The organism is Caballeronia temeraria (genome assembly GCF_001544795.2).
Taxonomy (GTDB): domain Bacteria; phylum Pseudomonadota; class Gammaproteobacteria; order Burkholderiales; family Burkholderiaceae; genus Caballeronia; species Caballeronia temeraria.
On record NZ_FCOI02000002.1, the window covers coordinates 284166 to 394961 of the forward strand.

A 110796-nucleotide genomic window follows, 5' to 3' on the forward strand; every position below is an offset into this window, starting at 1 on the left:
CGCGCGAAGCAGTTCGGCCCACAGCGCGATCGCGCCCGACTGCAGTTTGTTGATGCGGTTGAAACTGCCGAACGTGAGATAGCCGTTATGCAGGGCGGGCAATCCATTGACGGGCGGCGCGAGCCGTGCCGGTCGAAACGGCGCGTTGGCCGGCAGATGCGCGATCTTCTCGACGAACTGTCCTTCCGCGTGATGCGTGGGAACGTGGAAAGAATCGGCGAAGTAATAGTCCATCGCCGTGAGACCGGTCGTGCCGGGGTATCCCATCCAGCTCGCCTGAATCGGCGCGGGTTTGCGCGCGAACGTGAGCAGCCGGTTGCGCGATGTGTGCCCCGAGAGATCGATCAACACGTCGATTCCATCGGCGCGAATCTTGTGGGCAAGCTGTGCGTCGGTCAGTCCATTGACCGTGTTCCAGCGCGCCGTGTTTTGGCGCAGGCGGGCGGTGACTTCGTCGTTGATCGAGTGGTTGTAATAGACGTGAATTTCGATGCCGGCGTCGCGTGCGAGATGCTCGAGGATCGGCTCGATAAACGTCGAAATCGCGTGATGAAACAGATCGCCGGACACGAAGCCGAGCTTCAGTTGCCGCTCCGGGTTACGCCCATTGCCATGGGGTTTCCACTGCGCGCGCATCGGCGCCTCGCATTGTTCGCCGAACTGGACGTGTTGCGCGAAGAGGGCGGCTTCATCGACGTTCTCGTCATGGCTCATGCAAAAGACGATGTTCTCGTGCGCGACGCCGTAGTCCGGCTGAATCTCGAGCGCGCGGCGCAGTTCCACCTGCGCTTCCCCGAGGCGGCCCTGATCGAGCAGCGTCACGCCGAGCGTGCTGTAGGCGACCACCGAGCCGGTCAGTTCCACTGTCTTGCGGCAGCACACTTCGGCTTCTTCGTGACGGCCCAGCGACTGCAACGTCATGCCGAGAATGCGAAAGGCTTCCGCATGTTGCGGCACCTGCGCGATCACTTCGCGGCACGCGGCTTCGGCATCGGCGAAACGGTTATGCAGGCGCAGGCAATCGGCGAGCACCTTGCGCGATTCCGCGTCCGTGGGCTCCAGTTCGACGGCTCGCTCGAACGGTTCGATCGCCTCGAACGTGCGTCCGAGGCAATGCAGGGAACTTCCCATCGCGCGCCATCCGAGTGCGAAGTTCGGGAAGCGCTCGGTCATCGTGCGCGCGACTTCGAGGGCTTCGGCGGGGCGGCCCTGGTGATAAAGCGTCGTCACGCGATTGACGAGTTGCTTCGTCGGCGCGGCCATGCGCACGACCGACGCTTCATCTTTGCCGGGCGCGCCGACGGCTTTCGTCGCCGACTCAGGCGCGACCAGCGGAGCGGGCGCGCGCGTATTGCCGGACAACGCGAGTTGCTGGATCAACTGTTCGACCACCGGGCCCTTCATCCCCCTCTGTTGCGCCATTTCGAGCGCGACCCACGCTGCCGATGTCTCCCCGCCAACCGTCAGCGCATTAATATAGCTGGCCCAGTAGTGACCCTGATTTGGATTCGCGCCGACAGCCGCTTGGAAATGCGTGATCGCGCGCCCGAAATCACGCTGTTGCAGCGCGAGTGCGCCGAGATTGTGGTTGGCATCGGGATGAGCGGGGTTGGCGTCGAGCACAATGCGATAGAGCGCCTGCGCCTCTTCCACTTCGTTCTTCTGGTGATGCTCGATCGCCGCGCTCAGCACTTGCGACAGCGCCTGCTCGAATTCTGGATCGATGGTGGAAGCGGATGCGTCCGGAAGTTCGGTCGAAGCGGTCATGGTGTGCGGATTGCGCCTGATTAGTGTCCGAGAGGAAATATCAGACGGCGCATCACGATCGAAATCGAGGAACTACGCGGGAAAACCGCCTCTGTTCAGATGATCCGCCGGAGCACCGCCGGCCAATCGCGCGTATGCTTTTCGGTCCCTCACGACGCATTCGGAGCGCACATGCAGACACGCGATATCGGCACATCGGAATTGAAGGTTGCGCCGCTCGTCTTCGGCGGCAACGTGTTCGGCTGGACTGCCAACGAGCGCACGTCGTTCTCGATCCTCGACGCCTTCGTCGATCACGGCCTGAATTTCATCGATACAGCCGACGTCTATTCCGCCTGGGTCGACGGGCATCTGGGCGGTGAATCGGAGACGATCATCGGCAAGTGGTTCAGGGAGAGCGGCAAGCGCCACAAGGTCGTGCTCGCGACGAAAGTCGGCAAGCTGAGTACGCGCGCCGGGCTCTCGGCGGCGAACATCGCGGCGGCCGTCGACGATTCGCTGCGGCGTCTCAAGACCGATTACATCGACGTCTATTTCTCCCATTACGATGACGAAACCACGCCGCTCGACGAAACCCTCGACGCGTATCAGACGCTCATCAAGGCGGGGAAGGTGCGGGTGATCGGCGCGTCGAACTACACGGGCGAGCGGCTCGAAGAGGCGTTGAAAGTCGCGAAGGATTCGGGCTTGCCGGCGTATCAGATTCTGCAACCCGAATACAACCTCTACGACCGCGAGGGCTACGAGACCGGTCTCGAACCGGTGGCAGAACAGCACAAGATCGCCGTCGTGCCGTATTACGCGCTCGCGAGCGGCTTTCTGTCGGGCAAATATCGGTCGAAGGCGGACACGCAGCACAAGTCGCGCGGCTCGCGCGTCGAAAAGTATCTGACGCCGCGCGGCCTCGAGATTCTCGACGCGCTCGACGAAGTCGCGAAACGCAACGACACGACGCCCGCGACGGTCGCGCTCGCGTGGATGATCGCGCGCCCGAGCGTGACGGCGCCGATCGCGAGCGCCACGTCCGTCGCGCAATTGGAGAGCCTCGCCGCCGCGACGCGCCTGCAACTCGCCGCCGACGATATCCATCTGCTCGACGAAGCCAGCGCGTGGCAGAAATAGTTCTGTTGCATCAATGAGTTGGCCGGCGCGCGGGAGTTGGCAACGGCGCGGTGTTCTGGTAACATCGCGCCCGAATCGAGAAATGTGCCCGATTTCCTGCCTTCGCCGCTGAAAATGACAACGTCAACCAACAGCGGCGAACGGCTCTGAAACGCGCCTTCGTGTGGTTCTTTCGAAAGCGCCTGCCGCTTCCGCGGCTGAATCTCAACGCTCTCTTTTCCGGCCTCCGTGGCCGCTTTGCTCGTGTCCGTCGCGCCGTTTTCACGTCCGGCGGACGATCGGAGTGCCGGGGCGCGGCAACTCGCAGTCGTCGCGCGCTTGAAAATACGTTTAGCAAATCCAGGATTTACATGACCACTATCGTCCTTAAAGAAAACGAGCCGTTCGATGTCGCGATTCGGCGTTTCCGCCGCACCATCGAGCGCAATGGCCTGATCGCCGAACTGCGCGAGCGCCAGTCGTACGAAAAGCCGACCACCGAGCGCAAGCGCAAGAAGGCCGCCGCTGTCGCGCGCCTGCGCAAGCGCCTGCGCAGCCAGATGCTGCCGAAGAAGATGCACTAAGCGTCTTGTTCGGGCGAGGGTTTTCGGATCCTCGCGCCGAACGGCAAAACGGCGGTGCGACCCGTAAGGGCGCACCGCCGTTTTCGTTTCTATTGCCTTTTTTAGCGAGGGCGTTCAGACGAACGCGTGACGCCTGCCGAGCGCCGCGAGCAACGCCGGCCACTCTTCGATTTCGGCGTAATCGTGAATTTCCTCCAGCTCGATCAGCAGGTCGATGATGTTCGGATCGTACGCATTCACATTCGATGCATAGAGCGCCTGGAGCAGACCGCCGTCGCGCGCATGCCGAAAGTACGAAATCCCGACGCCCTCGAGTTCCGGCTCGTACAGATCGTCGCGCACGAGGGAGCCGATCGCGCACTTGCGGCCTTCCGGACTGCGCAGCCGGCACGAACCGTTATCGTCTTCCGAGACCGCGCGCTGCGTCAGCAAATGCTCGCTGACGCGCTCGTAGATGTCTTTCGGGCTCAACATCGTCGTAGGGCTCAACATCACGGCACCTGCAGTATCAAGCGGCCGTTTTCAAAAGCTCGGCAGACAGCCCGAACTGACGCGCGATCGACGCCAGACGCTCGCGCCATTCCCATTTGCCGAAGACGTCGTGGACGTTCTGCAAACACGAGAGCAACTCGACGGTATTGGGATCGAACACGTTGATGCGCGAACGAAGCAGCGCGCGCTTCAGCGCGACGACGCCGACATCCATGTACGCCGGCACCTGCTCGGGCGCCTTCGCGATGAAGCGGATAGGGACGCCTTCCATCGCGGTGACATAGTCGCGCGGCTTGATGAAACTGCCGACGGGACAGCCGCCGCAATATCCGCGATAGGCGCCGCCGCCGTGCGGCAGCAACGCCGCCTGCCCTTGTCCGAAAAGATGCTGGACTGCGCTGTTGAAAATCTCCTGATGGGTCAGGAAGTTCAAGCTTTTCATGATCTTCTCCCCTGCGCCCCTGCGCAGCGGCCATACGTTTAGTATTCGAGAACCTGCACCTGCCTGACTGGAGCGGCAACGTCGTTGCGAAAATGGCGCAACACGATTCGACGCTTCGCCGCCCGGACCCTGCTTCGAGCACTGCGGTTTTCCCGGCCTGGACGTGTGGTCTCACAGCGCCCTGTGTGCTCGCGTCGGATATCGACACCCAGTGAACGATCCGTACACCGTCAGTTATAACGGTTCGGTCCGGTAAAAAGGTGCGCCAGCGCACGCGAGGACGCCATTCTTACACGGTCCGCACGTTCGTGCAGTGCGGAAAACCCGGGCGAAAGCCTTATATTTCGGGCGATTGCGCGTGCTTCACTGCAAAAAAATCATCATCTATCGGGACTTACCCTAGGGCGTGCGTTTTGCACTCAAGTATGTTGCCGAAAAGCAAAAATTTTCCCCATAGGAATGCCCTCAATGTGCGGATTTGGCGACAGTCTTCCGTTTTGTCTTAGCTTTTACTCGCGACATGCAACCGGCGGCGTGGTCGTTGACCATGCCGGTCGCCTGCATGAACGCGTAACAGATGGTCGTGCCGACGAACTTGCAGCCGTACTTTTTTAGCGCCTTGCTCAGTGCGTCGGATTCGGGTGTGGAAGCGGGCGTAGGGTTCTTTGTATCGCGCGGTGTGTCGATCGTCTTGCCGTCGACGAAGGACCAGACGAAATCCGCGAACGAGCCGTGTTCCTGCTGGATCTGCTGGACGGCGCGAGCATTGAGCACCGCCGATGCGATCTTCGCCCGGTTGCGAACGATGCGCGGGTCCAGCACGATCCGCTCGACGTCCTTCTCGGTGAAACGCGCCACCTTGTCGATGTCGAAGCCCGCGAAGAGCGCGCGATAGCCTTCGCGCTTGTTCAGAATGGTCGACCACGAAAGACCCGCCTGCGCGCCCTCCAGCACCAGCATTTCGAACAGATGCTGATCGTCGCGGGACGGCACGCCCCATTCTTCGTCGTGATACTGGATCATCGCCTCGGTCGTGGCCCAGGCGCAGCGGATGTGTTCGGTGTCTGCCATTGCGAGTCCTCATCATTTTTTCTGGATCGCGTCAGCATAGCGGAACGTCCGTGCCGCGCCATCTATGACGTTCGGCCGATTGGCGCGCGCCGCGGCCACCGGTAAGCTTGCGTCATGAACACATCTCCGATTTCTGCATTTGATGGCTTCCTGCTCGGCATCGACGGCGGCGGAAGCGGCACGCGCGTCATCCTCGCCGACGCGCACGGCAACGAACTGGCGCGCGCGAGCGGCGGGCCATCGGGTCTCGGGCTCGGCGTCGAGCGCGCGTGGCAATCGATCGGCGACGCGTGCCGGCGCGCCTTCGACGCATCCGCGCTGCCCTTCGACTGGCGCAACTGCGCGCTCGGCTGCGGGCTGGCGGGCGTGAACAACGCGGACTGGCTGACGGCGTTTCTCGCCGCAGCGCCGGACGTGCGCGGGTTGAGCGTCGAAAGCGATGCCTATACGACGGTGCTCGGTGCGCACGGCGGCGAGTCCGGCGTGATCGTCGCGCTCGGCACGGGCAGCATCGCGGCGTCGCTGGATGCGGCGGGCGTGTTCCGCATCGCGGGCGGCTACGGTTTTCCGAGCGGCGACGAAGCCAGCGGCGCATGGCTCGGCCTGCGCGCGGTCGTGCATCTTCAGCGTGTGCTCGACGGCCGCGCGCCGGAAGACGGCTGGTCGCGCACGCTGCTCGCCCAAACCGGCGCGACGGATCGCGACAGTCTCGTCGTCTGGCTCTGCGCCGCGAATCAGACCGCTTACGCGACGCTCGCGCCCACGGTGTTCGAGTTCCGCGATCATCCGGACGCGGCGCGTCTCCTGAACGACGCGGGGCAGGAAATCGCGAAGCTCGTCGCGGCGCTCGATCCTGCCGGCACATTGCCGGTCGCGCTGTGCGGCGGGCTTGCCGCGCCTTACGAGCCGTTCGTGCCGGCCGCCTTGCGCGAGCGCGTGCGCGCGCCGCGCGCGGATTCGGCGGCGGGCGCGCTCGAACTGGCGCGGCGGACGGCGTCCACGTTCGCGGCTGGGCGCACCCCGGCACGATAAAATACTGACCTTCGCGGAATCACAAAGGCAGTCATGTACTCGGTCATCGCCACTGATCTCGACGGGACGCTTCTGAACAGCGACCACCAGCTCGATCCCTTCACCGCCGAAACCGTGCGCACGCTTGCGGCGCGCGGCGTGCCCATCGTCATTGCGACGGGCCGGCATTATCGCGACGTCGCCGGCATTCGCGACCTGCTCGGCGTCGACGCCTATCTGATCACGTCCAACGGCGCGCGCGTGCATGCGCCCGGCGACGAGCGCATCTATTCGCGCGACCTCGATCCCGACGCCGTGCGCCGTCTGGTGCAGCCGGACATCGCGGGCAGCGAGCGCGTCATCGTGAACCTGTTCGCCGACGACGCCTGGCTCATCGACCGCCACGCGCCCGAATTGCTGGTCTTCCACCAGGATTCGGGCTTCAAGTACGACGTGATGGATTTGCGCGAGCATGACGGCGTGAACATCGCGAAAGTGCTGTATATCGGCGATCCGGCCGATCTGAAGGAAACCGCCGCGAATCTCGAACGCGAATTCGGCGATTCGCTTTACGTCACGTACTCGCTGCCGGATTGTCTGGAAGTGATGACGTCGGACGTGTCGAAGGGGCGCGCGCTGCGTTTCGTGCTGGAACGGCTCGATGTCGAAACGGCACAGTGCGTCGCGTTCGGCGACAACATGAACGACATCGACCTGCTGGAAACCGCCGGGCATCCGTTCATGATGAACAACGCCAACCCCGATCTCATGAAGCGTCTGCCGAACGTGCCGCGCGTCGGGAACAACTTCGAGGCGGGCGTCGCGCATCAACTGCGCAAGCTGTTCGGCATACGCGACGAACTGGCGTCGCCGGGACTGACGCCCGACTGAGCGTCCGTCATAGCGGGCCGCCGGCGCGTACGCCGGCGGCCCGTTTCACTTATCCGCGGTGGCCCCAGTTGTTGCCGTAGCCGTTGCCGTAGCCGCCGTGGTTCCAGCCCGCGCGGTTGTATCGGCCGTAATCGCGGTCGCCATGCCAGCGCGGCGCTTCATGGCGATAGTACGGCGCGCGATATACCGGGACCGCCGGACGCACATACACCGGAGCCGGCGCCACGTAGGCCGGCGCGCCGAGGTTGACGCCGATGTGCAGATCGCTGTGAGCCTGAGCCGCTCCGACTGCACCAATAGCCAGGCCGGTTGCGACGAGCATGTGGGTGACGATGCGCTTCATTGTGTTTCTCCTTTAAGGCGACGTGTGTCGCATGAGTCCAATTTAAGCGTCCGCCGTCTTACATGCTTCGAGGACTTGTTACGGGGTGCAAGGGCGGTGTAAGGGGTTCAGCAGCCTGGCCGGCGCATGCCGGATCGCCGAAAGCCTTATCCGGCGCGGCTTTCAGGCGGCGCCGCATTTCCGCAGACCAAACGGCACGGAAATTCATAAGCATGCTGCGTAATTCCGCATTACATTTGTCGCGCCTGTTTAATCTTTCGAACGCGCGTGCCGTGGCGTAAATACAAAAACGGGCGCATGTCGCGCCCGTTTTACTCACAGCCTGGAGACTTACTTCTGACGCGTCAGCGTCGGATAAAGCACGCCGGCGAGAATCGCACCGATGATCGGCGCAATCCAGAACAGCCACAGCTGATCGAGCGCCCAGCCGCCGACGAAGAACGCCTGGCTCGACGAGCGCGCCGGATTCACCGATGTGTTCGTGACCGGAATCGAGATCAGATGGATCAGCGTCAGGCACAGGCCGATCGCGAGCGGGGCGAAGCCCTTCGGCGCGCGGTCGTCGGTGGCGCCGAGGATCACGAAGAGGAAGAAGAAGGTCATCGCGATTTCGCAGATCAGGCCCGCGATCATCGAGAAATGACCCGGCGAGTGCTCACCGAAGCCGTTGGCGGCGAATCCGCTCGACGCGAAGTCGAAGCTCGGGTTGCCCGTCGCGATCAGGTAGATGATCCATGCGCCGAGCGTCGCGCCGATCACCTGTGCGGCGATGTACGGCACGAGGTCGCGCACCGGGAAGCGGCCCGCCGTCGCGAGACCGATGCTCACGGCCGGATTCAGGTGGCAGCCGGACACGTGGCCGATGGCGTAGGCCATGGTCAGCACGGTGAGACCGAACGCGAGCGCAACGCCCGCGAAGCCGATGCCGAGTTGGGGAAAGGCCGCGGCGAGCACGGCGCTTCCGCAGCCGCCCAGCACGAGCCAGAAAGTACCGAAAATTTCAGCGCCGAGACGCTTCGACAAATGCATGATTCTGCCTTCGTGAAAAGATGAAAAGCCGTTGATTTCAAACAAGAACGCATGGCGCGCTTTTGCGCAGCGCAGTTTAAGCGCGGTGTCTTTGGCGAACTGTCAAAAATGGTTGATCGGCTCTTAATCCACGGGCATTGGGTCGAAACTTCGGAATATTCCTTGCCTGCGTGTCACAAAATTGCGCGGGCGTCCGCGTTTATACGCGGGCGATGCGCAAAAAAATGCCGCCCGGCAAGCGGGCGGCATTTCAGGCAAATCGGATCAACTGGCGGCGATCAGCCCACCGCAACTTGACGCAGCACCGGGCGCTTTGCGGCCTGGAGCATCGCCGTGTAGCTGTCGACGTAGTTCTGCGCCATCGTCTGCGCGCTAAAGCGACGCTCGAACTGCGCGCGGATTTCCGTGCGCGACAGCTCGTCGAGACGTTGCAGCGCGCCGACCGCGCCTTGCACGTCTTCACAGATAAAGCCCGTCACGCCGTGATCGATCACTTCCGGCACCGAACCGCGATTGAACGCGATCACCGGCGTGCCGCAGGCCATCGCTTCGATCATCACCAGGCCGAACGGCTCGTTCCAGTCGATCGGGAACAGCAGGGCCTTTGCGCCCGACAGGAATTCCGGCTTCTGCGCCTCGTTGATCTCGCCGATGAACTCCACATGCGCCTGCGAAAGCAGCGGTTCGATCGTCGACTTGAAGTATTCCTGGTCGGCCTTGTCCACCTTGGCGGCGATCTTCAGCGGCAGACCGCTTTGCGCCGCGATCCTGATGGCCAGATCGGCGCGCTTTTCCGGGCAGATGCGGCCGAGGAACGCCAGATATTCCGGCTTCTTGTGCGGCTGCGGCGTGAGCAACTGACTCGGCAGACCGTGATAAACGGTGTTCAGCCAGTTCGCCTGCGGCAGCGGCCCGCGCTGGTTGTCCGAGATCGAAATCACATTCGCCTTCGTGAACGTGTTGAAGATCGGCTGGAGTTCCGGCAGATCGAGTCGGCCGTGCAGCGTCGTCACGAAAGGCGTGTCCATCTGCGTGAACAGCGGGAACGGCATGTAGTCGAGGTGGAAGTGCAACACGTCGAACTCGTGCGCGCGCTGGCGGACGGTTTCGAGCAACAGCATGTGCGGCGCAAGCGCGTCGCGCACGGTCGGGTCGAGGCGCAGCGCGCGCGGCCAGACCGATTCGAGCGTCGCCTTGGTTTGCGAATCGCCGCTCGCGAACAAGGTTACATCGTGGCCGAGCTCGACCAGCGCGTCCGTCAGATAGGACACGACGCGCTCGGTGCCGCCGTAAAACTTCGGAGGAACAGCTTCGTGCAACGGTGCAATTTGTGCGATTCGCATAACGTGACTCTCCATGTAGGTAAGGCATTGCAGTCACGCTCCGGTCGAGCGCTCAACGCATGCCATTCGGGCGGGCCGCGTGTGGTTGGACGCCGCCCGAGACAGGCCCGGAGATGAAAAAACATCGCGACCGGGTTATCCCTTACTTCTCATTATCGGGATCGAGAGCGGCATTTCACTTCATTTTTCAATCGCTTATCGTTGTTACAGCGCGAAACATGTGCTGTTACGAAGTCAGAAATTGCAGCGAAGAAGTCGATGTGTACGCATCCGAAGCATGCAACGCGCCGCGGGCTAGTTAAGCAATCCGCGAGCCCGCTCCGCTTAAGCGATCGCTGAAAAATTGCAGGCCGGCTATTAAGTCAGACGAATCCATGCCGATAACTCGATTCTGCCGATCGGCAATCAAAAGCGTCGTCGTGTAAGAAAAATTCCGACACGAATCTTCATGAAAATCCGTCGTCGCGTCGGAAGCTTTCTCCGACAGGCGCGGCCGCGGGCATCGGCGACAATCGAATCGACACCAGACAACGCGCGCGGGGCCGCATTCGCCTTTCTTTGCGAATTCGAGCAAACGTTCACCCGCCGGGCCTGACCAGCCACGTATCGATTCGGGGAAAAAGATGACGACCAGCCATACGAGTGCGCTCGCGGAAATCCGCGAGGTGAATCTGTCGTACTTGCTCCTCGCACAGCGGCTCCTTCAGGAAGACCGCGTTTCGGCGATGTATCGCCTCGGCCTGTCCGAGCCGGTCGCGCAGGTGCTGCTCTCGCTGACGCTCGCGCAGGCGGTGAAAGTGGCGTCGTCGAGCCATCTGCTGTGCCGTTTCCGTTTCGACGACCACGCGATCCTTTCCTCGCTCGCCGACAAGGACAAGAGCGCCGCGCTCGCGCACGCCCACGCGGCGATTCTGCTGGCCGACGGTCCCATCGAACAGATCGGCTGAAGGCGCGCGACAGTCAGATGGCGACGAAAAGCGTGGTCGCGGAAGTCCGCGAAATCACTTTGGCGATCGAGCTGATCGAACTGGGCGCGCGACTGCAATTGCTCGAAGCGGAAACGAGCCTGTCGCGCGACCGTCTCATCAAGCTCTACAAGGAACTGAAGGGTGCGTCGCCGCCCAAGGGCATGCTGCCGTTCTCGACCGACTGGTTCATGACGTGGCAGCCGAATATCCATTCGTCGCTATTTCACGGAATCTATCGTTTCATCGACGCGCACGGCGGCGCCGGCGGCACGCAGAGCACGATCCAGGCGATCGTGAAAAGTTACCGCCTCTATCTCGAGCACGCCGCGCTCTACGGCGACGAGCCCGTGCTGTCGCTCACGCGCGCTTGGACGCTCGTGCGCTACTTCGAATCCGGCATGTTGCAGACCAACGCCTGCACGCGCTGCGGCGGACGTTTCGTCGCGCATGCGTACGAGCTGCGCGCGGGCTATGTCTGCGGTCTGTGCCAGCCGCCTTCGCGCGCGGGCAAGACGCGCAAGGCCGGAGCGAGCGTGGGCGTGAGCGGCGAGGCGGGACAGTTCGCCGCCTGAACGCGGCTAGAAGTTGTCGTGGTACGACAGCCCGACGGTCATGCCGTGCGGCGTGCGCTGATACATGATCGCCCAGTGCGTGACGGATGCGCCGATCCACGCGCCGAGCGCATCGGCGGCGAGGTCTTTGTAGGAGAAGCCATCGGTGCGGCAGGTGCCGTCGACGATTTCCTTCGCCAGCCCCGGTACCGTGCCGAGCAGCGTGCCGTAGATGACCGGATGCTCCGAATCGCGCGTCACGTAAGCGCCCAGCGCACCGAACGGCGCCGACACGGCCATATGCGCGAGCTTGTCCGATCCCGTCCAGCTATCCGATGTCTGCATGCGCCAGCCGCCGCGCGAACCGCTGCAATCGAATGCCGCGTGCGCGAGCGAACTCGCGGTGAGTGTCAGCGCCAGCGCGCCGGCCTGTTTCATTGCCCTCGTCATTCTTCTCTCCGATTCCTCGCCGCCGCGTCTCTAAGACAAATCTGAACGCGTGTTCGCATTATCGGCAGAAAATGTGGATTTATGTCGGATTAATAAAAAATCCTTCTCGTCATGAGGGGATTGAGCGAATAAATATTGCTTCAAGGCAGCGATTTTCTCGAAAGCCGCCGTGGACCGGCAAAAGAAGCGCTTCTGAAGGCCCGCTCGACCGCCACCCCAAAGTTTTTCAGCACCGTGCCGTAAACCCACCTAACGGCGGTCTTACCGCATCAAAACGTGAGGACTCGACTGTGCTGATTTTCGTAGGATCGCTCGTGACATTGCTGTCCGTGTTCGGCGGTTACGCGCTCGAAGGCGGGCACCTTGGCGCGCTCATGCAGCCGGTCGAGATTCTGATGATCGCGGGCGCGGGTGTCGGCGCGTTCATCCTCGGCAACAACGTCAAGACCATCAAGGCGACCATCCAGGTTCTGCCGACGCTTTTCAAGGGCGCGAAGTACGACAAGAGCATGTACATGGAGCTGATGGGCCTGCTCTACGTGCTGCTCGCGAAGGCGCGCAAGGAAGGCACGCTCGCGCTCGAAGCGGATATCGAAGATCCGTCGAAGAGCCCGGTCTTCAGCCAGTACCCCAAGATTCTCGCGGACCATCACATCGTCGAATTTCTGACGGATTATCTGCGCCTCATGGTGAGTGGCAACATGAATGCGTTCGAGATCGAAAGCCTCATGGACGAGGAAATCGAGACGCATCACGTCGAAGGCGAAGCGCCCGCCCATGCACTCACCAAGGTCGGCGACGCGATGCCCGCGTTCGGCATCGTCGCGGCGGTGATGGGCGTCGTGCACACGATGGCCTCCGCCGATCAGCCGCCCGCGATTCTCGGCGAGATGATCGCGCAGGCGCTCGTCGGCACCTTCCTCGGCATTCTGCTTTCCTACGGCTTCATCGGGCCGCTCGCGAACGTCGCGGAACAGCGCGTGGCGGAGCAGACCAAGATGTTCCAGTGCATCAAGGTGACCATCCTCGCGAGCCTGAACGGCTACGCGCCCGCGATCGCGGTGGAGTTCGGCCGCAAGGTGCTGTTCTCGACGGAGCGCCCGTCGTTCTCCGAACTGGAAGAACACGTGCGCCGGGTCAAGTCGAAGTGACGTCCGCCTTAGCCGAGACACAGCGATGAGCAACGAAAACGATCGCCCGATCTTCATCAAGCGCATCGTCGCGGGCAAGAAAGGGCATCACGGCGGCGCGTGGAAGCTCGCCTACGCGGACTTCATGACCGCGATGATGGCGTTCTTCCTGCTGATGTGGCTGCTTTCGTCGACCTCGCCGGTGCAGCGGCGCGGCATCGCCGAGTATTTCAACATGCCGCTCAAGGCGGCGATGGTCGGCGGCAAGAGCGTCGGCATGGACAACAGCATCATCATGGGCGGCGGGCGGGACATCTCCAGCAGCGAGCCGGGCGCCGCGCGCAAGACCGACGGCAGCACGCAGCTCGCGCAGCGCGCATCGTCCAACAACGACGAGGAACTGCTCAAGGCCGCGCAAGGCGAGCTGGAACGCCGCGAGCAAGTGCGCCTGCACGATCTCCAGGTGAAGCTCATGGCCGCGATCGAAGCCAATCCGACGATGCGCCAGTTCAAGCAGCAGATCCGCATCGAGTCGACGCAGCAGGGCTTGCGCATCGAAATCGTCGATACCCAGAAGCGCCCGATGTTCGCGCTCTCCAGCGACGCCGTGCAGCCCTACATGCGCGACATCCTGCGCGAAATCGGCAGGACGCTGAACGGCGTGCCGAACCGCATCGTCGTGCAGGGTCACACCGACGCCGTGAAGTACGCCGGCGGCGACAAGGGCTACAGCAACTGGGAACTGTCGGCGGATCGCGCGAACGCGTCGCGGCGCGAACTGGTCGCGGGCGGCATGGACGAAGCGAAGGTGATGCGCGTGCTCGGGCTCGCATCGACGCAAAACCTGAACAAGAAAGATCCGCTCGATCCGGAGAACCGGCGCATCAGCGTGATCGTGCTCAACCGCAAGACGGAACTGTCGATGCTACGCGACGACGGTTCTCCGGGCGCGACGCTCGACAACGGCGCGGACCCGAACGGGACTCCGTCGACGGCGCTCGGCCAGCTTATTCCCGGCGTCGCGGCAAGACCCGCGGCGAACTGAGCAAATACCTCAAAAAGACGCTCAAGACTCGGCAGGTTTCGACCGTCATCAGGGCAAGAGACAAATATGATCAAGCACATTCTGGCAATCGACGATTCAGCCGCCATGCGGCAAATCCTCTCGGCGACGCTGGCGACGGCGGGTTACGAAGTGACCGTCGCGTCCGACGGCGACGAAGGCCTGGAGTGGGCGCTCGCGGAGCGCTTCGATCTCGTACTGACCGACCAGCATATGCCGGGCAGAAGCGGGCTCGACCTGATCGTGGCGCTGCGCGGCAACCCCGCCTACAAGGCGACGCCGATTCTCGTGCTGACGACCGAAGACGGCGAGCCGTTCAAGGACGCGGCACGCTCGGCGGGCGCGACGGGCTGGATCGAGAAGCCGCTCGATCCGGACCTGCTGACGGAACTGGTCGCCGCGCTCTCGGAAACGCACGAACAGCAAGAACGGCACTGAGCCGAACATCAACGGCATCGAACAGCATCCCTGCGGTGACTCAAGCATGACACTCGACATTACCCAGTTCTATCAAACCTTCTTCGACGAAGCAGACGAACTGCTCGCGCAGATGGAGCAACTGCTGCTCGTTCTGGACCTCGCGAATCCGGACCCGGAAGACCTTGCGGCGATCTTCCGCGCGGCGCATTCGATCAAGGGCGGCGCGGCGACCTTCGGCTTCACCGCGCTCACCGAAACGACGCACATCCTCGAATCGCTGCTGGACCGCGCGCGCAACAACGAGCTCGTCCTGCGCCGCGACATGATCGACACGTTCCTCGCGACGAAAGACGTGCTCTCGGATCAGCTCGCCGCTTATCGCGCGAGCGCCGAGCCGGATGCGGCCGCCGCCGCCGCGATCTGCGCGAAGCTCGAACGCCTGAAGAACGAGCAGGCCGAAGGCGGCCAGCCGAACAACATCGAGCCGCCCGCGCTGCCGGGCGGCGCCGTCGAAGCGCCGGCCGCGATCGTCGCGCCCGCCTACGAAGGCCCGAACGCACCGCCCGCGCACGTGATCGCGCAGGCGATGGACGCCATCGAAGACGACGGCAACTGGGACGGCGCGTTCGAACTCGCCGATGGATCGAACGCAGGAACAGCGCATGCGGGAACCGCTGCCGCCGCGACGCCGGGACACACCGGCGCGCCGGTCGCGGAAGTTGGACCCCACCTGAAAATTACGCTACGGGGGGTGGGCGAGAAGGACCTGGCGACTCTGATCGAGGAGCTGGGGAACCTGGGAAGCATCGTCGGGGAAAAAAAGACGGACGCCGAGTACGTGGTATGGCTCGACTCGGACGTCCCGGCCGACGATATCGTTGCCGTGTGCTGCTTCGTGATCGATGAAACGCAGATCACGATCGGCCGTGGCGACGCTGCGGCGCAATCCGCCGATGCACAGCCGGAGCACCTGGAAGCACCGGCGGCGCGGACTGCGCAACCCATGCAACACGAAGAGCCGAAGCAATCGCAGGCGCACGCGGCGCCCGCATCCGTGGCAGGCAAGGACGCAGTAAAAGACGCAGCAAAAGAAGAAGCGGCGACGGCGGCGGGTTCGAAAGACCCGTCCGCCGCTCAGCCGGCAAAGTCCGCATCGGGCGACGCCGACAAGAAAGCGCGCCCGCAAGCGGCGGCATCGGCGGAAGGCAGCTCGATTCGCGTCGGCGTGGAGAAGGTCGATCAGCTCATCAATCTGGTGGGCGAACTCGTCATCACGCAGGCGATGCTCGCGGAAACCACGAGCACGTTCGACCCCGCATTGCACGACCGCCTTTTCAACGGCATGGGGCAGCTGGAGCGCAACGCGCGCGACCTGCAAGAGGCCGTCATGTCCATCCGCATGATGCCGATGGATTACGTTTTCAGCCGCTTCCCGCGCCTCGTGCGCGACATTGCCGGCAAGCTCGGCAAGGAAGTGGAACTCGTCACGTTCGGTCAGGCGACCGAGCTCGACAAGAGCCTGATCGAGCGCATCATCGATCCGCTCACGCACCTCGTGCGCAATTCGCTCGATCACGGCATCGAAACCGTGGAAGCGCGCCGCGCGGCGGGCAAGGCGGCGACCGGCCAGCTCGTGCTGTCGGCGGCGCATCACGGCGGCAACATCGTGATCGAAGTGAGCGACGACGGCGCGGGCCTGCGCCGCGACAAGATTCTCGCGAAGGCGCAGAAGCAGGGCATGCAGGTGTCCGAATCGATGACCGACGAAGAAGTCTGGCAACTCATCTTCATGCCGGGCTTCTCGACCGCCGAACAGGTCACCGATATTTCCGGCCGCGGCGTCGGCATGGACGTGGTGAAGCGCAACATCCAGTCGATGGGCGGCCACGTCGAAATCATGTCGCGCCAGGGCGCGGGCACCACGACGAAGATCGTGCTGCCGCTCACGCTCGCGATCCTCGACGGCATGTCGGTGAAGGTCGGCAACGAGATCTTCATTCTGCCGCTCAACTTCGTGATGGAGTCGCTGCAACCCGTGGCCGACGACATCTACACGGTCGCGAACGGCGAGCGCGTCGTGCGTGTGCGCGGTGAATATCTGCCGCTCGTCGCGCTGCATCGCGTGTTCGATGTCGAAGGCGCGCGCACCGAGCCGACGCAAGGCATCGTCACGATCATGCAGACGGAAGGCCGCCGCTTCGCGATGTTGATCGACGAGCTCGTCGGCCAGCAGCAAGTGGTCGTGAAGAACCTCGAAACGAATTACCGCAAGGTGCACGGCATTTCCGCCGCGACGATTCTCGGCGACGGCAGCGTCGCGCTGATCGTCGACGTGGCCGCGCTCAATCGCGAATCGCGCGCACAGCACGGCGCGCACGCTCACTAATACCGAAGGAGTTTTTCATGGCAGACGTTCAATCGATTCACACCGCCGCGCCTTCGCGACGTGACACGCAAAACGCCGAGGCGGCCGGACAGGAATTTCTCGTGTTCACGCTCGGCGCCGAGGAATACGGCATCGACATCCTGAAGGTGCAGGAGATTCGCGGCTACGACAACGTGACGCGCATCGCGAATGCGCCCGGCTTCATCAAGGGCGTGATCAATCTGCGCGGCATCATCGTGCCGATCGTCGATATGCGCATCAAGTTCAATCTGGGCCGCGTCGAGTACGACAACCAGACGGTCGTGATCATCCTGAACGTCGCGCATCGCGTGGTCGGCATGGTGGTCGACGGCGTGTCGGACGTGCTCACGCTCACGCAGGAGCAAGTGATGCCCGCGCCGGAATTCGGCGGCACGCTCGCAACCGAATATCTGACGGGCCTCGGCACCGTGGATGGCCGCATGCTGATTCTGATGGACATCGAGAAGCTCATGACGAGCCGCGAGATGGAACTGATCGATTCCGTCGGCGCATAAAACGTAATCAGAAACGCAGGAAGAAGCCATGCTGAAGAAGTTGTCGATCCGCACGACGCTCACGCTCGTCGGTCTGTTGTTCGTTGGATGCGCGGCGCTGATCGGCGGGCTCGCGCTCGTCGGGCTCAACTCGGCCGGTGCGTCGCTCACGTCGCTCGCGCAGGAAGACATGGTCGCGATGCGCGCGCTCTCCGAAACGTCGTCGTATCTGCTGCGCTCGCGCGTGACGCTCGACCGCGTGCGCTCGCTCACCGAAGCGGGCAGCACGGACGAAGCGAAGAAGGCGATCGATCGCGGCCAGTATCTGCTCGACAAGAGCAACGAGAACTGGAAGCTCTATCTCGACACGCCGAAGCCGATGATGCCGAAGGACACGCTCGACGCGCTCGTCGCTCAGCGTGACGCGCTCGTGAAAACCGGCGTGGAGCCGGAGTTCGCCGCGATCCGCGCGAACGACCTGGCCGGGTATCACGCGATCGCCGACACGAAGATCAGCCCGATGTTCGTCTCGTTCGATCAGGCCGTGACCGCTGCCGTCTCGGCGCATCAGGCGCACGCGGAGAGTTCGCGCGCCGGCACGTCGTCGCATATCGCGGCGCTCAACATGACGATCGGCGCGGTGCTCGTGCTGGCGGTGCTGATGCTCATCGGCACGCGCATGGCGCTCTCGAGCCTGATCGTGAAGCCGATCAACGATGCCGTCGATCACTTCGACCGCATCTCGCGCGGCGATCTCACGCAGAGCGCGCACAGCGACAGCGGCAATGAAATCGGGCGCCTGTTCGCGGGCATCGAACGCATGCGCGGCAATCTGACGGCGATGGTCGGCGCGGTGCATCGCGGCGCCGAATCGATCGATGTCGGCGCGCATGAAATCGCGAGCGGCAACACGGATCTGTCGCAGCGCACGGAAGAGCAGGCGGCGTCGTTGCAGGAAACGGCGTCGAGCATGGAAGAGCTGACGAGCACCGTGAAGCAGAACGCCGACAACGCGCGCCAGGCGAGCCAGCTCGCGGTGAACGCGTCGGATATCGCGTCGCGCGGCGGCGAAGTGGTCGAGCAGGTCGTCGAGACGATGCACGCGATTGCATCCAGCTCGAACAAGGTCGTCGACATCATCGGCGTGATCGAAGGCATCGCGTTCCAGACCAACATTCTCGCGCTGAACGCGGCTGTCGAAGCGGCGCGCGCGGGCGAGGAAGGCCGCGGCTTCGCGGTGGTCGCGGGCGAAGTGCGCTCGCTTGCGCAACGCAGCGCGGCGGCGGCGAAGGAAATCAAGACGCTGATCGGCGATTCGGCCGCGAAGGTCGACAGCGGCACGGATCTCGTCGCGCGCGCCGGTCAGACGATGGGCGAGATCGTGCAGGCGGTGCGTCGCGTGACCGACATCATGGGCGAGATCAGCGCGGCCTCGGAAGAGCAGTCGGACGGCATCGAGCAGGTCAATCGCGCCGTCACGCAGATGGACAGCGTGACGCAGCAGAACGCCGCGCTCGTCGAAGAGGCGGCGGCGGCTGCAGCCTCGCTCGAAGAGCAGACGCGCCAGCTGAAGGGCGTGGTCGCGCAATGGCGCGTGCAAGGCGCTGTCGCGGCGCCGGTGCGCACGAGCGCATCGACGGCTGCGTCGCGTCTTTCGCCGGCGGCGCGTGTCGAGCCTTCGACGTCCGCGCCTGCATCGAAAGCGAAGTCCGCCGGGACGCCAAAAGTTGCGCCGGAAGCGGCCGTTAATAAGGACACAGCGAAGGACACAGCGAAGGAAGCAGCGAAGGAAGCAGCGAAGCCCGCAGTCAAGCCGGCGAGCGTCGTGAAACCCGCTGCCGCGCCGCGCGTCAAGGCGACGACCGCCGACGACGGCGACTGGGAAACCTTTTAACGCAAACGCAACGGAAACGGCCATGCAGGCATCGCGCATCACGATCGACACGCAGGAAAAGCGCGCGTCCGCATGGTCCACACCTGCATCGCAAGCCGCGAGCGCGACGATGTCGCCAAGGAAGCACGAAACATCATGATGGCAACGCGCAACGCACGCGTCGACTCGCCCGCCTCTGTGCGCGGCACGGAAGTCGAGCGCGATTTCGAATTCACCCCGGCGGACTTCGCCCGCATTCGCGAGCTGATTCATCGCCGCGCGGGCATCTCGCTGTCGGACCATAAACGCGACATGGCGTACAGCCGCCTCGCGCGACGTCTGCGCGCCTGCGGCATCGATACGTTCAAGCAGTATCTCGACCGTCTCGAAACCCACGACGACAACGCCGAATGGGAAGCGTTCGTCAACGCGCTGACCACGAACCTCACGGCGTTTTTCCGCGAGTCGCATCACTTCCCGATTCTCGCGGAGTTCGTGAAGCGCCGGCAGCAGCCGTTCTCGGTGTGGTGCTCGGCGGCATCGACGGGCGAGGAGCCGTATTCCATCGCGATGACGCTCATCGAAGCGCTCGGCGAGCACACGGCGCGGCAGTGCACGGTGTTCGCGAGCGACATCGACAGTCAGGTGCTCGCGAAAGCCGAAGCGGGCGTGTATTCGCTCGATCAGGTGAAGGCGCTGCCCGTCGAGCGTCTCAAGCGCTTCTTTTTGAAGGGCACGGGCTCGCACGCGGGCCTCGTGAAGGTGCGCCCCGAATTGCGCGCGATGGTGAACTTCGGCCGCGTGAATCTGACCGACGCGCGCTACGACATCAAAGGTCCGTTCGACGCGATCTTCTGCCGCAACGTGATGATCTACTTCGACAAGCCGACGCAAGGGCAAGTGCTCTCGCGCTTCGAGCCGCTGATGAAGCCGGGCGCGCTGCTGTTCGCGGGGCATTCGGAAAACTTCACGTATGTGTCGCAGGCGTTCAGGCTGCGCGGCCAGACCGTGTACGAACTCGCGCGCGACACGAAGGTCGCGAGCGGTTCGAAGCGCGCGCTCGCGGGAGAGCCGGCATGAGCGGACTGCCGATGGCGTCAAACCTCTATTTCGACAATCACTTCAAGAAGCAGGGCGTGAAGCTCCTGCCGAACGAGTTCTACATGACGAGCGAAGACATGGTGCTCGTCACCGTGCTTGGCTCGTGCGTGGCGGCGTGCATCAACGATCGCACGGCGGGCATCGGCGGAATGAATCATTTCATGCTGCCCGATGACGGTTCCGATGCCTCGCACGCATCGTCCGATTCGATGCGCTACGGCGCCTACGCGATGGAAGTGCTCATCAACGAGCTCATCAAGCGCGGCGGACGGCGCGAGCGCTTCGAAGCGAAGGTGTTCGGCGGCGGCGCGGTGCTCGCGGGCATGACGACGATCAACATCGGCGATCGCAATTCGGAGTTCGTGCGGCGTTATCTCGCGCTGGAGAAGATTCGCATCGTCGCGGAGGATTTGCAGGGCGCGCATCCGCGCAAGGTCGCGTTCATGCCGCGTTCGGGCCAGGTGATGGTCAAGAAGCTGAAGACGCAGCACGATCCGGTCGTCGTCGAACGCGAGCAGGCGCTCGTGCAGCGCACGCCGGAAGAGCGCGCGGAACGGCTCGCGAAGGCGCGTGCGCGCGTCGAACTGTTTCAGTCGAATGCGGCGGGCGCGAAACCGCGCGTGGAGTTGTTCACGACGAACACGCCAGCGGCGAGCGTGAAGCGCCCGCGCGTGGAACTGTTCACGTCGCGTCCGAAGACCGTGGAGGAAGCATGAACACAGCGCAAAAGATCAAAGTGCTGTGCGTCGACGATTCGGCGCTCGTGCGCAGTCTGATGACCGAGATCATCAACTCGCAGCCCGACATGCACGTGTGCGCGACCGCGCCCGATCCGCTCGTCGCGCGCGAACTCATCAAGCTGCATAACCCGGACGTGCTCACGCTCGACGTCGAAATGCCGCGCATGGACGGCCTCGACTTTCTCGAGAAGCTGATGCGTCTGCGGCCGATGCCGGTCGTGATGGTGTCGTCGCTGACCGAGCGCGGCAATGAAATCACGCTGCGCGCGCTGGAACTCGGCGCGGTCGATTTCGTCACGAAGCCAAAGGTCGGCATTCGCGACGGCATGCTCGACTACGCGGAAAAGCTCGCCGACAAGGTGCGCGCGGCATCGCGGGCGCGCGTCAAGCAGACGACGCACGTGGCGAGCGCACCGGCGAACGCGGCGGCGCACAAGCCCGCGCCGCATTTCAACAATCCGCTCGTGTCGACGGAAAAGCTCGTGATCGTCGGCGCATCGACGGGCGGCACCGAAGCGATCCGCGAAGTGCTCGTGCCGCTGCCGCCCGATGCGCCCGCGGTGCTCATCGCGCAGCACATGCCGCCGGGCTTCACGAAGTCGTTCGCGCAGCGCCTGAACGGGCTGTGCCGCATCACCGTGAAGGAAGCGGAGCACGGCGAGCGCGTGCTGCCGGGCCACGCGTATATCGCGCCGGGCCACGCGCATCTGGTGCTCGCGAGAAGCGGCGCGAACTATGTCGCGCATCTGTCGGATGCGCCGCCGGTGAACCGGCATCGGCCGTCCGTCGACGTGCTGTTCCGCTCGGCGGCGCAGCATGCGGGCAAGAACGCGATCGGCGTGATCCTGACCGGCATGGGCCGCGACGGCGCCGCCGGTCTTCTGGACATGCAGCAGGCGGGCGCTTACACGCTCGCACAGGACGAAGCGAGTTGCGTGGTGTTCGGCATGCCGCGCGAAGCGATTGCAATGGGCGGCGCGAGCGAAATCGCGCCGCTCTCTGAAATGAGCCGGCGCGTGATGGCGCGGCTTGCCTCGATGGGCGAACGCGTACAGCGCGTCTGAACTTTCTGGATTACGCGGCGCTGCCGCATTGAGAACTCAAGGGAGTAGTGATGGACAAGAACATGAAGATCCTCGTCGTCGACGATTTTCCGACGATGCGCCGTATCGTGCGCAACCTGCTCAAGGAGCTGGGCTACGGCAACGTCGACGAAGCCGAAGACGGCGCGGCGGGCCTCGCGCGTCTGCGCGGCGGCGGTTTCGACTTCGTGATCACCGACTGGAACATGCCGAACCTCGACGGCCTGTCGATGCTGCAGCAGATCCGCGCGGACGCGACGCTCGCGCATCTGCCGGTGCTGATGGTGACGGCGGAATCGAAGAAGGAGAACATCATCGCGGCGGCGCAAGCGGGCGCGAACGGTTACGTGGTGAAGCCTTTCACGGCCGCCACGCTCGACGAGAAGCTCACCAAGATTCTCGAGAAGATGGCCAAAACGGGGAGCTGATCGTGAACGATCTGACCACAGAATTCGCAGCCGCGGTCGCCGCCGTTGCCGATGCCGAGGGCGATCCGTCGAGCGACCGCATTCTCGCGCGCATCGGGCAACTGACGCGCACGCTGCGCGACTCGATGCGCGAGCTCGGCCTCGACAAGCAGGTCGAAGCCGCCGCGCAAGCCGTGCCCGATGCCCGCGACCGCCTGAAGTACGTCGCGACGATGACCGAGCAGGCCGCCGAGCGCGCGCTCAACGCGATCGAACTCGCCAAGCCGGTGCAGGAATCGATGCAAACCGAGGCGCAGGCACTCGATGCGCGCTGGGCGAAATGGTACGACGCGCCGCTCGCGCAGGCCGAGGCGGGCGAATTGCTCGCGCAGACGCGCACGTTCCTGCAAAGCGTGCCCGAGCGGACGCAGGCGACCAATGCGCAATTGCTGGAAATCATGCTCGCGCAGGATTTTCAGGATCTGACCGGCCAGGTGATCAAGAAGATCACGGACGTCGTGTATCTGATCGAGCAGCAATTGCTCGGCGTGCTGCTCGAAAACATCGCGCCGGAGCGGCGTGAGCAGTTCGCGGCATCGGCTGCGGCGCTGATGTCGTCGTCGCTGTCGTCGTCGACGGGCAGTCCGGAAGGCCTGCTCAACGGTCCGCAGATCAATCCGGAAGGACGCAGCGACGTCGTGCAGGATCAGTCGCAAGTGGACGATCTGCTCGCCAGTCTCGGCTTCTGAGCCTTCTTCCGAGCCTTTGTAAGCATCCGTCATTTCGACGTACTCAGCGTTGCACCGACACGCGAAGCGCATACCATTGTGCTTCGCGTTTTTCTTTGTGTGCGCTTCCGAACGTTAGGACTATTCCCCGCGGCTGGCATACTGATGATATTCGCGCTCAAAAAAATTAGGGCGAAATGCGGTGGCGCATCTGTCACTCAATCGTCAAGAACCGGCCGCGAGCGAAGGCACGCAGCCGGCGGATTACCGAAAGGAGGCCCAGTGAAGGCACCGAAGCAACCCCGTCATGGGCATCTTGTAAGCGCGTTGGCGATCGTCGCCGGCGCGTTGGGCTGCGCGGCCGCGCCCGCGTACGCCGTGCTCGGCGGCCAGCCGATGACCGCGCCGGAAGGCGCCAGCTCGACGACGTCCACGAACTCGGTCGCGCATGCGGCTGTGGCAAGCGGCGCATCGTCGGCGTCGGCATCGAACTACACCGTTCGCTCGACCGTGCTCGCGAGCGGAACCGTCGTGAATGAATATCTGTCCACGGAAGGCGTCGTCTTCGGCATCGCGTGGCACGGACCGCGCGTGCCGGATCTCTCGAGCCTGCTCGGCAGCTACTTCCCGCAATATCAGCAGGGCCTGAAGGCGCAGCGCGCCGCGCGCGGCGGCCGCGGGCCGGTGAGCGTGCAGGGCTCCGGACTCGTCGTGGATTCGGGCGGTCACATGGGCGCGTTTGCAGGCAGCGCATATCTGCCGCAATCCTTGCCCGCCGGCGTATCCGCCAGCGACATCCAGTAAGCGACGGGAGACTCAGTATGCATAGAACGACACTCGGCCATCCCGCCATTTCTTCCCGACGCAGCGGCTTCGTCCGCTGGCTCGGCGTGCTTTGCCTTTCCGTCATGCTCGCGGCGTGCGGCGGTGGCGGCGGCGACGATTCCAGTTCCAGCAGCGGCGGTTCGTCGGGCGGCTCGGGCGGATCGGGCGGCGGCTCCGGCGGCGGCAGTTCGGGCACCAGCAGCGCCAACGCCCAGCCGATCGCGCCGAACGGCACGAACGCCGTGGCGATCAACGTCAACTCCGGCGTCGCGGGCTTCGTCAACATTCCGAACGTGTCGGTGACGGTGTGCGCGCCGGGCTCGTCGGTGTGCCAGACCATCGACAACATTCAGGTCGATACCGCGTCGTTCGGTCTGCGCATTCTTGGGTCGGCCGCGCAGTCCGTGCTCGGCAGCCTGCCGACCGCCCGCGCGTCGAACGGCGGCCAGCTCGCCGAATGCGCCGGGTTCGCGGACGGCTACACGTGGGGCACCGTGCGCACGGCCGACGTGAAGATCGGCACCGAAGTGGCGTCGGGCGTGCCGTTGCAGATCATCGGCGATCTGAACGCATCGGCGGCGCCGACCGGCGATAACGGCTGCCCGTCCGGTGGCGACGAGAATTCGACCGCCGATATCGGCGCGAACGGCATTCTCGGCATCGGCCCGCAAACCTACGATTGCGGCGACGGATGTGTGAGCACGCCGCTCAACGCGATGTACTTCTCGTGCAGCAACGGCGCGAACTGCACGGGTGTCGCGGTCCCGCTCGCGCAGCAGGTGACGAATCCGGTCACGAAGTTCGCGGTCAACAACAATGGCGTGATCGTGCAACTGCCGCCCGTCGCCGATAACGGCACAGCCACCGCGAGCGGCGTCCTGATATTCGGCATAGGCACGCAGAGCAACAACGCGATCAGCAACGTGACGAAGTACGGCACGGATCAATACGGCGATCTGACCGGCACGTACAAGGGCAAGACGTACAAGACGTTCTTCGACACGGGATCGAACGGCAACTTCTTCCAGGATAGTTTCCCGCTCTGCAACGGTTCGACGGCGTTCTATTGCCCGAGCTCGACGCAGTCGCTGTCGACGACGATCAAAGGCACCGAAGGCAACAGCGCGGTCGTGCCGTTCCTGCTCGCCAATGCCAGCTCGCTGACTTCGGGCAAGAACAAGTTCGCGTTCAACAGTCTCGGCGGTCAGTTGGGCATGTCGAATTTCTTCGACTTCGGCTTGCCGTTCTTCTTCGGCCGGCATGTCTATGTCGGATACCAGTTGCCGAACAGTTCGGCCTACGTGGCGTTCTGACGCGGCGATAGCGGTCCGCACATGAAAAACCGGCTGCGTTTTGCGCAGCCGGTTTTTTTTGTCACTCGTCCGCGCGCGGCTTCCGAGGCGCGCGCTCGGCGAGCGCGTCGTAGACCCGGCGCGGCAGCACGTGCATCAACATGCCGACGATGCGCATCTGCCACGGAAACGTCGCGTAGCGCACTTGGCGTTGAATCGCGTCGGCGGCTTTCTTGGCGAAGCGGTCGGTGTCCATCAGAAAGGGCATGCGATACGGATTGTGCGCGGTCATTTCCGAGCGCACGTAGCCCGGCGCGATCGTGACGACGCCGACGCCGAGCGGACGCATCTCGACGCGCAGCGCTTCCAGATACTTCGCCACCGCCGACTTCGACGCGCTGTATGCGCCGCCGCCCGGCAGCCCGCGCACGCCCGCGACGCTCGCAATGCCGACGAGCGTGCCGCGCCGCGCGGCCGTCATCGATTCGACGAAGGGCTCGAACGTCGCGACCATGCCGAAGTAGTTCACGTCCATCACGGTGCGGAACGTGTCGAGATCGCCGTGGCCTGTGAGCGCGCCGCGGCTCATGCCCGCGTTCGCGATGACGATATCCGCCGCGCCGTGCTCCGCGATGAAGCGGCGCGCGGCATCGGCGAGCGCGTTGGAGTCGCGCACGTCGGCGGGATAGATGGAAATGGCGCTTTGCGGATGACGGGCCGCGAACGCGGCGAGAGAATCGGCGCGGCGGGCGACGAGGCCGAGGATGGCCCCGCGTTTTACGTATTCCTCGGCGAGTGCGAGGCCGATGCCGCTCGATGCGCCGGTAATGAAGACCTTCAGGCGAACTGCATTCATACCGGCGCGGGTGGGGATCAGAGCTTCTTGTCGCGGACTTGCTGGACGAGGAAGTCCATGACCTGCGTGGTGCCCGGCAGGCTGTTGGTCATTGCCGGGCCGGTTTCGTACTTACCCTGGACGACGACCGTCGGCACGCCGTCGATCTTGTAGTCCTGCAGGAGCTTGGCGTCGCGCTGCACGGCGCTTTGCGTCGAGAACGAGTTATACGCTTCCATGTACTTCTTCGGATCGACGCCCTGCGTCTTGAGGAAGTCCGCCTGCGCCTGCGGCGTCAGCAGATAGTTCTTCTTCACGTGGATTTCGTTGAACACGGCCGGCGTGACCTTTTCCGCGACGCCGAGCGCGTCGAGCGCGTGATACATCTTCGAGTGCGGAATGAAGTCGTCGCGGAAGGCAACCGGCACGCGCTTGAACACGACGTCCGGGCCTTGCTTCTTCGCCCATGCCTCGATGTACGGCTCGAACTCGTTGCAGTGCGGGCAGCCGTACCAGAAGAACTCGATGACCTCGACCTTGCCCGCGGGCGCGGCGATCGGCTGCGGCGCCTGCAGGACGGAGTAGTCCTTGCCGGCGGTGGGCGCGGCCTGCGCCGAAGTCGCGAGGCTCAGGGAAGCCGCTGCGATGCCGAGGGAAAGAGCCAACGCGCTAAAGATTTTTTTCATGATTGAAGAGGGTACGCAATGAATACGCGACGGAACAAAAGCAGGCCCAATAGTGGGACATACGACGCTTAAGCCACGCTTAAGCCCATTCAAGCGTCGCGGCGTCTGAGGCCTGCGCCGCCGTCTTGCGGCGCGCAGGCACCTCGACTTCGTTTGCTGCGTTATTGCTTCGAGAAACGGATCACGGCGGTATCGACGCCCGCATCGGACAGACGCTGACGCGCCGTGTTCATGTCCTCGAACTTCGCGAACGGCCCAATGCGCACGCGATAGTACGTCACGCCGCCTGCATCGCGCTGCGTGACCTTCGATTCGAAACCCTGGAACCCGAGACGCGCACGCTGCTGTTCGGCATCCGCTTGCGTCTTGTACGCGCCGACCTGCAGGAAGTAGCCGGTGTTCGGCTCGCCGGGCGCGGGCGGCGTGGTTTTCGCCGTCGTGGGCGCCGAGCCGCCCTTCGGCGGCGTGGCGTTCGCGCTGCTCGTCGCGGCGGGCGCGTTCGGCGTGGCTTCGGGCTTCTTCGCGGGCGTAGTGCTCGCGGTCTTCGGCGCGGATGCGTTTGCGCCCGAAGGCGGCACCTCGACGATCTGCGGCTCGTCGAGCATGCCCGACGACTGCGTCTGGTTGTTAGTCTGACCCGGCGCGGTGTTGGGCGGCGTGGGCTGCGCGGCTTGCGGCACGGCCTGACCCGGCGACTTGCCCTGCAACGGACGATTCGGATCGTACGGCTGCGCGGCGGCGGGCGCGGAGTTGGCTTCGGACGGCGGCGGCGCGACCTTCGCCACGAACGGCGTTGGCGCGCGCGTGATGTACAGCGCGACGATCACGGCGATTGCGAGGCCGACGATCAGGCCCAGCACGATGCCGATAAACGTTCCCCCCGTTTGCTTCGACTGCTTCGATGTGCGGCGTGGTTTTGCCATCGTATGAATCACCTGCGAGAAAGTCTTCTGGTTGGGCGACGATTATAGCGGCGGCTCAAGACAAGCCCGCGCCAGGCATCTGCTCGCGCGGTCCGAAAATTCTGATTTCGGTGCCCGCGCGGCAGAAGTTTCACATCTTTTGAGGAGCGGAAACGCCGATGGTCGCGAGGCCGTTTTCGAGAACCTGGCGCGTCGCGGCGAGAAGCGCGATGCGCGCCGTGCGTTCCTTTTCATCGTCCACGAGCACGCGCTCCGCATTGTAGAACGAGTGAAATTCGCCAGCGAGGTCGCGCAGATAGAACGCGACTGCGTGCGGCGCGAGTTCCTCGGCGGCGTGCGCAAGCATGTCCGGGAATTCGGCGAGCTTGTTGAGCAACGCCATCGCGCGGTCGCTCGACAGCGGCGAAAGGTCCGCCTTGGCCGCTTGCGCGAGATCGCCCGCGTAGCGTTCCTTCCAGTCGTTGAGGATCGTGCAGATGCGCGCGTGCGCGTATTGCACGTAGTAGACCGGATTCTCGTCGTTCTGCTTGAGCGCGAGGTCGATGTCGAACACGAATTCGGTATCCGCCTTGCGCGAGATCAGGAAGAAGCGCACGGCGTCGCGGCCGCGGCGGATGGTGTCCTCGTCGATCTGATCGGGCGCGGTCTCGTGGCCCGGCGTGAGGCCGCCCGACCATTCGATCAGATCGCGCACCGTCACGTAGCTGCCCGCGCGCTTGGAGATTTTCACTTCCTGGCCGTCGCGCATGACGGTCACCATCTTGTGCAGCACGTAGTCGGGATAGCCCTTCGGAATGCCGATGCCAAGTCCTTGCAGGCCCGCGCGCACCCGCGCGATCGTGCCGTGGTGGTCCGAGCCTTGAATGTTGATGACCTTCGTGTAGCCGCGCTCCCACTTGGTCACGTGATATGCGACGTCCGGCACGAAGTACGTGTACGTGCCGTCGGATTTTTTCATCACGCGGTCTTTGTCGTCGCCTTCGTCGGTGGTGCGCAGCCACAGCGCGCCGTCCTGCTCGTAGGTCTTGCCGGCATCGACGAGCTCGGCCACCGTCTTTTCGACGCGGCCTTCCTTGTACAGCGACGACTCCAGATAGAACTGGTCGAACTTCACGCCGAACGCGGTCAGATCCATGTCCTGCTCGTGACGCAGATACGCGACGGCGAAATGGCGGATGGCTTCGAGATCCTCGACGTCGCCTTTGCCCTTCACCGGCTCGCCGTCCTTCGCCGCGACGGTTTCGCCCGCCATGTAGTCGCGCGCGATATCGGCGATGTACTCGCCGTTGTACGCCGCTTCCGGCCATTGCGCGTCGCCCGGCTTGAGACCGCGCGCGCGCAGTTGCGTGGAGATGGCGAGGTTGTTGATCTGCACGCCCGCGTCGTTGTAGTAGAACTCGCGGTGCACGTCGTAGCCCTGCGTTTCGAGCAGGTTCGAGAGCGCGTCGCCGAGCGCCGCCTGACGGCCGTGGCCGACATGCAGCGGACCCGTGGGATTCGCCGACACGAACTCGAGGAGCACGTGTCTGCCCGCGTCGCGCGTCGAGCGGCCGAACGCGGCGCCGTGGCCGAGCACGGCCGGGATCACGTCTTGCTTGGCCGACGAGGAAAGACGCAGATTAATGAAGCCGGGACCCGCCACTTCGGCGCTCTCGACGAGACCCTTCGCGGCCGGGAGGCCTAGCAAGGCATCGACGATCTGCTGCGCGAGCTGGCGCGGATTCGCGCGCAGCGGTTTGGCGAGCTGCATCGCGACATTCGATGCCACGTCGCCGTGCGCCGCGACCTTCGGACGTTCGAGGACGATCGCGGGCGCGATGAAGGCCGCTTCGCTGGCGCCTTGCGTGGCTTGTGCGACCTGCTTGACCGCGTCGGAGATGAGCGTTTCGAGTGTGTGTTTATGTGCGGGCAGCATGCTGAATGTGATCCAGTGGAGCGAGGGCTGACGGGGCGCGTTCTGGCGTGTGCACCGACTCAGAAGAGCGACTTCGCGACACGTTGGCCCCGGAATGTGGTGTGTGCAGCCGAACGGAACCGAGCACCACATGAAGTAGGGATTTTAGCAGGTGCTAATATGTCGAATCAGGGTGTTGTCACGTCGTCATGTCAGGGAGACCGGCTCGTCTGCGCGTTTCGTTTGCAAACCGCCTATGACCCAACATAAACAAAAGGACCATGCCATGCTGATCACGTTCAAATGTCCGGCCGCACCGGACGTCATCATGCTGGAGAACCTCGCGGAGTATCTGCTCGGCATCATCGGCAAGCAGCTCACGGCGCGGGGCGTCATCACGCACGAAGACCTGCCGGCTGCCATCCAGAAACTCGAAGCGGCCGTCGCGACCGATAAAAAAGAGCGCGCCGAGCACGAGGGCCATTTTCACGAAGGCGAGGAAGGCCATGTGCCGCACGAGCATCCGGTCGGACTCGCGCAGCGCGCGTTTCCGTTCATCGACATGCTGCGGCTCGCGCAAAAACACAACGCCGATATTCTCTGGGGCGTCTGATCGCCCGGCGTCGTTCGCAGCGTCGACAAAGAAAAACCCGCATCGTCGCCGATGCGGGTTTTTTTCTTCCGATGAAACGTCTGACGGCTTGAGTCGCGTACTGCGTATTACTGCGACTGGCCGCTTTCCGGGCCTGCGGGTTTCGCGGGCGGATGCTGCTTCTTCGGCTTCTTGGGTTTCTTCTTGTGCTCGGTCTGCGGCGGCGAGTACGAGGAAGCCTCGGTGCTGCTCGCCTGCGCGAACGCGGCCGAACTCGACACGGCGAGCAGCGCCGCGGCGATCGCTACGGTTACGGCGGACGTCATCTTCTTCATGCGACTTATCTCCGTTGACGAAAGGATTGCGTTGGCCGTCATGACGACGGCTCGTCGCGCTGACAAGTCTACGGAAACCAAAAACTTCCCGCCGGTTCCGTGCATATTCCGGCTATCAGTTGCGCGATATGTCGTTTCGATGCATCAACGCTGCGGCGCGAGCGCGCGTTCCGCATCGGACGTCGAGATGGCCATGCGTTCGGCGTAGCTCGCGAGCTGATCGTCGCCGATCTTGCCCACCGAGAAGTACGTGCTGTCCGGATGCGCGAGATAGAAGCCCGACACGCTCGCCGCCGGCAGCATCGCGAGCGATTCGGTCACGCTCATGCCGATCTCGTTTGCCTGAAGCACTTCGAACATATCGCGCTTGACGAGGTGATCCGGGCACGCCGGATAACCCGGCGCCGGACGAATGCCCGCGTACTTTTCCGCGATCAGCGCATCGTTGTCGAGCGTCTCGTTCGCCGCATAGCCCCACAGCTCGCGACGCACGCGCGCGTGCAGCGCTTCGGCGAAGGCTTCCGCGAAACGGTCGGCGAGCGCCTTCAGCATGATCGCGCTGTAGTCGTCGTGATCGGCTTCGAACTGTTGTTCCTTTTTATCGACGCCGATGCCCGCCGTCACCGCGAACATGCCGATGTAGTCCTTCACGCCCGAGTCCTTCGGCGCGATGAAATCGGCGAGCGAGCGGTTCGGGCGCATCACGCCGTCGACGACCGGACGCACGCTCTGCTGACGCAGATTGCGCCACGTCATCGCGACTTGCGAGCGCGAGTCGTCGGTGTAGATCTCGATGTCGTCGTCGTTCACGGTGTTCGCGGGCAGCAGCATGACGACGCCGTTCGCCGTCAGCCAGCGGCCCTGGATCAGGCGCGAGAGCATCGACTTGCCGTCGGAGAACACGCGGCGCGCCGATTCGCCCACGATCTCGTCGTTCAGGATCGCGGGATAGGGACCGGCGAGATCCCACGTCTGAAAGAACGGACCCCAGTCGATGTAATTCGCCAGTTCCGCGAGGTCATAGTTCCTGAACACGCGACGCCCGATGAAGCTCGGCTTCTTCGGCGCATACGCGCTCCAGTCGATCTTTGTCTTGTTGGCGCGGGCCTCTGCGTAGGTGACCATCGGCTGCGCCTTGCGGTTCGCGTGCTGCGTGCGGATGCGGTCGTAGTCGGTCTTGAGTTCGTCGAGATACTTCGCCGCGCCCTCGTCGGACAACAGGCTCGACGCCACCGACACCGACCGCGACGCGTCCGGCACGTACACGACCGGCCCTTCGTAATGCGGCGCGATCTTCACGGCCGTATGCACGCGCGAAGTCGTCGCGCCGCCGATGAGCAACGGCGTCTGCTTGCCGCGGAAGTATTCGTCGCGTTGCATTTCGGAGGCGACGTAGGCCATCTCTTCGAGGCTCGGCGTAATCAGCCCCGACAGCCCGATGATGTCCGCGCCTTCTTCCTTCGCCTTCTGAAGAATGGTCGCGCAGGGCACCATCACGCCCATGTTGACCACTTCGAAGTTGTTGCACTGGAGCACGACCGACACGATGTTCTTGCCGATGTCGTGCACGTCGCCCTTCACGGTCGCGATGACGATCTTGCCCTTGGGCCGCACGTCCGCGCCCGCATCGGCGAGACGCTTCTTTTCCTCTTCGATGAACGGAATCAGATGCGCGACCGCCTGCTTCATCACGCGCGCGGACTTCACGACTTGCGGCAGGAACATCTTGCCCGCGCCGAACAGGTCGCCCACGATGTTCATGCCGTCCATCAGCGGGCCTTCGATTACGTTGATCGGACGGCCGCCCGCCTTGTCGATCTTCTGCCGCACTTCTTCCGTATCTTCGACGATGAAGTTCGTGATGCCATGCACGAGCGCATGCGACAGACGCGCCTCGACCGGCTGATTGCGCCATTCGAGGTTCTCTTCCTTCTTCGCGGCGCCGGTCTTGAACTTGTCGGCGATTTCGAGCAGACGATCCGTGCCGTCGTCACGGCGATTCAGCACGACGTCTTCGACTCGTTCGCGCAGTTCGGCATCGAGATCGGCATACACGCCGAGCTGTCCCGCGTTGACGATGCCCATGTCCATGCCCGCCTGAATCGCGTGATACAGGAACACGGTATGGATCGCCTCGCGCACCGGATCGTTGCCGCGGAACGAGAACGACACGTTCGACACGCCGCCGGACACCTTCGCGTGCGGCAGATGCTGCTTGATCCAGCGCGTGGCTTCGATGAAATCGACGGCGTAGTTGTTGTGCTCTTCGATGCCCGTCGCGATGGCGAAGATGTTCGGATCGAAGATGATGTCTTCCGGCTCAAAACCGGCTTCGTTCACGAGAATGTCGTAGGAACGCTTGCAGATTTCCGTCTTGCGCTGGAACGTGTCGGCCTGGCCTTGCTCGTCGAACGCCATCACGACCGACGCCGCGCCGTATCGGCGAATCAGCTTCGCGTGATGGACGAACTGTTCCTTGCCTTCCTTCAGCGAGATCGAATTGACGATCGCCTTGCCTTGCACGCACTTGAGGCCCGCTTCGATCACGTCCCACTTCGACGAGTCGATCATGATCGGCACGCGCGCGATATCCGGCTCCGACGCGATCAGATTCAGAAAGCGCACCATCGCGGCTTTCGAATCGAGCATGGCTTCGTCCATGTTGATGTCGATGACCTGCGCGCCGTTTTCGACCTGCTGGCGCGCGACGGCGAGCGCTTCGTCGAACTGGCCGTTCAGGATCATGCGCGCGAACGCCTTTGAGCCGGTCACGTTCGTGCGCTCGCCGACGTTGATGAAGAGCGAGCCGCCGGTGACGTTGAACGGCTCCAGGCCGGAGAGGCGCATCGTGTGATCGGTCATGTCTTGTATCTCTTAATCGATGTCAGGCTGCTGCTTATTTGCTGCTTATTTGCTGCTTATTTGCTGCTTATTTGCTGCTTACGCAACTTCGCGATATTGCGACGGGAACGCGCGCGGCTTCACTTCGGCCAGCGCCTTCGCGATCTCCGCGATGTGCTCCGGCGTCGTGCCGCAGCAGCCGCCCGCGACGTTCACGAGGCCGGCGGTCGCGAACTCCTTCAGCAATCCCGACGTCACGTCCGGTGTCTCGTCGAAGCCCGTGTCGCTCATCGGATTCGGCAGGCCGGCGTTCGGATAGCAGGACACGTAGGTATCGCAAATCTTCGCCAGCTCGGCGATGTACGGACGCATCAGCGCCGCGCCCAGCGCGCAGTTCAGGCCGAACGTGAGCGGCTTCGCGTGACGCAGCGAATTCCAGAACGCTTCCACCGTCTGGCCCGACAGAATGCGGCCGGATGCATCGGTGACGGTGCCCGAAATCATGATCGGCACGAGTTCGCCGGTGTCCTCGAACAGTTGATCGAGTGCGAACAACGCGGCCTTCGCGTTCAGCGTGTCGAAGATCGTTTCGACGAGGAAGAGATCGCAGCCCGCGTCGAGCAGCGCTTTTGCCTGTTCGTAGTACGCGTCGCGCAGTTCGTCGAACGTGACGTTGCGTGCGCCCGGATCGTTCACGTCGGGCGAAATGCTCGCGGTCTTCGGCGTCGGTCCGATCGCGCCCGCGACGAAGCGCGGCTTGTCCGGTGTCGAGTATTTGTCGCAGGCTTCGCGCGCGAGCTTCACCGACTCGATGTTCATCTCCGCCGCGAGGTCTTCCATGCCGTAATCGGCTTGGGCGACGCGCGTCGCGCCGAACGTGTTCGTTTCGAGGATGTCGGCGCCCGCCGCCAGATATTGCTCGTGAATCTCGCGGATAACGTGCGGCTGCGTGATCGACAGCAGTTCGTTGTTGCCCTTGATGTCGCGGCCGTAGTCCTTGAAGCGCTCGCCGCGATACGCGGCTTCGTCGAGCTTGTAGCGCTGGATCATCGTGCCCATGGCGCCGTCGAGAATCAGGATGCGCTTTTGCAGCAGCGCGGGCAGCGCGGCGCCGCGCGTGTAGGCGCGCGCGGGCGCTTTCGGAATGGCGTTCTGGGTCATGACGGACGAGGCCTGCACCAAATGTGAAATAGCCTGACATTGTAGCCGCAGCGCGCACCGGTCGCTTCCGGTGGACGGGCGCGCGCGCGTTGCCGGCCGGCAAAAAAGAACCCCGCCGATTGCGGGGCGGGGTCTTTGGTGAAACAGCGGGTGTCGCCTGAGCCGCGAGTCCGGGCGGCGGCGGGCGCGAACGGCGCGAAGCCGTCCGCGCGCGTGCATGCATCAGTGAAGCACGACGGGTTGATTCATCAAAATGTCGAACTGGCCGAGGAATTCATCGACATCTTCGAGCGACGGCTCTTCAGCGATCAACTGTTGAACGTGCTCGCGAAACTTCGCCGCGAGCGCGCCATCGATGAAGATCTCCCGTTGCGTGTTCTTGTCGACGATCTCGTAGCCGCCCGCCTTCATGGCGAGATGGTTGTCTTGCGGCGGAAATTCGACGACGCAATAGTTGGGGCTGTTGTAGATCATTTGCATGGCGACACTCCTTATTCCTTGTTGCTCCGTAGCAATCCTGGGTCCTAGTTGGAGCGATTGGGTTGGAATTCAAGGGGTGGCCTCGATGTGATGCCGATTGTATCGAGGCTTTCTTTTGCAACAAAAACAGGAAAAATCAACTTGAACCGCGCAAGAAGTTCCCCAATAGACCGGAGAAGCGCTGCGATTCCTCCACCGGTGTCAAATGCGCGGCGTTAAGTAATTCGAATCTTGCGCCGGGCACCGTGTCTGCGACCACCTTCGAAGCAGCATGCGGCGTGCCAGTGTCGTGCTGACCCGCGATGACCAGCGTGCGCTTGTCCACTGAGGCCAGTTTGTCTCGCGCATCGAAACGGCTGACGGCCTCCGCCGCGCGCGCGAAACTCTCGGTGGGTGTGCGCGCGATCGTTTCCCCGATTGGCTCTGTCACTTCAGGATGCGCCTTGCGGAATTCGGGCGTCAGCCATCTTTCGAGCGTGGCATCCACGATACTCGCTGTCCCGTTTTCGCGCACGGAAGCTGCCCGTTGCGCGAATGTCGGACGCGCGTCCTCGGGGATAAAGGCCGGCGCGCCGACAACGGTCAGCGATTCCACTTTGGCGGCATGGTTGATCGCGAACTTCTGCGCGACCATTCCGCCGATCGACAGACCGACCACATGCGCCGATGGCGCGCCGAGCTGCTCCAGCAGTTGCGCGAGATCGTCGGCGAGATCGTCGATCGTGAACGAATCCGGCGATACGGTTGTCTCGCCGTGCCCGCGCAAGTCGTAGCGCAGCACGGTGAAGTCGTTGCGGAAGTAGCCGGCCATCTGATCCCAAATCGAAAGATCGCCGGCGAGTTGATGGATGAAGACGAGCCAGGGACCGCCGCCTTCGTTGTCGAGAACATAGCGTGTATCGATGCGATTGATCGTCAACTGCATGTCGGCTCCGTAAAGAATGCGGTTTGCGATGCTGTTTCCGATTTGACTGCACGCGCCTAAGTCGTGCCTGCGCGGTGTCACGAAGTGTGACGGCCGCGTTACGGTTTGTCCGCGGCAGGCTCTGGTGGCTCGACGGGCACGGCGGGCGCGGATTCTTCAGACGCAGCTTGCGTGCCCGGGGCGACATCGTGTCCCTCCGTTGGCGGCGCTTCGAGCTTGCCGGCCCACAGCAGTTCGATCTGCATGCCATTTGGCTCGGTTTGAAGAATCCGCACGGGCAGCCAGCCGATCGACGGCGCGAGCCAGATATCGAGCTTGCGGCGGTCGCCGTCCTTGCGCGGTAGGCGCGTGAAGTGGCGCGCGGTGGTGAAGCCGCCGCGCGCCTGCACGGTTTCGTCGCCGACGGTTTCGATCGGCCAGATTTCGTTGCTGTCGTTATCCGCGACGCTGAACTGGCGCGTGACGCCCGGCTTGTATTTGTCCGGCGCGCCGCGCACGAGGCTCGCCAGTTGCATGACGACGCTGAAGCGATCCTGCGCGCCGTCCGCGAGCGGCTGGTTCTGCGGCGTTTTCGTGTAGACGATCTGCTTCGTTTCGCGGTTGAAGATGGCGATATCGGCGGCGCGGCGGCCGCGCTGCTCGGTGTACTGTTCCGGCGCGATGCCGAATCCGTCGATATGACCTTTGCTCGAATACACATACGGACCGACGAACGGCAGCGGAATCGAGACGACCATCTCGTAGTGCTGGCCGTCGTTGCTCCAGTGGATCGTGCCGGTCTGATTCATCATGCCGTTGACGAGCGTGTCGTAACGTAACTCGCCGGTGGGCGGAACACTGAATTTGTCGCCCGATGCGGTCGCGGGTTGCGATGCAGTCTGCGCTGCGGTCTGCGAAGCGGGCGATGCCGCTTGTTGCGCAGGCGCCGAAGCCGCCACGCCCGACGCGGCCGCCGGGGCGTCCGGCTGCGGTGTCGCGGCGGTCAATACCGGCGCCGCCGCGGGCGCCGGTTTTTGCGCAGGCGCAGGCGCGGGCGCGGGCGCGGCCGGTTTCGGCGGAGCGGCCGGTTTTGCCGGCGCGGGCGCGGGCGGCGTCGGTGCGGGCGGCGCGATCGGCTTGGGCGTCAGCAATTCCACCTGCACGGGCGGTGCGCCGGGCGGCGTGTGCATCGGCTGCCGGTTGTGCTCGATCCAGCGCACCGCGCCGACATGCAGTCCCGCGACGATCAGCACCGCCAGCGCCCAGCGCCCCCAGCGGCGCGGCGTGGCGGATTCGATGGCGGCAGCGGATGGCTCGCCCGACGCGGGGCGAGGACGGCGGAATGGAAACAGTGACATCGTGGAAGGCGTGAAAAGCGCGTGATGCGGAGGATCGGCGAAAAGGCGTAAGACACGCGCGATGGAAACGATGTTCCTGGCCCCAATCGACGGGAGCAGTCAGCGCTCGCCCGCCTTGTGCCCCAGTTCGTACGACAGCCCGCGCGCGCATTCGCGCAACGCGGTGTCGATTTCGCCGCCCCAGCGCGTGTCGAACGTGCCTTCGTGCCCGAGCGCGATGAGACCGAGCGCGAGTTCGCCGGTTGCATCGAAGACCGGCGTGCAGAATGCATGGATCGTCGGCAGCAGCATGCCTTCGACGCGCGCCGCGCCGTGCTCGCGCACTTCGGCGAGCAGCGGCTCGACATCGGCCATCGTCTGCTTCGTGGCGGCGAGTTCGCGCTCGAGCATCGGCTGCGTCTTGCTGCGCGGCAGATAGGCGGCGAAAAGCAGTCCGGTCGCCGATGAAAGCAGCGGCATGACATCGCCCAGCTTGAGCGACGCCTTCGCCGGATGGCTCGATTCCATCCAGTGCACGACGGTCGGCCCCTGATTGCCCCACACCGCGATGCCGACCGTCTGATCCAGCCGATCGCGCATCTGCGCAAGCGCGATGCGCGCAAGCCGCACGCCATCGACGCGCGCGAGCCGCGCGAGCCCCATCTGCAACGCGAAGCCGCCGAGCTCGTAACGCCCGGAAACCGGATCCTGCGACGCGACGCCGAGCCGCAGAAAACTCACCAGATAGCGATGCGCCTTCGCCGGGCTCATGCCCGCGCGTTGCGCGAGGTCGCGCAGCATCATCGCACGCGGTTCGTTGGTCAGCACGTCGAGCAGGCGGAAGCCGACTTCGATCGATTGAATGCCGGAGCGCGTTTTTTCTTCGGCGGCATCGTGGGTGTCTTCGTCGTCGGTGAGGGAGGTGGATTGCATGTGCGAAAAGGCTTATGCCGTTCGACCGAGTGCCGGCGGCGATTCACCATCGTAAAATACATTTCCTTTAACGTCACCCGCGTCACCACGCTCACCGGGCACTGCTCCATGAAACTCGCAACTTTGAAGGACGGCACGCGCGACGGCCAGTTGATCGTCGTCTCGCGCGATCTGCGCACGGCCGCCATCGCCGATGGCATCGTCTCGACGCTGCAACGCGCGCTCGACGACTGGACCTTCTACGCGCCGCAGCTCATGGACGTCTACGAAGCGCTGAATGTCGGCCGCGCGCGCAATACGTTCTCGTTCGACCCGAAAGTCTGCATGGCGCCGCTGCCGCGCGCGTTCCAGTGGGCGGACGGCTCCGCGTACGTGAATCACGTCGAGCTGGTGCGCCGCGCGCGCAACGCCGAAATGCCGCCCGAGTTCTGGACCGATCCGCTGATGTATCAGGGCGGCAGCGACGACTTCATCGGCCCGGCGGACGACATCGTGTGCGCGACGGAATCGTATGGCATCGACTTCGAGGCGGAAGTCGCCGTCATCACGTCGGACGTCCACATGGCCGCGATGCCCGACGAAGCGCTGCGCAGCGTGCGCCTGCTCATGCTCGTGAACGACGTGTCGCTGCGCAATCTCATTCCCGCCGAACTCGCCAAGGGTTTCGGCTTCTTTCAGAGCAAGCCCGCGACCGCGTTTTCGCCGGTCGCCGTCACGCCCGACGAACTTGGCGATGCATGGCGCGAAGGCCGCGTGCATCGTCCGATGATCGTGCACTGGAACGGCAAGAAAGTCGGCCAGCCGGATTGCGGCACGGACATGGTGTTCCACTTCGGCCAGTTGATCGCGCACGCGGCGAAGACGCGCAATCTGCGCGCGGGATCGATCGTCGGCTCCGGCACGATCTCGAACAAGGACGCGAGGCGCGGCTACTGCTGCATCGCCGAGAAGCGCTGTCTGGAGACCATCGAGCACGGCGCGCCGCAGACGGAGTTCATGAAGTTCGGCGACAGCGTGAAGATCGAGATGTTCGACGAAGCGGGCAAGTCGATCTTCGGCGCGATCGATCAGGCGGTCGTGCAACCGGAGCATTGAACGGGTTTCGCCCGATGCGGCGTGCGCAAGCCACGCCTTACACTTTGCCGGGCTGCTTTCGTGCAGCGTTAGAACGATCAAAAAAAGGAGACTTCGATGGCGGCAGGCAAGTGGACATTCCTGGCGGGCGCGGCATTCGCACTCGCCGCGACGACGGCGGCATTCGCGCAGACGGCGCAGCACGTGAAGATCGGTCTCGTGTTGTCGCTCACGGGGCCGGCGGCGTCGCTCGGCATTCCCGCGCGCGACACCGTCGCGCTCTTGCCGAAGGAAATGGGCGGCAGGCCCGTCGACTACATCGTGCTCGACGACGCCTCCGACACCACGCAGGCCGTGCAGACCACGAAGAAGCTCATCACCGAAGATCAGGTCGATGCGATCATCGGCTCGTCGATCACGCCGAACTCGCTCGCGATGATCGATGTCGTCGCCCAAGGCCAGACGCCGATGATCTCGCTGGCTTCGTCGGCGAAGATCATCGAACCGGTGGACGACAAGCGCCGCTGGGTCTTCAAGACGCCGCAAACCGACGCGATGATGGCGTCCGCCATCGCCGAACACGCGAGCAATCATGGCGTGAAGACGCTTGCGTACATCGGCCAGGCGGACGCGCTCGGCGAGACCTTCTACGCTGAAGTCGCGAAGTTCGCGCAACTGCACAAGATCGAAGTGGTCGCGAACGAGCGCTTCAATCGCACCGATCCGAGCGTGACCGGGCAGATCCTCAAGATTCTCGCGGCCAAGCCCGATGCGGTCGTCGTCGGCGCGGCCGGCACGCCCGCCGCCTTGCCGCCGAAGACGCTCGCGCAGCGCGGCTACAAGGGCAAGGTCTATCACAATCACGGCGTGGGCAATCGCGACTTCCTGCGCGTGTGCGGCGCGGATTGCAACGGCACGTTCCTGCCCGCGAGCCCGGTGCTCGTCGCCGCGCAGTTGCCCGACGATCATCCGGCCAAACGTCTCGCGCTCGAATACATCAAACTGTATGAGGCGAAGCAGGGCGCGGGCAGCGTCTCGGCGTTCGGCTCGTATGCGTGGGACGCGGGCATGCTGCTCAATCGCGCGGTGCCTATCGCGATGAAAGCGGGCGCGCCCGGCACGCCGGCGTTTCGCGCCGCGCTGCGTGACGCGCTCGAAGGCACGAAGAATTTCTCCGACACCAACGGGCAGGTCAACATGACGCCCAACGATCACATCGGCCTCGATCAGCGCGCGCGCGTGATGGTCGAGATCCGCGACGGCAAGTGGGTCTATCAGCCGCGCTAACCTTTTTATCGACAGCATCATGAGCGACCTCTCCATGTACGCGGGCTACACATCGCTCGAACTGCGCCGCCATCCGCACGGCGTGCTCGAAGTCGTCATGCCCGGCGCGGGCGCGAACAAGAGCGGCCTGTCCACCGCCGACGCCAACATGCATCGCGAGCTCGCGGACATCTGGCGCGACATCGACCGCGATCCCGAGACGCGCGTCGCGCTCATTCGCGGCGAAGGCAAGGGCTTTTCGGCAGGCGGCGATCTCGGACTCGTCGAGGAGATGGCGAACGACTTCGACGTGCGCGCACGCGTCTGGCGCGAAGCCCGCGATCTCGTCTATAACGTGATCAACTGCGGCAAACCGATCGTCTCCGCGATGCACGGCCCGGCGGTCGGCGCGGGTCTGGTCGCGGGCTTGCTGGCCGATATCTCGATCGCGTCGAAGTCGGCGCGCATCATCGACGGGCATACGCGGCTCGGCGTCGCGGCGGGCGATCACGCGGCAATCGTCTGGCCGCTGCTGTGCGGCATGGCCAAGGCCAAGTACTATCTGCTGCTGTGCGAGCCGGTGAGCGGCGAGGAGGCGGAACGCATCGGGCTGGTGTCGCTCGCCGTCGAAGAGAACGAACTGATGCCGAAGGCAATCGAAGTCGCGAACCGTCTGGCGCACGGCTCGCAAACGGCGATTCGCTGGACCAAGTACGCGCTCAATAACTGGCTGCGCCAGGCGGGGCCGACCTTCGATACGTCGCTCGCGCTCGAATTCATGGGCTTCGCGGGCCCGGACGTGCACGAAGGCATGCGCTCGCTGCGCGAACGGCGCGCGCCGGATTTTCCGGGCGGCGCGCCGTTCTGAACGACGCGAATCTCACACGAAAACAAGGAGAGTCGAATGACCGATAACACTGGCGGTACGCCGCCCTACACGATTCCCGGTTTTCCCGGATTCGGCCAGGCCGACATGATGGGCAAGATGTGGGAGCTGATGCGCCTGAATCCGTTCGCCGCCGCCATGCCGGGCGGCGGGCAGGGCATGGGTCCTTCCCTCTCGATGATGTCGGACATGCTCGCTCCGCTCACCAACATCGAAGAACTCGACAAGCGCGTGACGGACATGCGCGCCGTCGAGCACTGGCTGAAGCTCAATCTCAACATGCTGCAGTCGGCGATCCAGGCGCTCGAAGTGCAGCGCGCGACGCTCGCGACGCTGCGCGCGTTCGGCGCGTTCGCGCAGACGTCGGTCGAAAGCGCGCACAGCGCCGCGACGGAGAACGCGAAGGCCGCGACCGCCGGCTGGCCGATGAGCGGCGCGGCAAAACCGGATGCGCCGAAGCAGGAAGCGGCGACCGGTGCGCCTGCGCGCGAGGCATCCGCCGATGCGGAACAAGACGCCACGGCCGAAGGCTCCGCGACGCCGCCTGGCTTCGATCCGACCGGCTGGTGGAACGTGCTGCAATCGCAGTTCAACCAGCTCGCGCATCTCGCGATGCTCCAGCCCGGCATGACTAACCCGCTCAACGCAACGGGCGCGGCAGGCGACCAGCCGGCTACTCCGGGCGCGAGCGGCGCGGAGCAGCCGGCAAACGGCGCCGAAGACAGGCCCGAAGCCGCCGCGGCAAAGAAAGCGCCCGCGCGCAAGACCGCGCCGCGCAAAAAGCCCGTCTGATTCGCGTTTTACGGCGCTTCCTTCCTATCTCTACAAAGCCCGGCGGCGCGCGACGCGCCGCCGGGCTTTGTATTTTTTATCGTCGCTCACGACGTGGCCGCCGCGCTGAAATGCTTCTCAGAACCCACGTATGTTTCGATTTTGTCTATGATGAAACATCGACGGCGCTGAAATTTGTCCAGCTTCGCCGCCGGGCACGTAATCTGCATCGTCCATCCTTGTCGTCATTAAATCGATCTGTCCATGACAAACTCGTCCGAACAAGATTTCGACTCGGAGCCGATTTCCGACAACACCGAGCGTCCGGAATCCGTCCCTTCAAGCGGGGCGGGGGCGGGCGTGACCGGAATCGGCATTGGCGCGATCGCGCAGGAAATTGGTCTGACGAAGGACACATTGCGTGTCTGGGAGCGTCGCTACGGTTTTCCGCAGCCGATGCGATCGTCCGGCGGCGAGCGCCTCTATCCGCAAGAGCAGGTGACCAAGCTGCGGCTCGTCAAGCGCCTGCTGGACGCGGGGCATCGACCGAGCAAGGTGCTCGCGCAACCGGTCGACATCCTGCAGCACCTGGCGGAGAGTTCAGGCGTCGGGCAGGACGCGCCGGATGCCGAGCTCGATCATCTGATTTCGCTGCTGCGAACGAGCGCTTTCGACGAGTTCCGCTTTTTCCTGCTGAAGCGGGCGACGCGCGACGGCCTCGAGCGCTTCGTGCTGGACGTCGCCGCGCCGCTGTCGGCGCGCGTCGGCAATGCGTGGGCGGCGGGCACGTTGCAGGTCTATCACGAGCATCTCTTCAGCGAGGCGATCCAGTCGACGCTGCGCGCGCTGATCCGTCCGCTCGCCGACGCCGTGCGCGCGCGCAGCGGCCGTCCGCGCGTGCTGCTCACGACGCTTTCCGGCGAAGGTCACGGACTCGGCATCCTGATGGCCGAGGCGATGTTCACGCTCGCCGAGTGCGACTGCATTCAGCTGGGCTTGCAGACGCCGCTGCACGATATCGTCGATGCGGTGGCGGCGCATCATATCGATATCGTCGCGCTGTCGTTCACCGCCGTGCTGCCGGCGCAGTCCATCGCGAACGGTTTGGGGGATTTGCGCAACCTGTTGCCGCCGCACGTGCGCATCTGGGTCGGCGGAAGCAGCCCGGCGCTGCGGCGCAAGCTCAACGACGGCGTGCATAACATTGCAGGACTGAATCCGATCGATGACACCGTCGCGGAATGGCGTCAATCCGCCATGCTATGATCAAAGACGCTCGAAATGTCGAGCAACGGCGCGGAAGTTCGCATGAGGCGGGCATCGCATCATTGTCATGCGCGCACGTCATACTGCGCCGCCGGCGCGGTTCCCGGCGGCACGTTCGGCGCCACTTGACCATACCTCAGGCACAGGTTTCGCTCCTCACCCACGGTAGAACAAGACGCACAACTGCAACACTTGCACGGGAAGTGCAGTGTTTTCGCGGGACGCGACGGCTTGCCGCAGCGCCAAATGTCGCGCTTCGTTGTCGCTTTTCGTCTTCGGCCGACCGAATCCCGCGTAAAATTGAAAGCTTGGCTGCTCGCGTGCAAGTTATTCATGCGCGCCCTAGCCGAAAGTCAATACAGATATAACGTCGCATAAGTGGCATCAGGGGTGGACTATGAACACCATGCTTTATCCGGAACTTTATAAATCGCTGGAATCCGTCCGCTGGGATATGGAGAAAGACATTCCCTGGGACAAATTCGATGCGTCCCTGCTCACCGACGAGCAGGCCAGAACCATCAAGATGAACGCGATCACCGAATGGTCCGCTCTTCCCGCAACCGAAATGTTCCTGCGTGACAACCATCACGACAGCGACTTCTCCGCTTTCATGAGCGTGTGGTTCTTCGAGGAGCAGAAGCATTCCCTCGTGCTGATGGAGTATCTGCGGCGCTTCAAGCCCGACATGGTCCCGACCGAAGAGGAACTGCACGCGGTGCGTTTTGAGTTCGATCCGGCGCCGCCGCTCGAAACGCTGATGCTGCATTTCTGCGGCGAAATCCGCCTCAATCACTGGTATCGCCGTGCAGCCGAGTGGCACACGGAGCCGGTCATCAAGCACATCTACGAAACCATTTCGCGCGACGAAGCCCGTCACGGCGGCGCGTATCTGCGTTACATGAAGAAGGCGCTCGCGACCGCGGGCGACACCGCTCGGGCGGCGTTCGCGAAGATCGGTGTGTTGATGGCGTCCGCGCGCCGTACCGAAAAGCCGCTGCATCCGACCAATCTGCACGTGAATCAGGCGCTCTTCCCGCGCGATACCGTGCAGTCGCGTCTGCCCGATCCCGAGTGGCTCGAGCGCTGGCTGGACGACCAGATCCGCTTCGATGACAGCTGGGAGAAGAAGGTCGTCGAGCGCATCCTGCACAATCTGTCGATTCTGTTCGAGCGTTCGTTCGCGACCGCGCAGGAATTGAACCGCTATCGCAAGGAAGTGACGCTGCGTCTGCAGGCATCGCCGGGCGGCGGGGCAGAGCAACCGGCCTGAGCGTTCAGGCTCTGACAACGAAACGGCCCGCCGGGTAGAACCGGCGGGCCGTTTTGCATTGTTCCCCGTGCGAAGCGCCGTGGCACAATGCGCGCTTTAAGCACTTTGCAACGAGCGCCGCCATGCCCGCCATTTTCGAACGCAAGATCATCACGCGCGAGGCGCTCGCCACGCGCCGTCCGACGCTCGTCGGTCCCGTCGTTTTCACCAACGGCGTCTTCGATATTCTTCATCGCGGCCACGTGACTTATCTCGCCGATGCGAAGGCGCTCGGTGCGACGCTCATTGTCGGCGTGAACAGCGATGCGTCCGTGCGCACGCTCGGCAAGGGCGACGACCGGCCGATCAATCGCGAAGACGATCGCATGGCGTTGCTCGCGGCGCTGGAAAGCGTCGACTGGGTCGTGAAATTCGAAGAATCGACGCCGCTGCAACTGATCGAGGCCGTGCGCCCCGATGTGCTCGTGAAGGGCGGCGACTACGACATGGACAAGCTGGCGGAATCGGCGCTCGTGCGCGGCTGGGGCGGCAAGGCGCTCGCCATTGCATTCGAGCACGACCGGTCGACGACCGCGCTGCTCAAAAAGGTGCGCGCGCAGAGCTGATTCGCCCTCGCGCGATTTACTGCCCGAGCGGCGCGGTCTGCACGTTGGCGGCGGGCGCTGGTCCACCGACGCGTGGCTGGTCGAACGCTTCCTCGGGACTCAGCGGGCGCGTCGCGAGCGCCTCGGGATGAACCTGCTGCAAAAGATGATGCGGCTCGCGCGCGCCGGCCGCGGGCAGCGGTCCGAACATGCCGTGCATGACCGCGAACATCAGCAGGTTGGCGAGTATCAGTAGGGCGATTAGCCAGCGCAGCATTCTTGGGCTCCGTCCGTCAATCAAAGCAGAAAAGTCAGGATGAATGGCGCGCCGTCGCGTCACGCGCAATGAGCGCGAGGCCGGACAGCACGAGCGAATCGTGGCGGGTGTGCGGCACGTTGAGCGCGCCCGCGATTTCATTGGCCGCGCCGCCGCCCAGCACGAGCCGGACTTCGGCGTGCCAGTCGGCTTTCAGGTCGTGCCACGCGCGCTCGATCAGGCTCGCCTGCGCGAGCAGGCATCCGGCCGAGAGTGCGGCGGCGGTGTCGGTGGCGAAGAGACTGCGCGTCTGATTCAGCGCCTCGCGTGCCGATGCGGCGTCGAGCGTCGGCAACTGCGCCGTGTGGCTGCCGAGCGATTCCATCATCAGCGACCAGCCGGGCGCGATCAGGCCGCCCGTGAACACGCCGTCGGCGCGCAACGCTTCGAGCGTCGTCGCGGTGCCGAAGGTCGCGACCAGCAGATGCTCGCCCGGATAGGCCGCGCGGGCGGCGATCATACCCGCCCAGCGGTCGCTGCCGAGGCGCGTTGGGTCGGCGTAGGTGTTGATCACGCCGCACTGTTCGGCGCGCGCACGCACGACGGTGCGCGGCAGCGTGGGCCAGCGTGCGTCGAGCAGGCGCTGAATGCGGTTTTGCACCTGCATGCCCGCGACGTTCGAAATCCAGGCGCTCGCTGGGGTGGTCAATTCGGACCAGTCGACGAGCGCGGCGTCGTCGGCGACGGTCGAGTGATGCGCGTGCTCGAAGGCGCCGTTCGCGATCGACGCGCCGGTTTCATCGACGAGCGACCATTTGATGCGGCTGTTGCCCGCATCGATCAGCAGATACGGCGCCTCGTTGCCGGATTCGTTCACGGACGTTCCTTCGCGAGACGCAGCGTGAGTTCGCCGGTCGTGACGGTGCGCGGGCCTTCGGGCGCGTCGATCAGCAACTGGCCGCCTTCGTCGACGCCCGATGCGATGCCGCGCGTCACTTCCATGCCCTGATCGAGCAGGAAGACTTCGCGTCCGGCCCACGCATGCGCGTCGAGCCAGCGCTGGCGGAACGGCCGGAAGCCGTCCTTTTCGAAGCGCGGCAGCGCGGCGTCGAGCGCGTTGAGGAGCGCGGCGAGCGTGTCGGTGAGATTCGCGTCGGGCCATGCGCGAGCGAGCGCTGCCGGCGCGGCGCCGGGCGCGGGCTGGGCGGCGTGGCGGTTCGCGTCGTCGACTTGCGCGGCGAGTTGCTCCGCGCCGTGCAGGTTCATGCCGATGCCGATCACGACCGCCGTGGCATCCGGCGTGTTCCATGCCGTTTCGATGAGAATCCCCGCGAGCTTGCCGTCGTCGAGCAGGACGTCGTTCGGCCATTTCAGCGCGGGACGCGCGGACGGCGAGAGCGGCAGACGCGCGAGCGCATCGAGCACGGCCGTGCCGATGGCGAGACTCAGTCCCGATAGCCCTTCGATAGGCCGCTGCAGCACGCAGCCGACCGACATCAGCAGCGCATTGCCCGGTTCCGCGAGCCACGCGCGGCCGCGCCGTCCGCGCCCGGCGCTTTGCGAGTACGCGACGCGCACGACCGGCGCGGGCGTGCCGTCGCGTCGCGAGGCGCGCAATTGCGCCATCAGGTCGGCGTTGGTGGAGCCCGTTTCGTCGACGATGTCGATCGTCCAGTCGCGAGCGGGCCGCTCGGCAAGCGTCGCGAGCCGGGTGCGGTCGATGCGCCAGGGCGCGTCGGGGGCGAAGGGGGATGAGTTCATGGCGGGTATTGTAGCCGTGGGATGGGCGTTTCTCCGCGTCACGAAAACGTTGCGATGCCGCCCGCCGACGCTAGCTGTGAACGTCGACGCCTTTCCGGCTTTGAACAGCCTCGAGCCAGCATTCCGGCGCGGGCGAAGAACCGCTTCTAAGGCTTCATATTTCGGACCGAGGGCGTCGCAGCCGGCCTCGAGCGCCGAACCCGCGAGCATCTCCGTCGTTTGCGGAACGGGATCGTAGCGATCCTGCAGTTGTTCTGGGACCGAACGTCTGGACATTGAACGCCGCCTTCGACTCCTGCGTCTCGCTGCGATCAATGCCTCCATTTGAAGGAACACCTGTGCGTGCGAAATCGACGGCCTCGGATCACGTAGAGAGGCCTCGATTTCATCGCGAAACGCTTTGTCGTAGCGCTCGGCTTCTTCCAGTGTCTCGAAGTCCGGAGGGAGCGATTCGGATCTTGCGGTCATTTCCGTCACACCAGTGCGGTTCGATCCAATATATCCCGACGACTCAAGTGCACCGCAACACGGAAATTCCGATCCTTGGCGCGTCCTAGGCAAAAACCACCCGCACCACCATCCCCGCCCTCCCGACACACTTCGCTACAATGTCCTCTCCCCTTTAACCGCGTCCCATCGCCATCGATCCTTGGACTTCGACACGCCGCCGCGCCTGAGAGTGGAAGCTGGTCAGCAGGGTAAGGTCGTCCGGCTTTCGGGCCAGTGGACCGCGCTCGCGCTCGCCCGCGACCGCGCGAAAAGCGGCGTCACGCGGCGGCTGCGGGCCATCGGGCGCGAGGCGATCAGCCAGTGGGATCTGCTTTCGGTCGAGCGGCTCGATCACGTCGGCGGCCAGGCGCTCTGGCGCGTGTGGGGCCGCAAGATGCCCGCGACCATCGCGCTGTCCGACACGCAGCGCGAAATCTTCGAGCGCGTCGCGCTGCTCGACGCCGAGCGCGAGGAACCCGAGGCCGTCGATCGCGTCGATCCGGTCACGCGCCTCGGCCAGCTCATCTTCGATTTCTTCGATCACCTCTACGGCGGCCTCGCGATGTTCGGCGGCTTCGTGCTCGATCTCGTCGGGCTCGTCCGGCGTCCGCAGCGCATCCCGTGGACGGAAATTTCCGCGAATATCTACAGCGCCGGCGCGCAGGCGCTCGCGATCACCGCGCTCGTCGCGTTTCTGATCGGCATCGTGCTGAGTTATCTGTCCGCGCAGCAGTTGCAGGCGTTCGGCGCGAATCAGTACATCGTGAATATTCTCGGGCTCTCGGTGATTCGCGAGCTCGGGCCGGTGCTGTCCGCGATTCTCGTCGCCGGCCGTTCGGGTTCCGCGATCACCGCGCAGATCGGCGTGATGCGCGTCACCGAAGAACTCGACGCGATGCAGGTCATGGGCATTCCGCACGGCCTGCGCCTCGTGCTGCCGCGCGTGATCGCGCTCGGCATCGCGATGCCGCTGCTCGTCATGTGGACCAACATCATCGCGTTGACGGGCGGCGCGCTTGCCGCGAAGCTCGTGCTGTCCATCGACATGAACTTCTTCGTGCGCTCGCTGCCGTCCGTCGTGCCGATCGCGAATCTGTGGATCGGGCTCGGCAAGGGCGTCGTGTTCGGCATGCTGATTGCGCTCGCGGCGTGTCACTTCGGCTTTCGCATCAAGGCGAATTCGCAAAGTCTCGGCGAAGGCACGACGACTTCGGTGGTGACGTCGATCACCATCGTGATTCTCGCGGACGCCGTGTTCGCGATCCTCTTTCAGAACGTCGGACTCTGACCGCCATGTCGACCACGCTCGCCACCGCCGTTCGCCATCAGCCGCCGCCCGTCATCGCGGAGCCGGTGATCGAAGTGCGCGATCTCACCAAGCGCTACGGCCGCACCGTGATTCACGAGCATCTGAATCTGGATGTGCGGCGCGGCGAGATCGTCGCGCTGCTGGGCGGCTCGGGCTCGGGCAAGACCACGCTCGTGCGGCAGATGCTCGGGCTGGAATTGCCGACCTCGGGCATCATCCGCGTGCTCGGCGAGGAATGGGCGCAGATGGACGAGGAAACCGCGAAGATGCTGCGCACGCGCTCCGGCATGATGTTTCAGCAAGGCGCGCTGTTTTCGTCGCTGACCGTGTACGACAACATCGCGCAGCCGTTTCGCGAACTCGGCAAGATTCCCGAGGACCTCATCCGCGAGTTCGTGATGCTGAAGCTCGAGATGGTCGGCCTGTCGTGCAAGCACGCGAGCAAGATGCCGTCCGCGTTGTCGGGCGGGATGGTGAAGCGCGTGGGCATCGCGCGGGCGATCGCGCTCGAACCCGAACTGCTCTTTCTCGACGAACCCACGGCCGGCCTCGATCCGAAGGCGTCGGACGAGTTCGTCGATCTGATCGCCACGCTGCATCGCGCGCTGGGGCTGACGGTCGTGCTGGTCACGCACGATCTCGATACGATGGTCGCGCTGTCCACGCGCGTCGCCGTGCTGGCGGATCATCGCGTGCTCGTCGCGGCGCCGGTGGAAGAAGCGTGCGCGGTGGATCATCCGTTCATCCGCGAGTATTTTCTGGGGCGGCGCGGACGACGCGCGCTGCAGGCCCTGCCGCCCGAGCGCCGCGCGAAGCTGCCGCCGGCCGCGCTCGAAGATGCGCCGATCGCCGTGAACAAGTGAGCGCGAAAGCGTGCGCTAGAGGAACCTGCCGATGGAAAACAAATCACACGCGTTCTGGACCGGGCTCTTCACGATCGTGCTCGTGCTGGCCATTGCGTTCGCCGTGTTCTTCTTCAACGTGGATCGCACCGTGCGCGTGCCGTACGACCTCATCGCGCGCACCAACGTGACCGGCCTCTTCACGGACGCGGCCGTGCGCTATCGCGGCCTGGGCATCGGCAAGGTGCAGTCGATCAGCTTCGACAAGTCGCATCCGGGGCAGATCCGCATCCGCATTCTCGTCGACAAGAACGCGCCGATGACGCATTCCACCTACGCGACGCTCGGCTTTCAGGGCGTGACGGGCATCGCGTTCGTGCAGCTCGACGACACCGGCAACGACACGGCAGCGCTCGCTTCGTCGCCTCAGCACGTCGCCGAAGTGCCGATGCGTCCCGGCCTCTTCGAGCAATTGCAGCAGCGCGGCGACATCATCCTGAAGAAGTTCGAGCGACTGTCCGACGACGCCGACAAATTCCTCTCCGACGACGTGCGCAACCAGCTCATGGCGACGACGAAGAGCCTGCAAGGCGCCGCCGACGGCATCGCGACGCTCGCAAGCCAGGTTCAGCCCGCGACGGCGCAACTGCCGCAGACGTTGAAGCAGCTCAACGCCACGCTCGCTTCGACCGGCCAGCTCGTGCAGAACCTGAATCGTCCGGACGGTCCGCTCGTCACCAATCTGAACAAGGCGGGGAAGGCCGCGGAAGAGGCGGGCGCGGCGCTCGCCGACATGAACGAATCGCTGCGCTTCGTGACGGCGCGCGTCGGCTTCGAGGCGTTGCCGCGCTTCTATTCGTTCAGCGACGACGTGAGCGCGGCGGCGCGTTCCGTCGATCGCGCCGCCGATACGTTCAGCACCAATCCGCGCAGCGTGCTCTTCGGCGCGCCGCAGAAGGAGCCGGGACCGGGCGAGCCGGGCTTCACGTGGCCGGCGAAAGCGGCGCATTGAGAGAAAACGACATGCCAGACATCGACATGAAAGGAGCATTCGCGGTGTTCGCGCTCGCCTGCGTCACGACGCTTGCGGGCTGCGGATCTACGTCCACCGCGATGCCGGACGCGCATTACGACCTCGGCGCGCCGCTCGCCGCCGACGCAACCGCCGGCAGCGCGCCGATGCCGCCGGTGAAGGTGCTGGCCGTCGCCGCGCCGCGCAGTCTGGAAACGGACTCGTTCGCGTATCGGCTGAGCTACGTCGACGCGCAGCGCACCGGCAACTATTCGAACAGCCACTGGACGATGCCGCCCGCGCAACTCCTGACGCAACGCCTGCGCGAGGCGCTGGCGGCGCGCGGCCCGATTCTTTCGGGCGCCGATCCGGTGCGCGCCGTGCCGCTGCTCGAAGTCGAGCTGATCAGCTTCGAACAGGTCTTCGATGCGCCCGAGCAAAGCCACGGCCTGGTTTCCGTGCGCGCGACGCTCACGCAGCAAGGCCGCGTGGTCGGCCAGCGCAGCTTCGCCGCGAGCGCGAGCGCACCGAGCGCCGATGCACCCGGCGGCGCGCGGGCGCTCGCGGCGGCATCGGACGACGTGATCGCGCAGCTTTCCGCGTGGCTCGCCGCTCAACCGCTTTCCGCTTCGCGATGACGTTCGGTTGCATCGCACTGCGCGCCGCACCGGAGCGTCCGGGCGGCCCATGACGATCAAGCAATGGCAACGCCGTCCGTCGGCGTTTTCGCGTCAGGCGCTCGCGGCGTATGCGGCGCTCGTCGTCTACGGTTCGCTGTATCCGTTTTCCGGCTGGTGCTCGCTCGGGCTGAGTCCGTTCGCGTATCTCGCCGATCCGCTGCCGCAGTATCTGACCGTCTTCGATGTCGTCACCAACGTGCTCGGCTACATGCCGCTCGGCGCGCTGATCGTGCTCGCGCTCTATCCGCGCTATCGCGGCACGGTCGCGGTGATCGCGGCGCTGCTGGGCGGCGCGCTGCTCTCCGGCACGATGGAAGCGATCCAGACCTATCTGCCGACGCGCGTCGCGTCGAATCTCGATCTTGCCGCCAATGCGTTCGGCGCGCTCGTCGGCGGCGTTCTGACCGCGCCCGCGACGAGCGCGCTGCTCGATCGCGGTCTCTTGCGGCGCATCCGCTTCACGTGGTTCGAGCGCGACGCGGCCTATGTCCTCGGGCTGACCGCGCTCTGGCCATTCGCGGCGATGTTCCCCGCGCCGTATCTCTTCGGCGGCGGCGATCTGCCGCGCGTGCTGTGGGACGAGCTCGATCCGGCGATGCAGGACGCGATCCTCGCGTGGACGCCCGCCGCGTGGGATGTCGAAACGTGGCCGGACCGGCTGGGCGCGCTGTTGCCCGACGACACCTGGGAAGCGCTCATCACGTCGACGAGCCTGTTCGCGGCGCTCGTGCTCGCGACGCTGCTGACGAGGCAGCGCGCGCCACGCATCCGGTTGATGCTCGGCCTGATCGCGATGACGATCTTCGCGAAAGCAGGCGCAAGCTTTCTGCAATCGCGCGCGGGGCTGACGTTCGACTGGGCGACGGACGGTGCGCTCGAAGGCATCGCCATCGCGACGATCGCGGGCGTGCTGTCGGTGGCTTTGCCGCGCGGGCTGCGGGCGGCGCTCGCGGGCGCGGCGCTCGTCGTCTCGCTCGCGCTCATCAATCTGCTGCCGGTGAATCCGTATTTCGATATCGTGCTCGCCGACTGGCGCCAGGGTCGCTATCTGCATTTCAACGGGCTTGCACACTGGCTCGCGTGGGTGTGGCCGTATGCGGCGCTCGGCTGGCTCGCGTCGGCGGCGGAGCGCGCGTGGCTCGCGCGGCGGCGCGCACGCAAGCCCGGCGGGCCGGCCTGACGAGGCGGGCACGAACATCGCTGGCTATAATCGACCGACACTCTCATCGCACCCGCTCATGGATTCCTTCTACAAGTACCACGTGTTCTTCTGCCTGAATCAGCGCGAGGCCGATTCACCGCGTCCGAGCTGCGCGAATTGCAATGCGCAGGCCATGCAGGAGCACGCGAAAAAGCGCGTGAAAAAACTGGGCCTCGCGGGCGAAGGCCAGGTGCGCATCAACAAGGCCGGCTGCCTCGATCGCTGCGAGCTGGGGCCGGTTCTGGTCGTGTATCCGGAAGGCACGTGGTACACGTATGTCGATGAAGCCGATATCGACGAAATCGTGGATTCGCATCTGGCCAACGGCAAAATCGTCGAACGTCTACTGATCGATCAACCCGCATGAACGCGCAAACCGAAAAATTCCTGATCGACGGACCGGCCGGCAAGATCGAATGTGCGCTCGATCAAACCGAATCCGCGCCGCGCGGCATCGCGCTCGTCGCGCATCCGCATCCGCTCTTCGGCGGCACGATGGACAACAAGGTCGCGCAGACGCTCGCGCGCACTTTCGTGCAGCTCGGCTACACGACGTATCGCTCGAACTTTCGCGGCGTCGGGCAGACGGGCGGCGAGCATGACAACGGCATCGGCGAGCAGGACGACTTGCTCGCGCTGATCGACCACATGCGCGCGCAACCCGGCCAGGCCGACGTGCCGATCGTGCTCGCGGGCTTTTCGTTCGGCACCTTCGTGCTGTCGCACGTCGCGAAACGTATGCTCGAAGCGGGCAAGCAGATCGAGCGCATGGTGTTCGTCGGCACGGCGGCGAGCCGCTGGGAAGTCGCGCCCGTGCCCGACACGACGCTCGTGATCCACGGCGAAGTCGACGACACCGTGCCCATCCAGTCCGTCTACGACTGGGCGCGCCCGCAGGAACTGCCGGTCGTCGTGATTCCGGGCGGCGAGCACTTCTTTCACCGCAAGCTGCATATCCTCAAGCGCGTGATCGTCGATGCATGGCGTTGAGCATTCGAAAGGCTCGACGCGCGCATTGCTCATCGATCGGCAAAACCGGCTAAGCCCAGCCTGAAAAACGTTAAAACGAGCGGCAACTGCCCATATTCGAAGGAAAACGGAAGCAGCCCGCGCGTATAATGGCGCAGAATTTTTTCATGGGTTCCGGCCGCGTGATCTCGCTTTTCACGTATCGCGGCCGTCGAAATCCCCGCTTCTGAGAACCGTTTTCGCGTCCGTTTGTCGAACGAGCGCTTTTTCGCCGCGGCGCCGCGTGTGCCGCAGTCCTGGCGAAACGCCCGACCGACAGCGACGGTCAGCCTGTTCAACCCGTGCTTCGCCGATCATCCGATCCTCGATCGTCATCGTCGCAGCGTGCTTTTTCCGCCGATCGATCCTATGCGCTTTGTCCCTTCCGGCTTGTCTCTTCCTTCTGTTTCCGTTCGTGCCAAAACCGCTCTCGTTCTGCCCGCCATGCTGGCGGCAGCGAGCGCTTTTGCTCAAGTTCCGCCGCCCGACGTGACCGCCCATTCGTGGGTGCTCGTCGACGCCACCAGCAATCAGGTGCTCGCGTCCGGCAATCCCGACGAGCGTGTCGAACCGGCATCGCTCACCAAGCTGATGACCGCGTATCTCGTCTTCGACGCACTCAAGTCGAAGAAGATCAACATGGACCAGACCGTCATGCCGAGCGAGGCCGTGCGCCGCGTGCGCACCGACGAGTCGCGCATGTTCATCGAGGCGAACAAGCCCGTCACCGTGCATGACCTCGTGTACGGCATGATCATTCAGTCGGGCAACGACGCGGCCATCGCGCTCGCGGAACTCGTCGGCGGCAGCGAGGGCAACTTCGTCACGCTGATGAACGCGGCGGCGAAGCGCATCGGCATGAAGCACACGAATTTCGCCGATGTGAACGGCATGCCCGATCCGAACCACTACACGACCGCCGGCGACCTCGCCGTGCTGTCCACGCGCCTGATCCGCGACTTCCCCGAGTACTACAGCATCTTCTCGGTGAAGGAATTCACGTACAACAAGATCAAGCAGCCGAACCGCAACCGCCTGCTGTGGCTCGATCCGACCGTCGACGGCCTTAAAACCGGCCACACGAAGGCCGCTGGCTACTGCCTGATCGCGACGGCGAAGCGTTCGCTCGTTGGCGTGCCCGACGCGAGCCGCCGTCTCGTCGCCGTGATGATGGGCGAGCCGAAAGAGCACAACCGCGTGCAGGACAGCCTGAAGATGCTGAACTACGGCTACACCGCGTACGACGCGGTGCGCCTGTACAAGGCGAATCAGGTGATCGAATCGCCGCGCGTGTACAAGGGCGCGGCCGACAGCGTGCAGGCGGGCGTGTCGACGGATCAGTACATCACCGTGCCGAAGGGTCTGGGCGACAAGATCAAGCCGACCGTCACGCACGACAACCTGATCGTCGCGCCGATCAAGAAGGGTCAGCAGATCGGCACCGTCAAGATGATGGCCGACGGCAAGGAAGTCGCGGGTTTCCCGCTCGTCGCGCTGCAGGACGTGCCGGAAGCGGGCATCTTCGGCCGCCTGTGGGATTCGGCGCTGCTGTGGTGGCAGAAGCGTAAGTAAGGAGCCTGCGATGACCCAAGCCGAAGCATTCGATCCAACGGTCTATCTGAACGGCGAGTGGGGACCGCTTTCCGAAGCGCGCATTCCCGTGCTCGACCGCGGTTTTATCTTCGGCGACGGCGTCTATGAAGTCGTGCCGCTCTACGCGCAAGCCGATGGCGCGCGACTTCCGTTCCGGCTCAGGCAGCACCTCGCGCGGCTGAACCGGAGTCTCGGCAAGATCCGCATCGACAATCCGTTCGACGACGCCGGCTGGCGCGCGCTGATCGATCGCGTCATCGCGGAGAATGCGGGCACGGGCGACGCGCTCGTCTACATTCAGGTGACGCGCGGCGTCGCGAAACGGCGCGGGCACGCGTTTCCGGCGGGCATCACGCCGACCGTGTTCGTCATGCTCGGCCAGCTCGTGTTCCCGAGCACGGCGGATCGCGCGCGCGGCGCGGTGGCCGTCACCGCCGAAGACAAGCGCTGGCTGCATTGCGACATCAAATCGATATCGCTGCTCGGCAACGTGCTGATGGCGCAGCACGCCGCCGAAAACAACGCGCTCGAAACCATCCAGTTGCGCGACGGCTTGCTGACCGAAGGATCGTCGTCGAATGTATGGATCGTGAAGGGCGGCACGCTGCTCGGCGCGCCGCGCGGCCCGCGCATTCTCGAAGGCATCCGATATGGGCTGATCGAGGAACTGGCGCGCGAGGCGGGCATCGCGTTCGAGGAGCGCGACATCACCGAAGCCGAATTGCGCTCCGCCGACGAAGTCATGATCAGCTCCGCGACCAAGGAAGTCATGCCGATCACGACGCTCGACGGCAACAGCGTCGGCGACGGCCGCCCCGGTCCGGTCTATGCTGCACTGTACGACGCCTACCAGCGGGCCAAAGCGCGCGAGTTCGCCGAAGAGGCCGAGCGCGGCAAGTGAAGGAGAGCATCATGACTGACAAGCCACAATCCACCGATCCGACCGAGAGCGCCAAGCACAGCGCCGACGAGCTGTTCGATTTCCCCTGCGATTTCCCGATCAAGGTCATGGGCAAGACGCATCCGGAATTCCACGACACGATCGTCGATGTGCTCAAGGCATTCGACAAGGATTTCGACGCATCGCGTGTGGAAGCGCGTCCGTCGTCGGGCGGCAACTACACGGGTCTTACCTGCACCGTGCGCGCGCAGAATCGCGCGCATCTGGACGATATCTATCGCGCGCTCACCGGCCATCCGATGGTCAAGGTAGTGCTCTGATCTCGCAGGGCGCATCGCACACGGCCGGCGTGCGCTCGTAGAGCAGCCTGAACTGCTCGGCTTCATCGAACACCCACGTTCTGAACGCCTGTACGCGCTTCGACTGCAGAAGCGCCGCCGGACACACGAAGTAGTACTTCCAGGGACTCGGGCCGTCGACATTGAAAAGCCGCACGAGCCGTCCCGAGAGGATTTCCTGCATCGCGAGCGACCGGCGCACGAGCGCAATGCCTTGCCCGTCGATGGCCGCCTGCAGCAAGTTCGACGAATCTTCATATAAAACGCCGCGCTTCGGCTCGGGCAGATCGGTGAGCCCGGCGGCGTCGAACCACGGACGCCAGAGTTCGTCGTCGGAGCGCAAGAGCGGCAGCGTCGCGAGATCGCGCGGCACGCGGGGCAGCGCGCCGCCGCGAAAATTCGGCGAGCACGCCGGAAAAAAAACCTCGTCCAGCAGTTCCTCCGTGTGCAGGCCGGCGTACTTGCCGTAGCCGAAGCGCAGCGCCACGTCCGCGTCGTCGCGATTGAAGTCGATGAGCGTGGCGGTCGTCAGCAATTCCAGATCGACATCCGGATGCTGCTCGATGAATCTGCCGACCCGCGGCGTCAGCCAGCGCGCCGAAAACGACGGAATCGTCGATACGATCAGCCGCCGGTCCCGATCGCCGGAACGGATGCGGCGCGTCGATTCGGCCAGCGCGAGCAGCGCCGCGCGCACTTCGGCTGCGTACTGCCGGCCGCGATCGGTGAGACGCACGCGTTTGCCGTCGCGCGCGAAGAGCGAGACGCCGAGCTCCGCCTCCAGCGCGCGAATCTGATGACTGACCGCGCCGTGCGTGACGAAAAGCTCGTCGGCGGCGCGGGAAAAGCTCTCGTGACGGGCGGCGGCCTCGAAGGCACGCAGCGCGTTCAGGGCGGGAAGCTGGCGGAGGTCCATATGGATGGTCGGCGGTGTCGTTGTCAATACAGCTCACATAGCGGTGAAAATTGATCGTTTTGCCTGATGCCTTGCCACGCCTAGGATTGTAGTCATCGAAACGTTCCCTTGGCGGAGTCGATCATGCGAGAAATTTCAACAAGCGTCACCTTCGAAATCAAGCCTGGCGAAACGGTGCCGATGCGTATCGCGCGCGGCACGCGCCTCATGGTTCACGGCAGCCCGGTCTGGGCGACGCGCAGCAACGATATCGAGGATTACTGGCTCGTTCCGGGCGACAACCTCAAGTTGCGCGAACGCGAGCGCCTCTGGCTTTCTGTCGAAGGCGACCGTCCGGCCTATGTCGTCTTCACGATCCTGCCGCGTTGCGACGAGCGCGCAATGCACTGGGTTTCGACGCGCATCGAGCGCCTCGCGCAGCGTTTCCGCTCGGGCTGGCGGACCGTCTGACCCCGTCTGACCCCAAGTATTCGTATTTGCCATCGGAGGCATGCGAATTCACCATCGGCGGGCATGGGCCTATTTCGGTAAACTAACGGCACCATGTCCGCCACACCGCTCGCAGTTTCACAAGAATTTCAAGACGCGCCCGACACCGTGCTCAGTTCCGGTGAGTTTCCGGTCGCGTTGCGCTGGCGCGGCCTCGAGCCGTACAACCAGAGCTTCGACGCGATGCGCGCCTTCACCGACGCCCGCACGCCAGACACGCAGGACGAAATCTGGCTCGTCGAGCATCCTCCGGTGTTCACGCTCGGTCTTGCCGGCGATCCCGCGCATCTGCTTCTCGCCGAAAGCGGCATTCCGCTCGTCAAGGTGGATCGCGGCGGACAGATCACGTATCACGGGCCGGGACAGATCGTCGCTTATCTGCTCATCGACCTGAAGCGGCGCAAGCTGATGGTGCGCGAACTGGTTCGGCGCATCGAAGAGGCCGTGATCGAAACCCTCGCGACGTATAATCTGGCGACCGACCGCAAGGCCGGCGCGCCCGGCATCTACGTGGCGCCGCATCCTCAAGGCGCGAACGATCGTACTCGGGCGCACGAAGGCGCGAAGATCGCCGCCCTCGGACTCAAGATTCGCAACGGCTGCAGTTACCACGGCGTGAGTCTCAACGTGCGCATGGACCTGCAGCCCTTCCTCGCAATCAACCCGTGCGGCTACGCGGGGCTCGAAACGGTCGACATGGCGACGCTCGGCGTCGCGGCCGACTGGCGCGACGTAGCTCTCGTGCTGGCCGAACGGCTGGCACTTCAAATCGGCGGCCTCCCCGCAATTGCCGCTGCAACAACCGGATCGACCGAATGACTGACGCAACCGCAAACCTGGCTGGCGATACCGCCGCTTCTGCTTCGTCGCCCACCGCTTACGACGCCACTGCGAAGCAGAAGGCGCAAGCGAAGACGTCGCGAATTCCGATCAAGGTCATCCCGATCGAGAAGCTGAAGAAGCCGGACTGGATCCGCGTGCGCACCGCGACGGGCAACTCGCGCTTCAACGAGATCAAGAAGATCCTGCGCGAGCACAGCCTGCATACGGTGTGCGAGGAGGCGAGCTGCCCGAACATCGGCGAATGCTTCGGCAAGGGCACCGCGACGTTCATGATCATGGGCGACAAGTGCACGCGCCGCTGCCCGTTCTGCGACGTCGGCCACGGCCGCCCCGATCCGCTCGACGCGGACGAGCCGCTGAATCTCGCGCGCACCATCGGCGCGCTGAAGCTGAAGTACGTGGTGATCACGTCCGTCGATCGCGACGATCTGCGCGATGGCGGCGCCGCGCACTTCGTCGAGTGCATCAGGCAGGTTCGCGAGCATTCGCCGGAAACGCGCATCGAGATTCTGACGCCGGACTTCCGCGGCCGTCTGGATCGCGCGATCGGCATTCTCACCGCTGCTCCGCCCGATGTGATGAACCACAACCTCGAAACGGTGCCGCGTCTTTATAAGGAAGCGCGTCCGGGTTCGGACTATCACCATTCGCTGAAGCTGCTGAAGGACTTCAAGGCGCTGCATCCGGAAGTCGCGACGAAATCGGGCCTGATGGTCGGTCTGGGCGAGACGGAAGAGGAAATTCTTCAGGTGATGCGCGATCTGCGCGCGCACGATGTGGACATGCTGACGATCGGGCAGTATCTGCAACCGTCGGAGCATCATCTGCCGGTGCGGGCGTACGTGCATCCCGATACGTTCAAGATGTACGAGGAAGAGGCGTACAAGATGGGCTTCACGCACGCGGCGGTCGGCGCGATGGTGCGCTCGAGCTATCACGCGGATTTGCAGGCGCATGGGGCCGGCGTGGTTTGAGCATTGTCGGCAGTTCTGCTGGCAGGGAAAACCCACGGGCGACCGTGGGTTTTTTGTTGGGGCAGCGCTTGCGCGTCCAAAACGCTTTGGAGGAGGAACGCTGCGAGCCGATTCAGCTTTCAAGAAAGATTTGACAACCTGACGCGCGCCGCAAGCCACCGTCCAGAACCCCGGACACCCTGATTCCGGATTTCCGGAATCCCGGATTTCCCGTCGTGCGAAGCTCAAAAAAGCTCAAAAGAATCAAAAGCTTAAGCGAAACTTAAACCTGGCATCGCCCTTGCAACATAAGCGGCACGGCCCATGAGCCGCCCATAAAAGTCAAGGAGACAAGCCGATGACCCCTCTCGCATCCCAACGTCCCTGATTCCGTCGACGAAGCGGCTATCGCTTACGCGGCGCGATTCGGCATGCGCATCCCACAGATTCACCCGCGCATCCAGAATGCTTCGCACGTCAACGCTCGCCGCTGGCCGTACCTCCGCCAACTGCTTGTCATTGCCTGGAAACATCGTGAAAAAACCTATCCATAAAGTCCTGTACGTGCAGGTGATCGTGGCCATCATCATCGGTATCGCGCTCGGGCACTTCTATCCCGCGCTCGCGACCGACATGAAGCCGCTCGGCGACGCGTTCATCAAACTCATCAAGATGGTGATCGGGCCGATCATCTTCTGCACCGTCGTGACCGGCATCGCGGGCATGGAGGACATGAAGAAGGTCGGGCGCGTCGGCGGCAAGGCGCTCCTGTACTTCGAAGTCGTGTCCACGTTCGCGCTGATCCTCGGTCTCGCCGCGACGCACCTTCTGAAGCCCGGCGTCGGCTTCAACGTCGATCCGGCCACGCTCGACCACAAGGCCGTCGATTCCTTCGCGACGAAGGCGCACGGCCAGAGCACGGTCGACTTCTTCATGCACATCATCCCGGACACGCTGGTGTCGGCGTTCGCGCAGGGTGAAATCCTCCAGATCCTGCTGATCGCGCTGCTGTTCGGCTCGGTGCTCGCGCATATCGGCGAGCGCGGCAAGGTCGTGACGAACTTCATCGAGGGCTTGTCGGGCATCCTGTTCGGCATGGTCGGCATCATCACGAAGCTCGCGCCGATCGGTGCGTTCGGCGCGATGGCCTTCACCATCGGCAAGTACGGCATCGGCTCGCTGCTGCCGATGCTCAAGCTCGTCGGCACGTTCTATCTGACGTCGATCGTCTTCGTCGTCTTCGTGCTCGGCGCAATTGCGCGCATGGTGGGCTTCAACATCCTGAAGTTCGTCGCGTACATCAAGGAAGAGATGCTGATCGTGCTCGGCACGTCGTCGTCGGAAGCGGCGCTCCCGCAACTGATGCTCAAGCTCGAAAAGCTCGGCTGCTCGCGCTCGGTCGTGGGTCTCGTCGTGCCGACCGGCTACTCGTTCAACCTCGACGGCACCAACATCTACATGACGATGGCCGTGCTGTTCATCGCGCAGGCGACCAACACCGACCTCTCGTGGGGCCAGCAGTTGACGCTGCTCGCGGTGACGATGCTCACGTCGAAAGGCGCGTCCGGCGTCACGGGCGCGGGCTTCATCACGCTCGCCGCGACGCTCGCCGTCGTGCCGACGATCCCGCTCGCGGGCATGGTGCTGATTCTCGGCATCGACCGCTTCATGTCGGAATGCCGCGCGCTGACGAACATCGTCGGCAACGGCGTGGCGACGGTCGTCGTGTCGGCATGGGAGAAGGAGCTGGACCGCAGCAAGCTGAAAGCGGCGCTGTCGCGTGACGTCGACGTGACCGACGCCGAAGAAGCGAAGTCGGTTTAAGTCGCAACCGAAGCAGGAAGCGATCATGCAAGCGGCGAAGCCTCAGTCTGCGAGTGCTTCGCCGCAGTCGTTTCCGGCGCCTGATTCCCCGGGCGCGTATGACACAATGACAGATCCTCTTTCGCGGGATTCTGCTCACGTGACGCGCCGCATCCTCGTGTTTTTCGCGCTTGTCGCCGCGCTCGTGGCGTGCTGCGCGCTCACGTGGCAAATCGCGTGGCAACGCGGCATCGACGAGTTGCGGCTCAATGCCGCCGCACGCGTGGATCGCACGACGAACACGCTCAAGAGCACGCTCGACCGCTACGAATACCTGCCTTATCTGCTGTCGCGGCATCCCGTGGTGCAGAACGCGCTCGACCATCCGGACGATGCGAACGTCGAGCGCGCGAACCGCTATCTCGAAGACCTCAACGCGCGCGCGCACGCCACCGTCACGTATCTGATCCGCGCGAACGGCATCTCGGTCGCCGCGAGCAACTGGAACGCGACGGACAGTTTCGTCGGCGTGGACTACAACTTCCGGCCGTATTTCATCGATGCGATGAAAGGCGGCGTCGGCCGGTTCTTCGGCATTGGGACGATCTCGACCGAACCTGGCTATTACATCTCGCAGCCCGTGTATCGCGAGGGCACGAAAGAGATCATCGGCGTCGCGGTCGTGAAGCTGAATCTCGAATGGCTGCAGGGCGCGGATGCGTCCGAGCCGCTCATCGTCACCGACGATCACGGCGTGATCTTTCTCTCGTCGGTGCCGGCGTGGAAATATCACACGGTGCGGCCGCTGCCGCAGAACATCGAGGCGTCCGTTTATGCGACACGCCAGTACGCGCAACAAGCGATCACACCGCTGCCGATGACCATCGTGAAGACGCTCGAAGGCGGCGCGCAGATCGTGCGCGTCGGCGGAGGCGGCGGGCGGGACGGCCGCAATGCGCCGGCGTTTCTCGCGACGCATCGCTCCATCGGCGAACCCGACTGGCAACTGATCACGATGGCCGCGCTCGATCCCGTCGAGAGCGCCGCGCAGAACGCGGTCATCGTCACCGCGCTCGTCTTCGTCTCGCTGTGCCTGCTCGCGTTCTACTGGCGCATGCGCCGCGCGCGCGTGCGCGAGATGATCCGCAGCCGCGAAATGCTGCAAACCGCGTATGCCGAGCTGAATCAACGGGTCGCGGAACGCACGGCGGATTTGTCGGAGGCGAACGCGCAGCTCACGAAGGAAGTGAACGAGCGCACGCGCGCCGAACAGGATTTGCGCGCCGCGCACGACGAGCTCATTCAGGCGAGCAAACTCGCCGCGCTCGGCCAGATGGCGGCGGGCATCACGCACGAGCTGAATCAGCCGCTCGCCGCGCTGCGCAGTTTCTCCGACAACACGCGCGTGCTGATCGATCGCGGCGATCAGGCGGCGGCGCGCGAGAATCTCGAAGCGATCGCGTCGCTGACCGAGCGCATGGGCAACATCACGAACCAGTTGAAGTTGTTCGTCACCAAGGCGCGGCCGAAGAACGCGCGCGCGGACGTCGCGCGGGCGCTGCGCCAGGTGTTCTCGATGCTGCGTCCGCGCATGAAGAACGTCGTCATCGATATCGCGCCCGAACTCGCGGAAGGCCGCGCGCCTGTGTTCGTGCGCTGCGAGGATTTGCGGCTGGAGCAGGTGTTCATCAACCTGATCGGCAATGCGATCGATGCGGTCGCGTCGTGCGACAAGCCGCGCATCGTCATCGAACTGAATGCGCACGCGGACACGATCGAGCTCGTCGTGCGCGACAATGGTCCCGGCATTCCCGTCGACGCGCTGCCGAAACTCTTCGAGCCGTTCTTCACGACGAAGGAAATGGGGCAGGGCCTAGGGCTAGGGCTCGCGATTTCATCGGCGATTGCGCGCGATTACGGCGGCACGCTCGTCGCGCGCAATCGCGAGGCGCCAATCGTCGCGGACGGGCCGGAAGGCGGCACGCAGGCTGACGCCGATCATTCGCACGGCGCGGAATTCGTGCTGACTTTGAGGCGCGCGTAATACTTTGCAGAGGCAAGACATGACCACCGGTTTGCAGGTGATCTTCATCGAAGACGACGAGCTCGTGCGCCGCGCGAGCGTGCAGAGTCTGCAACTCGCGGGCTTCGACGTGACCGGCCACGGCAGCGTCGAATCCGCCGCGCGTGTGATCGACGCGAGTTTTCCCGGCGTGATCGTGAGCGATATTCGCCTGCCCGGCGCGAGCGGTCTCGATCTGCTCGCGCAATGCCGCGAGCGCGCGCCCGAAGTGCCGGTGATTCTCGTCACCGGCCACGGCGATATCTCGATGGCCGTGCAGGCGATGCGCGACGGCGCCTACGATTTCATCGAAAAGCCGTTCGCGTCCGAGCGCCTGATCGAAGCGGTGCGGCGCGCGCTGGAACGCCGCAAGCTCGTGCTGGAGAATCAGGCGCTGCGGCGCGAGCTGGCCGGCGCGGGGCAGAGCCGCATCATCGGGCGCAGTCTCGCGATCGAACAGGTGCGCCGGCTGATCGCGAACGTCGCGCCGACCGACGCCTCCGTGCTTATCAACGGCGATACGGGCGCGGGCAAGGAGCTGATCGCGCGCAGCCTGCACGAGATGTCGCCGCGTCGCGACAAGCCGTTCATCGCGGTGAATTGCGGCGCGCTGCCGGAGCAGATGTTCGAATCGGAGATGTTCGGCTACGAAGCGGGCGCGTTTACGGGGGCGCAGAAGCGGCGCGTCGGCAAGCTGGAGCATGCGTCGGGCGGCACGCTCTTTCTCGATGAAATCGAGAGCATGCCGCTCTCATTGCAGGTGAAGCTCCTGCGCGTGTTGCAGGACGGCGTGCTGGAGCGGCTCGGCTCGAATCAGCCGGTGCGCGCGAACTTGCGCGTGGTCGCGGCGGCGAAGGGCGACATGAACGAGCACGTCGCCGACGGCACGTTTCGCCGCGACTTGCTGTATCGGCTGAACGTGGTGACGATCACGCTGCCGCCGCTCAACGAGCGCCGCGAAGACATCGTGCCGCTCTTCGAGCATTTTCTCCTCGATGCCGCCGTGCGCTACGAGCGGCCCGCGCCGCTCATCACGGATCGTCAGCGCGCCGAACTGATGCAGCGCGACTGGCCCGGCAACGTGCGCGAGTTGCGCAACGCGGCGGATCGCATGGTGCTCGGCATTCTCGACGACGGCGGCGCGGCGGCCGCGCTCGATACCTCGACGCAATCGCTCAAGGAACGCACCGAGCAGTTCGAGCGTGCCGTGATCGGGCAGGCGCTGGAGCAGTGCGGCGGCGCGGTCGCGGTGGCGGCGGACCGGCTGCAACTCGGCAAGGCGACGCTGTACGAGAAGATCAAGCGATATGGCATCGCCGTGAAAGGCGAGTCGTCCGAGCGATAAAAAACCCGCTGGTTTGCAGCCAGCGGGTTTTGTGTTTTCTGGTCGATGTCGACGCGTTCAAGCCGAACCGAGCGCCTTGTCGAGCAGTTGATCCAGCTCCGCGAACGTCGGCTCGCCGACATAGCGCTTCAAGATCTTCCCGTTCTTGTCGATGACGAAGGTCGTCGGCGTCAGTTGCACGTTGCCGAACTGCTTGGCGGCGCTGCCGTCGTCCATCGCGACCTTGAAGGGCAGGTTGCGCGTCTGAGCGTAGTTGTTCACGTACATCGGCGCGTCGTAGTTCATCGCGACCGCCACGAATTCCAGGCCGCGGCCCTTGAACTTGTTGTACGTGTCGATCATCTGCGGCATTTCCTTCATGCAGGTCTCGCAACTCGTCGCCCAGAAATTGACGAGATAGACCTTGCCCTTGAGGTCGCCCGAAGTCGAAATCTTTTGTCCCGACAGCAGCGTGAAAGTCGCGTCCGGCACCTTCTGCTGGCCGCCGAAAGCGAAATAACCGGTGCACGCGATCACGCCCGCGACGAGCGTCATCACGATGTAGCGCAGCGGGCTCTTGGCGCGCGTGGATGAATCTTGCGTGGCTTGGGACATGTGGAACCTCGAATGGCTCTCCGGCGAACGGAGACTGCTGCGTATTTTAGCGCCAATTTCGGGATGAGTTCGTGACGCGCCGATAAGCCCGGCATCGCAGCGCGATAATGACGGTTTTCACGCAGTGGTTCGTCATGAAACGAGTTTTCTCCGTGTTTTCTTTCCGCCTGCCGCGCGCTGCTGCGCGTTTTCTTCCCAACTTCGCTTCGGCTAACAGACTGGTGTGCGCATCTGTCGCATGCGGCGCGTTGCTCGCGTGCACGCCGTCGTACGACTGGCGCACCGTGATGAACAACGACGACGGCTACGAGGTCACCTTGCCCGCCAAGCCGCGTTCCGATGAGCGGAAGATCGAAATCGCCGGCCAGTCGATGACGATGCGCATGCAGACCGCCGAAGCCAACGATGCCGTGTTCGCCGTCGGCACGGTCGTGCTGCCGAGCGCCGATCCGCAATTGCAGCGTGCAGCGCTCGATTTCCTGCAGCAAGGCCTCGCGCGCAACGTGAATGCGACGCCTGACGCGCGTGCGACGCAGATCGATCTTGCGGCGGGCGGCCGCGTGCTCGGTAGCGAGATCGAAGTAAAAGGAGAAGGCGGGGAAAAGCGCCAGTCGCGGACCATTCACGCGAGATTCGTCGCGCGGGGTGTGCATGTCTATCAACTGGCGATCGTGTCAGACAAGACGCCGCCGCGGGAGCAGGCCGAGCAGTTCTTTACGTCCTTCAAATTGTTTTAGAGGAAGGACTCGAATTCTGTGTGTACTGACTTAAGAAACGTCTTAGTCCGGCTGAAAGAGCCGAAGTTCCTTCGGAAGTTTACGCGCTAATCCACGGATTCGTATGGACTTTTTCCGCTATCCACAGTGTCTGTGGATAACTTTGTGGAAAACACTGTGCGGTAGCGCGCTAAAGCCCATTTCACGCGGTTTACGTTAGTTTGCCTCCGTTCGCGGCAAGTTAAATAGTTCAATAAAATCAATGGTCTGTGAAATGAGCCTAAAACCGGGGTTTGATCAGATGGGAGAAGACCCCAGATCGCTTCAGTGTGTATAAGTCAAGACTTGACAAGCACTTTTCTACCGAGCAGAGGCGGACCAGGCCGCGTCCGCGCTGGCTTCACGCGACAGTCAGCGTCCGCCGGTACTGAACGGCCTCCGCGACGTGCGACACATCCGGCATGTCCGAGCCGGCGAGATCGGCGATCGTCCGCGCGACCTTGAGCACGCGGTAGTAGGCGCGCGCCGACCAGCCGAAGCGCTCGCCCGCCGTGCGCAGCAAGGCTTCGCCTGCGGCATCGGGGCGACAGACGGCGTCGGCTTCGCGGCCGTCGAGATCGCGGTTGATCTTGCCCTGCCGCTGCGTCTGTATGTCGCGGGCCGCGGCGACCCGGCCGGCGACGACGACGCTCGACTCGCCGCGCTCCGTGCCGCGCGCCGACAATTCCGCGGGCGACAGGGCCGGCAACTCGATCTGAATGTCGATGCGGTCCATCAGCGGCCCCGACAACTTGCGCAGATAGCGCGCGGCGACGTCGGGCGAACAGCGGCATCGGCCGCCCGGATCGCCGCGCCAGCCGCACGGACACGGATTCATCGCCGCGACGAGTTGGCATGCCGCTGGGAACTCCGCCTGCTGCGCGGCGCGCGAAATCGTGATCTGGCCGACTTCGAGCGGCTCGCGTAGCGTTTCCAGCACTTTTCGATCGAACTCGGGCAACTCGTCGAGGAAGAGCACGCCGAGATGCGCGAGCGTGATCTCGCCGGGCTGCGGCGGATTGCGCCCGCCCACCAGCGCCGCCGCGCTCGACGAGTGATGGGGCGCGCGAAACGGCCGCCGCCGCCACTGCTCGGGCGTGAAGCCGATCGAACTCGCCGAAAGAATCGCGGCGGAGGTGAGCGCTTCGTCGTCGTTCATCGGCGGGAGCAGGCCGGGCAAACGCGCGGCGAGCATCGACTTGCCCGCGCCGGGCGGACCGACCATCAGCAGATGATGCCCGCCCGCCGCCGCGACTTCGAGCGCGCGGCGCGCAGCGGGATGACCGATGACATCGGCGAGATCGGCGCAAGGCGCGGCGGTTAGAGGCAACGGCGCGGCGTGGACCGGTCGCAGGCGCGCATCGGGAACGCGGTTCAGATGCGCGCAGAGCGTCGGCAAGTCCGCCGCGCCGAAGACTTCGATGCCCGGCACGAGCGCCGCCTCGGCCGCGCTCGCGAGCGGCACGTAGATTTCCGGGATGCGCGCGGCCGCATCGCGCATCGATGCGTAGTGGCGGGCCGCGCCGCAGACCATCGCGAACGCGCCGCGCATCGGACGCAGCGCGCCGGTCAGCGATAGCTCGCCGGCGAATTCGCGATGTTCGAGCGATTCGGCCGGAATCTGACCGCTTGCGGCGAGAATGCCGAGCGCAATCGGCAGATCGAAGCGGCCGGTTTCCTTCGGCAGATCGGCGGGCGCGAGATTGACGGTGATTCTGCGGACGGGGAAATCGAAGCCGCAGTTCTGCAGCGCGGCGCGCACGCGTTCGCGGCTTTCGCGGACTTCGAGATCGGGCAAACCGACGATAGAAAACGACGGCAACCCGTTGGCGAGATGGACTTCGACGACGACTTCGGGCGCGCGCCCAGGAGCGGGCGCGCGGCTGCGTACCACGGCAAGCGACATGATTTCACCTGGATCGGCGCGACGGGCACGCCGGCAATAAAACTAGAAACTCACGGCTCGCTAGCCGAGGTATGCGGTAGGGCGTTGCTGGCGCCTTAGTCTTGCGCGGCGGAGCTGCCGCCCGCGAGACGCTGCTCCAGTTGCGCGACGCGCTTTTCGAGTTCTTCCAGACGAGCGCGAGTGCGCACGAGCACCTGCGTCTGCGTGTCGAATTCTTCGCGCGTCACGAGATCCAGCTTCGAAAAGCCTTGCGAGAGCATCGCTTTCATATTCCGTTCGACGTCTTTCGCGGGCGAATTCTTGAAGAGCTCGCTCATCTTCTGCTGCAAATCATTAAAAACGTCGTTGGGCTGCTTCATCGTTTCTCCCTTCTTGCACAAAAAAAGTGCATTCATTGTTAGGTCAGTGCCCCGAAGTATCGAATGTTCGATATTGGTGCGTGCCGGCACTTCCGCCGGCGCGATCCGAAGCACCTTTGAGGCGCCGCGATTTTAGCGCTGCCGCCGCCTCGCGTTGTCCGCCCATGCCCCTTTTTGCGGGACCTCGGGACCACTCTAACAACGAACTTATCGCCGCGCCAGCGCGCGCGGCGCACGTTAGCCGTTCGGCCTACCCTTCGCGCGAATGTTTCGCGAAATCGCGCAAACCCGCATGAACACTCGCATGGCATACGAGTTGCATAACTGGCGCGACCTTTTCTGCACGCTTCAATGGACGGCATCGAAGGATCAGCACACCACAGCGAGGGATACATGAAGCTCATTACCGCAATCATCAAGCCGTTCAAGCTGGACGAAGCGCGTGAAGCGCTGTCGGCCATCGGCGTCTCGGGCATCACGGTGACCGAGGTGAAAGGCTTTGGCCGACAGAAGGGGCATACCGAGCTTTATCGGGGCGCGGAATATGTCGTCGACTTTCTGCCGAAAGTGAAGATCGAGGCGGCCGTTTCGGACGACATCGTCGATCAGGCGATCGAAGCCGTCGAACGCGCCGCGCGCACGGGAAAGATCGGCGACGGGAAGATTTTCGTCACCGCGATCGAACAGGTCATCCGCATCCGCACCGGCGAGACCGGCGCCGACGCGCTCTAACAAGAAATTGGCGATAAGAGGAACCAGAAGAATGCGCAACTTTTTGATGTCACTGTTGGTGGCGAGCGCGCTGATCGGCGCGAATGTCGGCACCGCTCTCGCCCAGGATGCGTCCGCTCCGGCCGCTGCCTCGGCACCCGCGGATACCGCCTCGGCCACTCCCGCTGCACCCGCTGCACCCGCAAGCGCACCGGCCGCGGCCGCCGACGCTGCTTCCGCCGCCTCGGATGCCGCGCCCGCCGCGCCGACCGAGCCGGTCATGATCGACTCGTCGAAGATCAGCTCGGGCGACACGGCCTGGATGCTGACGTCCGTCGCCCTCGTGCTGTTCATGACGATTCCGGGCCTCGCGCTGTTCTATGCAGGCATGGTCCGCAAGAAGAACGTGCTCGCCACGGCCATGCAGAGCTTCGCGATCTGCTGTCTCGTGACGATCCTCTGGACGATCGTCGGCTACAGCATCGCGTTCACGCCGGGCGGGTCGTTCATCGGCGGCTTCTCGCGCGTGTTCCTGCACGGCATGGCCTACATCAAGGGCGACAAGGCGACGACGCTCACCGTGAGCCATCTCGCCACGACGATCCCCGAGTCGGTCTACTTCGCGTTCCAGCTGACCTTCGCGATCATCACGCCGGCGCTCATCACCGGTGCGTTCGCCGACCGCATGAAGTTTTCGGCGATGCTCGTGTTCATGACGCTGTGGTCGCTGATCGTGTACTCGCCGGTCGCGCACATGGTCTGGGAACCGACGGGCTGGCTCGCATCCGCTGGCGTGCTCGACTTCGCGGGCGGCACGGTGGTTCACATCAACGCCGGTATCGCGGGTCTGATGTGCTGTCTCGTGCTCGGCAAGCGTGTCGGCTACGGCCGCGAAGTGATGGCGCCGCACAACCTCGTGCTCTCGCTGATCGGCGCATCGATGCTGTGGGTGGGCTGGTTCGGCTTCAACGCGGGTTCGGCGGTCGCGGCTGACGGCCGTGCCGGCTTCGCGATGCTCACGACGCAGATCGCCACCGCGTTCGCCGCATTCGGCTGGATGTTCGCGGAGTGGATCACGAAGGGCAAGCCGTCGGTGCTCGGCATCATCTCGGGCGCGGTCGCGGGTCTGGTGGCGGTGACGCCGGCATCGGGCTTCGTCGGCGTGACGGGCGCGATCGTGATCGGCATCGTCGCGGGCGTCGTCTGCTTCTGGTCGGCCACGTGGCTCAAGCACAAGTTCAACTACGACGACTCGCTCGACGCGTTCGGCGTGCACGGCGTGGGCGGGATCATCGGCGCGCTCCTGACCGGCGTGTTCGCGGTGAAGGACATCGGCGGCTTCGACGGCAGCGTGCTCGTGCAGGCGAAGGGCGTGCTCGTCACGCTGGTCTACAGCGGCGTCGTCAGCTTCATCCTGCTCAAGGTCATCGACATGACCATGGGTCTGCGCGTCACGGAAGAACAGGAACGCGAAGGTCTCGACGTCACGCTGCACGGCGAGCACGTCGAATAAGTCTCACGCCGCGACCGGCGCGCCGCGAGAGGGCGCACCGGATCGCGGCAAGAACGAGCGCAGCGACTTCGCCCGCCTTCATGGCGGGCATTTTTTTGACTGCGGGATTTTCGTCGTGTTTTCGTCGAACGTGCGCGCGAAGTTCGCCGGAAGGACGCGCGGCAACGGCCGGGAAACCTTGTCAATTGGCGGTTCATACCCAATTAGGCAAAGCAATTGCTCTACAATCTTTTCTCTTCCGTCCGCGAGTAATACATGGTTCCGCACCTTGTTACGGCGTTAAGTGGCCCGCTGCTCGACCTCGAGCGGAAAATTCTCGAGGCCATGCCCGCTATCGAGCGCTGGTTCCGGCTCGAATGGCAAGAGCACACGCCGCCGTTCTACTGTTCCGTCGATCTGCGCAACGCAGGGTTCAAGCTCGCGCCCGTCGACACCAATCTCTTCCCCGGCGGCTTCAACAATCTGCCGCAGGAAGTGCTGCCGCTCGCGGTGCAGGCGGCGATGGCGTCCATCGAAAAAATCTGCCCGGACGCGAAGAATCTGCTCGTCATTCCCGAGCGCCACACGCGCAACGCGTTCTATCTCGAGAACGTCGCGCGCCTCGCGCTGATCATGCGGCAGGCCGGACTCAATATCCGCTTCGGCACGCTCGACGAAAACATTCACGGTCCGGTGACCATCGCGCTCGCGGACGGTCAGAAGATCGTGCTGGAGCCGCTCGAGCGCACGCCGCGCCGGCTGGGCCTGAAGAACTTCGATCCCTGCTCGATCCTGCTCAACAACGATCTCTCGGCCGGCATTCCGCCCGTGCTGGAAAATCTGCATGAGCAATATCTGCTGCCGCCGCTGCACGCGGGCTGGGCCGTGCGCCGCAAGTCGACGCACTTCTCCTGCTACGACGACGTCGCGAAGAAGTTCTCGAAGCTCGTCGAGATCGATCCGTGGATGGTGAATCCGTATTTCGCGCACGTGGAAGGCGTCGACTACGAAGCGCGCACGGGCGAGGAAGCCTTGGCCGAAGCCATCGACGGCGTGCTCAAGAAGATCGCGAAGAAGTATCGCGAGTACGGCATCAGCGAGCGTCCGTATGTGGTTATCAAGGCGGACGCCGGCACCTACGGCAAGGGCGTGATGACCGTGCACGACGCGAGCGAAGTCGCCGCGCTGACCAAGCGCGAGCGCACGAAGATGAACGACGCGAAGGAAGGCCTGCAAGTCCACGACGTGATCGTGCAGGAAGGCGTGCATACCTTCGAGCGCGTGGAGAATGCGGTCGCGGAACCGGTCGTGTACATGATCGACCGGTATGTCGTCGGCGGGTTTTATCGCGTGCACGATTCGCGCGAGCGCGATCAGAACCTCAATGCGCCGGGCATGCATTTCGTGCCGCTCGGCTTCGAGCATACGGCGCTGCCGGACACGCACGCGAAGCCGGGCGCCGCGCCGCCGAACCGCTTCTACATGTATGGCGTGGTGGCGCGGCTTGGGCTGCTGGCGGCATCGCTCGAACTCGAAAAGACCGATCCGGAAGCCATTCAGGTATGAGTTCGCGGCTTGCGGTAAGCTCGCAGGCCGCGCACTGAATTAGCCAATCGTCATGAACATCCTCTTTATCGCCGACCCGCTCGATCGTTTCAAGATCTACAAAGACACGACCTACGCGATGATGGCCGAAGCCGCGCGGCGCGGCCACGTGCTCTACGCATGCGAGCCGCAGCATCTCGCGTGGAACGGCGCGAAGGTCGAGGCGAGCGTGCGGCGCATCGCGATCGTCGGCGATGAAGCGAACAGCGATCGCTGGCCGTGGTACGCGGCCGAGCAGGCCGAGCATCTGCCGCTCACGCATTTCGATGCCGTGCTGATGCGCAAAGATCCGCCGTTCGACATGGAGTACGTGAACGCCACCTGGCTGCTGGAGATCGCCGAGCGCAACGGCGCGCGGGTCTTCAACAAGCCGCAGGCGATTCGCGATCACTCGGAGAAGCTCGCCATCGCGGAATGGCCGCAGTTCGTCACGCCGACGCTCGTCACGCGCGACGCCGCGCGTCTGCGCGCCTTCCACGCCGAGCACGGCGACGTGATCCTGAAGCCGCTCGACGGCATGGGCGGCATGGGCGTGTTCCGCGTGAAGGCGGATGGCATGAATCTCGGCTCGATCGTCGAGATGCTGTCCGAGGACGGCGCGCGCACGGTGATGGCGCAGAAGTTCATCCCCGAAATCACGGACGGCGACAAGCGCATTCTCGTGATCGGCGGCCAGCCGGTGCCGTATTCGCTCGCGCGCATTCCGCAGGGCAGCGAAGTGCGCGGCAATCTCGCGGCGGGCGGTCTGGGGCGTGCGCAGCCGCTGTCGGCGCGCGATCGCGAAATCGCCGAGACGCTCGGGCCGGTGCTGCAGGCGCGCGGCCTGCTGCTCGCCGGTCTGGACGCGATCGGCGACTATCTCACCGAAGTCAACGTCACGAGCCCGACGTGCTTCCGCGAAATCATGGATCAGACAGGCTTTGACGTGGCGGGCATGTTCATCGACGCGCTCGAACGCGCGGCGCATTGAGCCGGTCGACGAACGGAGCGCGTGCGTACATCGCGCCAAACTCGCTTTTGCGAGACTGTTAGAATTGACTTCCCGGTGTTGGCGTTTTCGGGGCGCGATCGCATTTCAAGTGCGGTCGAATATCGTGGCGCGGAATGCGGTTGATTTCCGCCCGACCAGCGCCCACTTTAGAGTTGTATCCGCGCCGCTCGCGCGTTTCGAGCGAACTCCGACTCAATCGTCTGATTTTTGTCGTTGAATTGTCGCTGAGGCATTACCTGACATGGCTGGCATTCTGATCATCGCGCACGCACCTTTCGCCACCGCGCTGCGCGAATGCGTGGCGCATATCTACGGCGGTCTGCCGGCGCGCATCGGCGTCATCGATGTGTCGCCCGACTGCGACCCGGTGGAAGTCCGCGCGTTCGCACGCTCGGAAATCGATCGTCTGAAGGAAGAAAACGGCGCGATCGTGCTCACCGACGTGTTCGGCGCGACGCCCGCGAATATCGCGGCGAGCCTGCACGATACCGACGTGCGCGTGATCGCCGGCTGCAACCTGCCGATGCTCGTGCGCGCCGTCTGCTACCGCGCGACGCCGCTCGACACCTTGACCGAAAAGATCCTTCAGGGCGGCTCGAAAGGCATCCAGGAACTGGATGCGTCCACGCCGCTCAATCCTTGCGCCCTCGCGACGAAGGCCGCCGGTTCGCCCGACCCGGCATGCTCGGCAAGCGCCGATCTCGTCAGCGCGAAGGCCGCCAGCCACTGACGCCGCTCATTTCATCCACCTAGCGCTTCGGAGCATCATGCTGCAACAAGAAACAACAATCGTGAACAAGCTGGGGCTCCACGCACGCGCTTCGGCCAAGCTCACACAGCTGGCGGGCAACTTTCAATGCGAAATCTGGATGAGCCGCAACGGCCGCCGGATCAACGCGAAGAGCATCATGGGCGTGATGATGCTGGCGGCGGGCATCGGCAGCACGGTGACGATCGAAACCGAAGGCGCCGACGAATCCGAAGCGATGCAGGCCATTCTCGGGCTCATCGCCGATAAATTCGGGGAAGGGCAGTAAGCGCATCGCCGTAATGTCCGTTCAATGAAAAGCCGCGTTTTCGACGCGGCTTTTTCATATCCGCATCACGCATTCGCGTAATTCGGTGCAACCGTTCCGGCCCTATCGCGACCCGGTGTTCAGGGACTTGCCGGCACATTCGAACTTATAATGGACGCGCGGTTTGTGCCCGTCGAGGGGGCTCCTGGCAGACCGCGACAATCAATAACTAGAGGAGGGGCGCGTGTCTTTCACGCTGCATGGCATTCCCGTCTCGCGCGGCATCGCGATCGGGCGCGCTTATCTGATCGCGCCGGCGGCGCTCGACGTAGACCATTATCTGATCGAGCCGGATCAGATCGACGCGGAAATCGACCGATTTCACGCGGCGCAGGCGGCCGTCGCCGCCGAACTCGAAGCGTTGCGCGAAGACCTCTCCGCCGACGCGCCCAGCGAAATGGGCGCCTTCATCAACGTCCATACGATGATCCTGAACGACGCCATGCTCGTGCAGGAAACCATCGACCTGATCCGCACGCGCCGCTACAACGTCGAGTGGGCGCTCACCGAACAACTGGAGATTCTCGGCGGCTATTTCGACGAGATCGAAGACGAATATCTGCGCGAACGCAAAGCGGACGTCGAGCAGGTCGTCGAGCGGCTGTTGAAGGCGCTCGCGGGCGCGCCGACGGCCGCGTCGCTCGTCGTGCACACGGCCGCGAGCAACGGGCACAACGAGATGATCGTCGTCGCGCACGATATCGCGCCGGCCGACATGCTCCAGTTCAAGACGCAGGCGTTCAAGGGCTTCGTCACGGATCTCGGCGGGCGCACGTCGCACACGGCGATCGTCGCGCGCAGTCTCGGCATTCCGGCGTCCGTCGGCGTGCAGCAGGCGAGCGCGCTGATCCGCCAGAACGATCTGATCATCGTCGACGGCGATCATGGCATCGTGATCGTCGATCCGGCGCCGATCGTTCTCGAAGAATATTCGTATCGCCAGAGCGAAAAGGTGCTGGAGCAGCGCAAGCTCCAGCGCCTGAAATTCTCGCCGACGCAGACGCTCTGCGGCACGAAGATCGAGCTGTGCGCGAACATCGAGTTGCCGGACGACGCGCAAGTGGCCGTCGAAGCCGGCGCGATGGGCGTCGGCCTGTTCCGCACCGAATTCCTCTTCATGAATCACAAGGATCAGTTGCCGGAAGAAGAGGAGCAGTTCGAGGCGTACAAGCGCGCCGTCGAGCTGATGAACGGCAAACCGGTGACGATCCGCACGATCGACGTCGGCGCGGACAAGCCGCTCGATTCGATGAGCGGCGGCGACGGTTACGAAACCGCGCCCAATCCCGCGCTGGGTCTGCGCGCGATTCGCTGGAGCCTGTCGGAACCGCAGATGTTCATCACGCAACTGCGCGCCATTCTGCGGGCGTCGGCGTTCGGTCCGACCAAGATTCTCATTCCGATGCTCGCGCACGCGCAGGAAATCGATCAGACGCTCGATCTGATCCGCGAGGCGAAGCGTCAACTGGATGAGGAAGGCGTCGCGTACGATCGCCAGGTTCAGGTCGGCGCGATGATCGAGATTCCCGCGGCGGCCATCGCCGTGCGGCTGTTCCTGAGCCGGCTCGATTTTCTGTCGATCGGCACGAACGATCTGATCCAGTACACGCTCGCGATCGACCGCGCCGATAACGCCGTCGCGCATCTGTACGATCCGCTGCATCCGGCGGTGCTGAATCTGATTGCGTTCACGTTGCGCGAGGCGAAGCGCGCGGGCGTGCCGGTGTCGGTGTGCGGAGAAATGGCGGGCGATCCCGCCGTCACGCGCCTCCTGCTCGGGCTCGGACTCACCGAATTCTCGATGCATCCGAGCCAGTTGCTGATCGTGAAGCAGGAAATCCTGCGCTCGAATCTGAAGGCGCTGGAGAAGCCGGTCGCGGATGTGCTCGCGGCTTACGAGCCGGCCGAATTGCAGGCCGCGCTCACGGCGTTGCAGAAGGTTTAGGCCAGTCCGTGATCCGCGATCAACCGATCCACCTGAGCGATGACTTGCTCGGGTGAGATCGCCGAGGTGCATTGAAAGCGCCCGGATTTGCCGTCGCGTCGTGGACACCATAGAAAATCGCGGTTGTCGAAGTCGCACGTCGTGTCGTTGAAGCAGCTATTGCACGCGTGAAAATTGATCACGCGATACGGCGTGCGGAACTCCGAATGCGGGTGACTGAAGCCGCTGATCATCACGACGGGCGCGCCTGCCGCCCACGCGAGCCACGACAGGCCGCTACTCAGTCCCACGAAAAAATCCGCGTGTTTCAGCAGATTCACCCGTTCTTCGAGCGGATGATTTCCGGTGAAATCCTCGCAGCCTTCCGGCATCGTGTTCACGACGTCGCCCGCGCCGTGCTCGCGATGCTGATCGATGCACAACACGCGATATCCCCGCGACTTCAGATGATCGATCAACGCCGGCCAGCCGCGCGGATTGTTCCAGTACTTGCACTGCGCCGTCGATTGCGTCGCGATGCAGACATAGCGCTCAGCCACGGTCCGAGCCGAATCCGCGATCACGATATTGGGCCGGCGCTCTTCGCACGGCACGCCGAGCATATACGAGGCCGCGTCCTGGAGGCTGCTGACGCGCGGATCGGTCGGCTGGTGATCGCGATCGGTGTACGGCGAAAAGAATCCGAGATGGTAGGTCGCGTAGAACGGTTCATCGATCGAATCGGCGGATTCGGGCGCGATGAAGCGTATCGACGGATAGCCGTTCACGAATAGCGCTCGCAGATGCGCCGGCAGCGCGACGTGGACTTCGCACTGCTCCTCCAACCGGAACGCTTCCACGGCCGGCATCCATGCGAGCGTATCGCCGAGCGCCGTCCCGGACGGATGGATCAGCACGTTGCGGCCGCGCGCGTCGTACGCGTGATGAAACACGAGACGCTCGCCGTCGAACACCTGAAGCTCGAAGCGCACGAAGTATTTGCGCCGGCTCGCGATGATCGAATTCGCTTCGACGTGCTCGTCGAAGACCAGGCTGAAGGTATCGAGATCGACCATGCGCACGCGCCAGCCATCGACGGGAACCTGCACCCGGCAACCATAATTGAAATCGTAAAGGATGCCTTCCGGCCCGATGAACCGGGGAGGCGATGGCCGCACGAACGCGCTATGCGTGAGCCCACGCTGCGCGCTTGCTGGCGAAATGGCGATGCCCAAAGGAGGATCCGGTCTCGGATGGAAGAGTCGGAAAGCTTAAGTGGACGGTCGTCGCGGCGGCGTAAGACGTGCCTTAATTAGCGCGCCGCTTCGCGATCGATGGTGTTTCCGCAGACCGCACAATCCGGCTGCCGCGCGATCTTCATCGTGTTCCAGTCCATGCGCAGCGAATCGAGCAACATCAACCGGCCCGCGAGCGTCTCGCCGAAGCCGCCGATCACGCGCAGCGCTTCCGCCGCCTGCATCGCGCCGATGATGCCGACCGTCGGCGCGAACACGCCCATCGTCGAGCAGGCGACTTCCTCGAACGGTTGATCCGGCGGAAACACGCACGCGTAGCACGGCGAGTCCGGCGAGCGGAAGTCGAAGGTGCTGATCTGTCCGTCGAAGCGCAGGGCCGCGCCCGACACGAGCGGCACGCGATGCGCGACGCACGCCGCATTGATCGCGTGGCGCGTCGCGAAGTTGTCGCTGCAATCGAGCACCACGGATTTGCCGGGCACGTTGATATCGAGCCATCCGGCGTCGGCGCGCGCGTTCACCGCGATGATTTCGATGCCGGGATTCAGCGCGCTCAGCGTCTCGCGCGCCGACTCCACCTTCGGCACGCCGACCGATCGCGTCATGTGCACGATCTGCCGCTGAAGGTTCGTGAGATCGACGGTATCGGCATCGACCAGCGTGATCTTTCCGACGCCCGCCGCCGCGAGATACATCGCCGCGGGCGCGCCGAGTCCGCCCGCGCCGATGATGACCGCGTGCGCATCGAGAAAGCGCTGCTGCGCCTCGATGCCGATTTCATCGACGAGGATATGGCGGGAATAGCGAAGGAGTTGATCGTCGTTCATCGCGGAAAGAATCGGCTGCTCGAACGAAGCATTCTAAGCGCGCAAAAGAGAAAAAGGCTTCGCAGCCTTACGCTGCGAAGCCTTTTGCAGGACTGCGGCAAACTTACTTCGTTTGCTGCGCGGTCGGCGCCGAAGCCGGCTGTGCGCCCGACGCCGGCGCGGAACCCGGCGTGGCCGGCAGCGCAGGCGCTGCGACGACCGGCGCCGATGCCGAACGCGCCGGCTTGTTCTGCGCGAGCTTGCGTTCGCTGTACGACTTCGACTCGACGACCTGCTTGCCTTCCAGCTTGTTCAGGCCTTGCTGGAGCATGAAGTCGTCCGCGCTGCCGAATTCGACCGGCTTGCGCTCGCGATCCTTGCGGCGCTGCTCGGGCGTCTTCTTGTCGTTCTGCTCTTCGAGAATGCGCAGTTGCTCAAGACGATCCGCTTCGCGCTGCTCCTGTTCCTTCTTCTCGTTCGGATCCTGCGTGTTCGCGAGGTGATTCGAGTAATCGACTTCGCGCGTGACGAGCGCGTCGTCCGGATCGCCGTCCGCGTATTGATCGACCGGGACGTCCGGGCGCACGCCCTGATTCTGGATCGACTTGCCGCTCGGCGTGTAGTAGTAGGCGGTCGTCAGGCGCAGGGCGCTGTCGGCGGTCATCGGACGCACGGTCTGCACCGAGCCCTTGCCGAACGTGGTCTTGCCGACGATCAACGCGCGGTGATGATCCTGCAGCGCGCCCGCGACGATCTCCGAAGCCGACGCCGAGTAAGCGTTGGTCAGCACGACCATCGGCACCTTCTTGAAGATTTCCGGCACATTCTTCAACGGATCGGAATCGAAGGACGGCAGGCGGTAGTTGTCGTAGGTGTCGCGGAAGGTCTGCTTCGCGTCCGCGATCTGGCCATTGGTCGACACGACCACCGCGTTATCAGGCAGGAACGCGCCCGCAACGCCGACCGCGCTTTGCAGCAGGCCGCCGCCGTTGTTGCGCAGGTCGAGCACGAGGCCCTTCAGATTCGGTTGCTGGCGCGCGAGATCCTGCAGCTTCGCGGCGAGGTCCGGCACCGTGCGCTCCTGGAAGCTCGTGATGCGGATATAGCCGTAGCCCGGCTCCGGCACCTTCATCTTCACCGACTGCACGCGGATCACGGCGCGCGTCACGGTGAGCGGGAACGTGCGGTCATCGCTCTTGCGGAAGATCGTGAGCGTGACCTTCGTGCCCGGTTCGCCGCGCATCTGCTTAACGGCTTTGTCGAGCGTCATGCCGCGCACCGGCTTGTCGTTGATGCGCGTGATGAGGTCGCCCGGACGAATGCCGGCGCGGAACGCAGGCGTGTCTTCGATCGGCGAAATGACCTTGATCAGGCCGTCTTCCGAAGAAATTTCGATGCCGAGGCCCGCGAAGCGGCCCTTGGTCTGCTCCTGAAGTTCTTCGTAGTCGGTCTTGTCGAGATAGGACGAGTGCGGGTCGAGGCTCGACACCATGCCCTTGATCGCGGCGGTGAGGAGCTTTTTGTCGTCGACCGGTTCGACGTATTCGTGCTTGATCTGACCGAAAACTTCGGCGAAAAGCCGCAATTGTTCGAGCGGCAGAGGCGAGGAAGCAGCTTGCTGTGCAGATGCGGAGATCTGCAGGGTGGCGAGCGCGCCGGCAGCAACGCCAACGGCTACCAGGCCGAAGTTTTTCAGGTTCTTTCGCATAGATAGTGCGGTCGGAATCGGATGGGCTGCATCGTTGGTGACGGGCCAGTATACCCGCTCACTTCGATTATCGACTTAAACGCAACTTAAATGCCTGAGGCTTTCATGCCTTGCAGCGTCGGCTCGCGCACGTTCAGACGGCATCCTGTCGACGCCGCCCGTGCTTCGTCAGCCGCCAGCCATGAATGCGGCGAGAGCGCCGCGACCGGCGCTCTCGTGCAGCGAATTGCTTGCCGGGCGGCTGAAAAAACCGCCCGCGCCGGGGTGTCAGCCCGCTTTTCCTTGCTTGGCGACAGCGGCTTGCGCCGCCGCGATGGCTTCCGGATCGCCCAGATAGTAGTGCTGGATGGGCTTCAGGTTTTCGTCGAGTTCATACACGAGCGGCACGCCGTTCGGGATGTTCAGTCCGACGATGTCCTGATCGGAGATGTTGTCCAGATACTTGACGAGCGCGCGGATGGAGTTGCCGTGCGCCGAGATCACGACCTGCTTGCCCGACTTGATGGCCGGCGCGATCGACTCGTTCCACACCGGCAGCACGCGCGCGACGGTGTCCTTCAGGCATTCGGTGAGCGGCAACTGCTCGCGCGGCACCTTCGCGTAACGCGGATCGTTGAACGACGCGCGTTCGTCGCCCGGTTCGAGCGCGGGCGGCGGCGTGTCGTAGCTGCGGCGCCAGACGAGCACCTGATCGTCGCCATATTTCTTCGCGGTTTCCGCCTTGTTCAGGCCCGCGAGCGCGCCGTAGTGGCGTTCGTTCAGGCGCCACGAATGCACGACCGGGATATACATCTGGTCCATTTCGTCCTGCACGTGCCACAGCGTGCGGATCGCGCGCTTGAGCACGGACGTGTAGGCGATGTCGAACTTGTAGCCGGCTTCCTTCAGCAGCACGCCGGCCTGGCGCGCTTCGCGGTTGCCCTGCTCGGTCAGGTCGACGTCGACCCAGCCCGTGAACCGGTTTTCCTTGTTCCACGTCGATTCGCCGTGGCGGATGAGCACTAGCTTGTACATGATATCGGTCGGTCAGTTGGAAAAGCGGTGCGCCGATCGCACCCCGTCATCCTGCCCGAGCGGGCGGGGTGCCGCCATCGGCCGGACGGCGGAGGCCATCGCGGGAAACGGTTATTTTATAATGCCCTGATTGCCCTCATTTCCCTTTCTTCCTTTCCTACTCAATTTCGGCGGCCCTCGACGTGAAGTTTTTCACTGATTACACGAATATCGCACTTATCGTTATCGCGCTCGTTTCCGGCGCGCTGCTCCTGTGGCCTGCCATCACGCGGCGCGGACGCGGCGGCATCTCCGCCGCCGAAGCCACGACGCTCATCAACCGGCGCAACGCCGTGATCGTCGATCTGCGGCCCGCCGCGGAATTCGCGAAGGGGCATCTGCCGTCGGCACGAAACGTCGAATTGACGGAGCTTCAAGCAAAAATCGGCCAGATCGCGAAGAATAAGAGCAATCCGGTCGTGCTCGTTTGCCAAACCGGTCAAGAATCGCAGCGCGCGAGCCGCAGCGTGTCCGAGGCGGGTTATGCCGAGGTCCACGTTTTGCAAGGTGGAGTAGACGCCTGGCAAAAAGCAGGCATGCCGGTGGTGAAACAAGGAGCAGTCAAGTGAAGAAAGTGTTGATGTACAGCACGGTCGTGTGCCCGTATTGCCAGATGGCCGAACGTCTTTTAAAGTCCCGCGGGGTCGAAACGATCGAGAAGATCCTGATCGATCGCGAGCCCGGCCGGCGCGAGGAGATGATGACGCGCACCGGACGGCGTACCGTGCCGCAGGTGTACATCGGCGAAACGCACGTCGGCGGCTACGACGATCTGTCCGCGCTCGACCGCAAAGGCGGCCTCGTGCCGCTGCTGGAATCGGTCTGAACACACGCTCGCGGCGCGCGATTCAAAACAAAGAGCGCACCGCATACCGAAATACCTAGGGAATCATTATGTCTGACGAGAACAACCAGCCGTTTTTCAACATCCAGCGCATCTATCTGAAGGACATGTCGCTCGAGCAGCCGAATTCGCCGGCCATCTTCCTCGAGCAGGAAATGCCGTCGGTGGAAGTCGAAGTCGACGTGAAGGCCGACCGCCTCGCGGAAAGCGTCTTCGAAGTGCTGGTCACGGGCACGGTCACGGCGAAGGTCACGGACAAGGTCGCGTTCCTGATCGAAGCCAAGCAGGCAGGCATCTTCGATATCCGCAATATTCCGGGCGAGCAGATCGACCCGCTCGTCGGCATCGCATGCCCGACGATCCTGTTCCCGTATCTGCGTTCGAATATCGCCGACGCGATCACCCGCGCTGGTTTCCCGCCGATCCACCTCGCGGAAATCAACTTCCAGGCGCTGTACGAGCAACGCATCGCCCAGCTCGCAGGCGCCCAGGAAGGCGCGGCGAACGGCGCGACGCACTGACGCTCACGCTGCCGGACCGGAGCCGAGCATGAAAGTAGCCGTTCTCGGCGCCGGCGCGTGGGGCACCGCACTTGCGGGCCACCTCGCGACCCGGCACGACACGAAGCTCTGGGCGCGCGATGTCGCGCTCATCGAATCTCTTTCCCGCACGCACGAAAACACGCGCTATCTGCCAGGCGTGGCGTTGCCGCACGCGCTTGCATTCGAGGCGGATTTCGCCGCGGCGCTCGCGCATGCATCGGCGGACGATGCATTGTGTGTCGTCGCTACGCCCGTCGCCGGTTTGCGTGCGCTGTGCCGCGCGATGCGAGAGGCCGGCGTCGTGCCGGCGCATATCGTCTGGCTTTGCAAAGGCTTCGAGGCGGATACGCAATGTCTGCCTAACGAAGTCGTCGCAGCCGAACTGCCCCAGCATCGGAGCAACGGCACGCTGTCCGGTCCGAGCTTCGCGCGCGAAGTAGGGCAGGGCTTGCCGGTCGCGCTGACGGTCGCGAGCGCATCGGCGGAACTGGGCGCGCGCACGGTCGCGGCGTTCCATCACGGCGCGATGCGCATCTATACCGGCGACGACGTGATCGGCGTCGAAGTGGGCGGCGCGGTGAAAAACGTGCTCGCAATCGCGACCGGCATCTCCGATGGCCTCGGCCTCGGCCTGAACGCGCGCGCGGCGCTGATCACGCGCGGGCTCGCGGAAATGTCGCGTCTGGGCGTCGCGCTCGGCGGCCGCGCGGAAACCTTCACCGGGCTGACCGGCCTGGGCGATCTGATTCTCACCGCGACGGGCGATCTGTCGCGCAACCGCACCGTCGGCATGCAGCTCGCGAGCGGACGCACGCTCGACGAGATTCTCGCGGCGCTCGGCCATGTCGCGGAAGGCGTGCGATGCGCGCGCGCCGTGCTCGGGCTCGCGAAATCGCGCGGCATCGATATGCCGATCACGCAGGCGGTATGCCGCGTGCTCTTCGACAACGTGACGCCGCGCGATGCCGTGCAGGCGCTACTCAGCCGGGACGCAAAAGCAGAGTAATCGGAGGCGTGTGCGATGGCCAAGCTCGAAGCGCTGAAAGCCGACATCACCACGCTCGACGTCGATGCCATCGTCAATGCGGCGAACACGTCGCTGCTCGGCGGCGGCGGTGTCGACGGCGCGATACATCGCAGAGCGGGAAAAGGCTTGCTGCGCGAGTGCGAGACGCTCGGCGGCTGCGAAACCGGCGACGCGAAAATCACACGCGGCTACGATCTGCCCGCGAAGCACGTCATTCACGCAGTTGGGCCACGCTGGAGCGGCGGCAGGAAAAACGAGTCCGAACTGCTCGCGAACTGCTACCGGCGCTCGCTGGAACTCGCGCAGGAAGCCGGCTGCGAATCGATTGCCTTTCCCGCGATCAGTTGCGGCATCTATCACTTTCCGCCCGAGCAAGCCGTGAAGATCGCGGTGCGCACGGTCATCGACACATTGCCTTCCACGCCCGCCGTGCAGCGCGTCGTTTTCGTGTGCTTTCAGGACGACATGCTCGCGCGCTATCGCGCCGAACTCGACGCGGCCAAGGCTTAAGCGCCGCCTTCGAAGCCCGCCTGTCGCCACGCCTCGAACGTCACGATCGCCACCGTATTCGACAGATTCAGGCTGCGATTGCCCGGCCGCATCGGCAGACGCACGCGCTGTTCGTTCGGAAAGCGCGCGAGCAAATCGGGCGCGAGGCCGCGCGTTTCCGCGCCGAACACGAACCAGTCTCCCGGCTTGAACGCGTGATCGAAGAACGGTGACGAGCCGCGCGTCGTGAACGCGAACATGCGCGTGGCGTCAGGCGCTTCCTTCGCGATGAAGGCATCCCAGTTCGCGTGCACGTTCATTTCGGCGTACTCGTGATAGTCGAGACCGGCGCGGCGCATCTTCGCGTCGTCGAGCGGAAAGCCGAGCGGCTCGATCAGATGCAGGCGCGCGCCCGTGTTCGCGCACAGGCGGATCACGTTGCCGGTGTTCGGCGGGATTTCGGGTTCGACGAGTACGACGTTGAACATGGATTGCTTCTGAATGAGGTGATTAATCTTTCGGCGTGCGTAGCGCGACGAAATTGCTGACGCGCCGCGCGCCGGATAACTTGAGCGTGCGGGCGAGCGCGTCGAGCGTGGCGCCGGATGTCATCACATCGTCGACGACGCCGACATGCTTGCCACGCACATCGCCCGAAACGGCGAACGCGCTCGCGACATTGCGGCGGCGCGTTTCCTGATCGAGCCGCGATTGTGCCGACGTATGCCGCACACGGGTGACCATCGACGCGTCGCCGCGCACGCGCATCATGCGGGCGAGCGGGCGCGCGATGGACCACGCCTGGTTATAGCCGCGCGCGACGAGGCGCATACGCGAGAGCGGCATCGGCACGATCACGTCCGGCGCGGGCAGATTGCTGTCCTCGAAGACCGCATGCAACTGCCGCGCAAATGCTTCGCCCGCGGCGAGGCGCGCACGAAACTTCAATTCGACGACGAGCGTATCGAGCGGCGCGCGATAGTCGGCGAGCGCGAGCGTGTCGTTGAACGCGGGCGGCGCGTCGAGACACGCGGCGCAATGCACGCGGATGTCCTCGCGTTCGCGTCTCATGACCGACGCCGCCAGCGGCAGCGCGCACGTCGCGCAGCGCAGGCGCGGCTCGTTCCAGTACTGCGCGTCGCATCCGGCGCACAACACATCTTGCGACAAATTGCCGCATAACGCGCACTGACCCGGCAGCGCGCGCGACATGAGCCGTTGCGCCGCCGACGCGAATCCGCGAGCGCGCGTGGTAACGGGCGTCCGGAAGGAAGGGCGGAGACTGTCGGTTTTCATGACTGCGGTAGCGGAAAAATCGCGGCTCGATGCGCTAAACACGCGCATTCGTTGCGCCTTACGAAGTGTTTATGCCTCGTATCAGCACTTCGCATGGGTCGTTTTCGAGACGACCGAGTATACTTCGCACTCTCCGCAAAAAGATCGACATGCCCCCGACATCCCCTAAAACTAGCCGTCCGGCCTATGATCCGCGCCTTTTGTGCGCGATCTTCGACGGTCGCGCCGCCGCTTTCGACGAGGTCGCGTTCCTGCCGCGCGAGATCGCGGAGCGCATGCGCGAGCGGCTCGAATACATCAAGGTCGCGCCGACGCGCATCCTCGATGCGGCGTGCGGCGCCGGGGCGGACCTGGGCGGTCTGCGGGAACGCTTCGCAGAGGCGTCGGTGACCGGCGTCGATATTTCGTCCGCGATGCTCGCGCGCGCCCGCGCCGCCGAAGCCGCGGACGCCGACAACGGCGCGGGCTGGCGGCGCTTTCTTCCCTCTACGCTCGCCAAGGCCTTCGGCGCACGCGGCCCGCAACTCGCGCAGGCGGATTTCTCCGAGCTGCCGTTCGTGTCGGGCGCGTTCGAATTGCTGTGGTCGAATCTCGCGCTGCACTGGCATGCGCGGCCTGATCTCGTGTTCCCCGAATGGCAGCGCGTGCTGAAGGTAAACGGCCTCCTGATGTTCAGCACGTTCGGCCCGGACACGCTGCGCGAGCTTCGCGCCGCGTATCGCGAAGCGGAGCGCACGCTCGGGCTGACATCCGAGCCGCATACGATCGATTTCGTCGACATGCACGATCTCGGCGACATGCTCGTGGAAAGCGGCTTCGAAATTCCGGTGATGGATCAGGAGGTGCTGACCATCACATACAAATCGCCCGAATCGCTGTTCGCCGACGTATCCCGCTGGGGCGCCTATCCGTTCGCGCGCGCGTTCGACGCAGGCCGCGCGGACGTGAAGACCGTGCGCGGCGCGGTGCATCAGGCGCTCGAAGCGCTGCGCCGCGACGACGGCACGATCCCGCTCACCTTCGAAGTGATCTACGGCCACGCCTGGAAGGCGGTGCCGCGCACGACGGCCGAAGGGCACGGCATCGTTCGTCTGGAAGATATTGGAAAAGGCTCCAGACCGAAACGATGAATCGGTAAAGAGCACGGTTGTTATGTCTGAAATTTGCGCGGAAAAAGCGTGCAAAAAGGTGCGTCAAAAGGGCGCAGAAGCTTGTGGCGCTTGGCTTTGCGAGGTTACGACCCTTGCTTGTGGATGCCACTTAAGACGCCTATAATGCGTCAGTTTGTCGCCTGAACCGATACAAATTTGGGCGAAATCCGAGCAAATGTATGTGATTGCGTGCGGATTGAGGGAGGCAGCGATGCAAGCCAGCCAGACGCTGACGGAGTCCGGGCCGGTCATCAAGGACTGGATGATGAAGCGAAACTGCTCGGTCTCGCCGCGTCAGTTCGTGCGCTTCTATGTGTCGCTTGCGCTGTTTTCGCTGGCAATCGCAACGCTGCTGTTTCTGAACGGCGCCTGGCTGGTGCTGCCGTTCACCGGAATCGAGCTGACGGTCGTGGGTGTCGCGTTCCTGATTTACGCGCGCCATGCCGTCGACTACGAACGAATCCGGCTGTACCAAAACCGGTTGTTGATCGAACAGATGAACGCCGAAGAGCTGACGCAGTTCGAGTTCAACCCGCGCTGGGTGCGGGTCGAAGCGGGCGCGACGCCGAGAGAGCCGCTCACGATCGTATCGCGCGGTCAATCGGTGAAAATCGGACAACACCTTGCACAGCATCGTCGCAAACAATTTGCTGCCGAGTTGCAGGCGTCGCTGAGACGTCTTTGAGAGGAGCCGGCGGGTGCGATGCCACGGGGGTCGAGGGTTTGAATGGAAAATTTGGGTAAGGATGCTATGAAAACAATCAAGCGAGCCCTCTCGGGCGTGCTGGCGGCGGGCGCACTGCTTACCGCCGGCGCTGCCCTGGCGGTCGAAAACAGTCCAGGCGGTCCCGCTGTCAACGAGATCAACTTCCAGCCGCCCGTGACGAAGATCGCCGAGGAGCTCTACGGCCTCCATATCTTCATGCTCATCATCTGTACCGTCATCTTCGTTGGCGTGTTCGGCGTGATGTTCTATTCGATGTTCATGCATCGCAAGTCGAAAGGCTTCAAGCCGGCCAACTTCCACGAGAGCACCACGGTCGAAATCATCTGGACGATTGCGCCGTTCATCATCGTCATTCTGATGGCGCTGCCGGCCACGAAGGCCGTCGTCGCGATGAAGGACACGTCCAACGCCGACCTCACCGTGAAGGTCACCGGCTATCAGTGGAAGTGGGGCTACGATTACGTGAAGGGTCCGGGCGAGGGCATCAACTTCCTCTCCACGCTCTCCACGCCGCGCAGCGAAACCAACGGCCAGAAGCCGATCTCCACGCTGTATCTGCAGGAAGTCGACAACCCGCTCGTCGTGCCGGTCGACAAGAAAATCCGCATCATCACCACGGCGAACGACGTCGTGCACTCGTGGTACGTGCCGGCGTTCGGCGTGAAGCAGGATGCGATTCCGGGCTTCGTGCGCGACACGTGGTTCAAGGCCGAAAAGGTGGGCACGTATCGCGGCTTCTGTACGGAACTGTGCGGCAAGGAGCACGCGTACATGCCGGTGGTCGTCGAAGTGCTGTCGGCTGACGACTACGCGAAGTGGGTCGATGCGCAAAAGAAGAAGATGGCCGCCGGCCAGGACGATCCGCTCAAGACGTACACGAAGGATGAACTGATGGCGCGCGGCCAGCAGGTCTACTCGTCGAACTGCGCGGTCTGCCACCAGCCGACCGGCAAGGGCGCGGGCCAGTTCCCGGCGCTCGACGGCTCAAAGATCGCGAACGGCTCGATTGCGGACCATCTGAATATCGTGCTGCACGGCAAGGGCGCCATGCCGCCGTGGCAAAGCGTGTTGAACGATGTCGAGATCGCATCGGTCGTCACGTTCGAGCGCAATAGCTGGAGCAACCACACCGGCGACCTGCTGCAACCGAAGCAAGTCATCGACGCCAAGGCGGGCAAGATGCCCGAAGGCGGCGGCAAGGCAGCGGCGGCGGCACCGGCGCCCGAAGCAGCGAGCGCAGCACCCGCGGCAGCGGACGCGAGCGCACCGGCTGCATCGTCGGGTGCGGAGGCGTCGCAAGCCGCCGCTCTGCCTGCCAGCATCTATTTCGAGACGGGCAAGGACACGCTGCCCGCCGACGCGAAAAGCGCGGTGGACGCGGCAGCGGCCTACGCGAAGGCGCATCCGGACGCGAAGATCGCGTTGTCGGGTTTCACGGATGCGACCGGCAATGCCGACAAGAACGCCGATCTCGCCAAGCGCCGCGCGCAAGCCGTGCGTGACGCGCTGAAGGCAGCGGGCGTGTCGGAAGACCGCATTGTGTTGAAGAAACCGGAAACCATCACGGGCGGCGCCGATAACAAGGAAGCCCGCCGCGTGGAAATCAGTCCGGCTGCTTGACGTGCCGAGCGTGCCGCTTTCCTTCGCCGCATAGCAACGGAAAGCGCACGCGTCATTGCCAAGTGCCCCGAGTATTCGCTTTAGGAGATGATTGTCATGTCTAGCATCGGACACGATGTAGGCGCAGGTCACGACCACGCGCACGACCATGCGCACGAGACGCCGCATGGCTGGCGCCGGTGGCTCTTCGCCACCAACCACAAGGACATCGGTACGCTGTACCTGCTGTTCTCCTTCATCATGTTCCTCTCCGGAGGCGTGATGGCGCTCGGCATCCGTGCCGAGCTGTTCGAGCCGGGCCTGCAGATCATGCGCCCCGAGTTCTTCAATCAGCTGACCACCATGCACGGCCTCATCATGGTGTTCGGCGCGATCATGCCGGCGTTCGTCGGTTTCGCGAACTGGATGGTGCCGCTGCAGATCGGCGCATCGGACATGGCGTTCGCGCGCATGAACAACTTCAGCTTCTGGCTGCTGCCGGCCGCTGCGGTTCTGCTCGTCGGCTCGTTCTTCGTGCCGGGCGGCGCAACCGCTGCCGGCTGGACGCTGTACGCACCGCTCTCCACGCAGATGGGCCCGGGCATGGACTTCGCGATTTTCGCGGTCCACATCATGGGTGCGTCGTCGATCATGGGCGGCATCAACATCGTCGTGACGATCCTGAACATGCGCGCGCCTGGCATGACGCTCATGAAGATGCCGATGTTCGCGTGGACGTGGCTCATCACCGCGTATCTGCTGATCGCCGTGATGCCGGTTCTGGCGGGCGCGATCACGATGGTGCTGTTCGACCGTCACTTCGGCACGTCGTTCTTCAATGCGGCGGGCGGCGGCGACCCGGTCATGTACCAGCACATCTTCTGGTTCTTCGGTCACCCCGAGGTGTACATCATGATCTTGCCGGCGTTCGGGATCGTGTCGCAGGTGATCCCGGCGTTCTCGCGCAAGCCGCTGTTCGGCTATAGCTCGATGGTGTACGCAACCGCATCGATCGCGATTCTGTCGTTCATGGTGTGGGCGCACCACATGTTCGCGACCGGCATGCCGGTGACGGGCCAGCTCTTCTTCATGTACGCGACGATGCTGATCGCCGTGCCGACGGGCGTGAAGGTGTTCAACTGGGTGGCGACGATGTGGCGCGGCGCGCTGTCGTTCGAAACCCCGATGCTCTTCGCGATCGGCTTCCTGTTCGTGTTCACGATGGGCGGCTTCACGGGCCTGATCCTGTCGATGGCGCCGCTCGACATCCAGATGCACGGCACTTACTACGTGGTGGCGCACTTCCACTACGTGCTGGTGGCGGGTTCGCTGTTCGCGCTGTTCGCGGGCTGGTACTACTGGGCGCCGAAGTGGACCGGCTGGATGTACAACGAAATGCGCGGGAAGATCCACTTCTGGGCGTCGATGATCTTCTTCAACATCACGTTCTTCCCGATGCACTTCCTGGGTCTCGCCGGCATGCCGCGCCGTTATGCGGATTACCCGGCGCAGTTCACGGACTTCAACCAGGTCGCGACGATCGGCGCATTCGGCTTCGGCCTCGCGCAGGTGTACTTCCTGTTCGCGGTCGCGCTGCCGACGTATCGCGGCGGCGGCGAGCTGGAGAAGGCGTCCGACAAGCCGTGGGATGGCGCGGAAGGCCTCGAATGGACCGTGCCGAGCCCGGCGCCGTTCCATACGTTCGAAAATCCGCCGACGGTCGAATAAGTCGTTTGTACGATTCGCGGGACGTGCATCGAGCATGTCCCGCGAATGAAAAGTCAGGAAAGCATGGCCCCGAATCCACAAAAAAGACGCACGCCCGAGGAAATCCGCGCGGGCAACAAGCGGCTCGGAATCATCATGATGTTGATTGCCGCCGTCTTCTTTCTGGGTATCGTCGTCAGGCAATACCTGTTGTCGCGAGGGTAGGAAAGCAACGTGTCCACTCAGCAGGAAAATCCGCACGTCGACCGGTCGTTCAACCGGTCGATGCTGGTCAAGCTCTTCGTCGTTGCCGCGCTGATGTTCGGCTTCGGTTTCGCGCTCGTGCCCATGTACCGCGCGATCTGCCAGATCACCGGCATCAACAACCTCGTGCAGAAGGATGTGGGCGCGCGGGAGGCGAAGAACACGCAGGTGGACATGAGCCGCACGATTTCGATCGAATTCGATGCGAACGCGCGCGGCCCGCTGAAGTTCAAGCCGGAGCAGAACGCGCTGGACATTCACCCCGGCGAAGTGATGACGGTGATGTACGACGTGACCAACGAGCAGAACCGCACGGTGAACGCGCAGGCCATTCCGAGCTATGCGCCGAAGCAGGCCACCGAGTTCTTCAAGAAGATCGAATGTTTCTGTTTCACGCAGCAGACGCTCGCACCGAACGAGACCAAGCGCATGCCGGTCGTGTTCGTCGTCGATCCGAAGCTGCCGAAGGACGTGAAGACGATCACGCTGTCGTACACGTTCTTCGAGCTGAACGCGCCGAAGTCGGTCGCGAAGGGTTCGTGACGGCCATGAGCGCGAACACGCCGAACAAGGGCGGTTTTCTCAAGCTCGTGAAGGCGGTGTTCTGGTCGTTCTTCGGCGTACGCCGCCGGGCGGACCTGGAAAGCGACGCGGCGCAGCTGAACCCGCTGCATCTGATCGCGGCGGGCGTCATCGGGGCGGTGCTGTTCATCGTCGTGTTGCTGCTGATCGTGCGCGCGGTAGTGGGATAGACGGAACGTCGAGAGCATCGGCGTCGAAAGAAAATTCAAGCAACTGGATCGAAGTGGAGAATCAACAATGAGCGGTCAAAACGAGAGCCCGTACTATTTCGTGCCGCATCCGTCGCGGCATCCGGTGATGGCTGCAAGTGGCTTGCTGATCATGCTGGCCTCGCTGGCGTCGTGGGTGAACGGTCATAGCTTCGGGCCGGTCGGCACGTTCATCGGCCTGTTGTTCGTGCTGTTCGTGCTGTGGCACTGGTTCGGCGACGCGATCTCCGAATCCGAAGGCGGCATGTACGGCAAGCGCGTGGATGTGTCGTACCGCTGGAGCATGAGCTGGTTCATCTTTTCCGAAGTGATGTTCTTCGCGGCGTTCTTCGGCGCATTGTTCTACGCGCGCGCCATCGCGATGCACGAACTCGGCAGCCTCGACTACAAGCTGATCTGGCCGGACTTTACCGCCGTGTGGCCGAACAACGGCCCCGCCGCGCTCGTGCCGCATTTCCGCGCGATGGTGCCGTGGCCCCTGCCGACCATCAACACGGCGCTCCTGCTGTCCTCCGGCGCGACGCTGACGGTGGCGCACCATGCGCTGCGTGAAGATCATCGCAGGAAGGCGATCATCTGGCTGGGCGCGACGGTTCTGCTCGGTATCATCTTCCTGTTCTGCCAGGGCTACGAGTATTTCCACGCGTACAACGAACTGAACCTGACGCTGAACTCCGGCGTCTACGGCTCGACGTTCTTCCTGCTGACCGGCTTCCACGGCTTCCACGTGTTCCTCGGCGGCACGATGCTGGCGGTGGTGATGATCCGCCTGATCCGCGGCCACTTCACGGCGGAGCACCACTTCGCGTTCGAAGGCGCCGCGTGGTACTGGCACTTCGTCGACGTCGTGTGGCTGGGTCTGTACGTCGTCGTCTACTGGCTGTAAGGGAATACCGGAGCGGGCGGGCGCGATGCGCCGTCCGCGATGCAAGGCCGGCGGCGACGCCGGTCCGAGAGCAAAGAAGCAGTGATCAACACGCCGCCCTCGATGTCTCAAGGGGCGGCGTTGTCGTTTGAAGAATCGGTGCGTGTTGATGCCGCGCGCGACAATTCGCCTCGTGGGGCGGTGCGCGCGTTGCGCGTATCGTCGCGATCAGCGTCCCATCGGAATGCCGGACGACTGAATCCAGCCCATCCAGTGCGCGAACAGGATGAAGAGGAAAAGCGAGATGGACAGCCCGACGCGGGCGGCGAGCGACCACACCATGCGCTTCGTCCGGCCGCGGTCGGTCATCATGAAGTAGAGCGCCGAGCCCAGGCTGCCGATGATAAGGATGAATGCAATAGCAACGATGATGTGCATGAAACCAGCCAGCGATTTTGCTCAGGAACCACAGTGAGCGGTATGAATTCGGATCATCTCATTATCTCACTCGACGGATCGTGCCGTGCAGCGCCCGGCCGGATGCCGGCGATCGGGTGCGCGGCATGAAGATTCGATTCTGGCCCGCGCTCCTGATTCTGATCGTCGTCGCGGTGACGGTACGTCTCGGCTTCTGGCAGCGCGATCGCGCGCATCAGAAAGAGGCGCTCAACGCGCAGATCGTCGCGTTCGAGAATGCGCCCTCGCAGGAAGTCGGCGTCGAACCGATGCCGCTCAAGTCGATCGAATTCCATCGCGTGGAGGCGCGCGGCGAATTCATGCCGGAGCGCGTCGTGTATCTGGACAATCGTCCGTATAACGACCAGCCAGGCTTTTATGTCGTGATGCCGCTTAAACTCGAGGGCGGCGGTTACGTGCTCGTGAATCGCGGATGGCTGCCGCGCAACATGGCGGACCGCACGGGCATCGAGCCGTACGAGACGCCGAAGGGTGTCGTCGACGTGAAAGGGATCGCGCGCGCGAATGCGTCGCAGGCGTTCGAACTGGGCAGCGGCGGATCGGCCGCGCACAAGGAGATTCGCCAGAACCTGGACGTCCGCGCGTACGCGGCCGAAACCGGGCTCGCGTTCCAGCCGTTCGTGATCCAGCAGACCAACGACACCGGCGACAAGCTCGTGCGCGACTGGCCCGCGCCGACACTCGGCGTCGAGCGCAATTACGGCTACATGCTCCAGTGGTGGGGCATGGCGGCCGCGGCCATCGCATTCGGCCTGTATGCCGCGCGCCGTGCCGCGAAGAAGCGCGACGCGGGAGACGAAGGCGGCGAATCCGATGAAGAAGCCGAGCACCACGCCTGAACACTGACGAACAGAGAGACGTTTTTACCGATGCAATCACAACGCTCCGCTGCCAACGCGCAGCAACGCCCGACGAAGAAAGGCTCCTGGGTCAGCGGCCGATGGATGCTCGTGCTGCTCGCCCTCGTGTGCGCCGCGCCGGTAATCGCGTCCTATCTCATGTACTACGTGATCAAGCCGGCGGGCGGCACGTCGAGCTACGGCACGCTGATCGAGCCGCAACGTCCGATTCCGGCGCAACTCGCCGTCACCGATGAAAAAGGGCAGAGCCTGCCGTTCAAGTCGCTCGAAGGCAAATGGCTGATGATCATGGTCAACGGCAGCGACTGCGACGAGCAATGCGCGACGCGTCTCTATTTCATGCGCCAAGTGCGCGTGTTGCAGAACGGCGAGCGCGATCGCGTCGTGAACGTCTGGCTGCGCACCGATGGCAAGCCGGTCGCCGACGTCATCAAAAACGCGTACCCGCAGCCCGACACGCGTATGCTCGTCGCCGACGAAAAGGCGATCGCGGCGTGGCTGCCTGTCGACGGCGGCACAAAACTCACGGATCACATCTTTCTCGTCGATCCGAACGGCAATCTGATGATGCGCTTCCCGAAGAATCCCGATCCGAAGAAGATCAACGCGGATGTGGCGAAGCTTCTGAAGTGGTCGCGCATTGGCTAAAACGCGGTTGAAGGTGAAGCATGAGTTATGTATTGCAACTGGGAATGATCGGCATCTGCATCGCGCTGTTGCCGCTCTCGTATGTGTGGGTGAAAGCCGACGACGATAAGTTCAGGAAGCTCGTCTGGCTCACGACGTTTCTGACGCTCGATCTCATCATGTTCGGCGGCTTCACGCGCCTGACCGATTCCGGCCTCGGCTGCCCGGACTGGCCGGGCTGCTACGGCACGTCGTCGCCGTTCATCGCGCATGCGCAGATCGCGGCCGCGTATCAGGCGATGCCGACCGGCCCCGTCAGCATGGTGAAGGCGTGGATCGAGATGCTGCATCGCTATTTCGCGATGGCGATCGGCGTGCTGATCATCGCGCAGGTGATCATCGCGTGGACGGCGCGCGTGAAGAAGCGTCCGCTGCACGTGTCGCCGTGGTGGCCTACCGGCATTCTGCTGCTCATCCTGCTGCAAGGCGCGTTCGGCGCGTGGACCGTCACGTTGAAGCTGCAACCGGTGATCGTCACGACGCACCTGCTGCTCGGACTCGCGCTGCTCGGCGTGCTCGGCTGGCTGGCGGCGCGCATGACGCCGATTCCGTCGCTCGATTCCGCCGCCGCGCGCTGGATGCCCGCCGCCGCGTTCGGCTTGCTGCTGCTCGTCGTGCAGATCGCGCTCGGCGGCTGGGTCAGCACGAACTACGCGGTGCTCGCGTGCACGGACTTTCCGCTGTGCAACGGCCAATGGATTCCGCCGATGAACTTCGAGCACGGCTTCCATCTCTGGCGCGCGCTCGGCATGACCGGCGACGGCGACGTGATCTCGCAGGATGCGCTCGTCGCGATTCACTGGACGCATCGGACGTTCGCGGTCGTCGTCGTCCTGTATCTGCTCTGGCTCGCGCTGCGGCTGCGACGTTTCGAGTCACTTCGCAAGCCCGCAAACGGCGTATTGTTGTTGATCGTCCTCCAGTTCCTGACGGGCATGTCGAACATCGTCCTGCAGTGGCCGCTGCCTGTTGCGGTGGCGCACAACGGCGGGGCCGCGATCCTGTTGCTGCTACTCGTTATGCTAAACTTTCGAATCTCTTCCAGCCGTCCCGGCCGCGCCGCAGTTCCCGCGCGCGACGTCGTTTCAGCGTGACTCCACATCATGGATAGCACGACACTCAATTCCCCTCTCGGCAGCCGCGCGTCGCAGTATCTCGCGCTGACCAAGCCGCGCGTCACGCAACTCGCCGTGTTCTGTGCCGTCATCGGCATGTTCCTGTCCACGCCCGGCATGGTGCCGTGGGACAAGCTGATCGGCGGCGCCGTCGGCATCTGGTTGCTGGCCGGCGCGGCATTTGCAATCAATTGTCTCGTCGAGCAAAAAGTCGATGCGAAAATGCGCCGCACCGCATGGCGTCCGTCCGCGCGCGGACAGATCACGCCGGCGCAGATTCTGACGTTCTCGGCGGTGCTCGGCGGCGTCGGCATGTGGACGCTCTACACGTTCACCAATCCGCTCACGATGTGGCTCACCATCGCCACGTTCGTCGGCTATGCGGTCATCTACACGCTGCTGCTCAAGCCCTATACGCCGCAGAACATCGTGATCGGCGGCGCGTCGGGCGCCATGCCGCCGGCGCTCGGCTGGGCCGCCGTGACGGGCCACGTGCCCGGCGACGCGTGGATTCTCGTGCTGATCATCTTTGTGTGGACGCCGCCGCATTTCTGGGCGCTCGCGCTGTATCGCCGTAAGGACTACGAGAACGCCGGCCTGCCGATGCTCCCCGTCACGCACGGCGAGAAATACACGCTGCTCAACATCTTCCTGTACACGCTCGTGCTGTTCGCGGTCACGCTGATGCCGTATATCTCCGGCATGAGCGGCGTCGTGTATCTGGCGAGCGCGATCGCGCTCGGCGCGGGGTTCATCGGCTATGCGTGGAAGATGTATCGCGAGTATTCGGACGCGCTCGCGCGCAAGACCTTCCGCTATTCGATCGTGTATCTGTCGCTGCTGTTCGGCGCGTTGCTCGTCGATCATTACGTGCGCACGGTGATCGGCGCATGATGAGCGTTCTTCGTCGCGTATTCGCGCTGCTGGTTTTCGCGGCGCTGCTTTCGGCGTGCGAGAAGGCGCCCGATTTCAAGAATCTCGATATCACCGGCAACAAGCAGTTCGGCAGCGACTTCTCGCTGCCCGACAGCCACGGCAAGACGCGCACGCTCGCGGACTTCAAGGGCAAGGCGGTCGTGCTGTTTTTCGGCTATACGCATTGCCCGGACGTCTGCCCGACCACGCTCGCCGAACTCTCGCAAGCGATGCAGCAACTCGGCGACAAGTCGAAGGACGTGCAGGTGCTGATGGTCACCGTCGATCCGGCGCGCGACACGCCCGATCTGCTCGGTCAATATGTGGCGGCGTTCAACTCGTCGTATATCGGCTTGCGTCCCGCCGACGACGCGCAGCTCGCGAAGATCGCGAAAGACTTTCGGGTGTACTACGCGAAGTCGCAGGGCAAGACACCCGGCGACTACACGATGGATCACACCGCCGCGAGCTATGTCTTCGACAAGGACGGCAAGCTGCGTCTCTTCGCGCGCGACGGGCAAGGCGTGGAGCCCTGGGTTCACGACCTGAAGCTGTTGATCGACTGATTGCGAAAGTGGCCCTTACGGGCCACTTTTCATTTCAGCGCTCCGAAGACGGCTCGGGCAGATTCAGGCCGGGCGCAAGCCGCGTCGCCTTGAATTCGATGATGTCGTAGTGCGCGAGTCCCTGCTGCGAGAACGGGTCTTCCGCGATGATCGCATCGAGCCGATCACGTTCGATACCCGACGCCACGATGACGCCGCCTTCGCGCGGCACCTTCGGCCCGGCCATGACGAACACGCCCGCCGCGAAATAGCGTTCGAGATAGATGCGATGCGCGTCGAGGGCATCGTCGATTTCGGCGAGCGCGCCGGTGTATCGGAGATTGATCACGTACATGATGAGGTTCGGCTCCGGCGCAAAGGGTTTGTGACGTTCTGTCACGATTCTATCCCCGCCCTCGCCGCAGCGGATATTCACATGAGCATTCTGTATTTCACGTCGCACCACGGTTGTGCGAACATCCGTCACCCGGTTTGAAAACCCGCCGGCGAGGAATCACGCAACCCCAGCAAGAACGCATCATCGAAACAGGAACACCATGCAGCGCAGAAATTTGCTTAAAGCCATTACCGCCGTCGCGGCGTCCGCCGCGTTGGTCACGAGCCTCGCTCACGCCGATGACAAGGTGATCAAGGTCGGCACCATCAGCGGCCCTGACGCGCAGATCTGGCAAGTCGTGCAGAAGGTCGCGAAGCGCGAAGGCCTCAATGTGAAAGTGATCGAGTTCAACGACTACGTGCAGCCGAACGCAGCACTCGACGCCGGCGATCTCGACGCGAACAGTTTTCAGCATCAGCCGTATCTCGACAGTCAGGTGAAGCAGCGCGGCTACAAGATCGTGAACGCGGGGCTGACGTATATTTCGCCGCTCGGCGTGTATTCGAAGAAACTGAAGTCGCTGAAGGATCTGCCGCAAGGCGCGAAGGTCGCGGTGCCGAATGATCCGTCGAACGAAAATCGGGCGCTGCTGCTGTTGCAATCGCAGGGCGTGATCAAGCTGAAGGCGGGCGCCGGCACGAACGGCAATAGCGCGACGGCCCTCGACGTGGCGGACAATCCGAAGAAGATCAAGCTCGTCGAGCTGGATGCCGCGCAACTGCCGCGCACGCTCGCCGACGTCGATGCCGCCGCCATCAACACGAACTTCGCGCTTGCGGCCGGCCTGCAACCGACGAAGGACGCGATCGCGCTCGAGGACGTGCATAGCCCGTACGCGAATCTGATTGCGGTGCGCGCGAAAGACAAGGATCAGCCGTGGGTGAAGAAGTTGGTCGCGGCCTATCAGTCCGACGACGTGCGGCAGTTCCTCAAGAGCGAATTCAAGGGCTCGGTGGTGCCTTCGTTCTGAGCGTCATTGCATGACGCACGCATAACGGCGTCCCTCGGGACGCCGTTTTCATGTGCGCCGCCGTGTTTCAGTCGACGCAAATGTGCTGCAACTCGCGCTGCCACAGGATGCCCGTGGAGTCTTCCTGCACCGGCGAGAAACCCGTTCGATGAAACAGCGCGCAGAGATCTTCGTGAGGTTCATCGAGACGGCAGATCACCTGATCGTAACGGGCGCCGTGCGCGAAGTTCGTGCATGCCGCGACGAGTCGCTCGCCCAGCCCGCGCCGCCGAGCGCCCGGTTCGACGAACAGCAGTTCGATGCGCGCGCGGGTTTCGGACTCCGCAGTAAGTATCGCCGCACCGACGCGCGTGGCAGTGTTCTGCTCGGCCACCCAGCAAGCGATGCGCGGCGTGCTCGTCTGCATCTCGGAAAGGAAGCGGGCGATCACCTTCGCCGTACGCGCTTCTCTGAAAAGCTTCGGTCTGTCGCCGGTATAGAGATGCGCCTGGCGTTCGATCATCCAGCCGAAGTCGCCGGCGCGCGGCACGCGCAGCCGCGTTTCTCCGTCGACGTTCACAGGCGAGAGCAGGCGCTCGACGTCCGCCATCGCCGTGCAGAGCTGTTCGATCTCGGCCGCCGTCAGCCGCTTGAGCAGCGTGGCCGCCTCCGCCGACACATGCAGATCGATTTCGTCGACCTGCGCTTTTGCCTCGGGCGTGATATGCAGCAAATGCGCCCGGCCATCCGACTCGTTCTTTCGCCGCACGACGAGGCCGAGTTTCTGGAAGTTGTTGATCAACCGGCTGAGATAACCCGTATCCAGGCCGAGGTTGCGTGACAGATCCGCAGCCGTGGTGGCTCGCTGTTGCGCCAGCTCATGAAGAATGCGGACTTCAGTCAGGGAGAAGCAGCTTTTATGCAGCCGCTCATGAAGCGCGCCGGTATGGCGCGCGTAAAAACGGTTAAAGCGGCGTACCGCTTCTACGGCACGGCTCGGGTCGGAACTGCCCATCTCGAAAGTCTCTCAGAGGATTTGTTGGAATTACTTTTGAATCCGAATTAACGCGCCCATTGTGCCAAAGAAGAACGATCGTGCGAATACGAAAATGCCCGAAAAATGCGTTATTCCGCAGTTAAGGAACCAGTTCGCTAAGTGGATCGGCCATTCGGGTAAGTCCCGATGGTCAACTTGTATTATCCATCTCGCTAAACATTGCCATAACTCATTGATTTTTAGATAAATTTGACCTTTGTCCTGAGGTGTTGCCTGAGCGTTGACTGGTATTATGTTGGTTATATAATGGGCTCCAACCTGGGAGATGAGAGCGCTCGATGGAGCATCGCTGGCAATACCTTGCGCCCGACGCGCAAAGCGACACGCCGCTTTATCTGCAACTGGCGTCGCGTCTTGCGACCGCGATTCACGCGGGCAACTGGTCGGCCGGCGAGGCTTTGCCGTCCGAACGCACGCTGTCTGAAGGCGTCGGTGTTTCGCGAATCACGGCGAGAAAAGCCATTGCGCTGCTCGTCGAGCAAGGCTTGATCCGGCGCGTGCGCGGCGCGGGCAGTTTCATCACGCCGCGCGTCGAAGATCCGCTTTCCCGGCTCACCGGTTTCACCCGGAAGATGGAGCAGCGCGGTTTCAAGCCGGACTCGATCTGGCTCGATCGCGGACTGCGGGCAGCGAATCGCGACGAAGCCGTGCGCCTCGGGTTGTCGCCGGGCGCGGCTGTGGCGAGCCTCAGGCGGTTGCGGTGCGCGGACGGCATCGTGATGGCGGTCGAGCATTCGACCTTGCCGGTCGCCGCGGTGCCTGATCCGCTGGCGATCGGCGCGTCGTTGTACCGGTATCTGGAGACGCGCGGGTTGTCGGTGGTGCGCGCGTTGCAGCACTTTCGCGCGGTGAACGCCGGCGCGGAGATTGCGCGGCTGATGGGCGTCGCGCCGCGCGCGGCGCTGCTCGTGATCACGCGCATCGGCTATTCGGCGGATCAGCGCGCGATCGAACTGACCGATACCTACTGCCGCGACGACTACTACGACTTCGTCGCGGAACTGCATCGATAAGCGTCGGCACAGACGCGCATGACTCAAGACGCATCAACAGAGCAAACAAGAGAACGAGAGGACCCAAGGAAGCCGTTCGCTTTTTTCGCGACGAAAGCCTGCTCGCAGCACGGCGCGGACGGCACTGAACCTCATCCATGCATCGCGTACTTCCAGAGAAATTCATGCTGAAAGGAAACATACTCACGACGGACGGCTGGATCCACGGCTCGATCCGCATCGAGAACGGCCGCGTGACGGCGCTCGAAGGCCATATCGTCGATCCGCTTGGCAACGACGCGCCCTTCATCCTGCCGGGCTTCATCGACCTGCACGTGCACGGCGGCGGCGGGCGCGACATCATGGAAGGCGGCGACGCGGCGGACACCGTCGCGCGGCAGCACGCGCAGCACGGCACCACGAGCCTGCTCGCCACCACGATGACCGCGCCGCGCGACGAGCTCATGGCCGTCGTCGCCGGGCTCGGCGAACAGGCGAAGCACCGTGCCGCGGGCGGCGCGCGCATGCTGGGCGTGCATCTGGAAGGCCCGTACATCAATCCCGGCAAGCTCGGCGCGCAGCCGGACGCGGCCGCCGTCGCAGTGCGCGATGAAGTGCTCAAGTACCTCGAGCTCGCGCCGATCCGCGTCGTCACGATCGCGCCGGAGATTTCCGGCCATCTCGATATCATCGCCGAACTGGCCGCGCGCGGCGTGCGCGTGCAGCTCGGCCATTCGCTCGGCACGTACGACGACGCCGTCAACGCGCTCAAGCACGGCGCGCGCGGCTTCACGCATCTGTTCAACGCGATGTCGCCGCTGCATCACCGCGATCCCGGCATGGTCGGCGCGGCGCTCGCGCACGCCGAATACGCGGAACTGATTCCCGATCTGCTGCACGTGCATCCGGGCGCCATCCGCGCCGCGATGCGCGCGATCCCGCGTCTCTATGTCGTGACCGACAGCACGTCGGCGGCCGGCATGCCCGATGGCGAATATCGTCTCGGCAGCCAGCACGTCACCAAATGCATGGGCGGCGTGCGTCTCGCGGACGGCACGCTCGCCGGCAGCACCCTGACGATGGATCAGGCGCTGCGCAATCTCGTCTCGCTGGGCATTCCGCTCGCGGACGTCTCGAATCGCCTGTCGCGTTTCCCCGCCGACTATCTCGGACTCGAAGACCGCGGGCGCATCGCGCGCGGCGCATGGGCCGATCTCGTCGTGCTCGACCGGGAACACGCGCTGACCGCCACGTATGTCGAAGGAGAATCAATTGTCGAATATGCTTAATGAGGCGCTGGAGTCCGCCGACGTCGTCGCGGCCCAGCTTGCCGATACCTCCCGCATCGAAGCGCTCGCGGAGAAGCTCAAGGAGCAGCCGCGCAATGTCGCGCTGACGGTTGCGCGCGGCAGCTCGGACCACGCCGCCAGTTATTTCGCAAGCCTGACGATGAGCCGCATCGGCGTGCCGGTCGCCTCGCTGCCGATGTCCGTCGCCACGTTGCAGCAGGCGCCGCTGCGTGTCTCCGGGCAGCTCGCCGTCGCATTTTCGCAGTCGGGCAAGAGCCCCGATCTCGTCGGCACGATGCAGGCGCTGCGCGACGCGGGCGCGTTCACTGTCGCGGCCGTCAACGTCACCGGTTCGCCGCTCGAAAGCGCGTGCGAATACTTCCTGCCATTGCTCGCCGGTCCCGAGCTGTCGGTTGCCGCGACCAAGAGCTATATCGCGATGCTGTCGCTGTCGGCCATCGTGATCGCGCACGTTCAGCGCGACGTCGAATTGCTGAAGGCGCTCGAATCGCTGCCGGAAAAGCTGCGCGCCGCGGGCAAGCTCGACTGGACCCGCGCCGTCGACGAACTGAAGAACGTCGATCGCATGATTGTGATCGGCCGTGGCCTCGGTCTCGCCATCGCGCAGGAAGCCGCGCTCAAGCTGAAGGAAACATCGGGCATCCAGGCCGAGGCGTTTTCGAGCGCGGAAGTGCGTCACGGGCCGATGGAAATCATCGACCGCGACTATCCGCTGCTCGTGTTCGCGCCGCGCGGGCCGGAGCAGGCGGGGCTCGTCCAGCTCGCCGCCGACATGCGCGCTCGCGGCGCGCGCGTGCTGCTCGCAGCGCCCGCCGATGTCGCCGAGGCGGAACTGCCGCTCGTCGCCACCGATCACCCGGCGCTCGATCCGATCGCCGCGATTCTGTCGTTCTATGTGATGGCCGCGGGTCTGGCCGCCGCGCGCGGGCGCAATCCCGACGCGCCGCGCCACCTGAACAAGGTCACCGAAACCCATTGAGTGAGAAACGCCGATGCGCCGTGCCGAGGAGTCACTGTTGAACCATTCCATCGATAACCCGAACGACGTCGTGTTGCTCTCGCCGTTCACCGGTCCTGTCGTGCCGCTCGCCGACGTGCCCGATCCCGTGTTCGCCGAAGGCATGTTCGGCGACGGCATCGGCATCGATCCGCTCGATAACGTGCTCGTCTCGCCCTGCGACGGCACCATCACGCATCTCGCGCGCACGCATCACGCCGTGACGCTGCGCACGAAGGAAGGCGCGGAGATTCTCGTGCATATTGGCATCGACACCGTCGAGCTGGGCGGCAAGGGCTTCACGCCGAAGGTTCAGCAAGGCGCGACGGTGCGCGCGGGCGAGCCGCTGATCGAATTCGACGCGGATTTCGTCGCGCAGCACGCGCCGAGCCTCGTTTCGGTGATCGCGGTCGCCAATGGCGATGCGTTCGACGTCGCCGAGCGCGCCGGCCGCGGCGTGCTGAAAGCCGGGTCGCGCTTGCTGGTGCTGCGCGCGAAAGACGGCGAGAAAGCCGAGTCGGCGCGCACGGGCGCGGTTGTGCTGGAAGAAGCGCGCCGCAGCCTCACGCTGGCGCACGCGGGCGGCCTGCATGCACGTCCGGCGGCGCGGGCGCGGGAAGCCGCGCGCGGTTTCGATGCGAAGGTCGAAGTGCGTTACGAAGGCAAGAAAGCGCCGGTGGAAAGCGTGGTCGGGCTGCTCGGTCTCGGTGCGGGCGAGGGCGCGACCATCGAGCTGGTCGGCATCGGCGCAAAGGCGCGAGAGGCCGTCGACGCGGTCGCGACGGAATTGCTGCGCGCGGCGCAGGGCGAAGTCGAAGAGACGCCCGCGCGCGCGAAGTCGCCCGCGCCGGTGGTGCAGGCCACGCGAACGGGCGAGCCGTTGCCGCCGAACACGCTCGCGGGCGTGTGCGCCGCGCCGGGCATCGCGGTGGGCAAGCTCGTGCGCTGGGACGATCAGGACATCGTGCCGCCGGAACAGGCGAGCGGTCAGTCGGCGGCGGAAAGCCGTGCGCTCGATAAAGCCATCGCGCAAGTCGACGCCGAACTTGGCGAAACCGTGCGCACCGCGTCGCAGCGTGGCGCGGTCGGCGAAGCGGGCATCTTCGCGGTGCATCGCGTGCTGCTCGAAGACCCGACGCTCGTCGATGCCGCGCGCGATCTGATCAGCCTCGGCAAGAGCGCGGGCTTTGCGTGGCGCGAGGCGATCCGCGCGCAGATCGCGCTGCTGTCGAACGTGCAGGACGACTTGCTCGCCGAGCGCGCGGCCGATCTGCGCGATATCGAAAAGCGCGTGTTGCGCGCGCTCGGTCTCACGAACACGGCGGCGCGCGAATTGCCGCAGGAAGCCGTGCTCGCGGCTATCGAATTCACGCCGTCGGATCTGTCGTCGCTCGACCGCACACGTGTCACCGCGCTCGTGATGGCGCGCGGCGGCGCGACTTCGCACGCGGCGATCATCGCGCGGCAGATCGGCATTCCGGCGCTCGTCGCGATCGGCGATGCGTTGCACGCGATTCCCGAAGGCACGCAAGTCGTCGTGGATGCATCGGCGGGGCGCATCGAACATGCGCCGAGCACGATCGACGTCGAACGCGCGCGCAACGAACGCGACCGGCTCGCGGGCGTGCGAGAAGCGAATCGCAAACTGTCGCGCGAAGCGGCATCGACGAAAGATGGCCGCGCGATCGAAGTCGCCGCGAACATCGCGACGCTCGACGACGCCAAAGCCGCCGTCGAGAACGGCGCCGATGCGGTCGGCCTCCTGCGCACGGAGCTGCTGTTCATCCATCGCCAGTCGGCGCCGACGGTCGCGGAGCACACGGAGAGCTATCAGGGCATCGTCGATGCCTTGCAGGGCCGCACCGCGATCATCCGCACGCTCGATGTCGGCGCGGACAAGGAAGTCGACTATCTGACGCTGCCGCCCGAAGAGAACCCGGCGCTCGGTCTGCGCGGCATCCGTCTCGCGCAAGTGCGCCCGGATCTGCTCGACGACCAGTTGCGCGGCCTGCTCGCCGTGAAGCCGGCGGGCGCGGTGCGCATCCTTCTGCCGATGGTCACCGATTCCGGCGAACTGCAGCGCCTGCGTGCGCGCATCGACGAACTGGCGCGCGAAGCGGGCCGCACCGATCCGGTCGAAGTGGGCGTGATGATCGAAGTGCCGTCGGCGGCGCTGCTTGCCGATCAGCTCGCGAAGCACGCGGATTTCCTCTCGATCGGCACCAACGATCTCACGCAGTACACGCTCGCGATGGACCGTTGCCAGCCCGATCTCGCCGCGCAATCCGACGGGCTGCATCCGGCCGTGCTGCGTCTCATCAAGGCGGCGGTGCAGGGCGCGGAGAAGCACGGCAAGTGGGTCGGCGTGTGCGGCGCGCTCGGCGGCGATCCGGTCGCGGCGCCGTTGCTCATCGGGCTCGGCGTGACGGAATTGTCGGTCGATCCGGTGTCCGTGCCGGGCATCAAGGCGCGCGTGCGCAATCTCGATTACCAACTGTGCCGCCAGCGCGCCGAGGACTGTCTCGCGCTCGAATCGGCTCAGGCAGTAAGAGCGGCAAGCCGCGAAATCTGGCCGCAGGACTGAACGTTCGGCTTGCCAACGATTCGCGGAGCCTTTTTTAGCAATCCCCAAGCAGCAAAGACAAGACCTATATTTTTTGGAGAACCCGATGGACGCCAACCCGTTTGCAAAGATGCAGCGACTAGGCCGCGCGCTGATGCTGCCGATCGCCGTACTACCGGTGGCCGGCCTGCTATTGCGTCTCGGCCAGCCCGACGTCTTCAACATCAAGATGATCGCCGACGCCGGCGATGCGATCTTCACCAATCTGCCGCTGCTGTTCGCGATCGGCGTGGCGGTGGGCTTCGCGAAGGACAACAACGGCACGGCGGGTCTCGCCGGTGCGATCGGCTATCTCATCGAAGTGGCCGTGATGAAGGACATCAACGACAAGCTCAACATGGGCGTGCTGTCGGGGATCATCGCCGGTATGGTGGCCGGCTATCTGTACAACCGGTACAAGGACATCAAGCTGCCCGAGTATCTGGCGTTCTTCGGCGGCAAGCGCTTCGTGCCGATCGTCACGGGCGTCGCGTGTCTCGTGCTCGGCATCCTCTTCGGCTACATCTGGCAGCCGGTGCAGGCGGCCATCGACGGCGCGGGCAACTGGCTGACGACGGCCGGCGCGCTCGGCACCTTCGTGTTCGGCGTGCTGAACCGCATCCTGCTGGTGACGGGTCTGCATCACATCATCAACTCGCTCGCTTGGTTCGTGTTCGGCTCGTTCACGCCGCCCGACGGCGGTGCGATCGTGCACGGCGACCTGCATCGCTTCTTCGCGGGCGACAAGACGGCGGGCGGTTTCATGACCGGCTTCTTCCCGGTGATGATGTTCGGCCTTCCTGCAGCCTGCCTCGCAATGTTCCATGAAGCGCCGAAGGAGCGCCGCGCGGTCGTCGGCGGCCTGCTGTTCTCGATGGCCCTGACCGCGTTCCTGACGGGCGTGACGGAGCCGATCGAATACTCGTTCATGTTCCTGGCGCCGGTGCTGTACGGCATTCACGCCGTGCTGACGGGTTTGTCGCTCGCCATCTGTTCGGCGCTCGGCATCCATCTGGGCTTCACGTTCTCGGCGGGCGCGATCGACTACGTGCTGAACTACGGTCTGTCGCAGCGCGGCTGGCTGGCGCTCGTGGTCGGCGCGGTGTACTTCGTCGTCTACTACGGCCTGTTCCGCTTCTTCATCCGCAAGTTCAACATGGCGACGCCGGGCCGCGAGCCGGCCACGACCGACGCCGAAACCGACGTGGCGCAAACCGTCGATGGCGGTCTGATTCCCCCGGTTCCGGGCGCGGCTGCCGTGTCGGACACGCGCGCAGCGAAGTACATCGCGGCGCTCGGCGGCGCGTCGAACCTGACGCTCGTCGATGCCTGCACGACGCGTCTGCGTCTGTCGGTCGCGGATACGGAAAAGGTGTCGGAAGCGCAGTTGAAGACCATCGGTGCGCGCGGCGTGCTGAAGCGCGGCGCGACCAACGTGCAGGTGATCATCGGGCCGGAAGCCGACCTGATCGCCGATGAAATCCGCAGCGAGCTCGAACATTCGTCGACGCGCGGCGCAACGCCCGCATCGTCCACGCCGGCGCAACCGGTGGCAGCGGCAAGTGCGGAGCAGACGCCCGGCCCGCTCGATCCGGACCCGTTCCGCTGGCTCGCGGTGTTCGGCGGCGCGACCAACGTCGTTTCGCTCGACGCAGTCGCTCAGACGCGTCTGCGCGTGGTCGTGCGCGATCCGTCGTCGGTGGATCGTCAGCGTCTGTCGTCGCTGGATGTCGCGTGGGTGTCGGCGGACACATTCCACATCGTCGTGGGCGCGGCGGCACAGCGCTATGCAACGCAACTGTCCACGCGCCTGAGCGGCAGCGGCGGCGGCGCGTCGCCGATGCCCGCCTGATGCGGTAATCGACGATCGAAAACAAACGGCACCTCCGGGTGCCGTTTGTCTTTTCAGCGCGTGGCCAAAGAAAAAGCCCGCCGTCTTGCGAACGGCGGGCTTTGCAATCCCTGCAAAAGCACAGTCAATTGTTACGCATAATCGTGCAGCGCCGAGCGCATCTTCTTCATTGCGCTTGCCTCGATCTGACGAATGCGCTCCGCCGACACGCCGAACTCGTCCGCCAGTTCGTGCAGCGTCTTGCCGCCCGAGCCGTCGTCTTCCACGTCGAGCCAGCGCGCCTTGATGATGCGGCGGCTGCGTTCGTCGAGCGATTCGAGTGCGTCGGCGAGGCCGTCGCTCTGCAGCTTGTCGAACTGGCGGGCCGCAATGACGTTGGTCGGCTCGTTATGCGAATCCGCCAGATAGGCGATGGGCGCGAACGCTTCCTCGCCGTCCTCGACCTGGCCTTCGAGCGCGATATCGCCGCCCGACAAGCGCGTTTCCATCTCCGCGACTTCCTCGCGCTTCACGTTCAGTTCGCTCGCGAGACCTTCGATCTCGTCCGGCGTGAACGCCGAATGGCTGGTCTTGTGGCTGCGCAGGTTGAAGAACAGCTTGCGTTGCGCCTTCGTCGTCGCGACCTTCACCATGCGCCAGTTGCGCAGGATGTACTCGTGAATCTCGGCCTTGATCCAGTGCATGGCATACGACACCAGGCGCACGTTTTGCTCTGGGTCGAAGCGCTTCACCGCCTTCATCAGACCGATGTTGCCTTCCTGGATCAGGTCCGCGTGCGGCAGACCGTAACCGAGATAGTTACGGGCGATCGACACGACGAGCCGCAGGTGCGAAAGCACCAGTTGGCGCGCGGCGTTCAGGTTGCCCTGCTCGCGGAATTCGGTGGCGTACTGACGTTCCTCTGCCTGCGAAAGCATAGGAATACGGTTCACTGCTTGTATGTATGAATCGATGTTGCCGATCTGGCCGGTCAGCATCGAAGACTGTGCGTACGTCAGCGCGCCTGCCGAACATGCCTTGGCAGGTGCCGAGTTCACAACATTCGGAAGGGTCATCGCATTGGTCACGCTCATAAGCTCCTTATCAACAATTCATGTGCCGCTAACGGCAGCGGCAAAGTCAGACACGATATTAGCACTCCGGTTCATCGAGTGCTAAGTGTTAGAGGCTACGGGAATGTGTGAGTTCCCACAAAAACTATCGAATTTGCGGGATTAATAGGACGGACTGTTGCGCCGATGTAGGAAAAAATGACCGGGCGACAGCGCCTGTTCGAATGTAGTACCGATTGGGTGCGGGGCAGCGAAAGATAATTTAACAAAACACGGCAAACGGATGCGCTTTCTGCAACCTCCGCGGAAGCTCACTACAATTCCCCGGACGCATCCAAAAAATGAAACACGGCCACCTTTCCGAGTAAATTGGGGTGTGAATGCAAAAAAACAAGCGTTCGTGGCATCAGCCGCTCTCGCGTGTGGCGGTGTGCGCCGCCTTCGGCCTTGCGTCGGCGGCGGCGCATGCCGACCGGTTCGGCGTCCAGTTTGCCGCCGGCGTGGCCGACCGCGATATCAAGAAGGCCGATATCGGCGTGTCCTGGGACCCCGGCCTGACCTGGTGGGAAATCGGCGGGTTTCACTTCACGCTCGTCGGCGAAGGGCACGTGTCGTACTGGCACACGACCGAGGACAACGCCGTGCACCCGAACATCTGGGAAGTCGGCATCACACCGGTCGTGCGCTTCGTGAAGAGCGGAGGCTATTTCCGGCCGTTCATCGAGGCGGGCGTGGGCGTGCGGCTGCTTTCGCACACGCGCATCACCGAAGATTTCAGCGTGGCGACGGCGTTCCAGTTCGCGGACATGGTGGGCGTCGGCATGATCTTCGGGGACAGGCAGAACTATCAGGTCGGATATCGTTTCCAGCATCTGTCGAACGGCGGTATCAAAGAGCCGAATCCTGGTATAAATTTCAGCCAGCTATATCTGCAATACAACTTCTGACGAGGCGCCGGCGCATCGGTTCCTCGACATAAGGGGAATCGACAGATGCCCGCAAAAACCATTGAGGCCATCCGCGGCCTCGAGCGCGACCGCTTCCGTGCGATGGTCGAGAGCGACGGCCCGGCGCTCGACGCGTTGCTGGCCGAGAACGTCAGCTACGTCCACACGAACGGCAAGCGGGAGACGAAGCGCCAGTTCATCGACGCCATCACGGCCGGCCGCCGCCGCTATCGCCAGATCGAGATTCAGTCGCAGGACGTGCTGCCCGCCGGCCGCGATACGTGCCTCGTGTCGGGCCGCGCGTTGATCGAGATGGAGTCGAAGAACGGCGCGCTGCTGTTTCCGATCGCCTACACCGCCGTTCACGTGCAGACCGAGGGCCAGTGGCAACTGCTCGCGCTGCAGGCGACGCGCGTGGCGCTCGAATAGCCGCGCGCGCCGCTATTCATCACGCTTCGACCGCTTCGTCCTGCCGCACGGAGGCCGTGACGCGCCCGGAACGGTTGACCGCGCTCACGACCGCATCGGCGACCGCGAGCGCCGGATTCGCATGCACCGCGACGCCGAAGCGCGTCTGCCCGTCTCCGACACGACAGCCGACGAACGCCGCCGTGTCGCCGCTCGCCGTCACGGCCGTCTCGAACCAGTTCACGTTCGCGTCCACGCCGAGTGCCGCGGCAACGGCTTGCGCGTACGTGTCGCCGCTCGTCGCGCTCGCTGCGGGCGGCACCGTCACGCGCCGCTCGAACACCGAAAACGTCGACACATCGAGCCGCGAGACCGCGCCGCCCGCGTCGAAATACTCGCGCTTGAACAGCTCGCAGATGGCGTCGCCGCCGATTTCCGCGCCGGAGGCATCGGTGATTTTCTGCACGGCGTGGCTGAATTCGATCTGCACGCGGCGCGGCGGCGTGAAGCCGAGGCCGCGTTCGAGCAGATACGTGGAGCCGCCCTTGCCGGACTGGCTGTTCACGCGGATCACGGCGTCGTAGCTGCGGCCGAGATCGGCGGGATCGATCGGCAGATAGGGCACTTCCCACACCGTGCCCGGCACGCG

General features: G+C 64.0%; 115 protein-coding genes and 1 pseudogene (2 of these 116 running past the window's edge). 77 read left to right on the forward strand and 39 right to left on the reverse strand.

Translation table 11 applies throughout. The features are described 5' to 3' along the window. A protein-coding gene (locus AWB76_RS03790) for a tetratricopeptide repeat protein (RefSeq protein WP_061158776.1) crosses the window boundary here: on the reverse strand, positions 1 to 1767 show its 5' portion. Its footprint begins 561 nt before the window's first position; the window shows 1767 of its 2328 coding nt (coding positions 1-1767); its start codon is at positions 1765 to 1767; its stop codon lies beyond the left edge, outside the window. 171 nt (positions 1768 to 1938) lie between these two features. Between AWB76_RS03790 and AWB76_RS03795 the strand changes: the two genes are divergently transcribed. Both AWB76_RS03795 and rpsU read left to right on the forward strand, forming a co-directional pair. Further along, complete coding sequence (locus tag AWB76_RS03795) at positions 1939 to 2889, forward strand: aldo/keto reductase (RefSeq protein ID WP_061159009.1); 951 nt, start codon at positions 1939 to 1941, stop codon at positions 2887 to 2889. A gap of 350 nt (positions 2890 to 3239) precedes the next feature. Beyond that, positions 3240 to 3452 carry a 30S ribosomal protein S21 gene (gene rpsU, locus AWB76_RS03800; protein ID WP_008351904.1) on the forward strand — a complete coding sequence of 71 codons (213 nt, stop codon included), beginning with the start codon at positions 3240 to 3242 and terminating at the stop codon, positions 3450 to 3452. Positions 3453 to 3566: 114 nt separating this feature from the next. Here rpsU and AWB76_RS03805 read toward each other — a convergent pair whose 3' ends face one another. From AWB76_RS03805 to AWB76_RS03815, 3 genes are all read right to left on the reverse strand, one after another. Next, the gene (locus AWB76_RS03805; protein WP_244173206.1) at positions 3567 to 3944 is read right to left on the reverse strand and encodes a hypothetical protein; all 378 of its coding nucleotides are present in this window, start codon (positions 3942 to 3944) and stop codon (positions 3567 to 3569) included. 16 nt (positions 3945 to 3960) lie between these two features. Then, positions 3961 to 4386 carry a hypothetical protein gene (locus tag AWB76_RS03810; protein WP_061158777.1) on the reverse strand — a complete coding sequence of 142 codons (426 nt, stop codon included), beginning with the start codon at positions 4384 to 4386 and terminating at the stop codon, positions 3961 to 3963. Positions 4387 to 4851: 465 nt separating this feature from the next. Continuing rightward, entirely contained in the window at positions 4852 to 5457 is a 606-nt protein-coding gene (locus tag AWB76_RS03815) for a DNA-3-methyladenine glycosylase I (RefSeq protein WP_061158778.1), read from the reverse strand. A 114-nt stretch (positions 5458 to 5571) separates the two neighbouring features. On the opposite strand from AWB76_RS03815, the gene AWB76_RS03820 reads away from it, so the two are divergent. Both AWB76_RS03820 and AWB76_RS03825 read left to right on the forward strand, forming a co-directional pair. Continuing rightward, the gene (locus AWB76_RS03820; RefSeq protein WP_061158779.1) at positions 5572 to 6489 is read left to right on the forward strand and encodes a glucosamine kinase nucleotide-binding domain-containing protein; all 918 of its coding nucleotides are present in this window, start codon (positions 5572 to 5574) and stop codon (positions 6487 to 6489) included. Between the two features lie 33 nt (positions 6490 to 6522). Then, a complete protein-coding gene (locus AWB76_RS03825) occupies positions 6523 to 7359 on the forward strand; it encodes a Cof-type HAD-IIB family hydrolase (protein WP_061158780.1) in 837 nt (278 codons plus the stop codon). 49 nt (positions 7360 to 7408) lie between these two features. On the opposite strand, the gene AWB76_RS03830 is transcribed toward AWB76_RS03825, so the two are convergent. The 3 genes from AWB76_RS03830 to AWB76_RS03840 all read right to left on the reverse strand — a co-directional run bounded on the left by AWB76_RS03830 (position 7409) and on the right by AWB76_RS03840 (position 10074). Then, positions 7409 to 7702: a hypothetical protein gene (locus AWB76_RS03830; protein ID WP_061158781.1), complete on the reverse strand. Its 294-nt coding sequence runs from the start codon at positions 7700 to 7702 to the stop codon at positions 7409 to 7411. Positions 7703 to 8032: 330 nt separating this feature from the next. Continuing rightward, complete coding sequence (gene aqpZ, locus AWB76_RS03835; RefSeq protein ID WP_061158782.1) at positions 8033 to 8731, reverse strand: aquaporin Z; 699 nt, start codon at positions 8729 to 8731, stop codon at positions 8033 to 8035. Between the two features lie 278 nt (positions 8732 to 9009). Continuing rightward, the gene (locus AWB76_RS03840) at positions 9010 to 10074 is read right to left on the reverse strand and encodes a glycosyltransferase family 4 protein (RefSeq protein WP_061158783.1); all 1065 of its coding nucleotides are present in this window, start codon (positions 10072 to 10074) and stop codon (positions 9010 to 9012) included. Positions 10075 to 10697: 623 nt separating this feature from the next. Between AWB76_RS03840 and flhD the strand changes: the two genes are divergently transcribed. Continuing rightward, complete coding sequence (gene flhD, locus AWB76_RS03845) at positions 10698 to 11021, forward strand: flagellar transcriptional regulator FlhD (protein ID WP_061158784.1); 324 nt, start codon at positions 10698 to 10700, stop codon at positions 11019 to 11021. 17 nt (positions 11022 to 11038) lie between these two features. Further along, positions 11039 to 11614 carry a flagellar transcriptional regulator FlhC gene (gene flhC / locus AWB76_RS03850; RefSeq protein WP_061158785.1) on the forward strand — a complete coding sequence of 192 codons (576 nt, stop codon included), beginning with the start codon at positions 11039 to 11041 and terminating at the stop codon, positions 11612 to 11614. A 6-nt stretch (positions 11615 to 11620) separates the two neighbouring features. Here the strand turns inward: flhC and AWB76_RS03855 are convergent, their stop codons facing one another. Beyond that, positions 11621 to 12043, reverse strand: a complete 423-nt coding sequence (locus AWB76_RS03855; protein ID WP_061158786.1) for a YfiM family lipoprotein — start codon at positions 12041 to 12043, stop codon at positions 11621 to 11623. 290 nt (positions 12044 to 12333) lie between these two features. Between AWB76_RS03855 and motA the strand changes: the two genes are divergently transcribed. The 13 genes from motA to AWB76_RS03920 all read left to right on the forward strand — a co-directional run bounded on the left by motA (position 12334) and on the right by AWB76_RS03920 (position 25626). Then, positions 12334 to 13194, forward strand: a complete 861-nt coding sequence (motA, locus tag AWB76_RS03860; protein ID WP_061158787.1) for a flagellar motor stator protein MotA — start codon at positions 12334 to 12336, stop codon at positions 13192 to 13194. 25 nt (positions 13195 to 13219) lie between these two features. Then, a complete protein-coding gene (gene motB / locus AWB76_RS03865; protein ID WP_061158788.1) occupies positions 13220 to 14218 on the forward strand; it encodes a flagellar motor protein MotB in 999 nt (332 codons plus the stop codon). Between the two features lie 66 nt (positions 14219 to 14284). Beyond that, positions 14285 to 14674: a response regulator gene (locus tag AWB76_RS03870; protein WP_061158789.1), complete on the forward strand. Its 390-nt coding sequence runs from the start codon at positions 14285 to 14287 to the stop codon at positions 14672 to 14674. A gap of 46 nt (positions 14675 to 14720) precedes the next feature. Then, positions 14721 to 17042 carry a chemotaxis protein CheA gene (gene cheA, locus AWB76_RS03875; RefSeq protein WP_061158790.1) on the forward strand — a complete coding sequence of 774 codons (2322 nt, stop codon included), beginning with the start codon at positions 14721 to 14723 and terminating at the stop codon, positions 17040 to 17042. A 17-nt stretch (positions 17043 to 17059) separates the two neighbouring features. Then, positions 17060 to 17578, forward strand: a complete 519-nt coding sequence (gene cheW / locus AWB76_RS03880; protein WP_061158791.1) for a chemotaxis protein CheW — start codon at positions 17060 to 17062, stop codon at positions 17576 to 17578. Between the two features lie 28 nt (positions 17579 to 17606). Then, entirely contained in the window at positions 17607 to 19451 is a 1845-nt protein-coding gene (locus tag AWB76_RS03885; protein ID WP_061158792.1) for a methyl-accepting chemotaxis protein, read from the forward strand. Positions 19452 to 19586: 135 nt separating this feature from the next. After that, entirely contained in the window at positions 19587 to 20510 is a 924-nt protein-coding gene (locus tag AWB76_RS03890; protein ID WP_061159011.1) for a CheR family methyltransferase, read from the forward strand. Beyond that, positions 20507 to 21247: a chemoreceptor glutamine deamidase CheD gene (gene cheD, locus AWB76_RS03895; protein WP_061158793.1), complete on the forward strand. Its 741-nt coding sequence runs from the start codon at positions 20507 to 20509 to the stop codon at positions 21245 to 21247. The genes AWB76_RS03890 and cheD overlap by 4 nt, the downstream gene beginning before the upstream one ends. Next, positions 21244 to 22335 (forward strand): protein-glutamate methylesterase/protein-glutamine glutaminase, encoded by a 1092-nt coding sequence (locus AWB76_RS03900; protein ID WP_061158794.1) that lies wholly within the window; start codon positions 21244 to 21246, stop codon positions 22333 to 22335. The genes cheD and AWB76_RS03900 overlap by 4 nt, the downstream gene beginning before the upstream one ends. A 50-nt stretch (positions 22336 to 22385) precedes the next feature. After that, entirely contained in the window at positions 22386 to 22781 is a 396-nt protein-coding gene (cheY, locus tag AWB76_RS03905) for a chemotaxis response regulator CheY (RefSeq protein WP_061158795.1), read from the forward strand. A 2-nt stretch (positions 22782 to 22783) separates the two neighbouring features. Then, positions 22784 to 23509 (forward strand): protein phosphatase CheZ, encoded by a 726-nt coding sequence (cheZ, locus tag AWB76_RS03910; protein WP_061158796.1) that lies wholly within the window; start codon positions 22784 to 22786, stop codon positions 23507 to 23509. A 261-nt stretch (positions 23510 to 23770) separates the two neighbouring features. Further along, positions 23771 to 24292 (forward strand): DUF2844 domain-containing protein, encoded by a 522-nt coding sequence (locus AWB76_RS03915; protein WP_061158797.1) that lies wholly within the window; start codon positions 23771 to 23773, stop codon positions 24290 to 24292. A gap of 17 nt (positions 24293 to 24309) precedes the next feature. Then, positions 24310 to 25626, forward strand: coding sequence for a DUF3443 domain-containing protein (locus AWB76_RS03920; RefSeq protein ID WP_061158798.1), 1317 nt, complete (start codon positions 24310 to 24312; stop codon positions 25624 to 25626). Positions 25627 to 25687: 61 nt separating this feature from the next. On the opposite strand, the gene AWB76_RS03925 is transcribed toward AWB76_RS03920, so the two are convergent. The 4 genes from AWB76_RS03925 to argS form a co-directional block, all read right to left on the reverse strand. Further along, a complete protein-coding gene (locus AWB76_RS03925) occupies positions 25688 to 26461 on the reverse strand; it encodes an SDR family oxidoreductase (RefSeq protein ID WP_061158799.1) in 774 nt (257 codons plus the stop codon). A 17-nt stretch (positions 26462 to 26478) separates the two neighbouring features. Further along, positions 26479 to 27126, reverse strand: coding sequence for a thiol:disulfide interchange protein DsbA/DsbL (locus tag AWB76_RS03930; protein ID WP_061158800.1), 648 nt, complete (start codon positions 27124 to 27126; stop codon positions 26479 to 26481). Positions 27127 to 27287: 161 nt separating this feature from the next. Further along, on the reverse strand, positions 27288 to 28049 hold the full coding sequence (locus AWB76_RS03935) for an SPOR domain-containing protein (RefSeq protein WP_061158801.1): 762 nt from the start codon (positions 28047 to 28049) through the stop codon (positions 27288 to 27290). A 130-nt stretch (positions 28050 to 28179) separates the two neighbouring features. Continuing rightward, a complete protein-coding gene (gene argS / locus AWB76_RS03940) occupies positions 28180 to 29964 on the reverse strand; it encodes an arginine--tRNA ligase (protein WP_061158802.1) in 1785 nt (594 codons plus the stop codon). A 265-nt stretch (positions 29965 to 30229) separates the two neighbouring features. On the opposite strand from argS, the gene AWB76_RS03945 reads away from it, so the two are divergent. Further along, positions 30230 to 30556 carry a DUF1840 domain-containing protein gene (locus AWB76_RS03945; protein WP_061159012.1) on the forward strand — a complete coding sequence of 109 codons (327 nt, stop codon included), beginning with the start codon at positions 30230 to 30232 and terminating at the stop codon, positions 30554 to 30556. A 107-nt stretch (positions 30557 to 30663) separates the two neighbouring features. Here AWB76_RS03945 and AWB76_RS03950 read toward each other — a convergent pair whose 3' ends face one another. From AWB76_RS03950 to AWB76_RS03980, 7 genes are all read right to left on the reverse strand, one after another. After that, on the reverse strand, positions 30664 to 30870 hold the full coding sequence (locus tag AWB76_RS03950; RefSeq protein ID WP_061158803.1) for a hypothetical protein: 207 nt from the start codon (positions 30868 to 30870) through the stop codon (positions 30664 to 30666). 144 nt (positions 30871 to 31014) lie between these two features. Beyond that, positions 31015 to 33732: a methionine synthase gene (gene metH / locus AWB76_RS03955; RefSeq protein WP_061158804.1), complete on the reverse strand. Its 2718-nt coding sequence runs from the start codon at positions 33730 to 33732 to the stop codon at positions 31015 to 31017. Between the two features lie 78 nt (positions 33733 to 33810). Beyond that, positions 33811 to 34872 (reverse strand): homocysteine S-methyltransferase family protein, encoded by a 1062-nt coding sequence (locus AWB76_RS03960; protein WP_061158805.1) that lies wholly within the window; start codon positions 34870 to 34872, stop codon positions 33811 to 33813. A gap of 222 nt (positions 34873 to 35094) precedes the next feature. Next, positions 35095 to 35352 (reverse strand): BTH_I0359 family protein, encoded by a 258-nt coding sequence (locus tag AWB76_RS03965; protein WP_008351849.1) that lies wholly within the window; start codon positions 35350 to 35352, stop codon positions 35095 to 35097. A 136-nt stretch (positions 35353 to 35488) separates the two neighbouring features. Further along, positions 35489 to 36277 carry an alpha/beta fold hydrolase gene (locus tag AWB76_RS03970; RefSeq protein ID WP_061158806.1) on the reverse strand — a complete coding sequence of 263 codons (789 nt, stop codon included), beginning with the start codon at positions 36275 to 36277 and terminating at the stop codon, positions 35489 to 35491. Between the two features lie 98 nt (positions 36278 to 36375). Then, positions 36376 to 37614 (reverse strand): DUF3108 domain-containing protein, encoded by a 1239-nt coding sequence (locus AWB76_RS03975; RefSeq protein ID WP_061158807.1) that lies wholly within the window; start codon positions 37612 to 37614, stop codon positions 36376 to 36378. 99 nt (positions 37615 to 37713) lie between these two features. Continuing rightward, the gene (locus tag AWB76_RS03980) at positions 37714 to 38526 is read right to left on the reverse strand and encodes an IclR family transcriptional regulator (RefSeq protein WP_061158808.1); all 813 of its coding nucleotides are present in this window, start codon (positions 38524 to 38526) and stop codon (positions 37714 to 37716) included. 108 nt (positions 38527 to 38634) lie between these two features. Between AWB76_RS03980 and AWB76_RS03985 the strand changes: the two genes are divergently transcribed. From AWB76_RS03985 to rfaE2, 7 genes are all read left to right on the forward strand, one after another. Further along, entirely contained in the window at positions 38635 to 39621 is a 987-nt protein-coding gene (locus AWB76_RS03985) for a fumarylacetoacetate hydrolase family protein (RefSeq protein WP_061158809.1), read from the forward strand. A 96-nt stretch (positions 39622 to 39717) separates the two neighbouring features. Continuing rightward, the gene (locus tag AWB76_RS03990) at positions 39718 to 40887 is read left to right on the forward strand and encodes an ABC transporter substrate-binding protein (RefSeq protein ID WP_061158810.1); all 1170 of its coding nucleotides are present in this window, start codon (positions 39718 to 39720) and stop codon (positions 40885 to 40887) included. A 19-nt stretch (positions 40888 to 40906) separates the two neighbouring features. Further along, positions 40907 to 41734, forward strand: a complete 828-nt coding sequence (locus AWB76_RS03995; protein WP_061158811.1) for an enoyl-CoA hydratase/isomerase family protein — start codon at positions 40907 to 40909, stop codon at positions 41732 to 41734. A 36-nt stretch (positions 41735 to 41770) separates the two neighbouring features. Next, the gene (locus AWB76_RS04000) at positions 41771 to 42544 is read left to right on the forward strand and encodes a PhaM family polyhydroxyalkanoate granule multifunctional regulatory protein (RefSeq protein WP_061158812.1); all 774 of its coding nucleotides are present in this window, start codon (positions 41771 to 41773) and stop codon (positions 42542 to 42544) included. 243 nt (positions 42545 to 42787) lie between these two features. Next, complete coding sequence (locus AWB76_RS04005) at positions 42788 to 43789, forward strand: MerR family transcriptional regulator (RefSeq protein ID WP_061158813.1); 1002 nt, start codon at positions 42788 to 42790, stop codon at positions 43787 to 43789. 397 nt (positions 43790 to 44186) lie between these two features. Next, positions 44187 to 45062 carry a ferritin family protein gene (locus AWB76_RS04010; protein ID WP_061158814.1) on the forward strand — a complete coding sequence of 292 codons (876 nt, stop codon included), beginning with the start codon at positions 44187 to 44189 and terminating at the stop codon, positions 45060 to 45062. Positions 45063 to 45184: 122 nt separating this feature from the next. Next, on the forward strand, positions 45185 to 45667 hold the full coding sequence (gene rfaE2 / locus AWB76_RS04015; RefSeq protein ID WP_061158815.1) for a D-glycero-beta-D-manno-heptose 1-phosphate adenylyltransferase: 483 nt from the start codon (positions 45185 to 45187) through the stop codon (positions 45665 to 45667). A gap of 16 nt (positions 45668 to 45683) precedes the next feature. Here the strand turns inward: rfaE2 and AWB76_RS04020 are convergent, their stop codons facing one another. The 4 genes and pseudogenes from AWB76_RS04020 to relB all read right to left on the reverse strand — a co-directional run. Then, a complete protein-coding gene (locus AWB76_RS04020; protein ID WP_061158816.1) occupies positions 45684 to 45923 on the reverse strand; it encodes a hypothetical protein in 240 nt (79 codons plus the stop codon). 34 nt (positions 45924 to 45957) lie between these two features. Further along, positions 45958 to 46779, reverse strand: a complete 822-nt coding sequence (locus AWB76_RS04025; RefSeq protein ID WP_061158817.1) for a type III pantothenate kinase — start codon at positions 46777 to 46779, stop codon at positions 45958 to 45960. Next, positions 46776 to 47663 (reverse strand): biotin--[acetyl-CoA-carboxylase] ligase, encoded by an 888-nt coding sequence (locus AWB76_RS04030; protein WP_061158818.1) that lies wholly within the window; start codon positions 47661 to 47663, stop codon positions 46776 to 46778. The genes AWB76_RS04025 and AWB76_RS04030 overlap by 4 nt, the downstream gene beginning before the upstream one ends. Before the next feature lie 333 nt (positions 47664 to 47996). Continuing rightward, a pseudogene (relB, locus tag AWB76_RS43250) lies at positions 47997 to 48131 on the reverse strand (type II toxin-antitoxin system RelB family antitoxin); the annotation flags it as partial. Positions 48132 to 48312: 181 nt separating this feature from the next. Between relB and AWB76_RS04035 the strand changes: the two are divergent. From AWB76_RS04035 to AWB76_RS04065, 7 genes are read left to right on the forward strand one after another with little or no spacing between them, the layout of a single operon-like run. Beyond that, a complete protein-coding gene (locus tag AWB76_RS04035) occupies positions 48313 to 49440 on the forward strand; it encodes an MlaE family ABC transporter permease (protein ID WP_061158819.1) in 1128 nt (375 codons plus the stop codon). A gap of 5 nt (positions 49441 to 49445) precedes the next feature. Then, positions 49446 to 50324, forward strand: coding sequence for an ABC transporter ATP-binding protein (locus tag AWB76_RS04040; protein ID WP_061158820.1), 879 nt, complete (start codon positions 49446 to 49448; stop codon positions 50322 to 50324). Positions 50325 to 50355: 31 nt separating this feature from the next. After that, on the forward strand, positions 50356 to 51315 hold the full coding sequence (locus AWB76_RS04045; RefSeq protein ID WP_061158821.1) for an MlaD family protein: 960 nt from the start codon (positions 50356 to 50358) through the stop codon (positions 51313 to 51315). Between the two features lie 11 nt (positions 51316 to 51326). Beyond that, positions 51327 to 51953, forward strand: a complete 627-nt coding sequence (locus AWB76_RS04050; protein WP_061159013.1) for an ABC-type transport auxiliary lipoprotein family protein — start codon at positions 51327 to 51329, stop codon at positions 51951 to 51953. A gap of 49 nt (positions 51954 to 52002) precedes the next feature. Beyond that, positions 52003 to 53175, forward strand: coding sequence for a VanZ family protein (locus AWB76_RS04055; protein ID WP_061158822.1), 1173 nt, complete (start codon positions 52003 to 52005; stop codon positions 53173 to 53175). Between the two features lie 58 nt (positions 53176 to 53233). Further along, positions 53234 to 53563, forward strand: coding sequence for a (2Fe-2S) ferredoxin domain-containing protein (locus AWB76_RS04060; protein WP_061158823.1), 330 nt, complete (start codon positions 53234 to 53236; stop codon positions 53561 to 53563). Then, positions 53560 to 54186, forward strand: coding sequence for an alpha/beta hydrolase (locus tag AWB76_RS04065; RefSeq protein ID WP_061158824.1), 627 nt, complete (start codon positions 53560 to 53562; stop codon positions 54184 to 54186). The genes AWB76_RS04060 and AWB76_RS04065 overlap by 4 nt, the downstream gene beginning before the upstream one ends. A gap of 29 nt (positions 54187 to 54215) precedes the next feature. Here AWB76_RS04065 and AWB76_RS40630 read toward each other — a convergent pair whose 3' ends face one another. Continuing rightward, positions 54216 to 54503, reverse strand: coding sequence for a hypothetical protein (locus tag AWB76_RS40630; protein WP_157696039.1), 288 nt, complete (start codon positions 54501 to 54503; stop codon positions 54216 to 54218). 70 nt (positions 54504 to 54573) lie between these two features. Between AWB76_RS40630 and AWB76_RS04070 the strand changes: the two genes are divergently transcribed. The 3 genes from AWB76_RS04070 to AWB76_RS04080 are packed head-to-tail and all read left to right on the forward strand — an operon-like array spanning position 54574 to position 57018. Then, complete coding sequence (locus AWB76_RS04070; RefSeq protein ID WP_061159014.1) at positions 54574 to 55776, forward strand: D-alanyl-D-alanine carboxypeptidase family protein; 1203 nt, start codon at positions 54574 to 54576, stop codon at positions 55774 to 55776. Between the two features lie 10 nt (positions 55777 to 55786). Beyond that, positions 55787 to 56698 carry a D-amino acid aminotransferase gene (locus AWB76_RS04075; RefSeq protein WP_061158825.1) on the forward strand — a complete coding sequence of 304 codons (912 nt, stop codon included), beginning with the start codon at positions 55787 to 55789 and terminating at the stop codon, positions 56696 to 56698. 11 nt (positions 56699 to 56709) lie between these two features. Continuing rightward, positions 56710 to 57018: a DUF493 family protein gene (locus AWB76_RS04080; protein ID WP_061159015.1), complete on the forward strand. Its 309-nt coding sequence runs from the start codon at positions 56710 to 56712 to the stop codon at positions 57016 to 57018. Here the strand turns inward: AWB76_RS04080 and AWB76_RS04085 are convergent. Continuing rightward, positions 57002 to 57952 carry a transcriptional regulator GcvA gene (locus AWB76_RS04085; RefSeq protein ID WP_061158826.1) on the reverse strand — a complete coding sequence of 317 codons (951 nt, stop codon included), beginning with the start codon at positions 57950 to 57952 and terminating at the stop codon, positions 57002 to 57004. The genes AWB76_RS04080 and AWB76_RS04085 overlap by 17 nt on opposite strands. Positions 57953 to 58075: 123 nt before the next feature. Between AWB76_RS04085 and AWB76_RS04090 the strand changes: the two genes are divergently transcribed. From AWB76_RS04090 to AWB76_RS04120, 6 genes are all read left to right on the forward strand, one after another. After that, positions 58076 to 58402 carry a DUF2917 domain-containing protein gene (locus AWB76_RS04090; protein ID WP_061159016.1) on the forward strand — a complete coding sequence of 109 codons (327 nt, stop codon included), beginning with the start codon at positions 58076 to 58078 and terminating at the stop codon, positions 58400 to 58402. 93 nt (positions 58403 to 58495) lie between these two features. Further along, positions 58496 to 59260: a lipoyl(octanoyl) transferase LipB gene (gene lipB / locus AWB76_RS04095; RefSeq protein WP_061158827.1), complete on the forward strand. Its 765-nt coding sequence runs from the start codon at positions 58496 to 58498 to the stop codon at positions 59258 to 59260. Then, positions 59257 to 60258 (forward strand): lipoyl synthase, encoded by a 1002-nt coding sequence (gene lipA, locus AWB76_RS04100; RefSeq protein ID WP_061158828.1) that lies wholly within the window; start codon positions 59257 to 59259, stop codon positions 60256 to 60258. The genes lipB and lipA overlap by 4 nt, the downstream gene beginning before the upstream one ends. Before the next feature lie 513 nt (positions 60259 to 60771). Then, entirely contained in the window at positions 60772 to 62061 is a 1290-nt protein-coding gene (locus tag AWB76_RS04110) for a dicarboxylate/amino acid:cation symporter (RefSeq protein ID WP_061158830.1), read from the forward strand. Between the two features lie 25 nt (positions 62062 to 62086). Then, positions 62087 to 64084 carry a sensor histidine kinase gene (locus AWB76_RS04115; RefSeq protein ID WP_374729907.1) on the forward strand — a complete coding sequence of 666 codons (1998 nt, stop codon included), beginning with the start codon at positions 62087 to 62089 and terminating at the stop codon, positions 64082 to 64084. Between the two features lie 19 nt (positions 64085 to 64103). Beyond that, complete coding sequence (locus AWB76_RS04120; protein WP_061158832.1) at positions 64104 to 65447, forward strand: sigma-54-dependent transcriptional regulator; 1344 nt, start codon at positions 64104 to 64106, stop codon at positions 65445 to 65447. 57 nt (positions 65448 to 65504) lie between these two features. Here AWB76_RS04120 and AWB76_RS04125 read toward each other — a convergent pair whose 3' ends face one another. After that, entirely contained in the window at positions 65505 to 66041 is a 537-nt protein-coding gene (locus AWB76_RS04125; RefSeq protein ID WP_061158833.1) for a peroxiredoxin family protein, read from the reverse strand. Between the two features lie 134 nt (positions 66042 to 66175). Between AWB76_RS04125 and AWB76_RS04130 the strand changes: the two genes are divergently transcribed. Then, positions 66176 to 66778 carry a hypothetical protein gene (locus tag AWB76_RS04130; RefSeq protein WP_244173208.1) on the forward strand — a complete coding sequence of 201 codons (603 nt, stop codon included), beginning with the start codon at positions 66176 to 66178 and terminating at the stop codon, positions 66776 to 66778. A gap of 379 nt (positions 66779 to 67157) precedes the next feature. Here the strand turns inward: AWB76_RS04130 and AWB76_RS04135 are convergent, their stop codons facing one another. Then, a complete protein-coding gene (locus tag AWB76_RS04135; protein WP_061158835.1) occupies positions 67158 to 68702 on the reverse strand; it encodes a YifB family Mg chelatase-like AAA ATPase in 1545 nt (514 codons plus the stop codon). A 95-nt stretch (positions 68703 to 68797) separates the two neighbouring features. Continuing rightward, a complete protein-coding gene (locus AWB76_RS04140; RefSeq protein WP_061159017.1) occupies positions 68798 to 69061 on the reverse strand; it encodes an accessory factor UbiK family protein in 264 nt (87 codons plus the stop codon). Between the two features lie 393 nt (positions 69062 to 69454). Between AWB76_RS04140 and AWB76_RS04145 the strand changes: the two genes are divergently transcribed. The 7 genes from AWB76_RS04145 (at position 69455) to ptsP (AWB76_RS04175) (ending at position 76881) form a co-directional block, all read left to right on the forward strand. Beyond that, on the forward strand, positions 69455 to 69793 hold the full coding sequence (locus AWB76_RS04145) for a P-II family nitrogen regulator (protein ID WP_014190273.1): 339 nt from the start codon (positions 69455 to 69457) through the stop codon (positions 69791 to 69793). A 31-nt stretch (positions 69794 to 69824) separates the two neighbouring features. Next, the gene (locus AWB76_RS04150; RefSeq protein ID WP_061158836.1) at positions 69825 to 71285 is read left to right on the forward strand and encodes an ammonium transporter; all 1461 of its coding nucleotides are present in this window, start codon (positions 69825 to 69827) and stop codon (positions 71283 to 71285) included. Positions 71286 to 71540: 255 nt separating this feature from the next. Next, a complete protein-coding gene (gshA, locus tag AWB76_RS04155; protein ID WP_061158837.1) occupies positions 71541 to 72830 on the forward strand; it encodes a glutamate--cysteine ligase in 1290 nt (429 codons plus the stop codon). Positions 72831 to 72882: 52 nt separating this feature from the next. Then, positions 72883 to 73839, forward strand: a complete 957-nt coding sequence (gene gshB, locus AWB76_RS04160) for a glutathione synthase (protein ID WP_061158838.1) — start codon at positions 72883 to 72885, stop codon at positions 73837 to 73839. Between the two features lie 262 nt (positions 73840 to 74101). Continuing rightward, positions 74102 to 74590 carry a PTS sugar transporter subunit IIA gene (locus tag AWB76_RS04165; protein ID WP_061158839.1) on the forward strand — a complete coding sequence of 163 codons (489 nt, stop codon included), beginning with the start codon at positions 74102 to 74104 and terminating at the stop codon, positions 74588 to 74590. Positions 74591 to 74627: 37 nt separating this feature from the next. Next, complete coding sequence (locus AWB76_RS04170) at positions 74628 to 74897, forward strand: HPr family phosphocarrier protein (RefSeq protein ID WP_061158840.1); 270 nt, start codon at positions 74628 to 74630, stop codon at positions 74895 to 74897. A gap of 223 nt (positions 74898 to 75120) precedes the next feature. Continuing rightward, on the forward strand, positions 75121 to 76881 hold the full coding sequence (gene ptsP / locus AWB76_RS04175) for a phosphoenolpyruvate--protein phosphotransferase (RefSeq protein ID WP_061158841.1): 1761 nt from the start codon (positions 75121 to 75123) through the stop codon (positions 76879 to 76881). Here the strand turns inward: ptsP (AWB76_RS04175) and AWB76_RS04180 are convergent. From AWB76_RS04180 to gpmA, 4 genes are all read right to left on the reverse strand, one after another. Continuing rightward, positions 76878 to 78095, reverse strand: a complete 1218-nt coding sequence (locus AWB76_RS04180; protein ID WP_061158842.1) for an autotransporter strand-loop-strand O-heptosyltransferase — start codon at positions 78093 to 78095, stop codon at positions 76878 to 76880. The two genes, ptsP (AWB76_RS04175) and AWB76_RS04180, sit on opposite strands and share 4 nt — an antisense overlap. 77 nt (positions 78096 to 78172) lie before the next feature. Continuing rightward, positions 78173 to 78943: a HesA/MoeB/ThiF family protein gene (locus AWB76_RS04185; protein WP_061158843.1), complete on the reverse strand. Its 771-nt coding sequence runs from the start codon at positions 78941 to 78943 to the stop codon at positions 78173 to 78175. A gap of 103 nt (positions 78944 to 79046) precedes the next feature. Next, positions 79047 to 80630 (reverse strand): S41 family peptidase, encoded by a 1584-nt coding sequence (locus AWB76_RS04190; protein ID WP_061158844.1) that lies wholly within the window; start codon positions 80628 to 80630, stop codon positions 79047 to 79049. Between the two features lie 267 nt (positions 80631 to 80897). After that, a complete protein-coding gene (gene gpmA, locus AWB76_RS04195; protein WP_061158845.1) occupies positions 80898 to 81644 on the reverse strand; it encodes a 2,3-diphosphoglycerate-dependent phosphoglycerate mutase in 747 nt (248 codons plus the stop codon). A gap of 182 nt (positions 81645 to 81826) precedes the next feature. Between gpmA and AWB76_RS04200 the strand changes: the two genes are divergently transcribed. From AWB76_RS04200 to AWB76_RS04220, 5 genes are all read left to right on the forward strand, one after another. Then, complete coding sequence (locus AWB76_RS04200) at positions 81827 to 82252, forward strand: rhodanese-like domain-containing protein (RefSeq protein ID WP_061158846.1); 426 nt, start codon at positions 81827 to 81829, stop codon at positions 82250 to 82252. Further along, positions 82249 to 82509, forward strand: a complete 261-nt coding sequence (gene grxC, locus AWB76_RS04205) for a glutaredoxin 3 (protein ID WP_061158847.1) — start codon at positions 82249 to 82251, stop codon at positions 82507 to 82509. Before AWB76_RS04200 ends, grxC begins: the two co-directional genes overlap by 4 nt. A 68-nt stretch (positions 82510 to 82577) precedes the next feature. Beyond that, a complete protein-coding gene (gene secB, locus AWB76_RS04210; RefSeq protein WP_061158848.1) occupies positions 82578 to 83048 on the forward strand; it encodes a protein-export chaperone SecB in 471 nt (156 codons plus the stop codon). 28 nt (positions 83049 to 83076) lie between these two features. Next, on the forward strand, positions 83077 to 84075 hold the full coding sequence (locus AWB76_RS04215; protein WP_061158849.1) for an NAD(P)H-dependent glycerol-3-phosphate dehydrogenase: 999 nt from the start codon (positions 83077 to 83079) through the stop codon (positions 84073 to 84075). A gap of 15 nt (positions 84076 to 84090) precedes the next feature. Next, positions 84091 to 84606, forward strand: a complete 516-nt coding sequence (locus AWB76_RS04220; RefSeq protein WP_061158850.1) for an O-acetyl-ADP-ribose deacetylase — start codon at positions 84091 to 84093, stop codon at positions 84604 to 84606. On the opposite strand, the gene trmL is transcribed toward AWB76_RS04220, so the two are convergent. Together trmL and AWB76_RS04230 are read right to left on the reverse strand one after the other, a co-directional pair. After that, the gene (trmL, locus tag AWB76_RS04225) at positions 84603 to 85073 is read right to left on the reverse strand and encodes a tRNA (uridine(34)/cytosine(34)/5-carboxymethylaminomethyluridine(34)-2'-O)-methyltransferase TrmL (protein WP_061158851.1); all 471 of its coding nucleotides are present in this window, start codon (positions 85071 to 85073) and stop codon (positions 84603 to 84605) included. The genes AWB76_RS04220 and trmL overlap by 4 nt on opposite strands. Before the next feature lie 22 nt (positions 85074 to 85095). Beyond that, the gene (locus AWB76_RS04230; protein ID WP_244173209.1) at positions 85096 to 85797 is read right to left on the reverse strand and encodes a ComF family protein; all 702 of its coding nucleotides are present in this window, start codon (positions 85795 to 85797) and stop codon (positions 85096 to 85098) included. A gap of 233 nt (positions 85798 to 86030) precedes the next feature. Between AWB76_RS04230 and AWB76_RS04235 the strand changes: the two genes are divergently transcribed. The 8 genes from AWB76_RS04235 (at position 86031) to AWB76_RS04265 (ending at position 93006) form a co-directional block, all read left to right on the forward strand. Beyond that, positions 86031 to 87011: a methyltransferase domain-containing protein gene (locus tag AWB76_RS04235; RefSeq protein ID WP_061158852.1), complete on the forward strand. Its 981-nt coding sequence runs from the start codon at positions 86031 to 86033 to the stop codon at positions 87009 to 87011. Positions 87012 to 87243: 232 nt separating this feature from the next. After that, the gene (locus AWB76_RS04240; protein WP_061158853.1) at positions 87244 to 87717 is read left to right on the forward strand and encodes a DUF2244 domain-containing protein; all 474 of its coding nucleotides are present in this window, start codon (positions 87244 to 87246) and stop codon (positions 87715 to 87717) included. Between the two features lie 42 nt (positions 87718 to 87759). After that, complete coding sequence (gene coxB / locus AWB76_RS04245; protein ID WP_061158854.1) at positions 87760 to 89379, forward strand: cytochrome c oxidase subunit II; 1620 nt, start codon at positions 87760 to 87762, stop codon at positions 89377 to 89379. A 96-nt stretch (positions 89380 to 89475) separates the two neighbouring features. After that, a complete protein-coding gene (ctaD, locus tag AWB76_RS04250) occupies positions 89476 to 91086 on the forward strand; it encodes a cytochrome c oxidase subunit I (protein WP_008351764.1) in 1611 nt (536 codons plus the stop codon). A gap of 63 nt (positions 91087 to 91149) precedes the next feature. Further along, on the forward strand, positions 91150 to 91290 hold the full coding sequence (locus tag AWB76_RS40360; protein WP_086972134.1) for a cytochrome oxidase small assembly protein: 141 nt from the start codon (positions 91150 to 91152) through the stop codon (positions 91288 to 91290). 9 nt (positions 91291 to 91299) lie between these two features. Continuing rightward, the gene (locus tag AWB76_RS04255; RefSeq protein ID WP_061158855.1) at positions 91300 to 91872 is read left to right on the forward strand and encodes a cytochrome c oxidase assembly protein; all 573 of its coding nucleotides are present in this window, start codon (positions 91300 to 91302) and stop codon (positions 91870 to 91872) included. Positions 91873 to 91877: 5 nt separating this feature from the next. Further along, positions 91878 to 92081, forward strand: coding sequence for a DUF2970 domain-containing protein (locus AWB76_RS04260; RefSeq protein WP_061159019.1), 204 nt, complete (start codon positions 91878 to 91880; stop codon positions 92079 to 92081). Positions 92082 to 92148: 67 nt separating this feature from the next. Continuing rightward, a complete protein-coding gene (locus AWB76_RS04265) occupies positions 92149 to 93006 on the forward strand; it encodes a cytochrome c oxidase subunit 3 (RefSeq protein WP_061158856.1) in 858 nt (285 codons plus the stop codon). Between the two features lie 207 nt (positions 93007 to 93213). Here AWB76_RS04265 and AWB76_RS04270 read toward each other — a convergent pair whose 3' ends face one another. Further along, on the reverse strand, positions 93214 to 93423 hold the full coding sequence (locus AWB76_RS04270) for a twin transmembrane helix small protein (RefSeq protein ID WP_061158857.1): 210 nt from the start codon (positions 93421 to 93423) through the stop codon (positions 93214 to 93216). 125 nt (positions 93424 to 93548) lie between these two features. Between AWB76_RS04270 and AWB76_RS04275 the strand changes: the two genes are divergently transcribed. From AWB76_RS04275 to AWB76_RS04295, 5 genes are read left to right on the forward strand one after another with little or no spacing between them, the layout of a single operon-like run. Beyond that, positions 93549 to 94301, forward strand: a complete 753-nt coding sequence (locus AWB76_RS04275) for an SURF1 family protein (RefSeq protein ID WP_061159020.1) — start codon at positions 93549 to 93551, stop codon at positions 94299 to 94301. Positions 94302 to 94331: 30 nt separating this feature from the next. Beyond that, entirely contained in the window at positions 94332 to 94970 is a 639-nt protein-coding gene (locus AWB76_RS04280) for an SCO family protein (protein WP_061158858.1), read from the forward strand. A 20-nt stretch (positions 94971 to 94990) separates the two neighbouring features. Further along, entirely contained in the window at positions 94991 to 96103 is a 1113-nt protein-coding gene (locus tag AWB76_RS04285) for a COX15/CtaA family protein (RefSeq protein ID WP_061158859.1), read from the forward strand. 9 nt (positions 96104 to 96112) lie between these two features. After that, positions 96113 to 97018 carry a heme o synthase gene (gene cyoE, locus AWB76_RS04290; RefSeq protein WP_061158860.1) on the forward strand — a complete coding sequence of 302 codons (906 nt, stop codon included), beginning with the start codon at positions 96113 to 96115 and terminating at the stop codon, positions 97016 to 97018. Beyond that, entirely contained in the window at positions 97015 to 97605 is a 591-nt protein-coding gene (locus tag AWB76_RS04295) for an SCO family protein (protein ID WP_061158861.1), read from the forward strand. Before cyoE ends, AWB76_RS04295 begins: the two co-directional genes overlap by 4 nt. Positions 97606 to 97639: 34 nt before the next feature. Here AWB76_RS04295 and AWB76_RS04300 read toward each other — a convergent pair whose 3' ends face one another. Then, on the reverse strand, positions 97640 to 97939 hold the full coding sequence (locus tag AWB76_RS04300) for a YciI family protein (RefSeq protein ID WP_061158862.1): 300 nt from the start codon (positions 97937 to 97939) through the stop codon (positions 97640 to 97642). 202 nt (positions 97940 to 98141) lie between these two features. On the opposite strand from AWB76_RS04300, the gene AWB76_RS04305 reads away from it, so the two are divergent. Further along, positions 98142 to 98951: a MetQ/NlpA family ABC transporter substrate-binding protein gene (locus tag AWB76_RS04305; RefSeq protein ID WP_061158863.1), complete on the forward strand. Its 810-nt coding sequence runs from the start codon at positions 98142 to 98144 to the stop codon at positions 98949 to 98951. A gap of 67 nt (positions 98952 to 99018) precedes the next feature. On the opposite strand, the gene AWB76_RS04310 is transcribed toward AWB76_RS04305, so the two are convergent. Then, a complete protein-coding gene (locus AWB76_RS04310) occupies positions 99019 to 99945 on the reverse strand; it encodes a bifunctional helix-turn-helix transcriptional regulator/GNAT family N-acetyltransferase (protein ID WP_061158864.1) in 927 nt (308 codons plus the stop codon). Positions 99946 to 100265: 320 nt separating this feature from the next. Here AWB76_RS04310 and AWB76_RS04315 point away from each other — a divergent pair, with 320 nt between their 5' ends. The 5 genes from AWB76_RS04315 to nagE all read left to right on the forward strand — a co-directional run bounded on the left by AWB76_RS04315 (position 100266) and on the right by nagE (position 107740). Beyond that, positions 100266 to 101000 carry a GntR family transcriptional regulator gene (locus tag AWB76_RS04315; RefSeq protein ID WP_061158865.1) on the forward strand — a complete coding sequence of 245 codons (735 nt, stop codon included), beginning with the start codon at positions 100266 to 100268 and terminating at the stop codon, positions 100998 to 101000. Positions 101001 to 101164: 164 nt separating this feature from the next. Continuing rightward, positions 101165 to 102268, forward strand: a complete 1104-nt coding sequence (nagA, locus tag AWB76_RS04320; protein WP_061158866.1) for an N-acetylglucosamine-6-phosphate deacetylase — start codon at positions 101165 to 101167, stop codon at positions 102266 to 102268. Continuing rightward, positions 102261 to 103268: an SIS domain-containing protein gene (locus AWB76_RS04325; RefSeq protein ID WP_061158867.1), complete on the forward strand. Its 1008-nt coding sequence runs from the start codon at positions 102261 to 102263 to the stop codon at positions 103266 to 103268. The genes nagA and AWB76_RS04325 overlap by 8 nt, the downstream gene beginning before the upstream one ends. A gap of 13 nt (positions 103269 to 103281) precedes the next feature. Then, positions 103282 to 105870 (forward strand): phosphoenolpyruvate--protein phosphotransferase, encoded by a 2589-nt coding sequence (gene ptsP / locus AWB76_RS04330; protein ID WP_061158868.1) that lies wholly within the window; start codon positions 103282 to 103284, stop codon positions 105868 to 105870. 85 nt (positions 105871 to 105955) lie between these two features. Then, on the forward strand, positions 105956 to 107740 hold the full coding sequence (nagE, locus tag AWB76_RS04335; protein ID WP_061158869.1) for an N-acetylglucosamine-specific PTS transporter subunit IIBC: 1785 nt from the start codon (positions 105956 to 105958) through the stop codon (positions 107738 to 107740). 131 nt (positions 107741 to 107871) lie between these two features. Here the strand turns inward: nagE and rpoH are convergent, their stop codons facing one another. Then, the gene (gene rpoH / locus AWB76_RS04340; RefSeq protein ID WP_061159021.1) at positions 107872 to 108807 is read right to left on the reverse strand and encodes an RNA polymerase sigma factor RpoH; all 936 of its coding nucleotides are present in this window, start codon (positions 108805 to 108807) and stop codon (positions 107872 to 107874) included. 365 nt (positions 108808 to 109172) lie between these two features. Here rpoH and AWB76_RS04345 point away from each other — a divergent pair, with 365 nt between their 5' ends. After that, positions 109173 to 109739, forward strand: a complete 567-nt coding sequence (locus AWB76_RS04345; RefSeq protein ID WP_061158870.1) for an acyloxyacyl hydrolase — start codon at positions 109173 to 109175, stop codon at positions 109737 to 109739. 45 nt (positions 109740 to 109784) lie between these two features. After that, a complete protein-coding gene (locus tag AWB76_RS04350; RefSeq protein ID WP_061158871.1) occupies positions 109785 to 110168 on the forward strand; it encodes a nuclear transport factor 2 family protein in 384 nt (127 codons plus the stop codon). A 19-nt stretch (positions 110169 to 110187) separates the two neighbouring features. Here AWB76_RS04350 and leuA read toward each other — a convergent pair whose 3' ends face one another. Further along, positions 110188 to 110796 carry the final stretch of a 2-isopropylmalate synthase gene (gene leuA, locus AWB76_RS04355; protein WP_061158872.1) on the reverse strand. Its footprint extends 1044 nt past the window's final position, so only the last 609 of its 1653 coding nucleotides appear in the window; its start codon lies off the right edge, out of view — the gene reads right to left on this strand; it ends in the stop codon at positions 110188 to 110190.

Excerpts from the sequence above, each read along its gene's own strand:
- AWB76_RS03885 (WP_061158792.1), top strand. The coding sequence starts at position 17,607 with ATGCTGAAGAAGTTGTCGATCCGCACGACGCTCACGCTCGTCGGTCTG.
- AWB76_RS04125 (WP_061158833.1), bottom strand. The coding sequence starts at position 66,041 with ATGTCCCAAGCCACGCAAGATTCATCCACGCGCGCCAAGAGCCCGCTG.
- metH (WP_061158804.1), bottom strand. The coding sequence starts at position 33,732 with ATGACCGATCACACGATGCGCCTCTCCGGCCTGGAGCCGTTCAACGTC.
- AWB76_RS04135 (WP_061158835.1), bottom strand. The coding sequence starts at position 68,702 with ATGTCGCTTGCCGTGGTACGCAGCCGCGCGCCCGCTCCTGGGCGCGCG.
- gshB (WP_061158838.1), top strand. The coding sequence starts at position 72,883 with ATGAACATCCTCTTTATCGCCGACCCGCTCGATCGTTTCAAGATCTAC.
- AWB76_RS04030 (WP_061158818.1), bottom strand. The coding sequence starts at position 47,663 with ATGAACTCATCCCCCTTCGCCCCCGACGCGCCCTGGCGCATCGACCGC.
- AWB76_RS04000 (WP_061158812.1), top strand. The coding sequence starts at position 41,771 with ATGACCGATAACACTGGCGGTACGCCGCCCTACACGATTCCCGGTTTT.
- gshA (WP_061158837.1), top strand. The coding sequence starts at position 71,541 with ATGGTTCCGCACCTTGTTACGGCGTTAAGTGGCCCGCTGCTCGACCTC.
- flhC (WP_061158785.1), top strand. The coding sequence starts at position 11,039 with ATGGCGACGAAAAGCGTGGTCGCGGAAGTCCGCGAAATCACTTTGGCG.
- AWB76_RS04005 (WP_061158813.1), top strand. The coding sequence starts at position 42,788 with ATGACAAACTCGTCCGAACAAGATTTCGACTCGGAGCCGATTTCCGAC.
- AWB76_RS03925 (WP_061158799.1), bottom strand. The coding sequence starts at position 26,461 with ATGAATGCAGTTCGCCTGAAGGTCTTCATTACCGGCGCATCGAGCGGC.
- AWB76_RS04215 (WP_061158849.1), top strand. The coding sequence starts at position 83,077 with ATGAAAGTAGCCGTTCTCGGCGCCGGCGCGTGGGGCACCGCACTTGCG.
- AWB76_RS04295 (WP_061158861.1), top strand. The coding sequence starts at position 97,015 with ATGATGAGCGTTCTTCGTCGCGTATTCGCGCTGCTGGTTTTCGCGGCG.
- AWB76_RS04075 (WP_061158825.1), top strand. The coding sequence starts at position 55,787 with ATGACCCAAGCCGAAGCATTCGATCCAACGGTCTATCTGAACGGCGAG.
- AWB76_RS03900 (WP_061158794.1), top strand. The coding sequence starts at position 21,244 with ATGAACACAGCGCAAAAGATCAAAGTGCTGTGCGTCGACGATTCGGCG.
- AWB76_RS03805 (WP_244173206.1), bottom strand. The coding sequence starts at position 3,944 with ATGTTGAGCCCTACGACGATGTTGAGCCCGAAAGACATCTACGAGCGC.
- cheA (WP_061158790.1), top strand. The coding sequence starts at position 14,721 with ATGACACTCGACATTACCCAGTTCTATCAAACCTTCTTCGACGAAGCA.
- AWB76_RS04265 (WP_061158856.1), top strand. The coding sequence starts at position 92,149 with ATGAGCGGTCAAAACGAGAGCCCGTACTATTTCGTGCCGCATCCGTCG.
- AWB76_RS03985 (WP_061158809.1), top strand. The coding sequence starts at position 38,635 with ATGAAACTCGCAACTTTGAAGGACGGCACGCGCGACGGCCAGTTGATC.
- AWB76_RS03965 (WP_008351849.1), bottom strand. The coding sequence starts at position 35,352 with ATGCAAATGATCTACAACAGCCCCAACTATTGCGTCGTCGAATTTCCG.
- AWB76_RS03980 (WP_061158808.1), bottom strand. The coding sequence starts at position 38,526 with ATGCAATCCACCTCCCTCACCGACGACGAAGACACCCACGATGCCGCC.
- AWB76_RS04220 (WP_061158850.1), top strand. The coding sequence starts at position 84,091 with ATGGCCAAGCTCGAAGCGCTGAAAGCCGACATCACCACGCTCGACGTC.
- AWB76_RS04065 (WP_061158824.1), top strand. The coding sequence starts at position 53,560 with ATGAACGCGCAAACCGAAAAATTCCTGATCGACGGACCGGCCGGCAAG.
- cheD (WP_061158793.1), top strand. The coding sequence starts at position 20,507 with ATGAGCGGACTGCCGATGGCGTCAAACCTCTATTTCGACAATCACTTC.
- AWB76_RS04010 (WP_061158814.1), top strand. The coding sequence starts at position 44,187 with ATGAACACCATGCTTTATCCGGAACTTTATAAATCGCTGGAATCCGTC.
- AWB76_RS04270 (WP_061158857.1), bottom strand. The coding sequence starts at position 93,423 with ATGCACATCATCGTTGCTATTGCATTCATCCTTATCATCGGCAGCCTG.
- AWB76_RS03945 (WP_061159012.1), top strand. The coding sequence starts at position 30,230 with ATGCTGATCACGTTCAAATGTCCGGCCGCACCGGACGTCATCATGCTG.
- AWB76_RS03830 (WP_061158781.1), bottom strand. The coding sequence starts at position 7,702 with ATGAAGCGCATCGTCACCCACATGCTCGTCGCAACCGGCCTGGCTATT.
- AWB76_RS04310 (WP_061158864.1), bottom strand. The coding sequence starts at position 99,945 with ATGGGCAGTTCCGACCCGAGCCGTGCCGTAGAAGCGGTACGCCGCTTT.
- AWB76_RS03950 (WP_061158803.1), bottom strand. The coding sequence starts at position 30,870 with ATGAAGAAGATGACGTCCGCCGTAACCGTAGCGATCGCCGCGGCGCTG.
- aqpZ (WP_061158782.1), bottom strand. The coding sequence starts at position 8,731 with ATGCATTTGTCGAAGCGTCTCGGCGCTGAAATTTTCGGTACTTTCTGG.
- cyoE (WP_061158860.1), top strand. The coding sequence starts at position 96,113 with ATGGATAGCACGACACTCAATTCCCCTCTCGGCAGCCGCGCGTCGCAG.
- AWB76_RS04315 (WP_061158865.1), top strand. The coding sequence starts at position 100,266 with ATGGAGCATCGCTGGCAATACCTTGCGCCCGACGCGCAAAGCGACACG.
- AWB76_RS03995 (WP_061158811.1), top strand. The coding sequence starts at position 40,907 with ATGAGCGACCTCTCCATGTACGCGGGCTACACATCGCTCGAACTGCGC.
- AWB76_RS03890 (WP_061159011.1), top strand. The coding sequence starts at position 19,587 with ATGATGGCAACGCGCAACGCACGCGTCGACTCGCCCGCCTCTGTGCGC.
- rfaE2 (WP_061158815.1), top strand. The coding sequence starts at position 45,185 with ATGCCCGCCATTTTCGAACGCAAGATCATCACGCGCGAGGCGCTCGCC.
- AWB76_RS04230 (WP_244173209.1), bottom strand. The coding sequence starts at position 85,797 with ATGTCGCGCGCGCTGCCGGGTCAGTGCGCGTTATGCGGCAATTTGTCG.
- AWB76_RS04190 (WP_061158844.1), bottom strand. The coding sequence starts at position 80,630 with ATGCGAAAGAACCTGAAAAACTTCGGCCTGGTAGCCGTTGGCGTTGCT.
- AWB76_RS03990 (WP_061158810.1), top strand. The coding sequence starts at position 39,718 with ATGGCGGCAGGCAAGTGGACATTCCTGGCGGGCGCGGCATTCGCACTC.
- AWB76_RS04050 (WP_061159013.1), top strand. The coding sequence starts at position 51,327 with ATGCCAGACATCGACATGAAAGGAGCATTCGCGGTGTTCGCGCTCGCC.
- AWB76_RS04085 (WP_061158826.1), bottom strand. The coding sequence starts at position 57,952 with ATGGACCTCCGCCAGCTTCCCGCCCTGAACGCGCTGCGTGCCTTCGAG.
- AWB76_RS04325 (WP_061158867.1), top strand. The coding sequence starts at position 102,261 with ATGCTTAATGAGGCGCTGGAGTCCGCCGACGTCGTCGCGGCCCAGCTT.
- AWB76_RS04045 (WP_061158821.1), top strand. The coding sequence starts at position 50,356 with ATGGAAAACAAATCACACGCGTTCTGGACCGGGCTCTTCACGATCGTG.
- AWB76_RS04165 (WP_061158839.1), top strand. The coding sequence starts at position 74,102 with ATGGCTGGCATTCTGATCATCGCGCACGCACCTTTCGCCACCGCGCTG.
- AWB76_RS03975 (WP_061158807.1), bottom strand. The coding sequence starts at position 37,614 with ATGTCACTGTTTCCATTCCGCCGTCCTCGCCCCGCGTCGGGCGAGCCA.
- motB (WP_061158788.1), top strand. The coding sequence starts at position 13,220 with ATGAGCAACGAAAACGATCGCCCGATCTTCATCAAGCGCATCGTCGCG.
- AWB76_RS03840 (WP_061158783.1), bottom strand. The coding sequence starts at position 10,074 with ATGCGAATCGCACAAATTGCACCGTTGCACGAAGCTGTTCCTCCGAAG.
- ptsP (WP_061158868.1), top strand. The coding sequence starts at position 103,282 with ATGCGCCGTGCCGAGGAGTCACTGTTGAACCATTCCATCGATAACCCG.
- AWB76_RS04090 (WP_061159016.1), top strand. The coding sequence starts at position 58,076 with ATGCGAGAAATTTCAACAAGCGTCACCTTCGAAATCAAGCCTGGCGAA.
- AWB76_RS03920 (WP_061158798.1), top strand. The coding sequence starts at position 24,310 with ATGCATAGAACGACACTCGGCCATCCCGCCATTTCTTCCCGACGCAGC.
- AWB76_RS03970 (WP_061158806.1), bottom strand. The coding sequence starts at position 36,277 with ATGCAGTTGACGATCAATCGCATCGATACACGCTATGTTCTCGACAAC.
- nagA (WP_061158866.1), top strand. The coding sequence starts at position 101,165 with ATGCTGAAAGGAAACATACTCACGACGGACGGCTGGATCCACGGCTCG.
- AWB76_RS04115 (WP_374729907.1), top strand. The coding sequence starts at position 62,087 with ATGCAAGCGGCGAAGCCTCAGTCTGCGAGTGCTTCGCCGCAGTCGTTT.
- AWB76_RS03825 (WP_061158780.1), top strand. The coding sequence starts at position 6,523 with ATGTACTCGGTCATCGCCACTGATCTCGACGGGACGCTTCTGAACAGC.
- AWB76_RS03870 (WP_061158789.1), top strand. The coding sequence starts at position 14,285 with ATGATCAAGCACATTCTGGCAATCGACGATTCAGCCGCCATGCGGCAA.
- cheY (WP_061158795.1), top strand. The coding sequence starts at position 22,386 with ATGGACAAGAACATGAAGATCCTCGTCGTCGACGATTTTCCGACGATG.
- gpmA (WP_061158845.1), bottom strand. The coding sequence starts at position 81,644 with ATGTACAAGCTAGTGCTCATCCGCCACGGCGAATCGACGTGGAACAAG.
- AWB76_RS04130 (WP_244173208.1), top strand. The coding sequence starts at position 66,176 with ATGAAACGAGTTTTCTCCGTGTTTTCTTTCCGCCTGCCGCGCGCTGCT.
- AWB76_RS04150 (WP_061158836.1), top strand. The coding sequence starts at position 69,825 with ATGCGCAACTTTTTGATGTCACTGTTGGTGGCGAGCGCGCTGATCGGC.
- AWB76_RS40360 (WP_086972134.1), top strand. The coding sequence starts at position 91,150 with ATGGCCCCGAATCCACAAAAAAGACGCACGCCCGAGGAAATCCGCGCG.
- AWB76_RS03810 (WP_061158777.1), bottom strand. The coding sequence starts at position 4,386 with ATGAAAAGCTTGAACTTCCTGACCCATCAGGAGATTTTCAACAGCGCA.
- AWB76_RS04140 (WP_061159017.1), bottom strand. The coding sequence starts at position 69,061 with ATGAAGCAGCCCAACGACGTTTTTAATGATTTGCAGCAGAAGATGAGC.
- flhD (WP_061158784.1), top strand. The coding sequence starts at position 10,698 with ATGACGACCAGCCATACGAGTGCGCTCGCGGAAATCCGCGAGGTGAAT.
- AWB76_RS04185 (WP_061158843.1), bottom strand. The coding sequence starts at position 78,943 with ATGAACGACGATCAACTCCTTCGCTATTCCCGCCATATCCTCGTCGAT.
- AWB76_RS04145 (WP_014190273.1), top strand. The coding sequence starts at position 69,455 with ATGAAGCTCATTACCGCAATCATCAAGCCGTTCAAGCTGGACGAAGCG.
- trmL (WP_061158851.1), bottom strand. The coding sequence starts at position 85,073 with ATGTTCAACGTCGTACTCGTCGAACCCGAAATCCCGCCGAACACCGGC.
- AWB76_RS04285 (WP_061158859.1), top strand. The coding sequence starts at position 94,991 with ATGAGTTATGTATTGCAACTGGGAATGATCGGCATCTGCATCGCGCTG.
- coxB (WP_061158854.1), top strand. The coding sequence starts at position 87,760 with ATGGAAAATTTGGGTAAGGATGCTATGAAAACAATCAAGCGAGCCCTC.
- AWB76_RS04235 (WP_061158852.1), top strand. The coding sequence starts at position 86,031 with ATGCCCCCGACATCCCCTAAAACTAGCCGTCCGGCCTATGATCCGCGC.
- AWB76_RS03960 (WP_061158805.1), bottom strand. The coding sequence starts at position 34,872 with ATGACCCAGAACGCCATTCCGAAAGCGCCCGCGCGCGCCTACACGCGC.
- AWB76_RS04170 (WP_061158840.1), top strand. The coding sequence starts at position 74,628 with ATGCTGCAACAAGAAACAACAATCGTGAACAAGCTGGGGCTCCACGCA.
- AWB76_RS04120 (WP_061158832.1), top strand. The coding sequence starts at position 64,104 with ATGACCACCGGTTTGCAGGTGATCTTCATCGAAGACGACGAGCTCGTG.
- argS (WP_061158802.1), bottom strand. The coding sequence starts at position 29,964 with ATGCTGCCCGCACATAAACACACACTCGAAACGCTCATCTCCGACGCG.
- lipA (WP_061158828.1), top strand. The coding sequence starts at position 59,257 with ATGACTGACGCAACCGCAAACCTGGCTGGCGATACCGCCGCTTCTGCT.
- rpsU (WP_008351904.1), top strand. The coding sequence starts at position 3,240 with ATGACCACTATCGTCCTTAAAGAAAACGAGCCGTTCGATGTCGCGATT.
- AWB76_RS03930 (WP_061158800.1), bottom strand. The coding sequence starts at position 27,126 with ATGAAAAAAATCTTTAGCGCGTTGGCTCTTTCCCTCGGCATCGCAGCG.
- AWB76_RS04070 (WP_061159014.1), top strand. The coding sequence starts at position 54,574 with ATGCGCTTTGTCCCTTCCGGCTTGTCTCTTCCTTCTGTTTCCGTTCGT.
- AWB76_RS04020 (WP_061158816.1), bottom strand. The coding sequence starts at position 45,923 with ATGCTGCGCTGGCTAATCGCCCTACTGATACTCGCCAACCTGCTGATG.
- AWB76_RS03935 (WP_061158801.1), bottom strand. The coding sequence starts at position 28,049 with ATGGCAAAACCACGCCGCACATCGAAGCAGTCGAAGCAAACGGGGGGA.
- AWB76_RS03815 (WP_061158778.1), bottom strand. The coding sequence starts at position 5,457 with ATGGCAGACACCGAACACATCCGCTGCGCCTGGGCCACGACCGAGGCG.
- AWB76_RS04345 (WP_061158870.1), top strand. The coding sequence starts at position 109,173 with ATGCAAAAAAACAAGCGTTCGTGGCATCAGCCGCTCTCGCGTGTGGCG.
- AWB76_RS04040 (WP_061158820.1), top strand. The coding sequence starts at position 49,446 with ATGTCGACCACGCTCGCCACCGCCGTTCGCCATCAGCCGCCGCCCGTC.
- AWB76_RS04055 (WP_061158822.1), top strand. The coding sequence starts at position 52,003 with ATGACGATCAAGCAATGGCAACGCCGTCCGTCGGCGTTTTCGCGTCAG.
- AWB76_RS04350 (WP_061158871.1), top strand. The coding sequence starts at position 109,785 with ATGCCCGCAAAAACCATTGAGGCCATCCGCGGCCTCGAGCGCGACCGC.
- ctaD (WP_008351764.1), top strand. The coding sequence starts at position 89,476 with ATGTCTAGCATCGGACACGATGTAGGCGCAGGTCACGACCACGCGCAC.
- AWB76_RS04305 (WP_061158863.1), top strand. The coding sequence starts at position 98,142 with ATGCAGCGCAGAAATTTGCTTAAAGCCATTACCGCCGTCGCGGCGTCC.
- AWB76_RS04240 (WP_061158853.1), top strand. The coding sequence starts at position 87,244 with ATGCAAGCCAGCCAGACGCTGACGGAGTCCGGGCCGGTCATCAAGGAC.
- cheW (WP_061158791.1), top strand. The coding sequence starts at position 17,060 with ATGGCAGACGTTCAATCGATTCACACCGCCGCGCCTTCGCGACGTGAC.
- AWB76_RS04260 (WP_061159019.1), top strand. The coding sequence starts at position 91,878 with ATGAGCGCGAACACGCCGAACAAGGGCGGTTTTCTCAAGCTCGTGAAG.
- AWB76_RS04080 (WP_061159015.1), top strand. The coding sequence starts at position 56,710 with ATGACTGACAAGCCACAATCCACCGATCCGACCGAGAGCGCCAAGCAC.
- AWB76_RS03820 (WP_061158779.1), top strand. The coding sequence starts at position 5,572 with ATGAACACATCTCCGATTTCTGCATTTGATGGCTTCCTGCTCGGCATC.
- AWB76_RS04300 (WP_061158862.1), bottom strand. The coding sequence starts at position 97,939 with ATGTACGTGATCAATCTCCGATACACCGGCGCGCTCGCCGAAATCGAC.
- AWB76_RS04280 (WP_061158858.1), top strand. The coding sequence starts at position 94,332 with ATGCAATCACAACGCTCCGCTGCCAACGCGCAGCAACGCCCGACGAAG.
- AWB76_RS04275 (WP_061159020.1), top strand. The coding sequence starts at position 93,549 with ATGAAGATTCGATTCTGGCCCGCGCTCCTGATTCTGATCGTCGTCGCG.
- AWB76_RS04060 (WP_061158823.1), top strand. The coding sequence starts at position 53,234 with ATGGATTCCTTCTACAAGTACCACGTGTTCTTCTGCCTGAATCAGCGC.
- AWB76_RS03795 (WP_061159009.1), top strand. The coding sequence starts at position 1,939 with ATGCAGACACGCGATATCGGCACATCGGAATTGAAGGTTGCGCCGCTC.
- secB (WP_061158848.1), top strand. The coding sequence starts at position 82,578 with ATGTCTGACGAGAACAACCAGCCGTTTTTCAACATCCAGCGCATCTAT.
- lipB (WP_061158827.1), top strand. The coding sequence starts at position 58,496 with ATGTCCGCCACACCGCTCGCAGTTTCACAAGAATTTCAAGACGCGCCC.
- nagE (WP_061158869.1), top strand. The coding sequence starts at position 105,956 with ATGGACGCCAACCCGTTTGCAAAGATGCAGCGACTAGGCCGCGCGCTG.
- AWB76_RS03855 (WP_061158786.1), bottom strand. The coding sequence starts at position 12,043 with ATGACGAGGGCAATGAAACAGGCCGGCGCGCTGGCGCTGACACTCACC.